Genomic DNA, 115,343 nt, shown 5'->3' with positions numbered 1-115,343 from the left:
CCTGGAATTCATCCTCGCCGCCGGTAATGCCGGCATCGAAGCGGCCACCAATGAAGTGATCAAAGAGTCGGAGCTGACCATTCTGATTCTGGTGTATCTGTGCGTGGCGACCATGTGCATGATCACCTTCCGCTCCTGGGCCGCGACCCTGTGCATCGTGCTGCCGTTGGTGCTGACCTCGGTGCTGGGCAACGCGCTGATGGCGTTCATGGGCATCGGCGTCAAGGTCGCGACCTTGCCGGTGGTGGCGTTGGGCGTGGGCATCGGCGTGGACTACGGCATCTACATCTACAGCCGCCTGGAAAGCTTTTTGCGTGCGGGCCTGCCGTTGCAGGAAGCCTATTACCAGACGCTCAAGTCCACCGGTAAAGCCGTGCTGTTCACCGGCCTGTGCCTGGCCATCGGCGTGTGCACCTGGATCTTCTCGGCGATCAAGTTCCAGGCCGACATGGGCCTGATGCTGACCTTCATGCTGTTGTGGAACATGTTCGGCGCGCTGTGGCTGCTGCCGGCACTGGCGCGGTTCCTGATCAAACCCGAGAAACTCGCGGGCCAGAAGGGCAATTCGTTGTTTGCCCACTGACGCGGCCGCGACGCCGTTGAAATGCAACGCCCGACCTTGACCGTCGGGCGTTTTGTTTGGCGCCGCGATCAGCGCGGGCCGCTGCGTGGCGCAATCGCCAGGAACAACTGGTCCACGGGGGGCGTGATCAGCACGTAAAGAATCTGGCGCACCGGCTCGGTGCCCGGCAACGCCGCCTGTACGTGAGCTTTGAGCAGATCCTTCTGCGTGTATTTGCGCTGCTCGGCCAGTTTCAGATGCGCCCGCGTGTAGTCCGCCGGCGCCGCGTCGGCGGTGGCGTAGTGGAAATGCGCATACCACAGCACCGTCGGCGGTTTGGGGGTTTTGTCATACACCGCGTACTCGGTGAAAAAATCTCCACTGAGGGTGGGCCGTTGCGGGTCGGCCGGGCTTGTCAGGTTGATGTCGATCTCACCCTGGCGCCATAAATAATCCAGGCTCTCCTGCGTCGGCCATTGCCGTTTGTAGGCCGCGCTGCATACCCGTTGCGCCATGCGCTGCATGTCCCTGGCATTGGCCTTGAAGTCATCGATCAGGTCGTTGGCCGTGGGTTTGTCCAGATGCTCGCGCGCCACTTCATCGGCGAGCGCCGTGAGTTGGGCGGCCTGGCTATTGAGCAGGGCATCCCAGTCGCCGGGGTTGACGGTTTGCCGGGTACTCGGTGATTCGAGGGCTTGTTGTTGGGCCGCAATGACGCGTTCGATCGCGGCGCGCCCGTTGATCAACGCCTGTCCGAGGGTTTTGAGCGTGGCCAACTCGCGGGCCGGTGCAACCGGCGGCGCGGCGGTAGGTTGCGGTTCGCGCACGTCGGTCCAGCCGTCCGGGCGCTGTTCGAACGTGGTGACGGTGGTGCCGGAGAGTGCATCGCTGATGGTGTAGCGTTCGACTTTGACCTGAGCATCGGCCGGCTGGAGTTCGCCGATGAGGTATTGCTTGCCGGCGGTTTTGAACACGCGCTTGGTGGCTGCCTTGGGCCGCAGGGTTTTGGACAGCGGCAGTTGCACCTCCAGCTGTTCCTGTTTGCGCACCACCGCTTCCAGCTCGTTTTGCGCCAAGGTGCGTGCGTAGTGAAGACCTTCAAGCAACCGCGCGCTGGCGGGTTTGAGGCGGTTGGGGTTGATGAGTTTAAGCGCCTGGATCGCACTTTCGTATTCGCGGTAGTTGTCGAGGACGGTCTCGTACACGCCGCGCTGGTCTTCCAGTGGGTAGTCCGCGCTGCTGCGCACTTCGATGTGTGAAAACAGCGCCTGGATCAAGGCACCGGGCTTCAGGCGCTCGACATAAAAGGCCTCCTGCGCCGGCAGCATTCTGCCGATCTCAACGCTGGCCTTGATGAGGGGGATCAACGCCCGCAGCTTCAAGCTGTCAGGGAAAAACTCCTGAGGGTTGGTGATTTGTGCGAGCAGTTGCTGACGCATGGCGCGACCCGCGGCTGAGTCCTGCTCCAGTTGATCCAGGGTGGTTTCTATCTTGCGCGTGGACTCGGCCATACGCTCGATGGCGTCCGCCAGGCTGATCGATTGAGCCACGTATTGCTCAAACGCGGTGTTATCGCCCCACAGGTTGTCGATCACCATGCGTTCGCTCAGGGCCAGCATGGATTCGCCGCGATCGGTCATTTGCAGGTTGCGCGCCCACTCGACCTGATAGAAGTGCAGGGCCATCTGTTGTTCGCCGATGGTCTTCAGCACTTTGGCCCGGTCTTGCACGTTGCCGGCGGCGCCTGCGACTTTTTCCAGGGATTGGCCGACCTGAACCAGTTCCAGGCGTGAGGGCAGTGATTGGTCGAATTGGGTTTGCAGGGCGTCGAGCAGAATGTCGTAGTGGGCCCGGCGCTTGGCGTAGTCCTGCATCTCGCGCAGGTGTCGCGCCTGCAAGGCCGGCTGCTGTGCCTCGCTGGCGTTTTGCAGCAGCGTCCACACCAGGCGCAGTGTGTCGGCTTGTTTTTTCAGGGCCTTATAGGCGCTGTTCATGCGCGCCTGGGACTCGAGGTAGGTGTGCATCCTGGGCGTTATTTCAAGGCTCAACGCTTGCATGCGATCCACCAGTTCCTGGGTCTTGCGCCGGTTTGCCTCGCGTAGGGCGGCGATGCGTTTCGGCCCGCCGCCTTCGAGTTTGAGGCCGCGATCCAAGGTCCAGTGGCCGCGCCCGTCGGTCTTGAGTTTGATCCCTGGATGCGCGGGTTTTTGCGGATGAACGATGAACACCTCGCCAAACCCCGGAACCACGTTGACCTGAAAGAGCAGGCCGCCCACCGAGGCATGCCAATGCCCGTCAATTTTGTACAGGCCCTTGAGCGCGCCCAGGCTGACGGGCTCCGGCACAGGTGTGGGCCAGGCGACCTTGACTTCAAGCAGCTTTTCCAACAAGCGCGCCGCTGCTGCATCGCTGGCCAGCGAACGGTCAAAATCGAGCAGCGTATGACCGCCGCCCGGTGGTTCGGCGGGCAGGCCTAAGGCCCCGCGTTTGACCGTCGGCAGGGCTGGGGAGGCTTCGCCTGGCGTGCGTCTCAACGGCAGCCGGGCAAGGGCCCGTTGGTGAGCGTGCTCATCGATGATCGGGCGCGGCGATGCAGAGGTGGAGGTGACCTGATGGACCAGCACCATTGCGGTGTTCAGCAGCAAGTCGACCCAGGCCAGTTCCCGGGCGATCGGGTCATTGCTGGCCAAGGCCGGCAGATCCTGGGCCAGGCCCTGCGCCAGTTGCAACAGCCAGCCCGCTGCCGCCAAGGGCCCGCGTACCAACATCAACAAGGTGTTGAAGCCCAACTGCGCGCCTTCCAGGATCAGCTTCCAGCGGCTTTCGGCATTGGAGGTCGACTCGCGGTCAGCCTGCTCCAGCAATTGGCGCGCCTCGCTAGTAAACAGGTATTCCATCAATTGGCCATTGGTCAGCGACTGCAGGATTTCGTCGTTGCTTTCATCGAAGGGGTCGGCCAGTTTTGCCGGTTTCGGCACGGCGGGCAGCGGGTCGAATTCCGCGCCGATGCCGCCGATGCGCACGTAATGCGGTTGCGTGAAGCCGCCGTTGCTGTAAATGGCGCGTGCGCTGTCGGCCAGCCAGGCCAGCACACTGTCCTGCAACTCGCCCGGTTGCACGATGGCCGCCAGCAACTGCTCGCGGCTGCTGAACTCCATCAACGCTTGGGCATAGGCCGGGCGATACAGCAGGTGCGGCCCGGACAGCCCGTTACGGGGCTCGATGATGAACATGTGTTGCACCACGTCCGCCGTGGCGCCGGGTTTACGCGCAAAGGCCAGCGGGCGCATGACGATCTCGTTGTCATCGACATATCGCTCGGCGTGGCTGGCGCCGACCACGGCGGCGGCATACTCGAAGCCTTTGGGGGTCAAACCCGCTTCGCGCTTTGTCGCGTGTTCCAGCGCCTGGCTTTTCAGTTGAAGCGGGCGCTGGGCGATGAACAGGCGTTTACGCTGCTGTGCCGCGTCGGTGTCGCCCAGCAGTTCGCGGCGAATATAGTTGGGGTAATTGCGGCCGACGTCGACCCGTTGCACCAGTTGCGCCACCACGTCCGGCGTCAACCACGCTTCAATCGCCTGGCCGTCGGTACTGCGCACGGTCATGCGGCCTTGGGGCTTGCCCGACAGGTTGTTCAAGGCCAGGTCCACCAGGCTCATGCGCACGGGCTCGATGTAGCCGCTGCCGAGGCTACCTACCGGCACGGCGAAGCTCAGTTGCAGGTTGTCGGCCTGGTAAATCGAGACGCCGGATTCGCAGGTGCGCTGGCCCGTCAGCCAGGCATTGCGCGCCAGGCACAGCTGGTTGTTCAGATGTTGCGTGGCATAGCTGCGGATACTGTGCAGGCCGTCCAGCCAGGTTTTACCCGCATGCACGCGCCGGGCGCTGGCTTGTTCAAGCAGGCATTGGCGGTAGGCAAAGCGCGCGCCGGCCGATGCGTGCTGCAACCAGCCGGGCAGGGCGGTACGCAGGGTTGCCAGGGACTGGGGCGGCGTGTCGGCTGGAGGGTCAAGTTGTGCGGCGGGGTCGGTGAGGCTATGGAACACCTGCTCAAGCTCGTTAAGGGGCGTGACGACGCTCAAGTCGATGGCCGCGAGGTTGTCCAGGTGTTCGTTGAGGATCAGCGCGGCCTGCACTTCAAAAATATTGCCGTCGGGCTCGTACAGGTGCCAGGTCAGGCTGTCGGCGACGTACTGCTGCGCCATGCGCCGGCCCCAGGCTTCGCCGAAGGCGTCCAGGCTGGCGAAGCTGTCGATCCGGCCTTGCAGGCTGCACAGCCACACCTGCTCGCCGTCGACCAGCACAATATCGCTCGATTGCAGCGTCACGCGGGTGTCGCCATGCGCCAGCCGGGTCTCCACGCTGTAGGCATGCAGCGAAGCCAGCGGGCCGGTGTGCCGGTTGCGGGTTTCCCGCGCGGGGTAGTCGGCCAGGTGTATAAGGCGTTGCAGTGCGTGGGCATCGCTGCCTGTTTGGCGGATCGCCGAGGTGCGCAGCCGGCCCTGCAACACAGCGGCCAACCACTGCCAGCGGCTGCCGTCTGCGTCGCTGGGTTGGTTCCAGTAGGCGGTCAAGGCGTCTTGAAAACCCACCGCCAGGATCAGCGGCAGTTCGCGGATGAGCGCGCTGATCACCGTCAGGTCGTAGCTGCGTGGCCCGTTGGACTCGAAGGTGAGGCGGGTGCCGGTGGCGTCACTCAGGTAGGCATCGAGGCCGCTGTGTGACGCCAGGTCAGGCAGGCGTTGCGTGGCGAGGTAGTCCAGTGCGGCGCTGAGCAGCGGTGTCAGGCCACGCCCGCCGCCGTCACGGGGCAGCGCCAGGCGCAGCGACGTGACGGGCAACGTCAACGGTGGGTATTTCTCCTTGAGGTTGTCGGCCAGCAGGCGCTCGACCACCGAGCGTAAGCTGGGGCGCGTGGCAAATTGGGCTTCAACGGCGGATTTCACAGGGTTGTCAGTCACAGGTATTCCTTTACGAGAGAGAAGGGATGCCTGTGTACGTTAAGGCCCGCTGGACCACCCAGGTGTTAGCCGGCTACCGCTGTTCGCCTTCAGTGGGCCAACGGTAAAAACCAGCGTTCGGCCAGTGGTTTACCGAGCATGCCGCGATGAATGTCTACCACCGCCTGTGAGCTTTGCGCTTTCTCCAGCAAGGCGTAATAACTCTGACGGCGTTGCTCTTTGGTTTTAAGGTGCGCCACGCTGTAATCGGCTTTGGGCGTTTGCGCGGTGCTGTAGTGAAAGTGTGCGTACCACAGCGGGTAGCCCTCGCGGTCATTGATCGCATATTCCTGGATGAAGTCTTTACGCGCACCGGTCATCGCGATGCGCTCGCCGAGCGCCGCGACCTGCACCAGGTTTTGATCGACCAGAAACTGCAGGTTGCCATTGGTGGGGGGCAGTTCCAGGCTCAACGCGATACGCAGCTCATGCCCCTTGCGCAGGAGTCGCGCGACACCTTCGCGCATCTGCTCAACCAGGCCCTGGTCCGCCGCCAGCCTGGACGCGCTGGGCTGCGCCTGGATCGCGGTGTCCAGTTCGGTCGCGAGTTTGTCCAGGCGCGAGGCTTCGTTGCTGAGCAGTTCCTGGATTTCCTGTGGGTGACGGCAGAGTTTTTTATAGCGCTCGGCACCGCTCAGGTGGCCGTCCAATTGGCTGAACAGCTTGCGCGCTTTACCCCGCAGCTCGTTGATCGGTCGGGACGGCAGCGGGTCCGGCTTGCGTACCACGCGCACTTCGTCCCAGATCTCGGCTTCACGGCGTGAGTAGGTGGCGATGAGCTGGTTATCGTCCTCCGAGCGCACCTCGACCAGGTCGACCGACTGGCTGGTGGCGGCGGGTGTGAGGTCACCGATCACCACACCGCCGCTGCGCGTCCTGATGAGTTTTTTGGAAGCCCGCCCGGTTCTGACTTTGGGGCGTTTGGGTGGGCGCCGACGGGGTTTGGGGTCGGGTTTGACTTCACTGGCCAATTGTTGGCTGGCGTCCTCGTAGAGTTTTTCGACCAGCGTGAACATCTTATTGAAGTGCTCGGTTTCCAGCTCTTCGCCGTTGACTTCGCGCAACCCCTGTAGGCCGTCCAGTGCCTGCCCGTAATGCTCGACCAGGCTCTCCAGGGCTTCGCGCAGTTCAACCGGGCTCAGTTCGGTGAGCTTGAGTTCGGAGTGGGAGCGAACCTGCACATTCAACGGCTCGATGATTGCGTTCAGACCTTCCATCAGGTCCAGTTCCACCTCCTTGATGCTCAGCACGCGCAGGCTCAGCAGTTGCAGCTTGGTCACCCCCAGCGCGCTGATTTCATCTTCCGGCCGGTCCGCTGTCAGGCGTTCGTAGGTTTTAACGCCGTCCTCGCCGAGGTTATACAGGGCCGCCAGTTGCCGGTCCTTGAGTTCAAGGTTGCGGATGCTGCGCTCATTGATCCCGATCAGCTCATTGATGAATGCCAGGTAGCGGGCGTATTGATTGCGGATGATTTGCTGCAGTTGCAGCCCGCCCGTGGTGAAGCTGCGGTTATCGGCGTAAAGCTGCGCTCGGTCTTTTTCCGCGATCACCACGGCTTTGCGCGCGTTGTTGATGGTGTTTTCCATCAGCACCAGCAGGGTATCCGCGGGCAAGGGAATGCCGTGTTGCACCCGTTCGTCCTGGGTATCGAGCAGCTGTTGGAACACGCGGGTCTGATTTTCCAGGGCGGTCTCGAACTTGCGCCGTTGGCTGGCGCGTTGCAACGCGGTGAAGCGTGGGTCCTGCTCGGATTTTTCCATGACGCTTTGGGACACATCCAGCGCCTGCTGCAGCGCGACCTGTTGGGCCACGAAGTCGTTGTACTGGTCGGTCAGTTGCAGTTTCCGCTTGGCCTTGCGCTCGCGCTCCGCTGCCACGCGCTTGAGCGGCATGCCGCCGCGCAGGCGCAGGTTGAGGTCCACCGACCAGCGGCCCTGAGCATCCGCGCGTACATAGGGCCCTTGGCGAGTGGTGTCGAACGGGTCGACGATCACCACGCTGTCGTCGTCCAGCAATCTGAGCCGGTACAGGTTCTGCTCAATCAACACGTGCCATTCTTTGTGGATCACGTACAGCCCTTTACGCGGACCATAAACAACCGGCTGCGGCAACGCCGCCGGGCGCGGCACCTTGAGGCGCAACAGGCGCGCCTGCTGCAATGCCGAGAGTCGCCGGTGTGCGCCGGCGAAACCCATATCCAAGGCTGTGCGCCGCTCGCCTGGGAACTGGCCGGCCATGACCACCACCCCTTCGGTGATCGCGGCTGCCTTGGGTTGCGGCCACTGCTCCGGCAAGCGGCGCGGTGCGGGCAGACGCAGTGCGCCCTCCGTGACCTCGGTTGGCAATGGCGCGGCGGCTGTCGCCGTTGGGGCCAGCTCACCCAGTACGATTGCCATGTTCAGCACCACGTCGGCGGCGGCCAATTCCCGCGTGACCGGATCCGCGCTGTTGAGCGCGGGCACGTCCCGCTCGAAGCTGGCGGTCAGCGTCATCAACCAGGCGGTGAGTAACGCCGGCCCGCGCAGCAGCGGTAGCAACAGCGTATTGAACACCACGCCGCCGGCTTCCATCAGCGCGGACCAGCGGCTGCTGCGGGTGGACACCGATTCATGGCTGGCCTGGCCGACCAGCGCCCTGGCGTTGCTGCCATACAGGTACTGCATCAATTGCCCGTTGAGCAGGTATTGCAGCAGTTCGTGGCTGGCGCCGTCATTGGCCAGTTGCGCCGGCGCCGGGGTTTCAAGCGGGGCGAACTCGTCGCCCTGGCCGAAACGTACGTAATGCGGCTCCTGGAAACCGCCGTTGTCGTAGATCGGGCGGGCCTTGTCGGACAGCCAGGTCAGCACGCTGGTTTGCAACGCCCCCGGCTGCGCGATGGCAGTGAGCAACGCTTGGCGCGTGGCGAATTCGAGCAGCGGCTCGGCGTACAGCGGGCGGTAAAGCAGGTGAGGGCCTTGCGTGTTGTCCAGGGGTTCGATGATGAACATGTTCGCGACGATGTCCGGTACCGCTTCAGCTTTGCGCAGCAACGCCAGGCAGCGAATGGCCACGGCTTGATCGTCCACCTTGCGCGCATCGGCCCCGGGTTGTACCAACGCGGCGACGTAGCGGGCGCCGGTGGCGGTGATCCCGCCTTCTTGCTTGAGGTGTGTTTCCAGTGCTTGCAGGGGCAATTGATAGCGCAGTTGCTCGGCAAACAGGCGCGTACGCGCTTCCACGGGCGGGGCGTCGCCCAGCAGCTGTTGTTTCAGAGCGTCGGGGTAGCGTTGGCCGATGTCGACGCTTTCGATCAGGCCGTCGGTGCGCGTGATGAAGTCTGCCGTCAACCAGCTCGGCAGCGTCAGGCCATCACGGTGTTTCAACGTGAGGGTCCCGCCGGGGCGCCCGGCCAGATTGGTGATGGCCAGTTCAGTCAGGCTCATCTGCCTCGCATCGGCAATGCCGGGCGCGCCGGGGTAGCCCGCGTATTTGGTGAAGGTGAGCAGCACGTTATCGGGGTCATAGCTGGCTGGGAGCGAGGGCTGCTCGTCGCCGCTCAGGGCGCGTTGCTGTTCAGCCTCAAGGGCCTTGCACAGCACGCCGACGGTGTAGCGGCGAATATCGCTAATGCCGCTGAGAAACGTCTGGCCTTTGTTGAGGATTTTGCTGCCGGCCAACCCCAGGCTGTATTGGCGGTAGGCCTGTTGTTGAGTGGGCGAGGCGTTTTGCAGCCAGGCCGGCAGTTGCGTGCGCCCCAGGTTCGCCAGCAGCGGGTCGGCCTGGGGGGTGTCGGTAAAGTAGCGTGCGGGGTCACTGAGTTCGCGAAACAGCGCTTGCAGGGTGGCTCGTCCCAGCGTGCAGGGCAGGCGCAGGGCTTGCAGGTTGCTCAATTGTTGGTTGAGGATCAGCGCCGCCTGTTGGTCGAACACATTGCCTTGCACCTCGTAGCGCGTCCAGGTCAGCGTATCGAAACGGTACTGATCGGCAATGTGTGCGCCCCAATATTGACCGAACGCGTCAATCGAGGCGAACGACTTGATCATGCCATCGGGCCGGCACAGCAGAACGATGATCCGGGTCTGCACGGTGCGCACCAGCAGCAGGTCTGGGCTCAGCAACGCCTCCTGTTGGTCAAGACGGGTTTCCAGGGCGTACACATAGGTCTGCGTCGGGCCGTTTTGCGCCTGGCGTTGATCGTAGTCAGCGCAGTCGATGATCTGTTGCAGCGTCTCGCGCTCCACGTCGCTCAGGCCCGGTTGTTTCAGGGTGGCGATTTGCAGGGTTTGCGCCAGCAGGTCGCTGATCTGGCGCCAGCGGCTGTGGGCCGGGTCGTCGGTGTTGTTCCAGTAGTCGGTCAGCGCGTTTTGCAGGGCGATCGGGACCGACCAGGGCAGCTCTTTGATCAGGGTGTCGATGCGCTGCATATCCAGTGCAGCGCCTGCGCGGGTTCTCAAGCGGGTCGGCGGCTGTTCTGTAAGAAACGGCGCGCGCGAGTCCACCTCGCCCATGCCCAGTACGGCGCCCGTCGCCAGGTAGTCGAGCACGCGGGGCATGAGCAGTTGATGGGTCCAACCGGCAGTGGGGGCAGGGCTGGCCAGTCGGACCTGGTCCAGGTTCAGGTTCAGGTCGGGGTACTGCTCGGCGATGGTCTTCGCCAGTAGATTTTGTACAACGGATTCGAAACTGGGGCAGTCGGCGAACATCGCGCTGACAGTGTTGGCCACGCTGGGCGAGGGGGACGGCATGTAGTGTTCTCCGGAATGAATAATCGAGCATCGCAGCGATGCGCGATTACTTAACGCCGTTCCAGAGGGGGAGAAGGGGTATCGGGTTACCTCAAGGCTCACGGTAGCGGTGGGTGTGTGGGCGAAACTCGCCTATCATGGCGGCCTTTCTTTTTAAGATGATCGACTTGTGATGAATGCCCTTGACCTGAGCACCGCCCTGAAAGACAGCGATATGCTGATCATCGACGGACTGCACGCCTTTGATTTCACCTTCGAGGAAGCTTTGCGCATCGAAAGCATGGACGGTCGGGAACTCAAGCGTTGGACGTTCAGTCCAGAACAACTGAAGGCCGCGACCTTTGATGAGTCCTTGCAGCGCTGGCGCTTGAGCAATGACGACGGTGAGCATCACCTGGCTTGCCTGCAGGCTGTCAAAGGCGACAACAATAACGACGAGGACGAAGCCGATGATGATGCGTAAATTCTGGCCCCTGCTGATGGCGGGCAGTGTGGGTGCGATGTCGGTACAGGCCGCACCCGCCGACACCTATGAACTGTTGGTGGGCAGCTACACCGCCGGCACCAGCGAAGGCATTTACCGTGTGCAGTTCGACAGCCGTACCGGCCGGTTGCAGGGCAAGCCGGTATTGGCGGCCAAGGCGGCCAACCCTTCGTGGCTCACGGTCTCCAAGGACCAGAAGCACCTGTTTGTGGTCAACGAGAACGGCCCAGGGCAGAAAGACGCCGTCGGCCGCGTCAGCAGCTACCGCATCGACCCACAGAGCCACCAACTGACCCTGATCAATCAGGTGCAGAGCCTGGGCAACGAGCCCACCCATTCCAGCGTCGCCGCTGACGGGCGTTACCTGTTCGTCGCCAACTATTCGGTGCAGGAAGATCCGGGCGGCAGCCTGGCGATCCTGCCGGTGGACACCACCGGCAAACTGTCGCCGCCGGTGCAACTGAGCGGGCACCCGGCCAGCCGCGTGAACCCTGAACGCCAGGCGTCCAACCATGTGCATTCGGTCGTGTCGTCGCCGGACGGCAAGTACGTGTTTGTGCAGGACCTGGGGGCCGACAAGGTCTTTGTCTACCGTTACGACCCCAAGGCCAGCCACGAGCAGCCGTTGACCGCGGCCGCCCCGGCCTCGGTGCAATTGCCGCCGGGCAGTGGCCCGCGCCACCTGCTGTTCAGCGCCGATGGCAAGCATGCCTGGCTGACCACCGAGATGAGTGCCCAGGTCGCGGTGTTCGATTACCACGACGGCACATTGACCCAAACCCAGTTGGTGGACTATGCGGCCGGGCAACCGGTGTCGGACAAAGCCGGCGCCGCGCTGCACGCCTCCAGCGATGGCAAGTTCCTGTATGTAAGCAACCGTGGCACGGCCAACCATATCCTCGTGTTCAGCATTGACCCGGCCACCGCGCACCTCAAGCAAGTGCAGCAGCGCTCGGTGGAGGGCGACCACCCGCGCGAATTCAGCCTCGACCCCAGCGGCAGGTTTTTGCTGATCGCCAACCAGAAAAGCAACGAAATCGTAGTGGTCGAACGTGACCCCAACACCGGCCTGCTGGGTAAAACCGTGCAAAAAATGCCGATCGATGCGCCCAGCGACCTCAAGTTCCTGCTGCGTCAATAAGCCACAGGCCCCGCCGTGCGGGGCCTGAGCCTTTGTATTAATTGCAGTGATAGCGGCTACTGTTTCAAAGCATTTCTAAGGCGTAACCCTCGGAGCGTAAGTTTGGTTCCAAGGCCTTCCCGGCCACTCAACCAAACGAACACAAGGGTTACCGCCATGAACTTCAATCTCTTCTCTGTTATCGCTGCTTCCGCCGTATCGGCCACTGTTGCACTGCCGGCTGCGGCCAGTGTGGAAGTCGCCGGCAAGCCATCGAGCACCAGCGCCTACACCCAGAAATACCTGCAACAAAGCGCCAATTTTTACGCCGCGTTGGATCACAAGGTTCAAGCACACTGAAATCCAATGTGGGGGGCAAGCTGAGTTGGCCCCCCCTCCGACTTTGCGTTAAGGCCTGGCCATGACGGCGATAAACAGCGGCGACTCCAAAAACCGCCGCAACCAATCCTGCAAGCGCCGATACGGCGTCGCCGCGAACCACTCTCGATCCACATGGGCGAACTGGCGCACGAATGGCGCCAGCGCCACATCGGCAAGGCTCAGATGATCGGCCAGCAGGTAGTCTCGCTGCGCCAGCAACCCCTCCAGCCGCTGCAAGAACACCTCACCCTGCGCCCGATAAAATTCCATCGGTTGCTGTGGGTAGCGCTCGGCGTATTTGTATTGATCCAAGTGGTGTTTGAACGCTTGATCGTTTTCCATGATCAGCGCCAACACCCTCGGCTCACCCTGGAGCAACCAGTCATCAGGATCGTTTTGCGCCAGGGCCCATTGCATGATCGCCAGGCTCTCATCAATCACCTGCCCGTTCACGCTCAACACCGGCACCGTGCCCTTGGGCGACAGCGCCAGCATCTCGGCCGGCTTGGCCTTGAGGCTGACCTCTAGAATGCGCACCGCGACCCCTGAGTTGCGCAACGCCAGGCGTGCCCGCATCGCATAAGGGCAGCGCCTGAACGAATACAGCAGCGCCTCGTTCACTTGACCTCCAGGGTGCTCAAGCCGTTGCCCTGACGCTTGACCTGGATCTGCACCGGGATGCGCTCGTGCATTTCCTGCACATGGGAAATCACCGCTACCTTGCGGCCCTGGGCCTGCAAGCCATCCAACGCGTCCATCGCCAATTGCAGCGACTCGGGGTCGAGGCTGCCGAAGCCTTCATCGATAAACAGCGATTCGATTTTCAACGTACTCGACGCCATCGACGCCAGGCCCAGAGCCAGTGCCAGCGACACCAGGAACGTCTCGCCGCCGGACAGCGAATGTACCGAGCGCAGTTCGTCGCCCATTTCGGTGTCCATCACCAGCAGGCCCAGCATGCTGCCGCCGCGCTTGAGGCGGTAGCGTCGCACCAGTTGGCGCAGTTGCACGTTGGCGTGGTGCACCAGCAGGTCAAGGTTGTAGGCCTGGGCGATCTTGCGGAACGTATCGCCGGTGGCCGAGCCGATCAGTGCATTCAGGCGCGCCCAGCGTTGCCACTCGTCGTAGGCGCTGGCGATCTGGTCGGCCAGGGCGCTGTTGGCGTCCTGGCGCCGCTGGTCTTCGGCTTGGCGCGCACGCAGTTCAGCCACCTGTTTGTCGCCCTCGGCCAGTTGCTGGTTGAGGGCGGCGAGGGCGCTGTCCAGTTGTTCGGCTTGCAGGTTGCCGTTGTGCAGGGCCTGGTGTTCGGCCAGGCGCTGCTCGCGCTCTTGCAGCAGGACCTTGGCTTGTTCCACGGCCTTCTCGCTGTGTTGCAATTGCTGGCGCAGCGCGTTGAGGTGCGCGTCGTCGAAGGCCAGCAGGCGGGCAAGGCCGGCATCATCCAGCTCGGGCTGCAACGCGCGCCATTCGCGCAGGCTGGCGTCGAGCGCCTGCTGTTCGGCGAGCAGCGCCTGTTGACGTTCCTGTTGGGCCTTGAGGTCGGCGGCCAGTTGCACCAGCGCATTGCGCGTCTCTTGCAGGTGCGCGTTGGCGTCGGTTTCGCCTTGGCGCGCCTGCGCCACGGCCTGGTCCAGTCGCTGCTGCCACTGTTCGGCGCTGGGGTGCTCGCCCAGCAAGTCGCGCAGTTTTCCCTCGGCGGCTTGCTGATGTGTGGCCAGCTCGCCGACCTGCTGGGCCAATGCCTCAAGTTGCTGCTGGCGATGCTGTTGGTGGGTCTGTTGTTTCTCGATGACCTGTTGGCGTTCCTGTTGCTCGGCCAGCTCATCACGTTGGTGGCCCAGTTGCTCCAGGCGTTGGCTGACCTGTTGGTCCAATTGCATGAACGTTGCCGCGGGCTCCTTGCGCAGACCCTCCAGGGTTTCGGCCGGCAACAGGCTGGCGAAGGCGTTGAGTTCTTCGTCGAGGCGTTCGCGGTCGTTGGACAGTTCGCGCTGCTGGTCCACCAGCAACTGACGGGCTTGCTGGCTGGCGTCCTGGGCGGCTTGCAATTGTTGCTGCAAGCGCCCGGCGTTTTGTTGCAGGTTGAGCAGGGCGGCCTGGCGCTGTTCGTCCTGGCTGATGCTTTGCGTCAGTTGGGCCAGTTGCTGGGCCAGCCAGGGGCTACGTTTGGCGGCGTCCTGGTTGAACAGCGAAGCGGCCAGCGGATGTGCATCCAGGCTGGGCTGGAGCGCCTGTTGTTGCGCGGCCACTTGCTCCTGTTGGTGCAGGAACTCCTTTTGCTGGGCGATCAGCCCGCCAACTTCGCCACGCAGCTCGGTGAGTTGTTCCTTGAGGGTGTCGACGGCTTTCTGCGCCGTGGCCTCTTCGGTTTCGTCATGGCGGCCGAGGCTTTGCAGCAGCGCTTCGGGTTGGTGGTACGGGTGCTCATGGCTGCCGCACACCGGGCAGGGCTGGTCGTCCTGCAACTGCTCGCGCAACTCTTCGACGCTGGCACTGCGCGCCAGGCGTTGGCGTTCGAGCAGTTGCTTGGTCACTGTCAGCGTCTGCTCGGCGACCGTCAGTTCGGCCTTGGCTTGCAGGCCGGCCTTGTTGAGTTGTTCACGCTGTTGCTGGGCGTCGGCGAGTTTTTGCGTCAGCGTGACGGCTTGCTGGTCCAGCTGTTGGCTGCTGTCCCAGAGGCGCGTGAGGTCTTCAAAGGCGCGCTGCTGCTTGCGATTGTCCTGCAACAGGCTGGCGAGCAGTTGGATCTGCTCGGCCACCGCATGGGGTTCGGCGCCGGCCTCTTGGTACAGCAGGTCCAGCGACTCGCGTTGTGCGCTGAGTTGTTCGGCGGCGCGGGTGGCGCGTTCTTCCAGTTGCGGCAGTTCTTCCTGGCCCTTTTTCAGGCGGCTGCCAATCACCATGAGTTGTTGCAGGCGCTCGCGCTGGTAGGTCCAGCCCTCGCTCAACGGCGCCAGGGCCGTGCTGCGCTCAAGCTCGGCGCCCAGGCGTTGCAGGCGCCCGGCAACCTGCGCTTGCTTTTCGAGCAAGCCATTGAGCAGGGTTTGGCCTTCGGTGTAGGCGGTTTGCTGCTGGAGGTGCTCTTCGGTGCGCTTGGCCAGGTCTTTGGTCAAGTGGGCGAGGGTGCTTTGTTCGTCGAAAGCCTGACGCAGCGGCGCGACCGCATCGCCCTGGTTTTTCAGGGCATCGGCCAAGGCGGCCTGGGCGGCTGCCTGCTGCTGTTGGGCTTGTTCCTGGCGTAGCTGCAGCGCGCTCTGCTGCTCGATATGCTGCTGAATCTGCGCGGCCAGAGGCGTCAGCAATGCGCTCAGTTGCGCCTGGCGTGCGAAGTGATGGCGTTGCGGCGCCAACTGTTCCAGGCGGCTGAGGTCCTGGCGTTGCTGGCCCTGGCCGGCCCACTCGGCCTCGGCGCGTTGCAGTTGCTCGGTGGCGCTGAGCTGGCGCTCCTGCCACTCGCGCAATTCCTTGAGCCAGGTGTGCTGCAACTCCAACTGCTTGAGTTGGGCCTGCCGGGTCTTGAGTTGTTGCTGGGCGTCGGCCAGTTGCTGGTCCAGGTCGGCGCGTGCTTCAGCAGCCAGGGGCACTACGCCGGTGGCCTGGTCCTGCAACTGCTTGTGGGCGTCCTTGGCCTCTTTGGCCTTGTCGAACGCGCGGCGGCCGAGTTGGCTGTACAGCGCGGTGTCGGTGAGTTTTTCCAGCAGTTCGCTGCGCTCGTTGTCGTTGGCCTTGAGGAAGGCGCTGAATTCGCTTTGCGCCAACAACACGGCGCGGGTGAACTGCTCGAAATTCAGGCCCAGGGCCAGTTCCAACTGGGTTTTGTATTCGGTTTTCTGGCTGGCCAGCAGTTGCTCGCTGTCCAGGTCGATCAGGCTCTGGCGGCTGTTCTGCAACTTGCCGCTGGCCTTGTCGCGTGCGCGGTTGGCCTCCCAGCGCGCCCGATAGCGACGGCCGCTGACGCCGACAAAATCCACCTCGGCATAGCCGCCGCCAGTGCCGCGGCGCAGCAGCGTGCGCGGGTCGCCGATGGCAATATCGCTGTCGGCATCGGGCATTTTGGCCTGGCCGGTATCGCCCAGGCGCGGCACGGCGCCAAACAGCGCCAGGCACAAGGCGTCAAGCAAGGTGCTTTTGCCGGCGCCGGTCGGCCCGGTAATCGCAAACAACCCGGCGCTGGCCAGGGGCTCGGCGGTAAAGTCGATCTCGAACGGCCCAGCGAGGGAGGCGAGGTTTTTCAGGCGGATGGCGAGGATCTTCATGGCTGCTCCTCCTGGTGTTGCACTTCCTGGAGCAGCACGGCGAAGTCCTGCAAGGTCTGTTCGTCCACTTCACTGCCGTAGCTGTCTTGCCAGGCGCGGCTGAACAGCTCCTGGGGCGTGAGCTGGTCGAGTTCGATCAAGCGTTCGTCGTCTGGGTGCTCGCTGCTTCGTTTACCGGCGTATTCGGCGGCGATGCGCACCAGGCGCACGGCCTTGCCTTGCAGGGCGGTTTCGATTTGCTGGCGCAGGTCCGGTTGCGGCTCGTCGAGGCGCACACGCACTTCCAGCCAGGGATGGCGCTGGGTTTCGGCCAGCAGATCGACGTCGGGCAGGTCGGCCAATTGCGTAAGGATATCGGCCAGGGGCGCCGCTTCCAGACGTTGCAGGTTGACCGAGCGCGGAATCAGGATAGGTTCGACGCTGACCAGCGCTTGGCCCTGGAACGTTACGTCGAGAATCTGGTGTTTGTAGCCGATTTCGGAAAACGACAGTGGAATCGGCGAGCCGCTGTAACGAATGCGCTCTTCGCCATTGACCTTTTGCGGCTTGTGCAAATGGCCGAGGGCAACATAGCCGACACTTTTGTCGAACAGGCTGGCCGGCAGCGCCTCGGCATTGCCGATGACCAGGCTGCGTTCGGAGTCTTGCGACACTGAGCCACCGGCCATGTGCGCGTGGCTGACGGCAATCAGCGCCTGGCCTTTTTTGCGTTTGGCGTTGGCGGCGGCGATCAACCCCTCGTGCACCTGGCCGATCCCGCGCAGATAGTCGTCACCCAGGTGCGCGCCGGTCACTTGCGCGGGGCGCAGGAACGGCAGCGCCAGGCACCACGCGGCGATCTTGCCTTTGGCATCCGGCAGGGGAATCAGCAGGCGCTCGGCATCCAGTTGGCCGTCATCCAGCCACAGCACGCAACCGAGCGCATGGGTGCGCAAACGGCGCATCAGCGGCGCCGGCAGCTCGATACGCGAACCGGAGTCGTGGTTGCCGGCGATCATCACGATGGTCAGCGTAGGGTTTTGCTCGTGGGCGCTGATGATGAAGTCATACAGACGCTCCTGGGCCTTGAGCGGCGGGTTGACCGTGTCGAATATATCGCCGGCGATCAGCAGCGCATCGGGGTGGTGGTCACTGATCTGGCGCAGCAGCCACTCAAGGAAACAGGCATGTTCGAAGTCGCGTTCCTGGCCGTGCAGGTTTTGGCCAAGGTGCCAGTCGGAGGTGTGGAACAGACGCAAGGCGAACTCCGTGGAGAAGATGAAAAGGAGGGGAGTTTACCTGTAAAAGCCGGTGGGGTGCCCGGGATGACGCCGGTCAAATGTGGGAGGGTTGATCCCGATAGTGTCGGGTCAGCCGGCTTATCTGTAACTGACTCACCGCCATCGGGAGCAAGCCCCCTCCCACAGGCGTTTTGTGATGCCAGAGAGAGTGGGTCATTTGGGATACAGCGGCGGCAAGCTGGTGGCATCCGCAGCCGTTTCCAGTTCACGCTCGGCCATTGGAATGGCCTTGATCGCCCGCCACAAGTCTTCACCCAGCCAATACTGGCCGCTCTCGCTGTACAGCGCGCCGTTCAAGCCATCCAGCGCGTCCGACAGCGGTACAAACCGGGCCGCCATGTCGGCCAGGGTTTCCGGCTGTTGGCGCGCCCAGGCGTCGAGGGCCTGGCGGGTGGCGTGCGGGTCGTTGGCCTGGGTGGCACGCTTGAGGTCGTCGAGCAAGGTGCGTGGGCTGGGGCCGGTTTGCGCGGCGCGCAGTACCGCCGGTTGCGAGCGTGCGCGCCACCACAGGCCGAAGCCCAGCAGGGTGGTGCAGGCCAGCAGCAGGGTACTCAGTTGCCACAGCCACAGGCGGCTATCGTCCGGCGCGGTGATGATGGTGGGTGTGGCGGGCGTGTCCACCATCAGGCTCGGGTTGTTGGCCACTTGCAAGGTGCGTGCGGGCAGGCTGGTGCGTTCGAGGTGGTCTTCGTGGGTGTTCCACCACACCACTTCAACGGCCGGCAACTCCAGCGTACCCATACGGTTGGGCACCAGCGCTTCGCGGTCTTCGCGGCTGCCGATCAGGCCGCGGTCGCTGGTCTGGTTGCCCAGCACCGGTTGGTCCGGGTAGCGGCGCAGGCCATTGATGTCGGTGCTCGGCAGTGCGGGCAGTTGCGCGCTGGACAGGCCTTCGGCCTTGACCGTGAGGCTGCGCGTCAGGGAATCGCCGACTTGTACATGCTCAGGCTCCGGGTTCCAGCCTTCGCTCAGGGTCAGGCTGCGCGCCGGCAACCAGGGGGTGTCGGCCGGATACAGCGCCGGCTTGGGCTTGACCGCCAACGCCAGCGGCGCCGAACTCACGTGGATCAGCTTGCCGGGCTTGGTGCCTTGCAGGGTGTTTTCTTGTGGCGGGCGGGGTTCCACCAACGTGGCGCTGAAGGTCTGCGTCGGAATATCCAGGGTGCCGCTGTGCTGCGGGTAGATCGCATAGCGGGTTTCGATCACGCCGTGGCGGATGCTGTTGATGACTTTTTCGTAGGTACGCGACTCGCCCAACTGCTCCACGCGTGCATCGGGAATTTGCAAGGGGGTGAGGCTGCTGTCGTCATACAGCGACACCGAGTGGTACACGCGCACCGTCAACAGCGCCTGGGCCTGCACGTACACGCTGGTCTGGTCGAGGTTGGCCTCGACAAACACCGGCGCCAGTTCGGCGTTGGTGTTCTGGCTGGCGGTTTCCATCACTTGCAGGCTGATCGGCTGGGTCTGGTAGTCGCCCACCTGCAACGGTGGGATCACCACCGTGCCGTTTTCCTTGGGCAGCAGGGTGATGATCCAGCGCGTGGTGGCGTGATTATCGCCGCCCAGGGTGGTGAGCTGGTTGAGCTGGCGCGTGCCGCTGACTTCGAACTGCGCATCCAGCGGCGACAGGTCGGGCTTGCCGAACTGGGTGACGTCGCTCGATTCCACCGTCAGTTCTACTGTCTCGCCGGAATTGAGGCGGCTGCGGTCGACGCTGGCAACCAGGTTCGCCGCCTGGGCGTCGCTTGCCGATAACGCGAGCAGAAGCAGAAGGGTGGTGCGGCGGCTCATCGAGTCTTGTCCTGATGTTGTTGCTGTTCGTACCAGAATTTGCGGCGCAGCAGCTCGCCGGGGTTGTCCGGGATCTCCCGCAGCCATTGTTCCAGGGCTTGGCGATGTTCGCCGTCGAGACTGGCGTTGGCGGGAAGCAGCGGCGGCGTGGTGGTGCGCTCGTCGCCCAGCTCGCTGCCCGGTACTTCGTTATTGCCGGTGTGCGTCGGGGCGCCGGCCTGGGTATCACCGGCGCCGGCTTCGCCCTGGCCCTGGGCCGATTCCTCGCCACCCGTGGCGTTTTGCCCCGTGGCACCCGGTTGCGCAGTTTGGCCGGGTTGGGTGGTTTCGTCATCTTCGTTTTTTGCCGGCGGCTCGGGCTCGGGCTGCGCCTGCTGCTGCATCAGGGTTTCCACCAGGGCCTTGTTTTTCAGCGCCGGTTGCAGGTCGGGCTGGGCTTCCAGGGCCTGTTCGTAGGCGTCGATGGCGGCTTCCAGCTCACCAGACCTGGCCAGCGCGTTGCCGCGGTTGTAATGGGAGTAGGCATCGTTGCCCTCGGCAAACCGTTTGATGGCCTCGGCATAGTTGCCGGCCTCGTACAGCGCCACGCCTTGCCATTGGGTGTCCTGAAAATGCTCGGCGGCCTCGGCCGGGCGCTTTTTCTTCAGCAGGTATTGGCCTTGCTGGTCGGGGCGCAGCCACAGGTCCTGAAGCTCAAAAGCATAGCTGGGCTGCGGCGCGGCCATCAGCAGCAGCGGCAGGCAGAGCAGCCAGCCACGGCGACCGGCGCAGGCCGCCAGCAGCAGCAAGGGCAGCAGCAGCCAGTAACCCTGGTCGGCCCAGGTGTCCAGGTGCAGCAACTGGCCGTCGTTGCGCAGGGCTTGCGGCGGGTCGAGCACGCCGAGCTGGCGCAGGTCTTTGTCGTCCAGGCGCGCCGCACGGTAACGCCCACCCATCTCGCTAGCGAAGGCCTTGAGCGTCGGGCTGTCGAGGCGCGGCACCAGGATCGCGCCTTGTTCGTCCTTGAGGAACTCGCCGCTTTCCTGGGTCACCGGTGTGCCTTCGCGGCTGCCGATGCCCAGAATCGACAAGGGCGGCGACGGGTTGCTTTGCAGCAGTAGGCGAATGCCCTGGCGTTCCTGTTTGGACAACGACGAGCCGATCAGCAGCAGGCGTCCTTGGCCAAGGCCGCTCTGGTTGAGCAGGCCCAGGGCCTTCTCCACGGCGAGGTCGGCGCGGTGGCCGGGCTCGGGCATGATCGAGGGGCGCAGGGCTTCGAGCAGGTTGCGGCTGGTGGCCAGGTCGTCCGACAGCGGCACCAGGGTGTGGGCGCTGCCGGCGTACACGATGATGGCGGTTTGCGCATCGCTGCGCGCCTGCAGCAGGTCATACAGTTTGCGGCGTGCCTGCTCCAGGCGATTGGGCGGGCTGTCGGTGGCGAGCATTTCCGGGGTCAGCTCCAGCAACACGACCAACGGGTCGGAAGGCTTCTGGCTGGTTTGTTCCACCCGTTGCCAACTGGGACCAAGCAATGCCAGCACGGCCAGCAGCCAGGCCATGCCAAGCACCACCCAGGGGGATTTGCTCTCGCGGCCATTGCCACCGCTGAGCAGCACGGCATGGAAGGCCGGCGGCAGGAGCATCTGCCAGCGGCCGGCGCGTTTTTGCCGGTGCCATAACTGCCACAGCAACCAGCCGAGCAGCGGCAGCAGCAATAGCCACCAGGGACGGAACCAGTGCGGCCACAGGTCGATCATCGACGCCTCCGCAAACGCAGGCGTTGCAGGCGCTGACGCCATTGCGGGTGCTGTTGCAGGAAGATCCCCTTGCTCGACAGTTTGTTGAACCAGCGTTGCAGCGCATTGTTCGGCCAACGTTCCTGAATCACCAGCAACATGCTCAGAATCAGCGCCAGCGCCAATGGGCCACTGTATAGCGCCTGGGCCGGGCGCGCCTGGGTCGGTTGTTGTTCGACGGGTTCGAGTCGGTCGAGGGTCTGCTTGATGGTTTGCAGTTCTTCGCCGTCGCGGGCACGAAAGTACTGGCCGCCGGTGGCTGCGGCGATGGCCTTGAGCGCCGGTTCATCGAGGTCCAGGCTCGGGTTGACGCCGAGGATGCCCAGGGAACCGGTTTGCTCCGGGTCGGCGCCGATGCCGATGGGGTAGATTTTCACACCTTCTTCGGCCGCCAGGCGCGCGGCGGTCAGCGGGTCGATCTGCCCGGCGTTGTTGGCGCCGTCGGTGACCAGGATCAGCACGCGGCTTTGCGCCGGACGCTGGCGCAGGCGTTTGAGCGCCAGGCCGATGGCGTCGCCGATGGCGGTGTTTTTGCCGGCGATGCCGATGCGCGCTTCATCCAGCCAGGTGCGTACGGTGCGCCGGTCGAACGTCAGCGGCGCTTGCAGGTAGGCCTGGCTGCCGAACAGGATCAGGCCCACGCGGTCGCCGTCGCGGCCTTCAAGGAAGTCACCGAGCAGGTGCTTGACCAGGCTCAGTCGGCTTACATCGTCGTCCTGCCAGTGCATGTCGGGAAAATCCATGGAGCCGGACACGTCCACCGCCACCAGCAAATCGCGGCCACTGGCGGCAATCGGCAGCGGTTCACCCAACCATTGCGGGCGTGCGGCGGCGCTCAACAGCAGCAGCCACAGCACCACGAACGGCGCTTGTTGGCGCCAGCCCGGCAGGTTCGCGCGGGCACGGCGCCGGGCTAGGCCTTCGAGGTCGCCGAGGTAGCTGACTTTAAGTGCCGGCTCGCCGCTGTCGGCCACCGGCAGGATCAAGCGCATCAACCAGGGCAAGGGCAGCAGGGCGAAGATCCACGGCCAGGCGAACTCAAACATGTTTGCGAATCCAGGTGTCGACGGCCTGGGTCAGGCCGGCGATGGCCTTGTCGTCGAGTTTGCATTCGGGCTTGTAGGCGCCTTCCACCAGCACCATCCAGCGCGTGAGGCCGGCGGCCGGGCAACGGTTGTCGAGGAATGCCAGCCATTTGCGCCCGTTGAGGGTGTGGCTCTGGCTATAGGGGTAGTCGTTGCGGCACAGGCGCTTGAGCAGGCCATTGAGTTGTTGCAGCCAGGCACCGGCAGGCGCGCCGTCGTAGGGCTTGGGCATCAGTGCCAGTTCCGCCAGGGCGGCGATGCGCAGCGGGTCCAGCGGTTGTTCGGCACGCGCCAGCGGGCGCCGCGCGGGCACAAAACGGCGCAGCGACCATAACCCCCAACCGAGCAGAGGGATTACCAGCAGCAACACCCACCAGCCCGGCGCGGGTGGCCAGAAGCCGATGGGCGGCGGGGCGATCAGCGGTTGCAGTTGGTCGAGGTTGCTCATTGTTTTTTAGCCGGGCGTTGCGGGTTGAGGTATTCGCGCAGTTGCTCGACCATTTCGCTCTGGGTGCTCAAGGGCATCAGCAACACGCGCAGCTTCTGTGCGAGCAATTCCCAGCGGGCGATGCGTGCTTCGGCCTGGGCTTTGTAGGCCTGGCGCAAATCAAAATTGAGCGTGTCCAGTTCCAACTGTGCGCCTCTCTGCGCAAAACGCAGCAGCCCGGCGGCGGGCAGGGCATGGTCCAGCGGGTCAGAGACCGGTAACAGCAGCAGGTCGCAATGGCGTGACAGCAGGCTCAACTGTTGTTCGGCACCTTCGCTCAACGCACGCTCATCGCAAATCACGATCACCAGGCTGCCGGGGCGCAGCACCTCGCGGCCACGGCGCAGGGCCATACCCAGGGCGTCGGCTTCCGGGCGGCTTTCGGTGTTGAGGCTCTGGTTGACCCGCACCAGGCGGTTCAGTAGTTGCAACAGGCTTTGTTTACTGCGTCGCGGTTTGATTTCGTAGTGCTCGTTGTCGCCGAACACCAACCCGCCGACCCGGTCGTTATGCCCCAGCGCCGCCCAGCCGATCAGGCTGGCCGCCTGGGCCGCGAGCACGGATTTGAACATCTGCCCCGAACCGAAAAACAGCCGGCAGCTTTGCTCGACCATGATGAAAATCGGGCGTTCACGCTCTTCGTGGAACAGCTTGGTATGCGGCTCCTGGGTACGTGCGGTGACCCGCCAGTCGATGGTGCGCACATCGTCGCCGGCCTGGTACACGCGCACTTGGTCGAAGTCGACCCCGCGCCCACGCAGCTTGGAGTGGTGCAGGCCGATCAATGGGCTGCGCTGACTGGGCGTGGAAAACAGCTGCACTTCGCGCACGCGGTGGCGCATCTCAATCAACTCACTGAGCGTGACGCGGATACCATCGCTGGCGTTCATCGGCTTCAAGCGACGGCAACGACGTCGAGAATGCGTTGCACCACGCGGTCCTGGTCAATGCCGGCGGCTTCGGCCTCGAACGATAGGATAATGCGGTGGCGCAGCACGTCGAACAGCACGGCCTGGATATCTTCCGGGCTCACGAAGTCACGCCCGGCCAGCCAGGCGTGGGCGCGCGCGCAACGGTCCAGGGCGATGGAACCCCTGGGGCTTGCACCATAGGCGATCCACTCGGCCATCTCCGGGTCGAACTTGGCCGGGGTGCGCGTGGCCATGACCAGTTGCACCAGGTATTCCTCCACCGCATCGGCCATGTACAGGCCGAGGATTTCCTTGCGCGCGGCGAAGATTGCCTGCTGGCTGACGCGGCGCTCGGGCTTGGTTTCGCCGTTGAGCGCTTCGCCACGGGCTTGTTGCAGGATGCGCCGCTCCACGGCCGCGTCCGGGAAACCAATCTTGACGTGCATCAGGAAACGGTCGAGCTGCGCTTCGGGCAGCGGGTAGGTGCCTTCCTGTTCGATAGGGTTTTGCGTGGCCATCACCAGGAACAGCGGCGACAGGTCATAGGTGCTGCGCCCCACACTGACCTGGCGCTCGGCCATGGCTTCGAGCAGTGCCGATTGCACCTTGGCCGGCGCGCGGTTGATTTCGTCCGCCAGCACCAGGTTGTGGAAGATCGGCCCCTGTTGGAACACAAAGCTGCCGGTTTCCGGGCGATAGATCTCCGTGCCGGTGATGTCGGCGGGCAACAGGTCGGGGGTGAACTGGATACGATGAAACTGCGCTTCGATGCCCTCGGCCAGCTCTTTGATGGCTTTGGTCTTGGCCAGCCCCGGCGCGCCTTCTACCAGCATATGGCCGTCGGCGAGCAGGGCGATCAGCAGGCGATCGATGAGTTTTTCCTGGCCGAGAATCTGCGTAGAAAGAAAGGTTCGCAGCGCAAGCAGCGCTTCACGATGTTCCATCGATGACGGTTCCTGGAAAGATGAGCCTGGGTGTCAGGGAAAAAACACCGGCCTGGGGCGCTTACTTTAATGCATCGCGGGGTAAGGCGACTAACGGAGTGACGGGTATTTTTGGCAAAACTTGTAGGAATTTTGTGTAGGAGCACGATCAATGTGGGGGGGCTTGCTCCCGATAGCGGTGTATCAGCTACAAATAAGCTGACTGACACACTGCTATCGGGAGCAAGCCCCCTCCCACATTTGATCGTTGGTGCAGCTTAGGTCCGGGTGAAGGTGCCGGTTCCGTTGAGGATGTTTCGCAGGGTTGTCTCTACCTCGGCCAGGTCGGAGGCAGCCGTGGCGTGGGTGATCGCCAACTGGTCCTTGCCACCCAGCGCATCGGCATCGCCCGCCGCCAGCTCAATCACCAGGGTGGTGTCACTCAAGGTGACTTTCAGCCCATCCAGGGTTGACGGCTCGTAATCCCAGGTCAGCTCAACCTCATCTTCATCAGGGTAACGGCTGAGCATGAACATCTCGCCGTTTTTACCGTGGCAGCAGAGCATGGCCATGTTGTCTTCTTCTTCGTCGCACGGGGTGGCCATCAGGGCGTCGGTTTTCAGCTGCAGCATGGGGAATCCTGTGTGGGGTAGGGCGTTGCGCGGGGTAATTGTGCCATTGCGGCGAATTTTTCGCTGCATGCCCTGTCACAACCGGGGCATGACCTTACGGGCCAAACCAGTCATTTTCGGTACTCGCGGGTTTGAAAATTGCCTGTTTATCCGCCGCAAATCCCAGGTTGCACCCGTCGCAACCCCTAGCCTGCTTACCGATGACCGAATATGTCGCAGCGCTGCAAGAGCAGGGCTTCTACACTCGTTAAGCTGCGCAACGGATGTGCACGTTCCAGGCGCCTGACCTGCCCGTCGTACCGTCACCCGGCAAGGTGCGCATCTTATGGAAGTTGTATGTGACCTGACTGTCCTGTCCAGCTTCACCCACCTGTCACCCTGATTCGTTTATGGTGCTTAACTGGCTACCAGCGATCAGAGCTGACGGTCTCCCCGCAAGGGGATAACACGCGACGCTTCCATCAATAACAAGCCCAAGCGGAGTACCACAGATGGCGTTCTTCACCGCAGCCAGCAAGGCCGACTTCCAGCATCAACTGCAAGCGGCACTGGCGCAGCACATCAGTGAACAGGCACTGCCACAAGTGGCGCTGTTCGCTGAACAATTCTTCGGCATCATTTCCCTGGACGAACTGACCCAGCGTCGCCTTTCCGACCTGGCCGGTTGCACCCTGTCTGCCTGGCGCCTGCTTGAGCGCTTTGATCACACCCAACCGCAAGTGCGGGTCTACAACCCCGATTACGAACGTCATGGCTGGCAGTCGACCCACACCGCGGTCGAAGTGCTGCACCATGACCTGCCATTCCTGGTGGACTCGGTACGCACCGAGCTGAATCGCCGTGGCTACAGCATCCATACCCTGCAAACCACCGTACTCAGCGTGCGCCGTGGCAAGAAGGGCGAGTTGCTGGAAGTCCTGCCAAAAGGCACCCAGGGCGAAGGCATCGAGCAAGAATCGCTGATGTACCTGGAAATCGACCGCTGCGCCAACACCGCCGAGTTGAGCGTGTTGAGCAAGGAACTCGAACAGGTATTGGGCGAAGTGCGCGTGGCGGTGGCCGATTTCGAGCCGATGAAAGCCAAGGTCCAGGACCTGCTCGCCGGGATCGACGCCAGCCGGTTCAGCATCGACGGCGAAGAAAAAGCCGAGATCAAGAACTTCCTGGAATGGCTGGTGGGCAACCACTTCACCTTCCTTGGCTATGAAGAATTCGTGGTACGTGACGAGGCGGACGGCGGTCATATCGAATATGACGCCGGCTCGTTCCTCGGTCTGACCAAGCTGCTGCGCGCCGGCCTCACCGCCGATGACCTGCGCATCGAAGACTACGCCGTGTCGTACCTGCGTGAACCGACCGTGCTGTCGTTCGCCAAGGCCGCGCACCCAAGCCGCGTGCACCGCCCGGCCTACCCGGACTACGTGTCGATCCGCGAGATTGACGCCGACGGCAAGGTCGTCAAGGAATGCCGCTTCATGGGCCTGTACACCTCGTCGGTGTATGGCGAAAGCGTGCGGGTTATTCCGTACATCCGCCGCAAGGTCGCCGAGATCGAACGCCGCTCGGGCTTCCAGGCCAAGGCGCACTTGGGCAAGGAGCTTGCACAAGTCGTTGAAGTGCTGCCGCGGGATGACCTGTTCCAGACCCCGGTCGACGAGCTGTTCAGCACCGTGATGTCGATTGTGCAGATCCAGGAACGCAATAAGATCCGCGTGTTCCTGCGCAAAGACCCGTACGGGCGTTTCTGCTACTGCCTGGCCTATGTGCCGCGCGACATCTATTCCACCGAAGTGCGCCAGAAGATCCAGCAAGTGCTGATGGATCGCCTGAAAGCCTCGGACTGCGAGTTCTGGACCTTCTTCTCCGAATCCGTGCTGGCCCGGGTCCAGCTGATTCTGAGGGTAGACCCGAAGAACCGCCTCGATATCGACCCGCTGCAACTGGAAAAAGAAGTGGTACAGGCCTGCCGCAGCTGGCAGGACGACTACTCCAGCCTGGTGGTGGAGAGCTTCGGCGAAGCCCACGGCACCAACGTGCTGGCGGACTTCCCGAAAGGCTTTCCCGCCGGTTACCGCGAGCGTTTCGCCGCGCATTCGGCGGTGGTCGACATGCAGCACCTGCTCAGCCTGACCGAAGCCAACCCACTGGTGATGAGCTTCTACCAGCCGCTTGGCCAGGTCTCCGGCCAGCGTGAGCTGCATTGCAAGCTCTACCACGCCGACACGCCGCTGGCGCTGTCCGACGTGCTGCCGATCCTGGAAAACCTCGGTTTGCGCGTGCTGGGCGAGTTCCCGTATCGCCTGCGCCACGCCAATGGCCGCGAGTTCTGGATCCATGACTTTGCGTTCATCGCCGCCGAAGGCGTGAACCTGGATATCCAGCAGCTCAACGACACCTTGCAGGACGCGTTCGTGCATATCGTGCATGGCGATGCCGAGAACGATGCGTTCAACCGCCTGGTACTCACCGCCGGCCTGCCATGGCGCGACGTCGCGCTGCTGCGTGCCTATGCGCGTTACCTCAAGCAGATCCGCCTGGGCTTCGACCTCGGTTACATCGCCAGCACCCTGAACAACCACACCGACATCGCCCGCGAGTTGACCCGGTTGTTCAAGACCCGTTTCTACCTGGCGCGCAAGCTCACCGCCGATGACCTGGAAGACAAGCAGCAACGCCTGGAGCAAGCGATCCTCAGCGCCCTGGACGACGTTCAGGTGCTCAACGAGGACCGCATCCTGCGGCGCTACCTGGACCTGATCAAGGCCACCCTGCGCACCAACTTCTATCAGACCGACGCCAACGGCCAGAACAAGTCGTACTTCAGCTTCAAGTTCGACCCGCGTGCCATCCCCGAGCTGCCCAAGCCGGTGCCGAAGTTTGAAATCTTTGTGTACTCGCCACGAGTTGAAGGCGTGCACCTGCGCTTCGGTAACGTGGCGCGGGGCGGCCTGCGCTGGTCCGACCGTGAAGAAGATTTCCGCACCGAAGTATTGGGCCTGGTAAAAGCCCAGCAAGTGAAGAACTCGGTGATCGTGCCGGTGGGCGCCAAGGGCGGCTTCCTGCCGCGTCGCCTGCCGTTGGGCGGCAGCCGGGACGAGATCGCGGCCGAGGGCATCGCGTGCTACCGCATCTTCATTTCCGGCCTGTTGGACATCACCGACAACCTGAAGGACGGCGCCCTGGTGCCTCCGGCCAACGTCGTGCGTCATGACGACGATGACCCGTACCTGGTGGTGGCGGCGGACAAGGGCACTGCGACCTTCTCCGACATCGCCAACGGCATCGCTATCGACTACGGCTTCTGGCTGGGCGACGCGTTCGCCTCCGGCGGTTCCGCCGGTTACGACCACAAGAAGATGGGCATCACCGCCAAGGGCGCGTGGGTGGGTGTGCAGCGTCACTTCCGTGAGCGCGGCATCAACGTGCAGGAAGACAGCATCACGGTGGTCGGCGTCGGCGATATGGCCGGCGACGTGTTCGGTAACGGCTTGCTGATGTCCGACAAGCTGCAACTGGTCGCGGCCTTCAACCACCTGCATATCTTCATCGACCCGAACCCGAACCCGGCCACCAGCTTCGTCGAGCGCCAGCGCATGTTCGAGCTGCCGCGTTCGGCCTGGACCGACTACGACACCAGCATCATGTCCGAAGGTGGCGGTATCTTCTCGCGTAGCGCGAAGAGCATTGCCATCTCGCCACAGATGAAAGAACGCTTCGACATCCAGGCCGACAAGCTGACCCCGACCGAACTGCTGAACGCCTTGCTCAAGGCGCCGGTGGACCTGTTGTGGAACGGCGGCATCGGCACCTATGTCAAGGCCAGCACCGAGAGCCACGCCGATGTGGGCGACAAGGCTAACGATGCGTTGCGCGTCAACGGCAACGAGTTGCGCTGCAAGGTGGTGGGCGAGGGCGGCAACCTCGGCATGACCCAGCTGGGTCGCGTGGAATTCGGCCTCAATGGCGGCGGCTCCAACACCGACTTCATCGACAACGCCGGTGGCGTGGACTGCTCCGACCACGAAGTGAACATCAAGATCCTGCTCAACGAAGTGGTGCAGGCCGGTGACATGACCGACAAGCAACGCAACCAGTTGCTGGCGAGCATGACCGACGAAGTCGGCAGCCTGGTGTTGGGCAACAACTACAAGCAAACCCAGGCCCTGTCCCTGGCTGCCCGCAAGGCTTACGAGCGAGCTGCCGAGTACAAGCGCCTGATGAGCGACCTGGAAGGCCGTGGCAAGCTGGACCGGGCCATTGAGTACCTGCCGACTGAAGACCAGTTGGCCGAGCGCGCCTCCGCCGGCAAGGGCCTGACCCGTCCGGAGCTGTCGGTACTGATCTCGTACAGCAAGATCGACCTCAAGGAAGCGTTGCTCAAGTCGCTGGTACCGGATGACGACTACCTCACCCGTGATATGGAAACCGCGTTCCCACCGAGCCTGGTGGCGAAATTCGGCGAAGCCATGCGTCGCCATCGTTTGAAGCGCGAGATCGTCAGCACCCAGATCGCCAACGACCTGGTCAACCACATGGGCATCACCTTCGTTCAGCGACTCAAAGAGTCGACCGGCATGAGCCCGGCGAACGTGGCGGGCGCATATGTGATCGTGCGCGACATCTTCCACCTCCCGCACTGGTTCCGTCAGATCGAAGCCCTGGACCACCAGGTTTCGGCAGACGTGCAATTGGAGCTGATGGACGAGCTGATGCGCCTGGGCCGTCGTGCTACGCGCTGGTTCCTGCGCAGCCGTCGCAACGAGCAAGATGCTGGCCGTGACACCGCGCACTTCGGTCCGCACCTGGCCGCGCTGGGGCTCAAGCTCGACGAGTTGCTGGAAGGCCCGACCCGTGAAGGCTGGCAGAACCGCTACCAGGCCTACACCCAGGCCGGCGTACCGGAGTTGTTGGCGCGCATGGTTGCAGGTACCACCCACCTGTACACCTTGCTGCCGATCATCGAAGCCGCCGACGTGACCGGGCATGACGCCGCCGAAGTGGCCAAGGCTTATTTCGCCGTCGGCAGCGCTTTGGACTTGCCGTGGTACCTGCAGCAGATCAGTGATCTGCCCGTGGCCAACAACTGGCAGGCCCAGGCGCGCGAAGCGTTCCGTGACGATGTGGACTGGCAGCAACGCGCGATCACCATCTCGGTACTGCAAATGGCCGATGCGCCACAAGACATGGAAGCCCGCGTGGCCCTGTGGCTTGAGCAGCACCAGGACATGGCCGATCGCTGGCGCGCCATGATGGTGGAAATCCGTGCCGCGGTCGGCACGGACTACGCCATGTATGCGGTCGCCAACCGTGAACTGCTGGACCTGGCGTTGAGCGGTCAGTCGGTACTGCAACCGGCTTGATTTAGCGACTAAACCAAAAGCCCCCGTCTCGTAAGAGGCGGGGGCTTTTTGTTGGAACACTATTTATCAAGTGCTGAAGGTCCAGTGTGGGAGGGGGCTTGCTCCCGATAGCAGTGGGTCAGTAAGAGGTGCATTCATTGGCACTCCGTCATCGGGAGCAAGCCCCCTCCCACATTTGGACCACCTTATAGTCTGGAGGTCAGTGGTGTTTCAGTAATTTGCTTTCCAGGTGGTCCAGGTGTTGGGTCATCAACGCCACTGCGGTGGTTGAGTCCCGATGCTCAATCGCGTCCACAATCGCCACATGCTCCTGCCACGCGCAATACGTGCAGGCTTTCGCTTCATATTGGGCAATGACCAACGACGTCAACGGCACCAGGCTGTTCAGGAACTGGGCCAGTGGGCCATTGCCGGCGATCGACGCCAAATGCAGGTGAAATTCCCCCGACAAACGAATCGCCGGCCCACGCTGGTCGCGTTCTATGCAATCGCGTTCGCACGCGATCAGTTCGCGCAACTGGCGAATGTGTGCGGGTGTGGCCTGGGCGCACGCCAGCTGCACCACGGTGATTTCGGTCATGCGCCGTGCTTCGAGAATCTGCCGGGTTTGTTGGGTATCCGGCGCCGCCACCTGGGCGCGTTGATTGGGGCGCAGGATGATTACCTGCTGATGGGACAGCTTGGCCAACACCCGGCGGATCACGCTGCGACTCACGCCGAAGGTTTCACCCAGGCTTTCCTCGGTAAAACGGCTGGCCGGCGCGATGCGTTGTTCAAGGATCGCGTCGAACAGCCGTGGGTAGATGTCATCCACTGAAGGCTTTTTACCGGCCACCAGGCGCAGGGCAGGGAGGAAAGGCTCGCGTTGCAGAGCGTGGACGGTCATGGTCGTCTCCAAAAATCAGCTGCCCAGATGGTCGTCCGGGATGTTCAGGGCGATGCCCATGCGCAGGCCTTCCTGGAGGATGTGCCGACGCATCTCGGCGCTGGCCAAGGCACTGTTCTTGTTGCGTATGGCGCGTACTACCGCTTCGTTTTCCTGTAGGCGTTCGGCCAGGTGTTCGGGGGAATTGCGCAGCACTTGGGCGCTTTGCTTGAGGGCGTCGCGGGTCTGTTGCACCACGTTCTGGAAGATCGGGTTGGAGGTGAGGGCAAACAGCTCTTCGTGGAAGCCGATGTAGGCGTTCATCCCGGCTTCGGCATCACCAGCCTCCAGGGCCTCGCGCATGTCCATCAGGGTCAGGCGCAGTTGGCCGACATCCTTGCTGCTGATGGTCTGGGCCACCAGGCCGACAATGAATGGCTCCAGGGTGTAGCGCAGTTGCAGAATATCTTCGAGGCTGGCATGCGCCACGGCGTCGCTCGATTGCGGTTCGCTGACGCTGGTTTCGAGCACCACCACGCCTTTGCCGGGCATGGAGCGCACCAGGCCAAGGGTTTCCAGCACGATCACCGCCTCGCGCAGGCTGGGGCGGCTGATGCCCATCTGTTCGGCCAGCTCACGTTGGCCGGGCAGCATTTCACCCCGCCGCCACTGGCCCCGCTTGAGCGCGGCGCGCAGTTTTTCTACCACTGAATTGACGACGGTTGAGGTGCTGATCACGTCGTATGCTCCTTAAGCTGCGAACCCATTATTCGATACGAGGAAGGTCCAGTGTGGGAGGGAGCAAGCCCCTCCCACCGTTGATTTGTGGTGCTCATCGAATTGCTTCAGAACTCCTGATGCGCCGGCAATACCGGCTTCTTGGCCTGGAAGGCGTACCCTTGCTGGCCGTCGAGCACTTTGTTGGCGCGCTGGATATCGATGTCTTTTTCCCAGCGCGCAATCGCCACGGTGGCCACGCAGTTGCCGATCAGGTTGGTCAATGCGCGGCCGATACCCATGAACCAGTCCACCGCCAGCACCAGCACCAGGCCCACCACCGGAATTGCCGGGATCGCGGTGAGCGTCGCCGCCAGAATCACCAGCGCCGAACCGGGAATGCCGTGTGCGCCCTTGGAGGTGATCAGCGACACCAGCAGGATGGTCAGCAGGTCGGTCATCGACAGCGGCGTGCCGGTGGCGTTGGCAATAAATACGATGGCCAGGGTCAGGTAGATCGAGAAACCGTCCAGGTTGAACGAATATCCCGTCGGAATCACCAGGCCCACGGTCGAGCTGCCGATACCCAGGTGTTCGAGTTTGCGCATGACCTGCGGCAGTACCGCATCGGAGGAGGCGGTGCCCATGACGATCAGCAGTTCTTCGCGCAAGTACTTGAGCAGTGGCAGCATGCGCAGCCCCGACACGCGCATCACCACGCCGAGGATCAGCGCGACGAAAGCGAAGCAGGTCAGGTAGAACAAACCCACCAGGCTGCCCAGGTGTTGCAGTGAATCGAGGCCGTAGGTGCTGGTGGTGAAGGCGATCGCGCCGAACACGCCGATAGGCGCCAGGCGCACGATCATGCCCATGATGCGGAAAATCACATGGCTCAGCTCATTGATCAGCCGCGTGATGCCCGAGGCCGCTTCGCCCACCAGGTTCAGCGCACTGCCGAACAGCACCGAGAACAGCAGCACTTGCAACACGTTGTTGTCGGCAAAGGCGCCGATCACCGAGTTGGGGATCAGGTCCATCAGGAACTGGCTGGTGCCCTTGATGTGCTGGCCCTTGTCGGCCAGTTCATTCAGGCCGGCGGAGGAGAGTTGCTCCAGATGGATATTGGCGCCCTGGCCGATACCGGTGCTGAACGCCATGACCAGGCCGATCACCAGCGCAATGGTGGTGAGCACTTCAAAGTAGATCACCGACTTGAGGCCGATGCGCCCGACTTTCTTCAGGTCGCCGGCGCCGGAAATACCGCTGACCACCACGCAGAACACGATCAGGCCAATTAGCATTTTGATCAGCTTGATAAAGCCGTCACCCAAAGGTTTGAGTTGCGAGGAAAATTCGGGAAGGGCCAGGCCGCAGGCGATGCCGAGCATCAGGCCAATGACGACTTGGAGGAAAATCGAACGCGAGCACCATCTGAGCATGGGAGGGATCTCTATTCGGTGCCCTGGTGGTTCCAGGGCTTAATTGTTGTGGTCATACCGGTAAGTCCAGTGCGTGGTCAGTCTAGGCCAGGTATTTTTGAAATAACAAGCGATTATTCGTCGGCTGGCGGGTCCCGGTCTGACCAGTGGTTCGCCGAGGGCGATGCTTGAGCGGTTGGCGGGGTGCAAAAATTTTCGCTTATCATCCGCCCCTCGGCTCATGAGGTGAGGGATGGACACACCAGGACTGACTACCGACGCGGCAGGACGCAGCCATTGCACCTGGCGCACCTCGGCGCCCGAATACCCGCACTAACACGACCACGAGTGGGGCGTGCCGGTGGCGGACGATATCCAGCTGTACGAGAAGATTTGCCTGGAAGGTTTCCAGGCGGGCATGGCGTGGATCACCATCCTGCGCAAGCGCGAGCGTTTTCGACGTGCATTCGATGGCTTTGATTTTAGCCAGGTAGCGCAGTATGGCGAGGCGGATATCGAGCGGCTGATGCAAGACCCGGGCATTGTGCGCAATCGGGCGAAGATCGTGTCCGCCATCAACAATGCGCGCCGTGCCTGTGAGTTGGTGGCTGAAACCGGCTCGCTGGCGCGGTGGTTGTGGGCGTTCGAGCCCGCTGAGGATGAGCGCCCGGCGGTGGTGGACCTGGCTTATTGGACGGTTAACCCGACGTCGCCGGCGTCGGTGCGGTTGTCGAAGGCCTTGAAGAGGCGCGGCTGGACTTATGTGGGGCCAACCACGATGTATGCGCTGATGCAGGCGATGGGGATGGTCAATGATCACCTTGAAGGGTGCTTCTGCCGCGAGGGCATTGAAGACCTGCGGCGCCAGTTCAAACGCCCGTGAGTCGGTGACTGAAGGCGGTTAAAACTGTGGGAGGGGGCTTGCTCCCACATTTAGCCCCCACCCACATTTCTGAAAAAACCCCTAGCCAATCTGCTGGAGGATATCGCGCACCTTGTCCAGCGCCGGGTCGATATCGAGGGTCTCGATGGCCCCAAACCCGATGATCAAACCCTGGCGCACCGGCGCGTCCTGGAAGAACACATCCAGCGGGTACAAGCCTACGTCCACTTGGCGCGCCAGTTCTCTGAGCAGCGGGATATTCACCGGCACCTTGCACAAGGCCGCCATGTGGAACCCGGCCACGCTGGGCACCGCTTCGAACCACGGCGACAAATCGCCCGCCAGGCGTTGCAGGATGCGTTCGCGGCGCCCGGCATACACCGTGTGGCAGCGCCGGATGTGCTTGAGCAGGTAGCCCTCGCTGATGAACTTGGCCAGCGCCCACTGCGCCAGGGTAGAGCTGTGTTGGTCGGTCAATTGCTTGGCCTTGAGCACCGCGGGGTATATCGCCGGTGGCAGTACCAGGTAGCCCAGGCGCAACTCGGGCAGCAGGGTCTTGGAGAAAGTGCCCACGTATGCAACTGCGCCGCGCGTGTCCATGCTTTGCAGGGAGTCGGTGGGCCGGCCTTCGTAGCGAAATTCGCTGTCGTAATCGTCCTCAATGATGATCGCCCCCAGTTCGAACGCACGCGCCAGCAACGCTTCGCGGCGCGCCGGGCTCATGGGCATGCCGAGGGGGAACTGGTGGGACGGTGTCACGTAGATCAGCCGCGCGCCCTCGGGAATCTGCTCGACCCGGATGCCCTGGGCATCCACCGGCACGCTGGCAACGCGGGCGCCCATTGCCATGAACAACTGACGCGCCGGGCTGTAGCCGGGGTCTTCCATGGCGACGATGCTGCCCGGCTCAAGCACGACGCGGGCGAGCAGGTCCAATGCCTGCTGCGCGCCGTTGGTGACCACGATGTCGCTGTCGCGGCATTTGACTCCCCGGGAAAACGCGATATGCCCGGCAATCGCACTGCGCAGCGCCGGCAGGCCTTCGGGCTGGCTGTAGAAACCGCTGTTTTGCGCGATACGGCGCAGCGCGTCCTGGGTGCAGCGGCGCCATTCATCCTGGGGGAACTGGTGGCGGCTGGTGGCGCCGCCGATAAATTCGTAGCGCAAGATGCTGTCGCGGGTGGGGTGGCGCATGGGCGAGGGCAGTGCGGCCCATTTCGCCAGGTTATCGGCGCAGGCCAGGTCGGTGGCGGTTTGCACGCGACCAGGCTGCGGCGCCCACGCATTGACGAAGGTGCCGCGGCCGATCCTGCCAACCAGCAGGCCTTCGTAAGTCAAGGTGGCGTAGGTATCGGATACGGTTTTGCGCGAGATGCCCAATTGCTCGGCGAGCAGCCGGCTCGGCGGCAGTTGCGCGCCCGCACACAGTCGCCCGGTGGCGATGGCTTCGCGCAACTGTTGATAAAGCTGGGCAGCCAGGTCCTTGCGGCCGCTGATGACGATGTGCAATTCCATGTTTCATCCTGAGGCAGATCGATCTGCCCCAAGGTTACCCGCAAATCGATCTGAGCAAACCCAGGCGCTGTCAGGACAGGAAACCACCGTCCACATTCAGCGACACGCCGGTGGTGTAGCTGGACGCATCACTGGCCAGGAACAGCACCGCACCGGCCATCTCGCTTGGGTCGGCCACGCGCTTGAGCGGGATCTGCGCCAGGGCCATTTTCAGGATCGCGTCGTTCTTCACCAACGCCGAGGCGAACTTGGTATCGGTCAGGCCCGGCAGCAGGGCGTTGCAACGAATACCGAACTCGGCGCATTCCTTGGCGAACACTTTGGTCATGTTGATCACGGCGGCCTTGGTCACCGAGTAGATGCCCTGGAATACGCCCGGCGAGATGCCGTTGATTGAGGCCACGTTGATGATGCTGCCGCCGCCGTTCTCGCGCATCAGCTTGCCGGCTTCCACCGACATGAAGAAGTAGCCGCGGATGTTCACGTCGACGGTCTTCTGGAACGCACCCAGGTCGGTGTCCAGCACGTTGCAGAACTGCGGGTTGGTGGCGGCGTTGTTGACCAGGATATCCAGGCGGCCGAATTGCTCGCGGATGCCGGCGAACACTTGGCTGATCTGCTCCATTTCACCGATATGGCAGGCCACGGCCGTGGCCTTGCCGCCAGCGGCGATGATCGCGTCGGCGACGTGTTGGCAGCCTTCCAGCTTGCGGCTGGAGACGATCACATGGGCGCCTTGCTGGGCCAGCAACTTGGCGATGGCCTCACCGATGCCACGGCTGGCGCCGGACACGAATGCAATTTTGCCGTCGAGATCGAACAAGTGAGTCTTGGACATGGGAATTCCTTAAAGGGCTGATTTACCGATAACGTTCAGGCTCATCTGCTCCAGCAGCTTGTTCATCTGAATGAACTGCGCAAAGCGTTTGTCCTGGGTCTGGCCATGGAAGAAGCGGTAGTAGATCTGCTGCACGATGCCCGCCAGGCGGAACAGGCCGTAGGTGTAGTAGAAGTCGAAGTTGTCGACCCGGATGCCCGAGCGTTCGGCGTAATAGTCGACAAATTCGCGGCGGGTGAGCATGCCGGGGGCGTTACTCGGTTGGCGACGCATCAGTTGCACCGGCGCGGGGTCCGCTGCCTCGATCCAGTAGGCGAGGGTGTTACCCAGGTCCATCAGCGGATCGCCGAGGGTGGTGAGTTCCCAGTCCAGTACGCCGATGATCTGCATCGGGTTGTGCGGGTCGAGGATCACGTTGTCGAAGCGGTAGTCGTTGTGCACGATGCTGGAGGTGGGGTGATCGGCCGGCATCTTGTCGTGGAGCCAGGCGCGTACCGCCTCCCATTTCGGCGCGTCGGGGGTCAGGGCTTTTTCATAGCGCTCGCTCCAGCCACGGATCTGGCGCGCCACGTAGCCCTCGGGCTTGCCCAGGTCGGCTAGGCCGCAGGCGCTGTAGTCAACCCGATGCAGTTCGACGAATTTGTCGATAAAGCTCTTGCACAGCGCCTCGGTCCTGGTGGCATCAAGTCCCAGTTCGGCCGGGAGGTCGGAGCGCAGGATGATGCCATTGACGCGCTCCATCACATAAAACTCGGCGCCGATCACCGACTCGTCGGTGCAGTGCACATAGGCTTTGGGGCAATACGGGAAGCCATCTTTGAGCTGGTTGAGAATGCGGTATTCGCGGCCCATGTCGTGGGCGGACTTGGCCTTGTGGCCGAAGGGCGGGCGGCGCAGCACGAATTCCTGGCCGGGGTATTCCAGCAGGTAAGTCAGGTTGGACGCGCCGCCAGGGAATTGGCTGATGGTCGGCGTGCCGCTCAGGCCGGGGATATGGGCCTTGAGATAGGGATCGATCAGGCTGGCATCCAGTTCTTCACCGGGTCGAATCTGGGTCGATTGGTCGTTCAGCGCCATGCTTATCCCTTCTGCTTATTTTTAAGGCCTTGGACTATTGGCTAATCTAATGCGCACAACCGCCCACCGACAAGGTCGGGGCGGCTTAATAGGTTAGCGTGTTAAATGATGATCAGCGTGCCTGATCGGTCATTTTGCGGGCGGGGGCAGGGTGACCGGCGTAAGCACCGCGCGACCGGCGAAGAACTCCACCAGGTTGTCGGCCACGCGCTGCACGGTGTCATGGGCGGCTTCGGGCGACAGCCCGGCAACGTGCGAGGTGAGTACGGTGTTGGGGAGGCGCTTGAGGGCGTCGGGCACCTTCGGCTCGTCGTCGAACACATCCAGTGCGGCGCCACCGATGCGGCGTTGCTCAAGGGCGGTGATCAGGTCGGCGGTGACCACGACGCTGCCACGGCCGATATTGACCAGGTAACCGTTCGGTCCCAGCGCGTCGAGGGCGTTGCGATCAATCAGGTGGCGCGTGCCGGCGCCGCCGGGCGTGGCCAGGATCAGGAAGTCCGAGGTGCGTGCCAGTTCCACGGCGGTGGCGCAGTAGGTGTAGTCCACGTCATCGCGTGGCTGGCGGTTGTGATAACTCACCTGCATGCCGAACCCGAGGGCCGCGCGCTTGGCGATCTCCAGGCCCACGGCGCCCAAGCCCAGAATGCCCAGTTGCTTGCCGCCCAGGGACGGGCGCATCACTTTGGGCCATTCGCTGCGCCGTACGGCTGCGTCGGTCTGCGGGATACCACGTACCAGCGCCAGCAACAGCGCCATCGCGTGGTCCGCCACCGATGGCGCGTTCACTCCGGCACCGTTGGTGACCACGATCCCGCGATTGCTGGCGGCCTGCAGGTCTACGTGTTCATACCCGGCACCGATCACGCAGATGATCTCCAGCAGCGGCAGCGCGGCGATTTCCTCGGCGTATAAACCCAGGGGGCCGCGGGTCAGCACGGCCTTGATCTGGCCGCCGTGGGCCTTGATGGCCTGGGCGCGTTCGGCGGGCGTCGGTGCCAGGATCACATGAAAGTCATTGCTCTCGATGATCGGCAGGTAGTCGTTGATGGTTTCAACCAGGACCAGGACGGTAGGGGTCATCGGACGGATCTTCCTTGGGGTTGGAGGAGAGAGTATGCGGGATGTGTAGGCTGAATCGTTTAGTTGGGGTGGAAAATTTCCACCCCGCCCAGTTCATCGGAACGCTACGTTCGCCGCCCTTACTCGCTTCACAAACGCGCCGGCCAACGTGGCGTTGTGATGCTCGACAATCGCCTCTGCCTTCAGCGTCGGCGTGTCCATGCAGGTGTGGGCATCTTCGGCAAGCACCACCGAAAAGCCCAGCTCTACCGCTACGCAGCACGTGGTGTCGATGCAGAACTGGGTTTTCATGCCTGCGATCACCAGCTCCTTCACGTTTGCGGTGTGAAGTTGCCGTGCCAGATCGGTGCCCAGGAAGCAGCTGGGGCGGGTTTTATTGAACAGGTGGTCGCGGGCTGCATCAACGTCCAGTTCGTGCCACAGCTGCCACGGCCGGCTGCCGGCCTCAAGCGGTGACCCGACAGGGCCGGTATGGCGCGCCACGAAGATCGGCGCGGCGGCTGCACGGGCACGCTGGATCAAGCCGTTGATGGCGCCCAGCACGCGTTCGCGTTCGAAGGGTTTGTCCGGGCCATCGTACAAGCCGGTTTGCATGTCGATGATAAGCAGGGCGTCAGCCATGGTGTTGCTCCTTGCGAAGGCCAGGTGGACGGAGCAATAAAAAGGCCCCGTCCATTGCTGGCGGGGCCTTGGGGTGTATCCGTGAAGTGTTTAGCTCAAGCACCCACAGCCACCGCGAGACCCGCCATAAGCGGTCGTGGTGGTGGTACGGGTGAGGTTCAACTGAATAGGCATCATGGGCCGATCATGCGGGCGCGCAGAAGTGACTGTCAACAGCAGTAAGGGCATTTCCTACGGGCTACGGCGACGCTTTCCAGTGTCACGCATGGCTTATTCCGACATCTGCACCGGCTAACCGTTCCTCAGCTAAGTCTTTGCTTATTCACGAGAATCCCGGACAATCCGGCCCCTTCTATGGTCGGGGCGCTGCCTGTCAGGTTTTTCTGACTCGTCCCGGCCGTGTAAATGCGGAGATCCGACCGGATGAATGATCAGGCCAATAGCGTCGACGAACGCTATGCAACGACACCTGCAACCCTTTCGAGCTGGAGCCGCCAGGACACCACCTGGATGCTCGGCCTGTTCGGCACCGCCATTGGCGCCGGTACCTTGTTTCTGCCGATCAACGCCGGCCTGGGGGGCTTCTGGCCACTGGTGATCCTGGCGCTGCTGGCGTTCCCGATGACGTTCTTTGCCCACCGTGGCCTGACCCGTTTCGTGCTGTCGGGCCGCGAAGGTTCCGACATTACCGACGTGGTAGAGGAGCACTTTGGCATCAAGGCCGGCGCATTGATCACCTTGCTGTACTTCTTCGCCATTTTCCCGATTCTGCTGATCTACAGCGTGGCGTTGACCAACACGGTCAGTAGCTTCATGGAGCACCAGTTGCACATCCTGCCGCCGCCACGGGCGATCCTGTCGTTCGTGCTGATCCTCGGCCTGCTGGCCGTGGTGCGGTGCGGTGAGCAGGTGATCGTCAAGGCCATGAGCCTGATGGTGTACCCGTTTATCGTTGCGCTGTTGTTCCTGGCGGTTTACCTGGTGCCGCATTGGAACGGCGGCATCCTCAGCACGGCCAGTGTCGTGCCGGCGCCCTCGGCCTTGCTTAATACGTTGTGGCTGGCGATTCCGGTGATGGTGTTTTCGTTCAACCATTCGCCGATCATCTCCGCCTTTGCGGTCGACCAGAAGCGCCAGTACGGTGCCCACGCCGATGAGCGCAGCTCGCAGATCCTGTCCCGCGCGCACCTGCTGATGGTGGTGATGGTGCTGTTCTTCGTGTTCAGTTGCGTGCTGACCCTGTCGCCCGCGCAACTGGCCGAAGCGAAGGCGCAGAACCTGTCGATCCTGTCGTACCTGGCCAACCACTTCAACAACCCGACCATCGCATTTGCTGCGCCGTTGATCGCGTTCGTGGCGATTGCCAAGTCGTTCCTGGGCCACTACATCGGTGCCAGCGAAGGCCTCAAGGGCCTGGTGCTCAAGAGCGGCCGTCGCCCCGCACCGAAGGCGTTGGACCGCATGACCGCTGCCTTCATGCTCGTGGTGTGCTGGATTGTCGCCACGTTGAACCCGAGCATCCTGGGGATGATCGAGACCCTGGGCGGGCCGATTATCGCTTCGATCCTGTTCCTGATGCCGATGTACGCCATCCGGAAAGTGCCGGCCATGGCCAAGTACCGTGGGCAAGCGTCCAATGTGTTTGTCACGGCGGTAGGGTTGGTGGCGATTACGGCGTTGGTGTATTCGTTTATGGCTTGAAGTCTGAGACAGTTCTCAAGGACTGTTCAGGTCCAAATGTAGGAGGGGGCTTGCTCCCGATAGCGGTGTATCAGTCACATATGAATGACTGAATCACCGCCATCGGGAGCAAGCCCCCTCCCACATTTGCCTTTCAGTGTTGTGAACACCGTATTCCGGGCATAAAAAACGCCGCGTACCTTGCGATACGCGGCGTTTTTTTACATCAACACCTTAGGCTTGAATCACCGGGATATTGGCGCTTGCTGCGATCTTGCGGAACTCGGCGATCTGGTCGAAGTTCAGGTAGCGGTAGACGTCACTGGCCATGGTGTCCAGTTTCGCTGCGTAGCCCATGTACTCTTCGACAGTCGGCAAGCGACCCAGGGTAGACGCCACTGCCGCCAGCTCAGCCGAGGCCAGGTAGACGTTCGCGCCGTCACCCAGGCGGTTCGGGAAGTTACGGGTCGATGTCGACACCACGGTCGAATTCGGCTCAACACGTGCCTGGTTACCCATGCACAGCGAGCAGCCCGGCATTTCCATGCGCGCGCCGGCCTTGCCGTAGATGCCGTAGTAGCCTTCTTCGGTCAATTGGTGAGCGTCCATCTTGGTCGGCGGCGACAGCCACAGACGGGTTGGCAGCTGCCCCTTGACCTGTTCCAGCAACTTGCCGGCAGCGCGGAAGTGACCGATGTTGGTCATGCACGAGCCGATGAACACTTCGTCGATCTTCTCGCCGGCAACGCTGGACAGCAGACGAGCGTCGTCCGGGTCGTTTGGTGCGCAGAGGATCGGCTCGTTGATTTCCGACAGGTCGATCTCGATGATTTCGGCGTATTCGGCGTCGGCATCGGCTTCCATCAGCTCAGGGTTGGCCACCCAGGCTTCCATCGCTTGGGCGCGACGTTCCAGGGTGCGTGCATCGCCGTAGCCTTCACCGATCATCCAGCGCAGCAGGGTGATGTTGGAGTTCAGGTACTCGGTGACGGACTCTTTGGACAGCTTGATGGTGCAACCGGCAGCCGAACGTTCGGCCGAGGCGTCGGACAGCTCGAAAGCCTGCTCCAGCGTCAGGTCGTTGAGACCTTCGATTTCCAGGATGCGGCCGGAGAAGGCGTTTTTCTTGCCTTTTTTCTCTACGGTCAGCAGGCCCGATTGGATCGCGTAGTAAGGAATCGCATGAACCAGGTCACGCAGGGTGATGCCAGGTTTCATCTTGCCTTTGAAGCGAACCAGGATCGATTCCGGCATGTCCAGTGGCATCACGCCAGTGGCTGCGGCAAACGCGACCAGACCGGAACCGGCCGGGAACGAGATGCCCATCGGGAAGCGGGTGTGGGAGTCACCACCGGTGCCGACGGTGTCCGGCAGCAGCATGCGGTTCAGCCAGCTGTGGATGATGCCGTCGCCTGGACGCAGCGATACACCGCCACGGGTCATGATGAAGTCAGGCAGGGTGTGGTGGGTGGTTACGTCGATCGGCTTTGGATAGGCCGCGGTGTGGCAGAAGGACTGCATCACCAGATCGGTCGAGAAGCCCAGGCACGCCAGGTCTTTGAGTTCATCACGGGTCATCGGACCGGTGGTGTCCTGGGAACCCACGGTGGTCATCTTCGGTTCGCAGTAAGTACCTGGGCGAACGCCTTTGCCTTCCGGCAGACCGCAGGCCTTGCCGACCATTTTCTGCGCCAGGGTGAAGCCTTTGCCGGTGTCGACAGGCGCTTCAGGCAGCTTGAACAGGTCGGTAGGGCCAAGGCCCAGCTCAGCGCGAGCCTTGTCGGTCAGGCCACGGCCGATGATCAGCGGGATACGGCCGCCGGCGCGGACTTCGTCCAGCAGCACCGGCGTCTTCATTTCGAAGGTGGTCAGCACTTCATCGGTGCCGTGTTTGCAGACTTTGCCAGCATGTGGGTACAGGTCGATCACGTCGCCCATGTTCATGTTGGTCACGTCGAATTCGATCGGCAGAGCGCCCGCATCTTCCATGGTGTTGTAGAAGATCGGAGCGATTTTGCTGCCGAAGCAGAAGCCGCCGGCACGCTTGTTCGGCACGTAAGGCACGTCGTCGCCGAAGAACCACAGTACCGAGTTGGTCGCCGATTTACGCGACGAACCCGTACCGACCACGTCACCGACGTAGGCGATCGGGAAGCCTTGGCCACGCATTTCTTCGATCTGCTTCATCGGGCCGGTCTTGCCTTGCTCGTCCGGCACGATGCCTTCGCGCGCCATTTTCAGCATGGCGAGGGCGTGCAGCGGGATGTCAGGGCGGGACCAGGCGTCCGGGGCAGGGGACAGGTCGTCGGTGTTGGTTTCGCCGGTGACCTTGAACACGCGCAGGCTGATCTTGTCGGCCAGGGTAGGGCGGTTGCGGAACCACTCGCCGTCAGCCCAGGACTGGATCACGGCTTTGGCGTGTGCGTTGCCGTTGCGGGCTTTTTCAGCCACGTCGTGGAACGCATCGAACATCAGCAGGGTGTGCTTGAGTTGGGCGGCGGCGACAGGCGCAAGTGTGGCGTGGTCCAGCAGCTCGACCAGGGTCACGATGTTGTAGCCGCCTTGCATGGTGCCAAGCAGTTCAACGGCGCGTTTCTTGTCGATCAGGGGGGAAGTGGCTTCGCCCTTGGCCAGGGCAGACAGGAAACCGGCCTTGACGTAGGCAGCTTCGTCAACACCTGGTGGAATGCGGTTGGTAATCAGGTCAACGAGGAATTCTTCTTCGCCAGCCGGAGGATTTTTCAGCAGCTCGACCAGGCCTGCGGTTTGTTCGGCGTTAAGCGGCTGGGGAACGATACCCAGGGCTGCGCGCTCTTCGATATGTTTGCGGTAGGCTTCAAGCACAGTTATTACCCTCATCAGTGGTCCCACGGGACGCTCATCCAGAAATGAACGGCACGCATGCGCTCGGGGGCTTTTTGGGCCGCAAAGCCAGCGCTGCCGGCATTCCTTACAGAAGCTGCTTTCAAAGTTTTACGCCTGCAGAACGGAGCTGATGAGGGTTGGCGTTGGCTATTGACCTACCGGGTAATAACCATCGCCAACACCGTTCTGAAGGAACGACTGTGCTCGTGACGCTTTGAAAACAGCTTCCAGCGGATTATTGGCGCCTTACAAGGCCGGGTGATTCTACGGCAAAAAATTTCTAAAGGTAAGTTGCCACGGCAAGTTTGCTGGGTGATCAACCTTAGACAAAGGGCTAACATGGCGCACTGTTTCGCTGATTTGCGTGTCGTTGCCCATGCCCAACCAAACCATCAAGACCCCCTGCGTCGGCCTGTGCTCCACGGTTTACGGCGATCTGGTGTGCCGCGGCTGCAAGCGCTTCCACCACGAAGTGATCCAGTGGAACGGCTATGACGAAGAAGAAAAGCGCGCAGTATGGCTGCGCCTGGAGCAACTGCTGGTGCAGGTCATGGCCGGCAAAGTGGAAATTTTTGACCCCGGCACCCTGCGTGGCCAATTGGAGCAGCGCAAGATCCGCTTCGTGCCGCACCAGTCGCCTTACTGCTGGGCCTACCAACTGATCGCTCGGGGCGCGCGGGTGATTTCCAATCTGCAAGCCTATGGCATGGTGCTGTTGCCGGAGTTTCGCGACTGGCCCTTGCCGGACTTGCGCGATGCCATCGACCGCGAGTTTTTTATCCTGTCCGAGGCGCATTACCAGCGCTATATCGCGCCCGGTTTCCTGAGAGATGCGCTCGCCGACTGACAACACAAGTCCAGAATGTGGGGGCTTGCTCCCACATATTGATCTTCATTGTTTTGGAGATCAGCGTCAGGGCTCGGTTGCGAGCTCCTGCAGGTGATCCATCAGCGTCTGCGGTTTGAGCACCAGTACGTCGCTTTCCACGGCATCGAGGATCACTTCCGCCGTATTGCCGATGAGCGCGCCGGAAAGCCCCTTGCGCGCCACGGTGCCGATGATGGTGACGGCTGCCTGGTATTTGTGCGCTGCAAAAGGAATCAACACATCCGCCGGGCCTTCTTCGATATGCAAGTGGCTGTCATCCACGTCGAACTCGGCTTGGAATGCCTTGCATTGCTCGCGATAGCGCGCCTCGATGGTTTCTTTAAGCTGAAACGTCGGGTCCGCGGCCGACAGCATCGGCGACGGATGGGCACTGATCACATGTAACTGCGCCTTGGCGAGGCTGGCGATGTCAAAACCGTGATCAATGATCGAGTTATGCAGCGACCGATGCTCGCCGTCGGTATTGCCCACGTCAATCGCCGCCAGGATCACGCGGCCCGCCCAGGGCGTGGCGGTCTTGACCAGCAGCACCGCCGTCGGGCAATAACGCAACAGCTTCCAATCCGCCGGGGTCAGCAGTGCTTTTTTCAACGGGCTGTCGGGGAAGTGCTGCTTGATCACCAGGCCACAGCCTTCGGCCTGCTGCACGTCGATGATGGTTTCATGCAGGCTGTCGTTCCACGCCTGTTCGGTGGTGACGCTGTAGCCGGCCTCCTGCAAGCCGGCCTTGAGCAGGCTCAACAGCGCCGAATGCTCATGCTTTTTGTCGCAGACCAGCAAATGCAGGTGTGCATCGGTCACCCCGGCGATCAGCTTGGCGCGCTTGAGGGCCAGGCTTTCCGAATGCTCGGGCTCGATGACCACCAGGATGCTGCGGATGGCTTGCATGGTCGGGATCTCCAAAAGGGGCGGGCGTTGAATAACTATAGTTGCCTGGCGCGGCACGTCATGTTGATGCACATCAAGGCCAGTGGCTGGTGGTCTTCGGCGTGGTCGGTATAATCGCCGACCTTTTGTGATCCTTTTGCCCGTGAGCCCGATGAACCTGCCAGACATCCACGAATTCCTCGGTTGCCGCACCCCCGACGCTTGGGTCCAGGCGGCGCTGGCCGACCAGGAAACGCTGCTGATCGACCATAAGAATTGCGAATTCAAGGCCGCCAGCACGGCGCTGAGCCTGATCGCCAAGTACCACGGCCATGTCGACCTGATCAATATGATGTCGCGCCTGGCCCGTGAAGAACTGGTGCACCACGAGCAGGTCATGCGCCTGATGAAAAAGCGCAAGATTGAGCTGCGCCAACTGCACGCCAGCCGTTATGCCTCGGGTTTGCGCAAAGTGGTGCGCAGCCATGAGCCGGTGAAGCTGGTGGATACCCTGGTGGTCGGCGCCTTTATCGAAGCGCGCAGTTGCGAGCGTTTCGAAGCGCTGGTGCCGCATTTGGACGAAGAACTCGGCAAGTTCTACTTCGGCCTGCTGAAAAGCGAGGCGCGGCACTTCCAGGGTTACCTGAAGCTGGCCTACCAGTACGGCGACGCCAAGGACGTCGCGCAGGTGATCGAGCGGGTGAGGGCGGCCGAGCAGGAACTGATCGAGTCACCCGACATCGAGTTCCGCTTTCACAGTGGCGTGCCAGCCTGAGGCCACCGCCACGCCGATCAAGAGGGTGATCGCTGTGAGCAGCAGCATCACCGTTTGCGCGCCCAGCGGTGCGGCCAGCACGGCAACCATCAAGCCCGCCAGCGGTTGCGGCAGGTTGTTGAGCAGGGTGATCACGCCTACCGTCTTGCCGAAGTCCTGCACCGGAATCACCCGCTGGCGTGTGCTGCGCAGGTACACGTTGAACATTTTGTCGAAACCGCTGACCAGCAGGAAACCCAGCGCATAGCCCCACACATTGGAGCTGATCGCCATAATCAATGCCCCGGCGGCAATCATCGAATACGACAACCCGCCCATGGTCTTCAAGCCTAATGATGAGCGCGCCAGGTAAAACAGAATCACGAGGGTAACCATCGCCCCCGCGCCTTGCAGCAGGGCGTAGGCATCCTTGCTGGCCGCGTATTGGCCCGTGACCATTGCCGCCGAAGTGGCCAGCGTCACGCCGATCAACAGGTTCACACCGATGGCCAGGGTAATGACCCGCTTGAGCTCCACCAGGCTACGAATATGCCCCCAGGCGATGCGCAGCGGTTGCAGCCCGATATCATGTTGCTGGGCGTGGCGTTGCAGGTTCACCGTGGTGTGGCGTTGCCAGGTCAGCATGGCCAGGTCCGCCAGCCCAAACAGCCCACCGATGCCCAGCACCACCCACTGCCAGGCCCACACCTCAAGCAACAGCGCCGCGACCAGCGGGCCGAGCACCAGGCCGCTCTGGTCGGCGATTTGGGAATAGGACAAGGTCTTGGCATAGGTGTAGTGCTTGAAGATATGCGGCATCAGCACTTCCCGCGCCATGATGCCCTGGGTGGTCAACACCCCGCACAGTGCCGACAGCATCACCAGCCAGTAAATACCTTCGAACATCCCGTACAGTGCCACCGCCACACCACAGGCCACGGCGCGGTAAACCTGGCTGATATGCAGAATACGCACCGGCGAAAACCTGTCGCACAACGCCCCGCACACGGGAAACGCCAGGTAGCGCGGCAGTGACTCGACAAAAAATGCCAGCCCGGCCCACGACACACTGCGGGTGCTCTGGAACACCATCAGCGGCACGATGAACAGCAGAATCTGATCGGCCAGCCGTGACAGAAACAGCGAGACAAAGAACGCCAGGTAATCCTTGCGCATACAACTCCCTGTGAATGGCGTTAAAAATTGCAGGCTATTTGTTAAAAACTCTTAAAAGGATGAAGCTTCATCGGGCGCTGCTGGCCAGTTGATTCAGTTGCGCAGCTTGCCACCTATAATGCCGCCTCTTCAATCGGCGTTTGCACACTGAGAACTTATGGAAAACCTGGGTCTGGGCAAGGTCTTGCTCGTTGAGGACGATGAGAAGCTGGCAGGGCTGGTCGCGCATTTTCTGGCGCAGCATGGTTTCGAGGTGCGGGTGGTGCACCGGGGCGACGAGGCGTTGGCCGCGTTCCTCGATTTCAAGCCCAAGATTGTCGTGCTCGACCTGATGCTGCCCGGCCAGAGCGGTTTGCACGTCTGCCGTGGGATTCGCGCGGTGTCCGACACGCCTATCGTGATCCTCACCGCCAAGGAAGATGACCTGGACCACATCCTCGGCCTGGAGTCCGGCGCCGATGACTATGTGATCAAACCGATCAAGCCGCCGGTGCTGCTGGCACGCCTGCGTGCGCTGCAACGCCGCCAGGCGCCGGAGCCAACGGTGCGCGGTGCGGTGGAATTCGGCCGGTTGACGATCGACCGCAGTTGCCGGGTGGTCAGCCTGGGGAACGACAAGATCGACCTGACCACCATGGAGTTCGAACTGCTGTGGCTGCTGGCCAGTAACGCGGGCACCATCCTGTCCCGCGATGACATTCTTAACCGCATGCGGGGCATCGCGTTTGACGGCCTCAACCGCAGCGTCGACGTGTACATCAGCAAGCTACGCGGCAAACTCAACGACAACCCGCGCGAGCCGGTGTGCATCAAGACGATCTGGGGCAAGGGCTACCTGTTCAATCCGTTTGCGTGGGAGGTTTAGATGCTGCGCCTGTTTCTGCGCCTGTATGTGATTCTGGCTTTCGGCCTGGCGGGGGCGATCTGGTTGGTCAATTACACCTTCGACGAACTGCTGCCCGAAGCCAACGAAACCTATAACCGCGAAGCCATGCGTGGCCCCGCCTATGGTTTGGTGGAGCAATTGCGCCCGGTGCTTGGCGATGCGCGCCAGGCCCGCCTGGCCGACCTGCAAGCCCATTACGGGCTGCGCCTGAAACTGGTGCCCAAAGACAGCCTTAGCCTCACAGCCCGCGAACAGGCGCTGCTCAACGACGGCCTGCTGGTGGTGCGCGGCGACTTCATGGAGTTTCTGGCGACTATCGATGGCGGCCCGCAGTTGCTGGAAATCAAGCTGCCGGAAGAGCCGAAGTGGCTGTACCTGTGGGCCTATGGGTTTCTCGGAGTGTGCCTGGCGATCGTGCTGTATTTTTGGGTACGCCCGCATTGGCGCGACCTGGAGCATATCCGCCTGGCCGCCCAGCGTTTCGGCGACAACGACCTGGGGTCACGCATCCTGCTACCGCGCCGTTCCACGGTGCGTGAGCTGGCCGGGCACTTTAACCAGATGGCGGAACGCATCGAAAGCCTGATTGCCAACCAGCGCGAACTGACCAACGCGGTATCCCACGAATTGCGCACGCCGATTGCGCGCTTGTCGTTCGAGCTTGATCAGCTCAAGCAACAGGCCGATCCGCGCCAGCGCGGCGAACTGATCGCTGATATGTATGCCGACCTGGGTGAGCTGGAAGAAATGGTCTCCGAGCTGCTCACTTACGCCAGCCTGGAGCGCGGCGCGACCCAGGTCACTCGCGAACGCATCGAAGCCCATAGCTGGCTCGACAGTGTGATCGGCAGCGTGGCCCTGGAGGCTGAGGCGGCGGGTATTCAGTTGTCGTTGCGCACCTGCGAGGTGGACGTGATCGAGATCGAACCGCGCTTTATGGCGCGGGCGGTGATCAACCTGCTGCGCAATGCCATCCGTTACGCCGAGCGCCGCGTGGAGGTGTCGCTGATCACATTCGGCAGCGGCTATGAAGTGCGGGTGTGCGACGACGGTCCTGGCGTGCCCGAAGAGGGCCGGGCGAAAATCTTCCAGCCCTTTATGCGCCTGGACGCCAGCCGCGACCGCCGTACCGGCGGCTTCGGCCTCGGCCTGGCGCTGGTGCAGCGGGTGTCGCAGTGGCATGGCGGGCAGGTGCATGTGTTGGATTCGGAATGGGGCGGGGCCTCGTTTCGAATGACCTGGGCCTATGCTGAACAACATGTCTAAAGCCGCGGACGATCGGAACGTGTAGCCCAGCACCCCATCTGCGCACATGACCTGATCTCACCCCTGCCTTCGAGCCGGTCGGCGTCCAGCCGCCCGGTTTTATTTTTGCCGGAAACTCAAGGGTGGGTGCGGGGAGTCGGTACGTTTGAAGGCATAGCCCGAAGCGCTGAGGCCGTTGATCTGGCGGCTGACGGTGTCACCCAGGCCATAACCGCTGCCGGCGAGTACGGCATGGGCGTTGTCCACCGGCAGCAGGATGTAGTCGGTCAGGGGCTCGCTGTGCAGTTGGCCGCGTATCACCAGGAAGCCGTCTTCCAGGCGCACGCTGATGCCGCTCAACGGCGCGTTGGGTTCGTGGGTATTGAGTACTTGATAGGTGCCGACGGTGTTGGCCCAGGCCATGGGCAGGGGCGGTGCCTCGATGCGTTCGCCCACGGCAATGCGCTGGCCGTAACTGCGCGCGGTAAGCATCCGCCTGCCCAGCACTGTGACCACATCCAATTGCACGCGGCCCAGTTCGCCGAGGTCTCTGGGCCACCAGCCCAGCAGCTTTTTCTGCGCGCGTAGCCAGCCCTCTTCATCGCGTACCAGTTCGAAGGTGTCGCCAGCCCATTCAACGGCCAACCGCGTGTTGTCGTCCTTGATGCGCAATACGCCCCAGGCCGTGGCGTAGAAGCCGGCCAGGCGCTTGCGGTCGGTGGCTGTCGGTACCTGGCGCAGCTTGAGCCCGTGGCTCGGCGGCTGGCAGTCTGCGCTGCAAGCGGGTGCGCCGGTGGCGGCCTGGAACATCAGGCGCAGGGTATCGGTGCTCAGCCGGGCGACCAGGTCTTCGGCGTTGCTGTCGTTGGCCATAATGATCACGGCCAGTTGCTGATCGGGCAGCAGGCTCAATTGCGCGGCAAACGCATCGCCGCCGCCACTGTGCTGGAAGGTTCGCACGCCAGGGCCGATGGGCTCGTCACCGCACGGCGCGAGAAACCAGGCCAGGCCCATCTGGCAATCGAAGTCCAGGGCATTGCCGGTGTTTTGCTGGCGGAACATCTCATCGATCGATTGGCTGTGCAGCAGCCGCTGGCCCTTGTAGAGCCCGCCGGCGAAGAGCATTTGCACGTAATGGCTAAGGTCTCTGGGGCTGGCCCACAAGCCCTCGGCGGCGAGGTCGCGCACTTGAGCGTCGGCACTCGCGACCCCGTCCTCATACCCCACGGCGCGATAACTCGATTGCGCGGCGGTGCCCACAAAGCTCGCGTGGTTCATCTGCAGAGGGGTGAGCAGGCCCTGTTGCAGTTGCGTTTCGAAGTCCTTGCCGCTGCTGCGTTCGATGGCCGCTCCGACCAGTGTGTAGCCCAGGTTGGAATAGGCCACCTGGGTGCCGGGCGGCGCGCTCAGCCATACACCCGACACGCGCATCGGCATCTGGCCCATGGCGAAGGCGGTGCGCAGGTCGCGCAGATGTTCGCTGGGCAGGCCGGATTGATGGCTGAGCAGGCGGCGCAGGGTGATATCGCGGTCAGCGTCGTGCGGGTCCTGGTGGAACCTCGAGCGCACATGGAATTCGCGCAGGGTCTGCTGGATCGGCGCATCCAGCGCCAGGCGCCGCTGCTCCACCAATTGCAGCGCCGCGCCGGCAGTCAACAGCTTGGAGATTGCGCCCGCCCGGAACGCGGTATTGGGTGTCACCGCAATGCCCATGGCCGTGTCGGCCATGCCGAAGCCACGGGCCCAGAGCAACTCCTGGCCGTTGACCAGCGCGATGGACAGCCCGGGTATGTGCTCCCGGGCCATGTCCTGCACAATGCGGGTTTGCAGGTAGCGAATGATCGCGCTGTAGTCGCCCTTGGGAATCGGCGGCGGGGCAGGCGGCTGGCGATGACAGCCGACACTGCCCAACAGGCAGCCAAGCAGCGTAATACTGCGCAATGTGCCAAGCATGAGGAGCCTCCAACAGAGGGTTTGGAGGCTCGAATGCTATTGGTGGGCGGCTTGAAGGTCTTTGACTGCTTTGTCGAGAAACTGTCAAAGACTGTTAACGGGCCAGGTCGAAGCGCATTCAGTGCTGGCGAATGAATCACCGTGCTATGTGGGTTGATGGCGTTTTCCACGTCTTGCGTGCCGGTGAAGCGGCCCTCCGTGTATCGGCCTTTTTCCAGGCCGGAGAGGTCCCCGGTGTTTTTCATTCGCCATTGAAGCGTACTGTCTGGTAGCGCGGCGCTACCAGATGCCAGGCGATATTGCCGCGCCATTGATTATGCAGGGCCTGGGCGCAGATTTTCGCTTGTTCCTGGCTGCGCTCGTCAAACCCCAGGATTGCCAGTTGTGCGGGTAGCACGGCCTGGGCGTGTGCAAAGCGCTCAGCCCACTGCTCAATACGCTGGGAAACGTTCTGGGTTGCTTGGTGTACGGAATTTCCATGGGCGTGCCTGAGATGAGTCAGCAGGTTGAATACGTCCTCGTCGGGGTTTTCCATGATGGGAAACGACAACACATCGTTAACCGCCTTGAACAAGTTCAGCGCCACGCTGCGCAGTTCCTGCCAGGGAGCACTGTAGTAAAGGTCTGATGACAAGTTGATGTTTTGCGCCAAGTAGGTGAACTCCAGGCACACCTGGAACCCACCGGCATTTTGCCAAAGGTGTCCATAACCTTCGTTACCCGGCTGGGTGTGGTGCAAGCGATGCATCAGGGCGATGGCGCATGGAGCGAGGTAAGTTGCATATTGCTCTGCGACGCGCTGCTTCCAGATAGGTGGCATCAGCCGAGCAGCTCTGCGCATGATATCTGCGAGTGCACAGGCGAGCGGTTCGCGGCTCACCGTATTTGCGGTGAACGCGTGGGTATATACGCCACGAATCAGGCGTTCGAGGACTTCAGGGTCTCTGCAGTCCTCGTCGGCGAGGTCATCCTGGCAACTGAACCAACCCACCAGGTCTGACAGAATCATCAGTATGTCCGCAGGCGCATCACTCCACATGTAACCGGCATAAGTGCCCGGTACGTAGATATCTAATTGATGGGCCGCATGGGGCGTGGTTCCAAGTCCCATGCGGCTGAGCCACTGACGAGTATGTTGTTGCGCTTCGTCCGTGTAGGGGCTCAGTGGAAAAGTCGTCCCGGCAGACAGTAACCCGGTCATCTTATGTATCCAGTGGTGTTTGAAAGGAACTTGGTATGTAAGATAGATGAGCCTGGGAACGAGCGTTAGAGGTTTTGAATGAAGTTAGGATTTGCTGGCGAAGCCAGTTATTTAACTATCGGGGCGGGATAAGCCTCTGCGTTATATGTTGAGTGTTCTTAATTGCTAAAAAAAAGCATGTTTGACGTGCACGTCGCTAAGGTTAAGTGCAGGAATCAATATCTGGGTAAAGCGGTGGCCTGGCAGTGTGAGGGGTCTTTTACTGGCGAGTAAACACATTGCACGAATAAGGCCTGCCCTATGAACAGCTCTTTCTACGGCTTTGATAACACGGGCTATGCACGCGCTAAGTCTCGGTGGATCGAGCCGTTCGCCTACCAGTCCCGCTTCCAGGGAAAGTTGATCCGCACTGAGCTTGGCTGGGCGCTTGCCATGCTGTTTGGTGTGCCAGCAGCGCAGGCGCATGTGTTGTGTGAGTCGGTTGAACTGATGAACACCGCTTCGTTGATACATGACGATGTGTTCGATGCGGACTGCCTACGTCGGGGGCAACCATCGGTATGGAAAACCTACGGTGCGACGGTGGCGATTATTTCAGGAATGCACGGGTACCTGGCTGGTCTCCAACGTCTTGCTTCCCTGGGTAACGAGGGCGTCATCACCACCGGTCTCGAAAGCCTCGAAGCCCTGCATATTGGGCAGCACCTTGACGTGTGTGCCAGTGAAGGCACGGCATTGCCTTCGCTGGACGACTACAGGTTGATCGCTCAGGCCAATACGGGCTGTTTTTTCGTTTTTTTATTGAATGCCTGCCAGTGTTTGAAGCCTGTGGATGAGGACACGTACTTGGCGTTGAAAGCGTTGCTGTATGACCTGGCCGTCTACTATCGATACGTGAATGATTATTGCGATGTGAATCATATTCCGCATTTTGCGAAGAAAGGCTTCGCGACGGATCTCGAAGGAGGGCCAAAGTCATTTTTAATGATCCTGGCCGGGCAGCCGTTATCTAAGGAAAAGCGCTCCTTTGACCAAAAGAATGAAATCATCCGAGCATTTGGCGACGCGGGTGTGCTCGATCTTGCAATAGTCGTGATGGAAGAAACTTACTGCCGGATCCTCAACGGTCTGGCCGTTATTGGACACTCCTGTACCCAGCGAAAAAACAAAAGGCTGGAAGCGTTTATTCGTGATATTCACTTCCAACCTGCTGCTGATGATGATTACTACAAGCGCGTGCTCAGGTAGTGGCGTTATTGATCCACCGCACTCAGAATTGCATGCGCCACTTTCACCCGCTCGGCATTCGGGTAGTTCTTGTTTGCCAGGATCACCACGCCGATGTCCTTGCTCGGCACATACGCCACATAGGCACCAAAGCCGCTGGTTGAACCGGTTTTGTTGAACAGGACGTTGGCGGGTTGTACGTGCGGTGTCGCCAGCCAATTGGCCGTGTGCGGCTCCATTGCCATGGGCGTGGAGTTGCCGTCGATCAAGGCTTGCAGCGTGATCGGGTAGGGGTAGTACTCCCAGCCCAGGGCCTGGGTGGTGCCGTTTACCGTGTAGTAGCCGGTATGGGTGGTGGCGATGGCTTGTTGCAGGGGTTTTTCCAGGGTGTCGGGGTGCATGTTGACCAGCACGTAGCGCGCCAGGTCGTGGGCGCTGGTCTTGATGCCGTAGGCTTCGCTGTCCAGTGCGCCGGGGCCGACGCGCACCGGTTTGTGCTGTTTGTCATAACCCTGGGCATACAGCGCGGCCTTGTCGGCCCGTACGTGGACGTAGGTGTTGTTCAGGCCCAGTTTGGGCAGCAGCGTGTTTTCCATGGCTGTATTGAACGGCTGGCCCAGGCTTTGTGCGGCGAGGTAGCCGAACAGGCCGATGCTCGGGTTGGAATAAAGGCGTTGGGCGCCGGGGGCGTAAGTCGGTTGCCAGTGTTGGAAGTAGCTGAGCATGGTCTGGGCACTGTCGGCCGACGGCGGAAACTGCAGGGTCAAGCCGCCTGGGGTGTAGGTTGCCAGTTGCAGCAGGCTGATGTGGTCGAAGGCGCTGCCCTTGAGGGTCGGCAGGTGTTGGCTGGCCTTGTCCGCGAGCTTGAGCTTGCCGGTGGCCTGGGCGTAACCGCCGAGGGTGGCGGTGAAGGTTTTGCTCACTGAGCCGATTTCGAACAGGGTGTCTTGGGTGATGGGTTGCTGTTGTTCTTTGGAGGCGACACCGTAGTTAAAGTATTGCACCTGGCCTCGGCTCACCACGGCCACTGACAGGCCGGCGATCTGTTCTTGTCGCATCAGTGGTTCGACGTTATCGTCCACGACCTTGCGCAAATCGGGGGCGGCCATGCAAGTGCCGGAACCGAGCAGTAAGGCGCAAATAAAGATGTTTCGTACGTTGAGGTAAGACTTTTCGTGCATGATGTTTCGCTTCCATGTAGGTGAAGCATTGGCGGTCAAAGCCTGAGCAGGCGCCGCAAATCTAGGCAGTTTGGCGCCTGGAGGCAACCGATCATATTTCGCACCAGCCATTAGAAAATTTAGGGTCAACCATGCTGCGTTCCCACCTGCCCCTCAACGCACTGCGTGCATTCGAGGCTTCAGCCCGGCACTTGAGCTTTACCCGCGCGGCCATTGAGTTATGCGTGACCCAGGCGGCCGTCAGCCATCAGGTCAAAAGCCTGGAAGCGCAGTTGAATGTCACCTTGTTCAAGCGGCTGCCGAGGGGGCTCATGCTCACCCGCGAAGGCGAAACGCTGCTGCCGGTGCTGCGCGAATCCTTCGACCGCATCGCCACCACCTTGGGCCAGTTCGAAGGCGGCCACTACCGTGAGGTGCTTACGGTCGGCGCGGTCGGTACCTTTGCCGTGGGATGGCTGCTGCCGCGTCTGCCGGACTTTCACGCACGCTACCCGTTTATTGACTTGCGCCTGTCCACCCATAACAACCGCGTCGATGTTGCCGCCGAAGGCCTGGATTACGCGATTCGCTTCGGTGCCGGCGCCTGGCACGGCACGTACGCCTGCCCATTGCTGGAAGCGCCGCTGACCGTGTTGTGCGTGCCGCAGCTTGCCGAGCAATTGCACGCCCCGCGTGACCTGTTGAAACACACCTTGCTGCGTTCCTACCGCGCCGATGAATGGAGCCTGTGGTTCCACGCCGCCGGCTTGCCGGCCGACACCCTGGTGCCGCGCAGCATCATGTTTGACTCGTCGCTGGCGATGATGGAAGCGGCCCTGCAAGGTACCGGCGTGGCGTTGGCGCCAGCGATGATGTTTGCGCGACAGCTGGAGGGGGGTGTGATCCGCCAGCCGTTCGACGTGGGCATCACCACCGGCAGCTATTGGCTGACGCGCTTGCAGTCGCGCAGCGAGACCTCGGCGATGGCGGCGTTCAAGGGCTGGCTGTTGCAGGCTGCCGCGGGTTAAACCAGGTATTTGCGAAACCATCCCAGGGTGCGTTCCCACGCCAGATTCGCCGCGGCCTCGTCATAGCGTGGCGTCGAATCATTGTGAAAACCGTGATTGGCGCCCTTGTAGATAAATGCCTCGTAGGTCGTGCCCGCCGCCTTCAACGCCTGCTCATACGCCGGCCAGCCTTCGTTGATCCGCGTGTCCAACTCACCGAAATGCAACATGATCGGCGCCTTGATGCGCGGCACGTCCTGGGCTTGCGGCTGACGCCCGTAGAACGATACCGCCGCGCCCAGTTCAGGGTAGGCCACCGCCGCTGCGTTGGTCACGCCGCCGCCGTAGCAGAAGCCGGTGATGCCGACCTTGCCGGTGCTGTCGTCGTGGTGCATCAGCCATTCGATGGCCGCGAAAAAGTCGTTCATCAGTTTGGTAGGGTCGACGGTCTGTTGCAGCGCCACGCCTTTTTCGTCATTGCCGGGGTAGCCGCCGACGGAGCTCAGGCCGTCCGGCGCCAGTGCGATAAACCCGGCTTTGGCCAGGCGTCGGGCGACGTCTTCGATATAAGGGTTCAGGCCACGGTTTTCGTGAACCACCACCACGGCGGGCAACTTGCCTGCCGCCTTGGCCGGGCGCACCCGGTAGCCGCGCACCGTGCCGTTGCCCTTGGGCGAGGGGTAGGTGACGTAGTCGGCGACGATGTCAGGGTCGGTGAATTTGACTTGTTCGGCCAGCGCGTAGTTGGGGCTCAGGGCGGCGAGCAGGGCCGATGCCGTGAGGCCGCCGAAGGTGAACAGCGCGGCGCGGTCGAGAAACTCGCGGCGGTTGAGCTTGCCATGTGCGTAGCCGTCGTAGAGTTCCAGCAGTTCGGGGGCAAAGTCCTGCGCGGTGAGACGAGCCATCGGTGCAATCCTCGAGGGGTGGTGGCAATCAATGTAGACCAGGTTCAACTCTCGCGGCCATGGGCGGCGGCGGCCAGATGGCCGGTGTCGACACGCACGAACACTGAATCACCGATTGCGGTGAGCACGTCGCCCGCGTATACCTCGCAGACCACGCGGCTTTTGCGCCCCACGTCGCCTTCGACCCGTGCGCGCAGGGTCAGCGGGACGCCCATGGGGGTGGGCTTGATAAATTTGATGCCCAGGTTGCCGGTGACGCAGTCGATGCGCGGCAGGCTGCCGGGTTCGCGGTGTTCGGCCTGGTAGTGGTAGGCCATGGCGGTCCAGTTGGAATGGCAGTCCACCAGCATGGCGATCAGGCCGCCGTAGACCAGGTCGGGCCAGCCGCTGTATTGAGGCTCGGGTTGGTGCTCGGCGATGACGTGGATGCGGTCCTCGTCCCAGCGGCTCTTGATGTGCAGGCCGTGGGGGTTGCTGCTGCCGCAACCGTAGCAAATGCCTTCCGGGGCCGTGATGTCTTGCAGAGAAGGGAAGTGCATGCAAACTCCTTGTTGTAATGGGCGGTTACTCTGTTTAGCAGGACCCGCGCCTGATGGGAATACAGCCATTTTTTTGCGGAGCGGTGCATGAAACGTCGACTGTTGGGGCTTACCCTTGTGCTGGGCTGCATCGCCAGCGCCCAGGCCGTGGAGTACAAGGACGTCAACCCCACCGCCAGCCAGATCACCTTTACCTACAAACAGTTGGGGCAGCAGGTCTACGGCACCTTCGGCCAGTTCGAGGGTACGTTGACCTTCGATACCCGCAAACCTGAGGCGGGGCACGCGTTGCTGAAGATTCAGCTCGCCAGCATCAACGCCGGGAGCGACGATGCCAATGACACCCTGCAACGCGCGTCCTGGTTTGATACCGCCACCTATCCGGTGGGCGTGTATGAGTCCACGGCGGTCAAGGCCCTGGGCGACAACCGCTTCAAGATCAGCGGCAACCTGACCATCAAGGGCACCACCCGCCCGGTTGACGTGCAGGTGCTGCTCAAGGAGCTGGATGGCATTGGCATATTCGACGGCGAATTCACCCTCAAGCGAGGTGACTTCAAGATCGGCGAGGGGGAGTGGGCCGGCAACAGCGTGGTGTCCAACGACATCCGTATCAAGTTCAAGATGGTCGCGCCGCAGCGCTAGCGGGCGAACTCCTTGGCGCCGGCCACGCAGCCGATCACGGCAACCGTCACCAGTACCATGCCCAGGCTTACCTGTTCATGCAGCAGGCCCGCCGCCAGTGCCAGGCCGAAGAACGGCTGCAGCAACTGCAACTGGCCGACGGCGGCGATGCCACCCTGGGCCAGCCCGCGGTACCAGAACACAAAGCCGATCAACATGCTGAACAACGACACATACGCCAGGCTCAGCCACGCTGGCAAGCTGATGCCGGTGAAGCTGGATGGCGCCAGGGCCAGGCTCAACGGCAGCACCACCGGCAGCGACACGACCAGCGCCCAGCAGATCACCTGCCAGCCGCCCAGGCTGCGCGACAGCTTGGCGCCTTCGGCGTATCCCAGGCCGCACACCAGCACCGCCAATAGCATCAACACGTCACCGGCAGGCGCGGCACTCAAGCCTTGGGCCAAGGCGTAACCCATCACCAGGGCGCTGCCCAGCACCGAAAACAGCCAGAACGCCGGGCGCGGTCGCTCGCCGCCGCGCAGCACACCGAAGATCGCGGTGGCCAGGGGGAGCAGGCCGATGAATACGATGGAGTGCGCGGAGGTCACGTATTGCAGCGCCAGGGCGGTGAGCAAAGGAAAGCCGATCACCACGCCCAGCGCCACGATGACCAGCGGTACCCATTGGCTGCGCATGGGGCGTTTTTCCTTGAACAGCCACAGCAAAAGCAGCCCCAGCAGCGCCGCAATGGTGGCGCGGATCAGGGTGAGGAACACCGGGTCGAACTCCAGCACGGCCAGGCGCGTGGCGGGCAACGAGCCGCTGAAAATCAGCACGCCGATAAAGCCGTTGATCCAGCCCTGGGTATTGCTGTCCGGGGTGTCGAGCGGGGAGGTGCGTTCCATGGGCGGCGTCCGAAACAAAGAAAGGTTGCGTGAGAGCCATCCTAGGATCGAAGATCAAGACAATCAAAAAATTGTCATGGATACATCGCCAATGCCCCGTGCCCGCTACAAGCTGCTGGTCGACTCCTTCGCCGAAGCCATTCGCTCGGGGCACATGCTCCCCGGCACGCGCCTGCCCACCCATCGCCAACTGGCGGCCGAGCATGGCCTTGCCCTGGTCACCGCCAGCCGTGTGTACTCGGAGCTTGCGGCCATGGGCCTGGTCAGCGGCGAAACCGGGCGCGGCACCTTCGTGCGCGAGATTTCGTTGCCGCCGGGGCAGGGCAGTGGGCAAATGACGGTAGCGACCGGCCTGCTCGACCTCAACTTCAACTACCCGTCGTTGCCGGGCCAGGCCGAACTGCTGCGCACCGCGTTGCGCCAATTGGCGTTGTCCGGCGACCTGGAGGCGCTGCTGCGTTACCAACCCCATGCCGGACGCCTGCATGAGCGTGCAGCGATGGCGCGGCACTTGCTGCGCCGGGGCCTGACGGTGGAAGCCGAGCAGGTGCTGATGGTCAGCGGTGCGCAGCATGGTCTGGCGGTAACGATGATGGCGCTGCTCAAGCCTGGGGATGTGATCGCCGTGGACGCGTTGACCTATTCGGGGTTCAAGGTGTTGGCCGAAACCCTGCACCTGGAAATCGTCGCCATCCCGGTGACCCCCCATGGCCCGGACCTGGATTACCTCCACGCCCTGTGTCGCAAGCGCCCGGTCCGCGCGGTGTACAGCATGCCGACCTTGCACAATCCATTGGGCTGGGTGATGGACCTGCCGCAACGCGAACGGCTGGTTGCTGTCGCCCGTCAGCACAACCTGATGATCATTGAGGACGCGGCCTACGCATTTCTGGCCGAACACGCACCACCCCCGCTGGCGAGCCTGGCGCCGGAGCGCACGGTGTACGTGGGTGGGTTGTCGAAGAGTGTCGCCACCGGGCTGCGCGTGGGGTTTGTCGCCGCACCGCCGGCCTGGGCGAAACAGCTGGAACGCGCCGTCATGGCGACCACCTGGAACGTGCCCGGTGTGATGAGCGCCATTGCCGTGGCCTGGCTCGAAGATGGCACGGTGGCGCAGTTGGAAACGCAAAAACGCCATGACGCCCAGGCGCGCCAAGCCTTGGCGGCGCACGTGTTGCAGGGGCTGGCGTATAGCAGTCACCCGTCATCGTACTTTTTGTGGTTGCCATTGGCAGAGGAGGCCCGCGCCGATCAAGTCGCCATGACCCTACTGCGCGAGGGCATCTCGGTGTCGACCGCCGAGCCATTTGCCGTCTCGGCCCAAGTGCCCCACGCGCTGCGCCTGGCCTTGGGCTCGGTGGATATGCCGGCGCTGCGCGGGGCGTTGCTCAAGGTGCGCCAGGTGGTGGCGTGGTGAGCCCGCGGGCGATCAGAATTTGAACGCCTGACGACCGATCAGCAACCAGTGGCCTTTCTGTTTCTGCCACACCTGGAAGTTCTCGATGTCGGTGGGTACTTCAACGCCGCTGTTCACTGCCTGGGCGTGAAAGTGGTTGCGCACCAGGGCGGTATCGCCTTGCAGGGTGATGGTCTGCTTCTGCATTTCCAGGGTCTTGAAGCCGCTGCGACCGGTCTCGATATCGGCGATGAACTCCTGTTTGTTCTGGATCTTGCCGCTGGAGTGGCCGTACGTGAGCTGCTCGGCGGTGAGCGCCTGCAACTGCTTGATGTCTTTGTGCAGCATGGCTTGGGTCAGGTGGTCGACCGCTTGGGCGACATCCTGATCGGCCGGGGCAGCCGTGACGTAGCCGCAGAACAGGCACAGAAAACCGATCAGCACTTTGATGTTTTGCATGGGGGGTTCCTTATTGTTGTTGATGTTTACGACAGTTTGAGTCGTCGTACAACCATGCAATATTTTTTAGGGGGAGGGGAAGTGAAATCTGAAATATTCAGAAAAGATGGGCGGTTTAGCATAGGAAGCCCTTATACGACGTCTCAACACATCTATCAGTTTTACTCGGAATACCCGGTTGCTTCCTAGATAGCTGGCAGATAGCTATGCTACTGCGGACATCAAAAACTGCCCGGGAACAAAAATGGATTTTGACTGGCACAGCAACCCTCTCACCCGCGCCACGCCGGTGACGCCTGGCTATAAAAACACCCAGAACGTACGCCGCTTCATGCTGTTGCACTGTGGCCCTGCGTTCAAATTCGACCGCCCGTTCATGGCCTGGATTCGCGACGAAACGCCCAAGACCCTGGGTGACGTGGTGGATGAGTGGTTACGCCGCAATGCGGGCCCACGGGGGTGATGACGTCCGCCTTCGGCGTGCTGGTCAACTACCTCTTTCATCTGCTGCCTGGCCTGCTGCTATTTGGCGTGTGGTGGGCGGCTACGCCACGCTCACTGGTGGCGATGCGTATCCTGATCTTGCTGGCGGCGTTTGTGCTGATGCGAGATGCGATGACGCCGTTAGACCTGTGGGCGGTCGGCAGCGACGTACAGATCGCCTTTTCGGCCAATACACTCGTGTTGGGGGCACTGGGTTGCCTGTCGCTGCTACTGATTATGTTGCTTGCACGGGCGGCGCCCGAGTTGTGGCGACTGGTTGTGTGGGTCAAAGGCAGTGGCTTGGCCGGTGTTGTTGTTTACCTTGTTGGAAGGCTTGGCCTGCGCCTTGGTGCGTATGCGCTACGGCGTGCTGGCGGCGACGCTGACCCACGGCACGGCAATCCTGTTGATTGCCGTGCCCTATACCCGCTGATTTGAACTGCAATCAAACGGGCTTATCTCGCACCCGGGCCGCGTTTACTCAACTGCCAACGGCGGCGTACGCGGCGGTACCAGGCGCTTGCTGCCCGTCGCCTCATACGCCGCCGCGAAACGCAACAGCGCCGAATCATCATAAGCACGCCCGGCAAACGTCAGCCCCACCGGCATGCCGATATCCGCCATCACGCCCATCGGCACGGTGACGGTGGGTACGCCCAGGTGACGGATGGCGAGGTTGCCGTTGGCTACCCAGATACCGTTGCTCCAGGCGATGTCGGCGCTGGCTTCGTTCACGTCGGCGTCGGCCGGGGCCACATCGGCCACGGTGGGGAACAGCACCGCATCCAGACCCAGTGTGTCCATCCAGTCTTCCAGGTCGATGCGCCGGGTTTGCTCCAGGCCGCGCAGGCCGTCGGGCACGCTGGTGATCTGGTCCCACGGCGTGATACCGCGTTGCGCCATGCGCACGTACTCGTCCATGCCGGCGGCGAGGTCGTCTTCGCGGTTGGGCAGGGTGCCGGGGTCGTGGGGGAAAATCTGCGGGCCGTCTACCTCCGCCAGGCGGTTGAGCGCTGGGTCGTTGTTGGCGCGCAGGAAATCGTCGAACGCCCAGGCCGACAGCTCCCATAACTCGTCGTGCAGGAATTCTTTGGAGACCAGCCCGCGGGTAAACACCGTCGGCGCGCCGGGGCGGTCGCCTTCGCAGTTGGAGACCAGTGGGAAATCCACTTCGATGACTTCGGCGCCGGCGGCTTCCAGCGCCGCGCGTGCGGCTTTCCATAAGTCGATCACGCTGACACGGGTGTTGATTTTCTGCCCGGTCGGGCCGCCGATGCCGGGTTTTTCGCTGGTGCCGGCGTCGGGATCGGCATTGATGTACATGCGCGGCACGCCGAAGCGTTTACCGGCGAGGGCTTCGGCTGGAGCGGCCAGTTCGGCATAGAAGGCTGGGCGCACCGAGGCGACGCTGGGGATGGGTACCCAGGGTTGCAGGCGCCACAGATCGCCACGGGTGTCCGGGTCTTCGGCCACCACCACGTCGAGCACTTCGAGCAGGTCGGCCATGGTGCGCGCGAACGGCACCACCACGTCCATGGTCGGGGTCAACGGCCAGTTGCCGCGCACCGAAATTACGCCGCGCGATGGGGTATAGGCGCACAAGCCGTTGTTGGACGCCGGGCCGCGTCCGCTCGACCAGGTTTCTTCGGCCAGGCCGAACGCGGCGAAGCTGGCCGCCGTTGCGGTGCCGGCGCCATTGGACGAGCCGGAGGCAAACGGCGCGGTGAGGTAGCCGGCGTTATAGGGGCTTTCTGCGCGGCCATACACGCCGCGTTGCATGCCGCCATTGGCCATCGGCGGCATATTGGTCTTGCCCAGGCAGATTGCGCCACCGGCGCGCAGGCGTTCGATGGTGAAGGCATCGCGACGCGCAACGAGTTTGGCGAACGCCGGGCTGCCGGAGGCCGCGGTCAGGCCTTTTACCAGGTAGCTGTCTTTGGCGGTGTAGGGGATGCCATCCAATGGCCCCAGGGTTTGGCCCTTGGCGCGGCGCGCATCGGACGCCTCGGCTTCTTCCAGGGCTTGCGGGTTGCGCACCACCACGGCGTTCAACGCGGTGGCGGTCTGCGGGCCGTCGTAGGCCTCGATCCGGGCCAGGTAAGCCTTGACCAGTTCCACCGCAGTGGTCTGGCCGGATTCAAGCGCAGCGCGCAATTGGGCAATGGAGACTTCGGTAACTTGCATGACGTTTTCTTCGCCGCCTTCAGTTGTGGTATCGCCGCAGTCTACGTACAGATATTTCACAAAACCAGCGCGGCATAATCGGCGTAGGCGCCGCGCATCACCTGCCAGGTCGCGTCGTCCGCAGGAATCAGATGCTCGATACGCAGTGACGTCAGGATGATGTCCTGGGGCATGCCGAAAGTGGTGAACGTCGACAGAAAGCTCAGCTCACCCCGGCTTGAACGCACGCGCGTCAGCACCAGCGGTGGCATTTCGTTGGGCAGTTGGGTGTGGGTGGGCGGCGGCAGGCGCGCCAGCAACGTGGCCAACGCCGGGTTGCCCAGCGCCTCGCGAGCTGCCCGTTGCCAGGCCAGGGTGCGGATCTCTTCGGCGTTGAGCAGGTGGTCACCCAGGCCGCCGGGTTGCAGCAGGGTGGTCAACAGGTTGAGGTCGTCGGCCGCCCGGGGCTCGATGCCCAGCAGCGCAAACAGCACGGCGGTGCTGGCATTCGCCGCCAACACTTGCCACTCACTGCCCAGCAGAATCGCCGGCGCCGGGTTGTTGGCATGCAGTACATGGCTGACCGCTTCACGAATCGCGGCCATGGCCGGGGACGCGAGCGGGGTGGCGCTATAGCGCGGGGCGTAACCGGCGGCGAGGAACACGCGGTTGGCGCGTTCCAACGGCGCATCCAGTGCGGTCAGCAATGCATGCAACGTAACCGGGCTGGGCCTGGCGCGGCCGGTTTCGAGGCAACTGAGGTGGCGCTGGGACACGCCGGTGATCAAGGCCAGGTCGAGTTGGCTGAGCTTGGCCTGTTTGCGTAACTGGCGCAGGTGTTCGCCGGCGGTGGCAGGGTTGTCCATGGCGTATTGATGACCTCCGAGGTCATTGCGAGGGGCCAAACCTTATCACTAAGGTGAGGCTCGATCACGTCAAGGAACAGACCATGCCCAGACCCTTTCTCGCCCTGGCCGCTTTGCTCGGGTTTTCGCTGTATACCCTGGTGACGATGCTCACCGCCGAGCAATCGCTGCCGGCCTTTGGACGGGAACTGCTATCACGGCCCGACACCGCGCAGGTGGTGATTGATCTGTACCTGATGGCGGTACTGGCGTGCGTATGGATGTATCGGGATGCGCGTCGGCGAGGGCGCAGGCTGATGTCGGTGCTACCGTATTTTCTGCTGACCGCCGTGTTCGTGTCGGTGGGGCCATTGCTTTACATCGTGGTGAATGGGCGGCGAGATGACTGACCCGATTAAGCTCTACGCCCTGTGTGTGCGGGTGCTGGGCGTTAATTTGTTCGGACTCGGCGGCGTGAGCATTGCCCGGTTGCTATGAACGGCCTCCAAGACCGCCGCTCCCTCATCCGCATCAGGCCCCCGGCCCGGTCCTATCCACCAACCGAATACTGTCGCGCCCACCCCGCTTGGACTCATACAACGTCCAATCCCCTTGTTCAATCAACACCGCCAGGCTCTCCGGCTGATCGAACAGATTCGCGCCAATGCTCAACGTCACCGGTTGCGGCGTGCTGAAACTCTGCGCGGCCAATTGCTGGAATTGCCCGCGCAAGTCGCTGCCCAGCTCAACAATCTGCTCGGTAGACGCCGGGCTCAGCAGGATCACAAATTCATCGCCGCCCAAGCGTGCCGCCAGTGCGCCCTTGGGCACGACGCCGCGGATCATCTCGCTCAGGGCGATCAACAGACGGTCGCCCGCCGTGTGGCCGTGGAGGTCGTTGACCCCTTTGAAGTTGTCGATGTCGATCAGCAGCAGGGCGCCGGGTTGGGCCGGCGAGATCTGGGCCAGCAGGCGCGGGGCGCGCAGGTCGAGGGCGCGGCGGTTGTAGAGGGCGGTGAGTGGGTCGCGGGCGGCGAGGCGGGCGATCTGTTGTTCGCGGCGGTAGCGCTCGGAGCCGGTCATGGACAAGGCAATCAACATGATCGCCATCGCGCCTTCCACCAGGGAAACCTGGATGATTTCGCCCTTGAACGCGGCAAGGTCGATCAGCGTGCCGGGGACCACGACCGAGAGGGCCTTGATCACGTAGAACAGCCCATGGATCAGCAGCACGAAACGCAGTTGCACCGCACCCACGCTCAAGGACCGGCCATGGGGCCGCAGCAGCAAGCTGGCACGCAAGGTGGGCAGGGCGACCAGCAGCGACTGCACCACCAGCATGGCTTTGGACCATGACGGGTCGGCCGGCAGGGCCAGCATGCCAAACCAGACGGCGACCATCAGCAACCACGCCCGCGACACGCGCACCTGGGTAAACCGTGCCACGCCGAGCAAAAACAGAAAATGTGCGCTCACCAGCAAGCCGTTGGCGAACCAGATACCGATGACTAAAAAACCGTTGATGCGCAGCAGCGCCAGCGTGGAGCCAAGGCTAATGGTGGCAAAACCGGCGCTCCACAACAGCAGCGACGGTTCGCGCACGCTGCGCCATTCCACCGCGAGGTACAGGGCGGCCGCGGCGGCCAGGGCGACGGTGAGGGCCAAAATGGTAGGAGGGTCGAGTGTCATGTGTTGCCGGGTCTGCCTGAGGTGCGTGGACAAACGCGATTGTAAGCGTTTCACAGGCATTTCGGAGCATTAGTGGCAATCGGCTATCAAGCTGCTCCAGCGCCGTTGAGGGGCACCGTCACACGAAACACCGTGCCGTGCCGGCTGTCGGATTCGACCTCAATCAAACCCTGGTGGGAGGCGACGATTTCGGAGGCGATAAACAGACCCAGCCCCAGGCCTTCCGTCGGGCCATGCTCAATCACCGAACGTTGGGAAAAGCGCCCCATGGGGTTGAAAATGAAGGGCAGCACGTCATTCGGGATCGGCGGGCCCTGGTTATGCACGCTGAACACACAGTGGTCTGGCGTGACCGTCAGCGCCACCGCAATGGGCGAATGCAAGTCGCCGTGATGCACGGCGTTACTGATGATGTTGGAAAACACCTGCTCCATGCGCGCGCCGTCGAACAGTCCCGCCGCCGATGGGGCCGACTCGAATCGTAGCTGGGCGTGCGGATCAAATGCCTGGATCTCGGCAACGATACGCTCGCAGATCGGCACGAGGTCGACCTGGGTGCGTCTTACCGGAATACCGGGGCCCATCTGGCAGCGTGTCAGGTCCAACAGGTCGCCGACAATTTGGCTGGCACGCTGGACGCTGGTGTAGATCTGGGTGGCCACGCGGCTGTCGCGTTCGCCCCCCAGTTGTGAGCGTCTGAGGGTATCGGCACCAAGCAAGATAGCGCCCAGTGGTGTGCGCAGGTCATGACCGAGGATGCCGAGGAACACGTTGCGCGAGGCTTCCACTGCCCGCGAATAACTGGCGATGGATTCGGCGAGGGCCTGGTCGATAGCTTCATGAAAACGGTTCATGTCATCGACATCCAGCGCTGTACCGCCCTTGACACGCTTGAGCCATTGGCGCAGCACACTGGTACGCAGCGCACGGTATTCGGACACCATCTGGTCGATGGAAAACCCCGCCATCAAGCGTGTGACCGCGTGGGTTTCGGCGGGGGTTTCCGCGTCTCCCTGGGGGGCCAGGCCCTGGGCCTTGTCCAACTGCTCCTGCACGGTCTGCGTGGTGCGCAGGTCCTGGACGATGGCGTGCAACATCTGCGCGGCATGATCGCGCAGGCCGTCCTGGTCCAGTGCCGCGCCGGGTGTCTGGATCGTGCTGGCGAAGTCTTCCCAGTCCTGCAGGATGGGTTCGAGGTTGCTAAGGATGAAGTCTGACAGGCGCATGCGGTAATCCTAGCGAGTGGCGATACGCAGAGAAGCGCACGGGGCTGCCAAACGGGGATTTAAGCACGATTTAGCCTGCATGACGCTGCGCAGTGCTAAGGCACTGCGCAACGGGTCGGTCACACGCCTTTGGTCGACGGCAGCAGGATCGTCAGGATGCCTACCAGCGGCAAGAAAGAGCACAGCGTGTAGACATACTCGATGCCATGGCTATCGGCGAGCAAACCCAGCAAAGCCGCGCCGATCCCGCTGAAGCCGAACATCAGGCCGAAGAACACGCCCGCGATCATTCCCACGTTGCCTGGCACCAGCTCCTGGGCGAATACCACGATGGCCGAGAACGCCGAGGCCAGGATAAAGCCGATCACCACGCTGAGCACGGCGGTCCAGAACAGGTCGACGTAGGGCAGGGCGAGGGTGAACGGCGCGGCGCCGAGGATGGAGAACCAAATGACCTTCTTGCGCCCGATCCGGTCGCCGATCGGCCCGCCGAAGAAGGTGCCCGCCGCCACCGCGCCCAGGAACAGGAACAGGTACAACTGCGAGTTGGCCACCGACAGGTTGAATTTTTCGATCAGGTAGAAGGTGAAATAGCTGGTGAGGCTGGACATGTAGAAGTACTTGGAAAACACCAGCACGGCCAACACCACCAGAGCAAAGGTCACGCGGCCTTTGGACAGCCCGTGGGTAGCCTTGCCGCCCTGCTTGAGCTTGAACAGGTTGAGGTGGTTGCGATACCAGCGGCTCAGGCCGTACAAAACCAGAATCGCGAACACCGCAAACAGGCCGAACCAGGCGATATTGCCCTGGCCGTACGGGATGATGATCGCCGCTGCCAGCAGGGGCCCCAAGGCACTCCCGGTGTTGCCGCCGACCTGGAACGTCGACTGCGCCAGGCCGTAGCGGCCACCGGAAGCCAGGCGTGCCACGCGGGACGTTTCCGGGTGGAAGGTCGACGAGCCAACGCCCACCAGCCCGGCCGCCAGCAGAATCGCCGGGAAGCTGCCGACAAATGCCAGCATCAAAATACCGATCAAAGTGCACACCATGCCGGCCGGCAATAGCCAGGGCTTGGGATAGCGGTCGGTGTGGTAACCGATCCACGGTTGCAGCAGTGAGGCGGTCAGTTGGAACGTCAGGGTAATCATTCCCACCTGGGTGAATGTCAGCCCGTAGTTGGCCTTGAGCATCGGATAGATCGACGGCAGCACGGCCTGGATCAGGTCATTGATCAGATGCGCCAGGGCGCACGCGCCAAGGATGCGCATAACCAAGGGGCTGGCGTGGGGTGTACTGGTTGCAGCAGCGGGTGACGCGGTGAGTGTCGACATGCAGGCATTCCATACAAGGCAGCGAACAGGGGCAGCCAGTACTTGAGCCGGCTGCCCATTTCAAATTGTTTCGGGGTTTATGCTAGATTCCTGAAAAATGCCTGTCTCGCGAAATCGGGGCAACAACTGTCGCAAAAAGGGCGAAATGATCAAATCCCTGGATAAATTCCTGCAAGAGATCGACGAGGGCGATTGGGCCGTGATCAGTTCGGCCACCGATTACCCGGAAAACTGGGTGATCCCCGACCACAGCCACGATAAGCATCAACTGCTCTATGCCACTGAAGGCGTGATGGTCGTGCATTCGGCGCAGAACCAATGGACGGTGCCTCCCCATCGCGGTTTCTGGATGCCCAGCGGGCATGTGCATTCCTTGCGGTGCGTGGGGCCGCTGAAGATGCGCAGCGTGTTTGTCCGCGCCGACAGCTTCCCCAACTTGCCCACCGAGACCAAGGCGGTGAGCATCTCGCCCCTGCTGAGCGAGCTGATCAAGGCCTCGGTCAGTTTGAAGCCGCCCTATGCCGAGGACTCGCGGGACGCCCGGATCATGCACCTGATCCTCGATGAGCTTGCCCTGTTGCCGGCCCTGCCGTTGTCCCTGCCGCAGCCTGGCGACCCGCGTATCCGGCAAATCTGCCTGGCGCTGCAACAGGACCCCGGCGACGCCTCCACCGTCGCGCACTGGAGCGAACGCCTGGGCCTGGACCAGAAAACCATCCAGCGCTTGTTCCGCAGGGAAACCGGCATGACCTTCGGCCAATGGCGTCAGCAGGCACGCTTGCTGCTGGCACTGGAGCGCATCGCGCTGGGCGAGAAGATCATCGACGTGGCCCTGGCGCTCGGCTATGACAGCCCGAGCGCGTTTACCAGCATGTTCAAGAAGCAGTTCGGCAAGACGCCGAGTCACTTTTTCAAATAGCGCATCACGCCTCGCGCGTAGAACTGTCCTACTGACCCACGTGCGTTATGCCTGATGGGTTCGCTGGTGATCATCCATCAGCAGGTTGGTGAACGCATCGATATCCATGGGGCGACTGAGGAAGTAACCCTGGCCCTCGTCACAGGCCACGGCCTTGAGCATGGCCAGGTGCTCGGCGGTTTCGATGCCTTCGGCGGTCACCGTGAGTGTCAGGGCGCGCCCGAGGCCGATGATGGCCTGGACAATGGCCATGTCACCCTCGCTGTCTTCGAGCCGGGTCAGGAAGCTGCGGTCGATTTTCAGCCCATCGAACGGGAAGGCGCGCAGGTAGCTGAGGGATGAATACCCGGTGCCGAAATCATCCATGGCGATGCGAATGCCCAACTGCTTGAGGGTGTGCATCACCTCAAGCGCGACAACGGCATCTTCGAGCATGACACTCTCGGTAATTTCCAGCTCAACCCGCGCCGGGTCGATGCCCGCGGTATTCAGCGCCTGGCGTACGCGTTGTACCAGGTGGCCGCGCTTGAATTCGATGGGCGAGAGGTTCACCGACACGAACAGGTTGTCCGGCCATTTGGCGGCACAGGCGCAGGCGGTGGCCAGCACCCAATCGCTGAGGGACAGGATCAACCCCGACTCTTCGGCAATCGGGATGAAGGTGTCCGGGGCGATCAGCCCGCGCACCGGGTGCTGCCAGCGCACCAGCGCTTCGGCCCCGACCATCTGCCCATCGGCGATGCGATAGCGTGGCTGGAAGTGCAGGCGCAATTCCTCATGTTTGATCGCATAGCGCAGGTCGCTTTCCAGGCGGCGGCGTTCGATGATTTTCGCGTTCATCTCACCCGAGTAGAACCGCCAGGTATTGCGCCCGGCCGCCTTGGCCTCGTACAGCGCGATATCGGCGTAACGCAGCAGCTCGGTGACCTCGCTGGCGTCATTGGGCGCCAGTGTGATGCCGATGCTGGCGCTGATAAACACGTCCTGGTCATCGATGCGGATGGCCTGCTCGATCGACCCGATCAAGCGCCGACACAGGTTTTCGACGTCGTCCTGCGTGCCGGCATCGGTCAGGATCAGCACAAACTCATCGCCACCGACCCGCGCCACCAGGTCGCCATGGCGCACGCAAGCGCTCAGGCGGCTCGACACTTCATTGAGCACGCGGTCGCCGGCGGCATGCCCGAGCAAGTCGTTGACCGGCTTGAAGCGGTCCAGGTCCAGGCTGAGCATGACCAGCGGGCGTTCCGGCGGCGGCAGCGCTTTGAGTTTGCTGTCGAGGAAGGCTTGCAGGCGCGTACGGTTGGGCAACCCGGTGAGGGCGTCATGCAGGGACAGAAACTCAATACGCCGGCGCGCCTCGACTTCTTCGGTCACGTCGGTGGCCGTGCCACGAAACCCGCCACAGGGCATTTGCCGCGCCGACAACCGGGTGGTGCGCTCTTGCCCCTTAGCATCCAGGTACAGGCATTGCACGCTGAGGTCGGGGCGGCGCCCCGGCGTGCACAACCATTGCGACAGCAAGCCGTCTTCGGTCTCCAGCAGGTCGTTCATCGCCGCGCCGATCCACGTATCACGGGCCAAGCCGGTGACGCTTTCGAAACGCTCCGACAAATACGTAAAGCGCCACTCGGCATCGATCTCCCACACCCAATCGGAACTGGCCTCCACCACATCGCGAAAGCGCGCTTCGCTGGTGGCCAAGGCGTTCTGGCTGTTTTGCAACGAGTCATGGCTGGCATCGAGGGCAAGGGCGGCCGCAGTGCTGCGCCGCAAAATCATCCAGGTCATCAGGCACACCAGCAACGCCGCCAGGCCCAGCAGCGGCAGGGCGACGCCCATCAAACGCTTGCCGGGCTGCTCCGGCTGCCAATACAGGCTGCCCGCGCTGCCGTTGTCGCCGAGGGGCAGCGACACACCCTTGGCGATGTCGGCGGCTGTGGCGATGTGCAGCTTGGCCACGCCGAAGTCATCGCCGATCACGCCCAGTTTGGCGCCGTCAAGAATATTGACGAACACCAGCACCGAGGCCCGCCGCTCATCGGCGACCACCGTGGGGTCGGTGCCTGGCGTGATGGCGGCGGCGGCCACGAGCGCAGGGTTGCCGCGCACGTTGATGAGGGTGCTCACCGATGTTTCGTTTTCAACCCCCGCCCGCGCCTGTTCGAGAAGGGCGGTGAGGGGCTGGTCGAGCCACTCGCTGATCTCAAAGGGTTGCTGTTCGCCCTCGACCACTGCATACACCGTGCGGTCGGCATCGTTGACCACAAACACGCCTTGAAAACCGAAATCCTGGTACAACGTCGCCCCGACATTGCCGCGCGTATAGGCCCAGTCTTCATCGACATGCAGGTGAAGATACCGATAGGCATCGCTCCAGAAGGCGTAGTCCTTGACGTTCAAACGCATGGACTTTTCCATCGCCTGCATGGCTTTACGCGTATGAAATGCACTCTCGGCTTGCTCTGACCGGTCCATGTCGTGGGCAAGGTAGATCAGCGAGTACGCCGCGGCCGCAAACACACCGGCCAGCAGGATCATGAAGTTGAACAGTGAGGTGCGCGTCAGCGACAAGCTGGTGCGAGAGGAGAGCGAGCGGACGATAGGGGCGAGAGAGTTGGGCATTATTTTGCGCAGGGCCTCGCTGCAAGTCAGTGGTATGACAGGCTATCGGCGGCCCCGGCGAAATATTTAGAGGTTCAGGCGCTGCGGCAGCGCACGGCGCGGCCACTGACACGGTGTGCCGCCCAAGCGCGATATCGCCGACCTGCGTGGCCAATCGGCGCCTAGCAATCATTCGCCGTTAAATTAGCGAAGAAGATGCAGCCGATCAGCCGGGCGAACAGGCTGAGGGTTTCCGGCAGGTTGGGGTCGTCGAACAGCATCGCGCGCGAATCCAGCGCGCACAGCGCGCCGAACAGGCGACCGTCAGGCAGGAAGATCGGCGCTCCCGCGTAACTTTCGATGGCGTATTGCTTGACCACGGGCCGCGTGGCAAAGCGGCCGTCTGCGCTGACTTGGGGGATGAACAAGGTCTGCGGGTTGACGCAGAACTCGCTGCACAGGGTGGTTTCCAGGTCGAGTACATCGTCTACGTTGATGCCCATTTCCATGGGGTCGTAGGCCGAGCACACGATCCAGTCCTGGTCCGTGAACTTGGCGATGCCGGCAAATCGCATGTTGGTCAGGCGCGTGACCAGTTGCAGGATGCTGGTGGTGGCTTCTATTTCGGCAATCGCAGCGCGCTCTTCCGGGCTGAGCAGCGATTGTGGGGCGGTGACGCTCGAAAGCATGCTGAACACTCCGGCAGCGTGGTGGCCTCGGCCACCACGCGGGGTAAGGGTTTAGTTGATACGGGGATGCTGCTGCACCAGGCTCTTGCGCTTGGCTTCCAATTCGGCAATCTGCGCATCGATGTCTTCGATCTTCTGCTCGATATTGTCGTGGTGTTCCTGCAGCAACTCCTTGGCCTCTTCCATGTCCGACGCCGCCGGTGCCGCGCCGCGCAGGGGCTTGTTGGCGGTTTCCTTCATGGTCAGGCCGGTGACCAGGCCGACCAGCGCAAACACCATCAGGTAATAGGCGGGCATGTACAGGTCGTTGGTGCTTTCCACCAACCAGGCCACGGCGGTCGGGGTGACACCGGCGATCAATACCGAAACGTTGAACGCACTCGCCAGCGCGCTGTAGCGCAGGTGGGTAGGGAACATCGCCGGCAACGTCGAGGCCATCACGCCGATAAAGAAGTTGAGGATCACCGCCAGGATCAACAGGCCGGCGAAGATCAGGCCGATCTTGCCGCTGGTGATCAGCATGAACGCCGGGATCGACAGAAACAGCAGGCCAATGCTGCCGGCGATAATGAATGGCTTGCGCCCGATCTTGTCGCTGACAAAACCAATGAACGGCTGCACGAACAGCATGCCCACCATGATCGCGATGATGATCAGCACGCCGCTGTTTTCTTTGTAGTGCAGGTTGTGCGACAGGTAGCTGGGCATGTAGGTGAGCAGCATGTAGTACGTCACGTTGGTGGCCGCGACAATCCCGATGCAGGTCAGCAGGCTGCGCCAATGTTGCGTGGCAACTTCCTTGAACGAGACTTTGGGGCCTTGGCTCAGGCCTTCGCGGTCGCCTTGTTCGAGCTTGTCCATGTGCTGTTGGAACGCTGGGGTTTCTTCCAGCGCGTGGCGCAGGTACAGGCCGATGATGCCCAGGGGCAGGGCGAGGAAGAACGGCAGGCGCCAGCCCCACGCTTCAAATTCGGCTTCGCCCAGCACGCTGGAGATCAGCACCACCACACCGGCACCGAGCACGAAACCGGCAATCGAGCCGAAGTCCAGCCAGCTGCCGAGGAAACCGCGCTTGCGGTCCGGCGCATATTCGGCAACGAAAATCGACGCGCCGGTGTATTCACCGCCCACCGAGAAGCCTTGGGCCATCTTGCACAGCAGCAACAGGATCGGCGCCCAGATGCCGATCGAGGCATAGCCGGGGATCAGGCCGATGGCGAAGGTACTGAGCGACATGATCACGATGGTCGCGGCAAGGACTTTCTGGCGCCCGTATTTGTCGCCCAGCGCGCCGAAGAACAGGCCGCCGAGCGGGCGAATCAGGAAGGGCACCGAGAACGTGCCGAGTGCGGCGATCATTTGTACGCTGGGCGAGGCGTCCGGGAAGAACACCTTGCCCAGCACATAGGCGACAAACCCATACACGCCAAAGTCGAACCATTCCATGGCGTTACCCAGGGCGGCGGCGGTGATCGCCTTGCGCACCTTGGTGTCGTCGACAATGGTGATGTCATTCAACCCGATGGGTTTGACGCTCTTCTTACGTAATTTCATGCGAACCACTCTAAAACTGAACAAGGGGAGTGCTATCACTGCGACAGCACCGCTCTGTCAGTTCAGATACAAGCGCACATGAAATAATTCACCTTTAAGCGTGTTTTTTCTCAATTGAGGATTAAAACCGTTTGTCATCCTACAACCTGGCTTTCCTGAAACGTTTAGTAACCACGTGATACCTCGACAATTCGCGATTTTTCAGATTGACACCCCGCGAGCGGCCCGATATAAAAGCCACAGTTGTACGACGACATATGACGTTACCTATGTCCTACCTAACAAAAATAAAAGTGATGCCATGAATCTGAACGAGCCCATCAGTGCCCATCGTGTTGGCCAGGCGGTCGGCAACTATCGCTGGACCATCTGCGCGATGCTGTTTTTCGCCACCACCGTCAACTACCTCGACCGCCAGGTACTCAGCCTGCTGGCCCCGCAGTTGTCCACGCAATTTGGCTGGAGCAACACCGACTACGCCAACATCGCGGCGGTGTTCCAGTTTGTGTATGCGATTTCCATGCTGTTCGCCGGGCGCTTTGTCGACAAGATCGGCACCAAGGCCGCCTATGTCATCGCGATTGCGATCTGGTCCACCGGCGCAATCATGCATGCGTTCTCGGTGCCGATGGGCGAGGGCATCGCCGCCGTCAGCGGGGCCATCGGGCTGGCGGTGATTCCGGTGTCGATTGCCGGTTTCATGCTGTCGCGCGCTGTGCTGGCGATTGGCGAAGCGGGTAACTTCCCGATTGCGATCAAGGCCACCGCCGAATATTTCCCCAAGAAAGAACGCTCACTGGCCACCGGTATCTTCAACTCCGGCGCCAACGTCGGCGCGATCCTGGCGCCGATTTGCGTGCCCTTGATTGCCGGCATGTGGGGCTGGGAAGCGGCTTTTATGGTCATCGGCATGCTCGGCTTCGTGTGGGTGGCGGTGTGGGCGGCGGTGTATGAAAAACCCGAGCAGCAAAAACGTCTTTCGGCCGAAGAACTGGCCTACATCCGCAGCGACCAGACCGTGCAGCCGTTTGCCAAGGCGCCCGTCGGCACGGCCGAGAAAAAAGTCTCGTGGTTCAAGCTGCTGACCTACCGCCAGACCTGGGCCTTTGCCTTCGGCAAGTTCATGACCGACGGCGTATGGTGGTTCTTCCTGTTCTGGCTGCCCACTTACCTGTCGGCGCAGTACGGCATGAAAGGCGCCGATATCGTGATGCCGCTGGCCGTGCTGTACAGCATGACCATGGTCGGCAGTATCGGCGGCGGCTGGTTCCCCAGCTACTTTATGGCGCGTGGCGATGCGCCGTATGACGGCCGCATGAAGGCCATGCTGGTGATCGCATTGTTCCCGCTGGTGGTGTTGCTGGCCCAACCGCTCGGCTATATCAGCTTCTGGGTACCGGTGGTGTTGATCGGCGTGGGCGCCTCCGCGCACCAGGCGTGGTCGTGCAATATCTTCACCACCGTGTCCGACATGTTCCCGCAGAAAACCGTGGCCTCGGTGGTGGGCATTGGCGGCATGGCCGGTGGTCTGGGCGGCGTGGTGATGACCAAGATCGGCGGCTGGGTGTTCGACTACTACAAGTCGATCAACGACATCCACACCGGCTACATGATCATGTTCGCCATCTGCGCGCTGGCGTATCTGGTGGCCTGGAGCGTGATGAAGACGCTGGTGCCGCGCCACAAGGAAATCACTGATCTGTAAAGCGGCCGGGGCTTGAGTCGATCAAGCCCCGTTTTACAGGGACGCTTGCCCCGCTCAGGATGATCCGCACCGCCATTACCACGCCCATCAGCACGGCGGCCAGGCCTGCCGTTTCCGTCGGCGTTGGCCAGCGCCCGTGAAACCCTAGGCCGAGCAGCGTGGCGAAGAGCGACTCGAGGGCAATCAATTGCCCGCTCAGTACCATGGGCAGGCGCCGGGTTGCGGCGTTCCAGGCCCAGGCGCCCACCACGGTGGACATCACCGCGATGATCAAACCCCAGGCATACAACGGTCCTGCCTGGGGCAGGCTGAAACCTGCGGTTGGCAGTTCGAGCAAGCCCAGCGCCAGCGCAACAGGCAGCAGGCACAGCGTCGCGAGCCCTGCGCCCAGCAGCATCAGCGCGCTCCAGAGCCCGGTGGCTGACGCCGGCAGTTTCATCAATTGCCGTTGGTTGATCACACTGAAGCCAACCCACAAGGCCACTGCACCCACCGAAAAAAACAACCCGGCCAGCCAGGCGACGATGCCCAATGACGGCTGATGCGCGCTGCTGAGATTCGACAGCAACAACCCTGCCGTTACGCTGGCCAGCGGCGTCGCCAGCCGACGCCACTGCACGGTCTTGTCGCTGGCATTGCCCACCAGCGCCAGCAACACCGGAACCAGGCCGACCAACGTGGGCGTCAGTACCGGGCCGCCGAATACCACACCCGCAGCGATGCACACGCCGTACCCCAGGCAACCGAGTGCGCCGAGCGCTGCGGCGACGCACCATTGGCCTGGCCCGAGCACACGCAGGTGGGCACGGTACAGCAGGGTACCCATCAGGCCCAATATTCCTGCAATCAGAAACCGCACCACCATCAGGTCGTAGAGGCTATAGGCGCCACTGACGTAAGGGGTGATGAAGTTCAGCGCCCAGCCCAGGGTCGCCACCACCGCCAGCGCCACGCCGGTGCGCATCGACGTTTGCATTGAGTTCATCAGGGTTATCCATCAGGGAGTGGGTGCATGGTGCCCAGGCCTGCCGCTGTGCTACAAACGAGTTCTCGGCCCTGGATGCATAACCTCCCATTATGAATACGCTCGGCAAAACCCTACCGCCCCTGGCCAGTTTGTTGCCGTTTGAAGCGGCGGCGCGCCTGGGTAGTTTTTCCAAGGCGGGTGATGAGCTGCACATTACTCAGGCCGCCATCAGCCGCCAGATACGCGGGCTAGAGGACAACCTCGGGGTGAAGCTGTTTTATCGGCGCAACCGTGCGGTGTTCCTCACCCCGCAAGGGCAGGACCTGGCGCGCGTGGTCAGCGACGCATTGCACAGCATCCGTGACAGCGCCGCCCGCTTGCGAGCCTCACCACACAGCAACCGGGTGGTGTTGCTCTGTCAGTTGTGCGAAGCGTTTTATTGGCTGATGCCGCGTCTGTCGAGCTTCCACCAGCAATACCCACAGATCGAAATCCAGGTAGTGACCTCCACCCGCCCTTTGACGGAATTCAATGACCCCTTCGACGTCGCCCTACAAAGCACGCGGCGCGCCAGTGGCGCGCATCCGTTGATGTTCACCGCCTCCGACGAGGTATTTCCAGTGTGCAGCCCGGCCTATCTCGCCGCGCCAAAACCGCTGTCGCTGGCCCAATTGCAGTCATGCACGTTTTTGCACCACAGCTCCGAGCCTCCGCACCTGATGGAGTGGGAAAGCTGGTTGCAAGTGTTCGGTCAGGCATTGGCCGAGGATGCGCGCAGTGTCACGTTCGATAGCTACCCGCTGATGTTGCAGGCAGCAGTGGAGGGGCACGGAGTCGCCATGGGTTGGCAGCGTACGGCGGGCCGGTTGATTGAAAGTGGTGCGCTGGTGCGGCCATGCGCCGAGCGGGTGTACCTGCCCGAGGCGATTTCGATTTACCGGCATCAAGAGGCGGGCAGCCGGGCAGAGGTAGCGGCGTTGCTCGGCTGGCTGGAGGCGCAGTTGCAGAGTGAAGGCGACAGCTGAGCACCTTTGGGGGCCATCGTCCCCCGCGAACGCCAGTCGAAAAATCAATATTGATCGTATAAAAATCTTACAAACTGCGCAGTTTAATGTGGGAGGGGCACAGCCCTCCCACATTTGGATCTCCATCAGGCAGACAGGTATCAGCGGTTACTGAGTCCGCGTCACCCGCCACACGGTATTGGCCAGGTCATCGGCGATGATCAGCGCACCTTTTGGGTCCACCGTCACCCCCACCGGGCGCCCGCGGGTCTTGCCGTCGTCCCCGTGAAAACCGGTCGCAAAATCAATCGGCTCGCCGGATGGCTTGCCGTTGCTGAACGGCACGAAGATCACCTTGTAGCCCACCGGGTTCGGGCGGTTCCAACTGCCGTGTTCACCCACAAACACCCCGTCGGCAAACGTGTCGCCCATGGCCGGGATGGAAAAGTCCACGCCCAGCGCGGCCACGTGGGAGCCCAGGCTGTAATCCGGTTTGATCGCGGCGGCGACTTTGGCCGGGTCCTGCGGTTGGGCGCGCGGGTCGACGTTCTGGCCCCAGTAGCTGTAGGGCCAGCCGTAGAAGGCGCCTTCACGCACCGACGTCAGGTAGTCGGGCACCAGGTCGGGGCCGAGTTCGTCACGTTCGTTGACCACTGTCCACAGTTGCCCGGTGCCGGGTTGCATGGTCAGTGCCGTGGGGTTGCGCAGGCCGGTGGCGTAGGGTTTATGCGCGCCGGTGGCGGCGTCGATCTGCCAGACCATGGCACGGTCGATTTCCACTTCCATGCCGCGTTCGGTGACGTTGCTGTTGGAACCGATGCCCACATACAGCTGGCGCCCGTCGGCGCTGATGGCCAGGGATTTGGTCCAGTGATGGTTGATCTGCGCCGGCAGGTCGGTGACTTTGGTCGGCGCGCCGGCGGCTTTGGTCTGGCCGTCGGTGTAATCGAAGCGCACCAGCGCGTCCTGGTTGGCCACATAGAGTTTGCCGTCGGCAAACGCCAGGCCGTAGGGCGCGTTGAGGTTCTCGGCAAACACCGTCTTCAGTTCGTAGGTGCCGTCACCATCGGCATCGCGCAGCAGCGTCAGGCGGTTGCCGCCCTTGACCTGGGTGTTGCCCTGGGCCTTGATCAGGCTGGCGATCACATCCTTGGGCTTGAGCTTGGCCGCACTGCCGCCACGGCCTTCTGCGACGAGGACGTCACCGTTGGGCAGCACCAGCGTCTGTCGCGGGATCGCCAGGTCGGTGGCGATGGCCGTGACGCTGTAGCCTTCGGGTACCTTGGGTTTCTGCTCGCCCCAGGGGGTCGGTTCGGCGATTTTCATGCTTGGTATCAGGCTGCTTTGTTGCTCGGCCAGTTTGGGATCGGGGCCGTGGGCCTGGGTCTTGTCGCCTTCACCACCGCAGGCACTCAGCAACAGGGCGGCGCTCAACAGGGTCAATGTGCTGGACGTTTTCATCGGGCACCTCCCGAACGCAGCCCGATCCAGGTCGCCGCAAGCGTCAGTACGGCAACGATCGCCGACAGCACCAGGCCGGTGGGCATCATCGCGTAGGCGTCCTTGGCATGCTGGAACGCGTTGACCAAGCCGAGCACCCACGTCGCCAATAACAACAGGAAGTACGCAAGCGGCTGCCCGGCCTTGTGTTCGGCGCGCACCAGGTTGACCAGCGCAAACAACAGCGCAAGCCCGGCAAACACCAGCGCGCCGGCAATCAACCACGAGGCGAAGTTGGCCCACTGAATCTGGTAGGTCTTGCCGTAGGCAATGTCACTGAGCAGGGCGCCAAGGAACAACGGCACGGTGCCGGCGAGCAAGGTCGCGTGCAGCGGGCCTGGCGTAGGGCGGTAGGTGGAGAGGGTAGTCATGGTGGCGGCGACTCCTTGTTGCTTTCCAACGTTATCAACGCCCCAGGTCGGGGCAGCACATAGGAAGTGAACGCAGCGCAAGTAGGAAAGTTCAGGGCAATTGACGCTGAAATGTTAGGAAACAGCGTCAAAGATGGCATGCTTCAGTGCCACACAAAGGAAGCATCCCCATGCCAACCCTGCACCTGCTGTGCGGCAAGATCGCCTCGGGCAAGTCAACGCTTGCCCACCGCCTCACCGTTGAACACGGCGCGATACTGCTGAGCGAAGACCAGTGGCTTGCGCAGTTGTACCCCGGCGAAATCCTGTCGATCAGCGACTACCTGCGCTGCGCCCAGCGCATTCGTGGGGTGTTGGGGCCGCTGGTTATCAACCTGCTGGCGTCAGGCAATAACGTGGTGCTGGATTTTCCGGCCAATACCCTGAGCCAACGCGAATGGCTGGTTGGCCTGGCCCAGGCAGCCCAGGTGCCGCACCGCCTGCACTACCTCGAGCTCGACGACGACACGTGCCGTGCACGGCTGCATGCGCGCAATGCGCGCGGTGACCATGATTTCGCCGCGACGGATGCCGAGTTTGATCTGATCACACGCCATTTCTGTGTGCCGAGTGAGGAGGAGGGGGTGGTGATTGAGGTGCATCGCACATGAGAACTGCAGCCGCCGCCAATCCCCCTGCGGGAGATGTCGAGCTTCAGCGAGGCTTCGATGGCGGCGGCAGGGCTGGCTGGTGGGGTGGCTGGCACACCGCTATCGGAAGCAAGCCCCCACACATTTGATCTCTGTTGTTACCGACATCGGTGTTCACCGCCGGGCCGGCATCCGGCCCTTTACGATTTGAACCGCCCCACCAATCCATTCAGCTCATCCGACAGGTTCGACAACCGTCCCGAGTCGTCCTGTGCGGAGTTGGCCAGGCTTTCCACCAGCCGTGCTTCGTCGTAGATCTGCTGGATGTGCCGGTTGATCTCTTCGGCGACGCTGTGTTGCTCCTCGGCGGCGGCGGAGATTTGCAGGTTTTGGTCGCGGATTTCATTCACCGATAACTGGATACCCTCAAAGCTGTCCCGCGCGCTTTCGATGGACGACACGCTGGCCTTTGACAGGTCCAGGCAACTGCCCATTTTCTGCGTGACTTCTTCGGTCTTGCTGCCCAGGGTGCCGAGCAGTTGCTCGATCTCACTGGTGGAATCGGAGGTGCGCTTGGCCAGTGCGCGGACTTCGTCTGCAACCACCGCAAACCCCCGGCCCTGGTCGCCGGCCCGCGCGGCTTCAATCGCGGCGTTGAGCGCCAGCAGGTTGGTCTGTTCGGCAATCGCGCGGATGGTGCCGAGGATCTGGTTGATGCTGCGGCTGCCGGCCTCCAGCTCGACCATGGCCTGGGACGATTCGGTGAGGCGGCGGCCCAGGCGGTTGACGTTTTCGGTCGTCAGCTCGATCTGCTGCTTGCCTTCGGCGACGCGGCGGTGGCCATTTTCGGCGGACTCGGCGGCGCCGCTGCACGAACGGGCGACTTCGTTGGCGGTGGCGACCATTTCGTTGAATGCCGTCGACACCAGTTCCACTGCCTCGCGTTGGCGCCCGGCGGCCTCGTTCATGTTATGCGCCACCTCGCTGTTGACCTTCGAGGCGTTCTGCAAATTGGCCGAGGCCGCGCCGATGTGCTGGATCAATTGGCGAATGGCCGCGAGAAACTTGTTGAACCAGCCCGCCAGTTCGGCGGTTTCATCCTTGCCCTGCACCTGCAATTCATGACGCAGGTCGCCCTCGCCTTGGGCGATGGACTGCAAACCGGTGCTGACCTGGCCGATGGGCTTGACGATGACCTTGGAAAACGCCGCCGCGAGCAACCCGAAGATCAGCACCAGCACGCCGACGATGGCCACGGTGAGGTAGGTCATGCGCGTGGCTTCGGCCATCACTTCGTTGTGTTCGATCAGCCCGATATAACGCCAGCCCAGGCCGGGGGAGGTCCACACGTTGGCCATGTAACGCACGCCGTCGATCTCCACATCGGTAGAGCCTTGGGCGGTATTCGCCAGCTGCGCATAGGCCGCACCGAGATCCTTGAGCGGTTTGAAGCTGTGGGCGGCGTCGCGCGGGTCGACCAGCACCACGCCGTCTTCGATCAGCATCACGTAGCCGCTTTCGCCGAGCTTGATGCTCTTGACCAGCTCGGTGAGGTTTTTCAGCGACACGCTGACCACGAAGACGCCTTTGGCTTTGCCGGCGTTGTCCAGCAACGCGCGCGCGGTGCCGACCAGGGCCACGTCGTCTTTGTCGTAGTAATACGCCGGGGTGCGCACGGTTTTGCCGGGGCTGGCCATTGCCGCCTTGTACCAGGGGCGCGCGCGGGGATCGTATTTAGCCAGTTGCGGGTCATCCGGCCATTTGACGTAGGTACCGTCTTCCAGGCCGATGGACAGGATCGCCGCCGCCGGGTGGGTCGCGCCGAAACGCGCGAAGCGCTCGATAACCGCCTGCGCGGCCGCCGGCATCGGCTGGCTCGCGGCGTCGGCGGGTTGGTAGTTCTTCAGCGTGTCGATGGACGTGTATACAGGATCGGTGGCCATCTGATCGACGTTTTGCTGCGTGCCGTCGAAGAACTGACGGATGTTACCGTCGATCTGGCGGATTTCGCGGGTACTGCCGTCGATGAACTGATCGACCGCCTGGGTCCGTGTATTCATCACAGAGATCACCGCCACCAGGCTTACCGGGATAAACGCAACGGAGACAAAAGCCAGTACAAGCTTATTTTTAATTTTCATCGAGACGACCATCAGCGTAGAGGGCGGCCAAATCGTCAGGTTCCAGAAAAAGAACCACGGCGATTTGCTATCACTGATGTTTCGGCCCGGCCAAGGTAAATCTTTAGGGTTTTTTGTACACAATACAAAACGCGATTGTTCTGTATCCAATCAATACACATCACGCAGATAACGTTTCTGCTCGCTCAGTTGGCGCCAATACTCCACGGCGCTCTGCGCACCAAGCCCGCCGTGGGTTTGCGCCACCTGACGCAGTGCCTGGTCGACATCCTTGGCCATATGGCTGGCGTCGCCGCAGATGTACAGCCTGGCGCCGTCCTGCAACCAGCGCCACAGCTCGGCGCCCTGTTCGCGGATGCGGTCCTGCACATAGATCTTCTGCGCCTGGTCGCGCGAGAACGCCAGGCTCAGATGGGTAAGCAAACCGTCGCGTTGCATGCCTTGCAGTTCGTCCTGGTAATAGAAGTCGCTGGCGGCGTGCTGTTCGCCAAAGAACAACCAGTTGCGCCCCGGGTGCCCGAGGGCGCGGCGTTCCTGCAAAAACGCGCGGAACGGCGCCACGCCGGTTCCCGGGCCAATCATGATCATGGGCACATCGCCGTCGCGGGGCGTGCGAAAGTGCTTGGACGGTTGCACAAACACCGGCACCTCGCCGTCACCGACACGGTCGGCGAGGAAGGTCGACGACACGCCCTTGCGCTTGCCATACCGCACGGCCGCCACGGTGAGGTGCACTTCCTGCGGGTGCGCCTTGGCGCTGGAAGCGATCGAGTACAGGCGCGGTTGCAGGCGCCTGAGGGTGCAGAGCAACTCATCCGCCGAACAGTCGATGGGGTAGTGTTGCAGCACATCCACCAGTTGCCGGCCCCACAGCCACTCGTTCAGTTGGGCCTTGTGCTCGGGCCGCAATAATTGCTCAAGGCCTGGGTTGGCGCTGCGCTCGGCGATAAAGGCAAGGGTCTCGCTGCTGGGCCGGGCGATTTCGAAATGCTGGGTCAGGGCCTGTTGCAGCGGCACATCGCCGAAGGTGTCGATGTTTACCGTGGTGTTGGCGCCAAGGCGCGTCAGGTCGAGCAGTTCGCTGACCAATTCCGGGCAGTTACGCGGCCGCACGCCAAGGGCGTCACCGGGTTCATAGGTCAGCCCCGAGTCCGCGAGGTCGAGGGCGAACTGGCGGGTTTCCTTGTGTTGGCTGTGGGGGTTCAGGTGCCGGTTGAGCAGCAGCCGTGAGCCGTGCAGCTTGGTTTTGCCGGCGGGCGTGGCTTGGATAACGGATTTTGTCGGGTGCAGCGTTTGCTGCAAGCGCGTCAGCCAGGCATCGGCGCGTTCTTCAAATTCGGTGTCGCAGTCCACCCGTTCCAACAGGCGTGTGGCGCCCAGTTCCAGCAGGCGCTGGTCGAGGCGCTTGCCGTGTTTGCAGAACTGGTCGTAATTCGGATCGCCCAAGGCCAGCACTGCAAAACGCAGCGACTCCAGGCGTGTTTCGACGGTGCTGAGGCTGTGCCAGAAGGCTTCGCCATTGTCCGGCGCGTCGCCGTCGCCAAAAGTGCTGCTGATCAGCGCCAGGTTCTGCGTGTTGGCCAACCTGCTGGCCGGGAAGTCCGCCATCGCGCTCAGTTCGACGCTGATGCCGCCTTCGCGCAGGCGCTTGGCGAACCGTTCAGCCAGGGCTTCGGCGTTGCCGGTTTGCGAGGCCCACAACAGGGTGACGTCCGGGGAGGGCGCCGGGGTGGTGTGCGCGCGACTGAATAACCCCGCGAGCATACCGTCCAGCCACAGCCGCGTTTGCTCGGCCAACGGCGCGCTCGCCGGCATCACCGGTACCCCGTGGGCCTGGCTCCCGGCAACGGATTGCAGGCCGCTGAGGAACCCGGCGAGGTAGCTGCGCTCGCTATCACTGAGTGACGGTGCAGGCACATTGCGAATACCGGCGAGTTCGGCGAAAGCGTCGGCGCGCGACATGGCGAGGTCCTCTGCAAGGTCAGGATGGGTGGAGGCCGGTTGGTCGAGGAACTGGTGATCGATCAACTCGACCCGCGCCAGGGCAACCGCGCAACACTTGAATTCGGGCTGCAGCGAAATCGGGTCGACCGCGTCGTGGGTCACCGCGTTGATCGCCAGGTGCTCGCCAAACACATCGTTCCAGTGAAACGGCGCGAAACAGCTGCCGGGGCGTACCCGCTCGGTGATCACGGCGGGCAGCACCGCGTGGCCGCGCAGGGAGCGCACCTGCACCCGGTCCTTGGCCCTGATGCCCAGCCGCGCGGCATCGTCGGGGTGGATTTCCACGAACGGGCCGGGGTTCAGTTTGTTCAGGGTGGCGACCTTGCCGGTCTTGGTCAGGGTGTGCCACTGGTGCTGCACGCGACCGGTGTTGAGCACGAAGGGGAAGGCGTCATCGGGCATTTCCGCCGGCGGCATGTGCGGGCGCGGGAAAAACTGACCTTTGCCGCTGTCGGTCGCGAAGGCGAGGGTGCCGTGATCACGGTAGCGGATCGGGTTGCGAGCCGGCGCATCCGCCGTGGCGAGCGGCCATTGCAGCGGTTGTTGGCGCAGGCGCGCGTAACTGGCGCCGCGGATGTCGTAGCCGGTCTTGGGGTTCCAGGCGCGTTTGATTTCTTCAAACACTTCGCTGGCGGATGCGTAGGTGAAGGCCTCGGCAAACCCCATCGCGCAGGCGACCTGGGCGATGATTTGCCAGTCGGGCAAGGTCTCGCCGGGAGGCTCGACGGCTTTTTGCATCAAGGTCAGGTTGCGCTCGGAGTTGATCATCACCCCTTCGGCTTCGGCCCACAGCGCGCCGGGCAGCAGGATGTCGGCGTAGCGGTTGGTCTCGGTGTCGAGGAACGCGTCCTGGGTGATCACCAACTCGGCGGCGCGCAGGCCATCGATCACGGTCTGACGGTTCGGCACGCTGGCGACCGGGTTGGTGCAGATGATCCAGCATGCCTTGATCTGCCCGGCGGCCATCTGCTCGAACAGCGCCACGGTGCCGGTGCCTGCTTCGCGCGGCAGGCTGTCGTGGGGGATTTGCCACAGGTCCTCGATAAAGGCGCGGTCGGCTGCCACCAGCACCGAGCGTTGCCCCGGCAGGCCCGGGCCCATGTAGCCCATCTCGCGGCCACCCATGGCATTGGGTTGGCCGGTGAGGGAAAACGGCCCGCTGCCGGGGCGGCAGATTGCGCCGGTGGCCAGGTGCAGGTTGCACAGGGCGTTGGTATTCCACGTGCCATGGGTGCTCTGGTTGAGGCCCATGGTCCAGCAACTCATCCATTCGGCGGCGTGGCCGATCCACTCGGCGGCTTGGCGGATATCCGCTTCGGCAAGGCCGGTGATCTGGGCGACGGTATGCGGCGGGTAATCCTCGAGGAAACCCGGCATGGCCTCCCAGCCTTCGGTGAACGCGGCAATAAAGGCCGGGTCGGTATGGCCGTTTTTAACCAGCAGGTGCAGCAAACCATTGAGCAGGGCGAGATCGGTGCCCGGTTTGACCGGCAGATAAAGGTTGGCCTTATCGGCGGTGGCGCTGCGCCGTGGGTCAACCACGATCAGCTTCGCCCCGGCCTTGACCCGGTCCATCATGCGCAGGAACAGGATCGGGTGACAGTCAGCCATATTGGCGCCGATCACAAAGAACAGGTCGGCGCGGTCGAAATCTTCATAGGAACCCGGCGGGCCGTCGGAGCCCAACGAGAGTTTGTAGCCGCTGCCCGCGCTGGCCATGCACAGGCGCGAGTTGGATTCGATATTGCGGGTGCGTACAAAACCCTTGGCCAGCTTATTGATCAGGTACTGGGCTTCCAGCGACATCTGCCCGGACACGTAGAACGCCAGCGCATCGGGGCCATCGCGGTCGAGGATGTGGCGCAAGCGCCCGGCGGTTTCGTCGATGGCGGTATCCATGGCGATACGCACTGGGTCGTGCTCGCGGTTCTCCCGCAGGTAAGCGTTTTCCATGCGCCCGGACTCGGCGATGGCTTGCCCGCAGGTGGTGCCCTTGGTGCACAGGCGGCCGAAGTTGGTGGGGTGGTCCTTGTCGCCGACGACCTTGACCACTTTATTGTTCTGGACCTGCATGACGATGCCGCAGCCCACGCCACAATAAGGACAGACGCTGTGTACGTTCTGGTTTGCCATCTGTAACCCTCGAAACTTTTTTTGCCCGACAACAAAAAAGCGCCCTGCAACCCTCCGTTTGAAAACGGGGGCTGCACGGCGCCTTTGTCGTGTGTGGGCAATCAGCGTTGATTGCTCTTGAGGTGTTCCTAGCAAGTCACGCGCCAGCTTTTCCAACCCGTGGCATAAGCGGCTTTTGGTGAGGCGCGGGGCTTGCTGTACTGCGCGGGGCAAGCTCGCTCGCCACACGTCGCATCGGTAAACCGGCGGGGGCAGGTGCGCTGTTTTGAGGCGAGGCGCACCACTTGGAGGCGCAATCGCAGGTGTTGGGCGCGGTTGAAGGCCTTGCGCAGCCGTGACAACAGGCTTGCGCCGGATTGGCACAGAGCCTGCAAGCTCCCCTTCAACCCCACTCGGTCAACGACGATCGACAGGCCATAAAAGGTCATGGGCATAAAGCGATGGATCCGGCGATGTCGTCCGAACCGATCCCGCAAAAGAACAGGCAAAGACGCCTGGAACCGTAAGGTTTCAGGCGTTTTTTTTTGCTTTTTTTAACCGTGATGAGCGTCGTCGGGTGCTGATATGAATTCCAAGATCGCCAATCTGAAAGAGCTGAAAACCCTGATCGTCGTCGGCAATGGCATGGTCGGCCACCATTGCGTGGAGCAGTTGATCCAGCGCGGGGCGCTGGAGCACTACCAGTTGCATGTGTTCAGCGAAGAGCCGATGCGTGCCTATGACCGTGTGCACCTGTCCGAATACTTCACCGGCCGCGACGCCGAGTCGTTGGCGCTGTCCGAGGCGTCGCTGTACCAGACGCCGGGCGTGACCTTGCACTTGGGTGTACCGGTGTTGGAAATTGATCGCGCACGCCGCGAGGTGATCACCGCGCAAGGCTGTGTGGCCTACGACAGCTTGGTGCTGGCCACCGGCTCTTACCCGTTCGTGCCGCCGATTGAAGGCGCCGAAGGCGATTCGCGCCTGGTGTATCGCACCCTGCAAGACCTCGATGCCATTCGCGCGGCGGCGGCCAATGCCCGGCGTGGCGTGGTGGTCGGCGGTGGCCTGCTCGGCCTGGAAGCCGCCAATGCCTTGAAAAGCCTCGGCCTGGAAGCCCATGTAGTGGAATTCGCGCCGCGCTTGATGCCGGTGCAACTGGATGACTTTGGCGGCCTGGCGCTCAAGGCCCAGATCGAGCGGTTGGGCGTGGGTGTGCACCTGTCCCGCGCCACTCAGTCGATCAGCGCGGGCGAGCAGTACCGCTACCGCATGAACTTTGCCAATGACGAGTTTCTCGAAACCGACCTGATCGTGTTCTCGGCCGGTATCCGTGCCCAGGACGCGCTGGCACGCCAGGCCGGCCTGGAAATCGGCCCGCGTGGCGGTGTGGTGATCAACGACGAATGCCTGAGCTGCGACCCGCACATCTACGCGATTGGCGAGTGCGCCTCGTGGAACGGCAGCCTGTTCGGCCTCGTCGCGCCGGGGTACCAGATGGCCCGAGGGGTTGCCGCGCTGTTGTGCGGGCAGGCCGCCGAGCCGTTCGTAGGGGCCGATATGTCGACCAAGCTCAAGTTGCTCGGCGTCGACGTGGGCTCCATTGGCGACGCCCACGCCCACACGCCGGGTGCGCGCAGCTATCAGTTCGTCGACGAGGCGAGCGCCAGCTACCGCCGCCTGGTGGTGGACGCAAGTGGCAAGCATGTGATCGGCGCGGTGCTGGTCGGCGACAACAGCTACTACGACACCTTGCTGCAATACATGCAGAACGCGATTGCGCTGCCCGCCGAACCGGCCAGCCTGATCCTGCCGTCGTCCGCCGGCGCGCCCACCCTTGGGCCAGGCGCGTTGCCGGAGTCGGCCACTGTTTGCTCGTGCCACAACGTCAACAAGGGCGCGATCTGCTCGGCCATCGATGCCGGCTGCAGCGACCTCGGCCAGCTCAAGGCGCAGACCAAGGCCTGCACCGGTTGCGGTGGTTGCGCCGGCTTGCTCAAGCAGGTCTTCGAGCATGAGTTGATTGCCCGTGGCGTCAGCGTCGACAAGAGCCTGTGCGAACACTTTGCCTATACCCGTCAGGAGTTGTACGCCCTGGTGCGTGTGGAAGGGGTGATCACCTTCGAAGAACTGCTGGCCAAACACGGGCGCGGCCATACCGGCTGCGACGTGTGCAAACCGGCGGTGGGCTCGATCCTGGCTTCCTGCTGGAACCAACCGATCATGGACGCCTCCCTGGTGCCGTTGCAGGACACCAACGACACCTTCATGGCCAACATGCAAAAGAACGGCACCTACTCTGTGGTGCCGCGCATTCCGGGCGGCGAGATCACCGCCGACAAGCTGATTGTGATCGGCGAAGTGGCGAAGAAATACGACCTCTACACCAAGATCACCGGCGGCCAGCGCATCGACCTGTTTGGCGCGCAACTGCACGAGCTGCCGGACATCTGGGCCGAACTGATCGCCGCCGGCTTTGAAACCGGGCACGCCTATGGCAAATCCACGCGTACGGTAAAGTCTTGCGTGGGCAGCACCTGGTGCCGTTATGGCGTGCAGGACAGCGTGAAAATGGCCTTGCTGATCGAGGACCGCTACAAGGGCCTGCGTTCGCCGCACAAGCTCAAGTTCGCGGTGTCGGGTTGCACCCGTGAGTGCGCCGAAGCGCAGAGCAAGGATGTGGGCGTGATTGCCACCGAGAAGGGCTGGAACCTTTACATCGCCGGCAATGGCGGCATGCGCCCACGCCATGCCGAACTGTTCGCCACCGACCTCGACGACGCCACGCTTATCCAGTACATCGACCGTTTCCTGATGTTCTACATCCGCACCGCCGACAAGCTGCAGCGCACCTCGGTGTGGCGCGAAAGCCTGGAAGGTGGCCTGGATTTCCTCAAGGATGTGATCGTGCACGACAGCCTGGGCCTGGGTGCCGAGCTGGAAGCGCAGATGCAGCTTGTGGTCGACCGCTACGAATGCGAATGGGCCAATGCCCTTAAAGACCCGGAAAAACTCAAGCGCTTTCGCACCTTCGTCAACGACAAGCGCCCCGATCCGGACATCCACTTTGTCCAGGAACGTGGCCAGCGCCGGCCGATCATGGCCGCCGAACTCAACCTGATTCCCGTCATCGAGGAGATTGCCTGATGAGCCAGCCCAACACTCAGCGACACCTGGCCGCCTGGAAAAGCGTGTGCAACGAGACCGATCTGGTGAGCAACTCCGGCGTGGTGGTGTGGCTCGACGGCGCGCAGGTGGCGCTGTTCTACCTGCCCGGCGCGCAGGACCAGACGCTGTACGCCATCGACAACCACGACCCGGAATCCGGCGCGAACGTGATCGGGCGCGGTTTGGTGGGCAGTATCAAGGGGGAGCTGGTGGTGGCTGCGCCGATCTACAAACAGCATTACCGTTTGCAGGACGGCCAGTGCCTGGAGGCGCCGAACCAGCGCTTGCGGGTGTGGCCGGTGCGGTTGAATGGCGGGGTGGTGGAGCTGGGAGTCAACTGAAGCACTGCGGTCTAAAGGTGGGAGGGGCGGTGCGACGGTTCGACTTGCTCCCTCCCACGTTTGAATTGCGTTGCAGCTGAGTAATCCTACTGTTCCTTGCTGCAATCCCTCGGCGTGATGCCTTTCTCCTTCGCATACTGCGCCGCCGATGCTTCGATGATCGGCCGCAACAAGGCTCGGTCGGCCTGTACCCAGTCGCTGATCAGGTTCCAGCGTTGCCCATCCCATTGCTGAAAGCGCACCGCGCCGCCGCCTTCGTGGTCGGCGCAGGACAGTTTCAGCGGTTGCACCAGGCCTTTGGCGCCCAGGGCTTGCAGGCGTGCGTCGTCGAGGTTGAGGTGTTCGAAGCCCCAGCGGACCTGCTCGCCGGTCAAGGGCTTGTCACCGTATTTTTGCTGGGCCAGGCGTACGGCTTCGACGTTGAGAATGCCGTTTACCACGCCGAGGTTGTAGTACACCGTGCCGAAGCGTTTCGGGTCGGCCAGGTTGCCTTTGCCGGCGTCGACGACGCTTTGCTTGATGCCTTGCAGCACCGGAAAGTCGGTGCCCGACGGGTGCGTGGTGATCGCGATATAGCCCTTCGCCGCGTTGCCGGCCGGCACTACGTCTTCTTCCGAGTTGCTCCAGATATTGCCGATGATGTGATCGGCCGGGTAGCCGACTTTCTGCGCGGACTTGAGCGCCACCGGGTTCATTACCCCCCAGCCGCGCAGGATTACCCAGTCCGGCTTGAGGCGGCGGATGTTCAGCCATTGCGATTGCTGTTCGTTGCCGGGGTGTGGCACTTCCAGCAACGTCAGTTCGAAGCCGGCGTTTTTCGCGAGGGTTTCCAGCACGCCGTTGGTTTCTTTGCCGTAGGGCGAACCGTGATAGAGCACGGCGATTTTCTTGCCCTTGAGCTGGTCGGCACCGCCTTCGCGCTGGCCGATGTAGTTGATGATCGCCGAGACTTCCGAATACGGGTTCAGTTGCAGCGGAAACACGTAGGGGAACACACTGCCGTCGGTGGAGTCGGTACGGCCGTGGTTGATGGTGATCAGCGGCAGTTTGTCGGCGGTCGAGCGGTCCAGCGTGGCGTAGGCGATGCCCACCGACAGTGGGTTGGTGGCCGCCGCCGCTGCGCCGTTGAGCCCACCCTTGAGGCGCTCGTAGCATTCGACGCCTTTTTCTACCACGTACTCGGTCTCGCATTCGCTCCAGGTCAACTTGACCCCATTCACCCCGCCCTTGGCATTGATGTATTGCAGGTAGTCTATAAACCCGCCGAAGAACCCCGTACCGCCGGCCGCGTAAGGCCCGACCCGGTAGCTTTGCAGCGGGAAGTACTGTTCGTTGGCGGCCTGGGCGCCGCTGGCAAGCCCGGCGGTCATCAAGGCCAGGCTCAGTGCCAGGCGGCGCAGCGATAAGCGGTGTGTCATGAAGGCAATTCCTCGAGAGCGGTAGGGGGGAGTTCAGTAACGCAGCGGCCAGACCCTGGCCCGTTGGCGAAAGCGCTGCCACAGCCGGGCCAGCCCTTCAGGTTCCTTGATCAGGAAGGTGATGATCAGCGCGCCGAAGAGCATTTTCTGGATGTTTTCCAGCTGGCCCGCGTCCATCAACCCAGCGGGCAACCACGCGAAGAGGTTGCCCAGCAGGATCGGGAACAACACGATGAACGCCGCGCCCAGCACATTGCCGAGCACGCTGCCCAGGCCGCCGATAATGATGATGAACAGCACCTGGAACGAGCGGCTCAGGTCAAAGCCGTGGGGCTCCACGGTGCCCAGGTAGGTGAAGGCCCACAGCGAACCGGCGACGCCCAGGTAAAAGCCGCTGATGGCAAAGGCAAGCAGCTTGGCTTTGAGCAGGCGGATGCCGATGACGGCCGCGGCAGTGTCCATGTCGCGCACCGCCATCCAGTTGCGGCCCAGTTCGCTGCGCACCAGGTTTTTGCCGAGCCAGAACAACGCGACCACCACCGCCAGCGTCAGCACATAACGGCCACGCGGCGAGCTGAAATCCAGCCCGGCAACCCGCAGCGGCGGCGAAGTGATCACACCCGAGGCGTTGTCGTTGGTAAACCAACTGAAGCGGGTGAGTACCCACTCCACCACGAACTGCGCGGCCAGGGTTGCCACCAGCAAATAGAACCCTTTGATACGCAGGCTCGGCAGACCAAAGAACACCGCCACCAGCGCGGCGATCACACCGCCCAGGGCGAAGCTCACCAGCAGGGGCAAACCCGGTACGCGCAGTTGCAGGTTGTAGGCGGCAAACGCGCCCACCGCCATGAACGCCGCCGAGCCCAGCGACAATTGCCCCGCGTAGCCGGTCAGCAGGTTCAGGCCCAACCCGGCCAGGGACAGCACCAGCAACGGCACCAGAATCGCGCTGAACCAATAGTCGTTGCCCAGCCAGGGCATCGCCACGAAGGCAAAGCCCAGCAGCAGCCACAACCCGATGCGGTCCTGGCGCAGGCGAAAGGTGCGGCGCTCGGCCGCGTAGGAGGTGCTGATTTGACCGACTTCTTGATACAGCATGCAGGCAGTTCCTCAAAAAACCATCAAACCCGTTCGATTGCGCGCTCGCCGAACAACCCGGCCGGTCGCACCAACAAAAACACCAGGGCCAGGACATAAGGCACCCAGTTTTCAATGCCGCTGCCGATGATTGGCCCGAGGTAGATCTCGGCGATTTTCTCTGCCGCGCCGATGATCAGGCCGCCGACAATCGCGCCGCCGATGGACGAGAATCCGCCGATGATCAGCACCGGCAGCGCCTTGAGCACCACCAGCGACAGCGAGAACTGCACGCCCAGGCGCGCGCCCCAGAGCAGGCCCGCCACCAGCCCGACAAACCCGGCCACCGCCCACACCAGCGCCCAGATACGCGGCAGGCGAATGCCCACCGCCATCGATGCCAGCGGATCATCGGCCACCGCACGCAACGACAGGCCGATGCGTGTCTTGTTGAACAGCAGTGACAGGGCCAGTACCAGCCCGGCGGCGGTAGCGGCGGCAAACAGGTCGAATTGCGAGAGCAGCATGCCGCGGATTTCCAGCGGTTCATCGGCGATGCCCAGGTCCAGCCCGTGTACCTGGGCGCCCCATAGAAATTGCGCCAACCCTTCGATCAGGTACGACAAGCCCAGGGTCGCCATGAACAGGATGATCGGCGGGCGATTGACCAGCGGCCGCAGCACCACTTTTTCGATCAGCAAGGCCAGCGCCACCATGCTCGCCAGGGTGGCGAAGAACGCCCAGGCAAACGGAAAGCCGCGTTCCAGCAGGCTGACAAAGGTCAGCGCGGCGAACAGCACCATGGCGCCCTGGGCAAAATTGAATACGCCGGAGGCCTTGTAAATCAGCACAAAACCAATCGCCACCAGCGCATACATCACCCCCGCCAACAGGCCGCCGATCAGCACTTCGAAAAAAAATTGCATGCTCAGGTACCCAGGTAGGCGGCGATGACAGCCGGGTTGGCGCGCACCTGTTCGGGCGTGCCGTCGCCGATCTTGCGACCGTAGTCGAGCACCACCACGTGGTCGCACAAGCCCATGACCACGCCGATATCGTGTTCGATCAACACCACGGTGGTGCCGAACGCATGGTTGATGTCGCGGATGAACTGGCTCATCTGCGCCTTTTCCTGGGCGTTCATGCCGGCCATGGGTTCATCCAGCAGCAACAGGGTCGGTTCAGAGGCCAGGGCGCGGGCCAGTTCCACACGTTTTTGCAGGCCGTAGGGCAGGGTGCCTACCGGCACGTGACGCCAGGGATGAATCTGCAAAAAGGCGATGATCTGTTCCGCATGCAGGCGGTGGGCGTCGTCCTCGCGAGGGGCGCGGCCCACGCGCAACATCTGTTCGACCCAACTGCTGCGGCGCTTGAGGTTGCGCCCGGTGAGCACGTTGTCGAGCACGCTCATGCCCTTGAACAGCGCGATGTTCTGGAAGGTACGCGCGATCCCACCTTCGGCGGCCTGGTGCGCGCGCATGCGTCGGCGGGTTCGGCCGGCATAGCGGATGCTGCCGCTCTGGGGATGGTAGACGCCGTTGATCACGTTGAGCAGCGAGCTTTTACCGGCGCCATTGGGGCCGATCAGCCCGCAAATGTCGCCGGCCTTGACGTCGAAGCTGATAGAGGTAATGGCCTTGATACCCTTGAACGACAGGGAAATATCATCGAGCCGCAGTAAAACCGAGTCAGTGGGTGCGCGCATGGAGGGCTCTTCAGGCAGTCCGGGACAGCAAGGGGTCGGTAGGTGCGTGGCGGGGGGAAGGCTCGTGCCAATGTCCGGGGTGAACACCCAGCGCGCCAAAGAATGCCGCGCTCCGCGGGGCCAGTGGCGGCCCCACCAGTAACGGCACGCGCAGGCGGCTCATGCCCAGCACATCGAGCAATGGGCGGCGCACCAGCCAGCGGCCCAGCCAACGCCGAACGGGCGACGGGGTGGGTTGCATGGCCCAGCGGTACAGGCGATGACTGAACGTACCCGGCAACGGCAGGCGTTCAGCCACCCACTGTTCCAGGCGCCCATAGGATTCGCGGGTGCCCAGCACCAGGGTCGGGCCCAACTCACGACGGTCGGTGTCGCGGGTGGCCAGCGCTTCGGGAAAATTCAGGCGGAAGCCGGCGTGCAGCCAGGGCGCCAGCAGGTAACGCGCCTGGCCGCTGGCGGCGAATACCCGCGCGGCGAGGGCTTCTTCATCGCAGGTCAGGTGTTCTCGGGCGATCAGGGTGCGGGCGCCGGCCAACAATTGGGCATGGCTTAATTGCACGGGGGTGCCTGCGTGAAACACAAAGGCGAGGGCGCTTGATTGCGTGGCGCAGGCGGGGGCGGGAGCGTTTGCGCTCAAGTCGGCATAGGCGATCAAACCGGCGGCGTGCGGATGATTCAAACCGCGCCCGTCGAGGTATATCAGCACGCGGTATTCACCGATTTGCTGCACCGCCTGCAGATCTTCCGCCAGCACGAAGCTGGGCCGCCGTTCGGCCAACACCGCGCGGTTGTCGTGCTCGGGGTCCAGCAAGGTAACGCTGGCGCCCAACCACTGCGCGGCCAATGCCAGCAGCAAGGCTTCGGGGCGTGCCTGGCTGATGATCAACAGGTTGTCGTTGCCACTCAAACCCCGCTGGTGCAGTGCGGCGGCGAGCTCGCCGACATCGCCGGCCAGTTCACTCCAGGTGCGCACCTGCCAGATGCCCAGACGCTTGTAGCGCAAGGCAACCGCTGAACCGCGCGTGTGTGCTTGGCGCAACAGCGCCTGGGGCAGGGTGTGGGGCATGGGAGCATCCTTCGGGGTTAATGCAAGGGTGATTGCACGCGCCATGCCAGAGAGGAAATTGCTTTTATTTCAAAGGGATATGAGCGTCTTGCGGCGCAATGGCGTGTGTGGATTCAGCACAAGCTGCCCGGCCACTGTTGCTGCGCCAACAGTGGCGCTGGCCCGCGTGAAAGCGGCGGTGTTTTAACTCGATATCAGGATCTCATCGGTCGCGGCCACCCTGGCGTAGTCCATCGCCAGGTTGCTCAACGACAACGCGTGTACATCCTCAGCCGGCCACAGGCGCCCCGACAGGTCTGTCTGATCGAACGTATAACAGGCGTCCGACGCCACAATCACCTCAAACCCCAGGTTGCCGCCCGAGCGCGCGGTGGCCTCGACGGAGTTGTTGGTGATCACCCCGACGATCACCAGTTGCCTGATCGAACGGGTATGCAGCCAGCGCTCCAGCCCGGTGTGTGTGAACGCATCCGGGACGTTTTTTTCGACGACATGTTCGTGCGCAAGCGGTTGCAGCGCGGCCTGGAACTCACAGCCTGGCTGTCCCGGCCAGAAGACGGAGCCTGGCGTGCGGGAAATATGCCGCACGTGTACGACCGGCCCGCCCGCCTGCCGCCACGCGCCCAGCAGGCGCTGCATGTGCCGCTCGGCGTCGGGGTTGTTGCGCCGCCCAAGCGCCGGTTGGTGCATGCCTTGCTGCATGTCGATGATCAATAACGCGGCGGTTGCGGCTAATGGTTGCATGGCACTTTCCTTGGCGGGGGAGGCACGAAACATATCAGCCAATGTGCGCACCCAAACAGCGATTTGTTCGAAAACAACCGCTACACTGCCGCCCCCGAATTTCAGCAAGGATGCTTTGGATGCGTTCGCTCGTCAGCGGTGTGCTGCTTTCTCTGTCCCTGGCCACCTCGGCCATCGCCGAACCCCGTTCGTTTTCGGTCAATGACCCCAGTGGGCAGTTCCTGGTTGAGGTGCTGTTCCCGCAGGTCCCCCAGGACTTGCGCGAGCGGGCGCGGGCGTTGGTCACGGTGCGCGACAACGCCACCCTGCAGATTCTCCAACAGCTGGAAACGCCGGCAGGCAATGTGCCGCTGGACAATGACGGTAAAACCGATGCGGCGCACCTGGTGGGCGAGTCCGGCTTGCTGTACTTCGCCGATATCAATGGCGACGGTCGCCAGGACTTGGCTATCCGCCACGACACCGGCGCCGCCAAGGACTTCCAGTACAGTTACGACGTGTACCTGCAAGACCCGCACAACACGCAGTGGGTACTCAACGGTCCGCTGAGCACCCTGGCGAACGAGACCTCCGGCGGGATGTTCTCGGTCAACCCCAAGGACGGCATCATCCATTCGCAAACCGATCGCGGCTGCTGCTGGATGCGTGTGAGTCGCTGGCAAATGCGCGATGGCGAACTGGTACAGCTCAGCTCGTACACCCAGCAAGAGGTGCCCGCGACGGACGACGACGCCAACAACAGCATGCCCAGTGGCTACATGCTGCGCACCACCGGCGAGTGGAAAGACGGCCAATGGCTGGAAACCCCGCGCTTGGAAGGGCCGGTCAATGAAGATGCGCAACGGTTGGTCGGCACCCTCGATGGCAAGATCGCGGTGCAAATCTGGTACCAGCAGCAGGGCGCGGTGGTGATTGGCGAGTTGCGCTACACCAACAGCGGCAGCGGCAAGCCGATCAAGCTGGTGGGGGACCGTGGCGAATATGGCGATGACACTTACCTTTACCTGCACGAGTACACCGACGACGGGCATCAAACCGGCATCTGGCGCATCAAGTCGGATTACACCGGTACTTGGGTCAGCGGTGCCAAGGGCGACAAGCGCGAGCGCGTGATCCAACTGCACGATGAATACCGTGAACCCGACTACGAGCTGTTTGGCGACGTTGCCCGCGACCAACGCGACGGCCATTACCAGATGCGCGATGACTTCCTCGACCGCGACGGCGACCTGGACCTCAGAATTCTCCCCGAGCGTGATGCCCAGGGCAGGGAAGTGGCCGAGTTCACCGTGACGCTCAAGGAAACCGGCACCGGCAAGGTTATCGTCAGCGCGCACCACACCGTGCCGATGGAAACCGAAAACCTGATCATCGTGCGTGAACCGTTGGCGGCGCGACGCGCGGGGCCTTACCACATCCAACTGGTGAAGCACTTCGCGGTGATCAACCACAACTCGGCGCCGGATTTTCCGGATTACTTCACCGGGATGTATCGCAAGCAGCCCTGAGAGGGGCGCTTATCCGTTCAGCAGCAGCGACATGTCCGGGTACCTGGCACCTATAAAATCGACAAAAGCGCGCACCTTGGGTGCCGCCAGGCGCCTGGAGGTGTGCAAGACCCACAGTTCAGCCTCCACATCCGAAGCAACGCCCCACTGCACCAGCTCACCGCGGGCAAGCTGGCCCCACGCCATGGACTGCGGCAAGAGGGCAGCCCCACCACCTGCGACAGCGGCATCACGAATCATCAAGAAGGATGAGAAACGCAGCGTTGGAACCGGCTCCAGGATCAACTGGCCGCCATCGAGCGTCCAATGGCCGGGCTGGGAAGCCGACATCACGATGCCGGGAACGGGTCGGGTTGCGCCGGGCATTGGCCTGGGCACTTCAGGCGCCGCCACCACCACCAATCGGTCCCTGGCGAAGCAACGGCCGACCAGATTGCTGTCGGGGCTGGGGTTGATGCGGATGGCTATGTCGAATTGCTCCTCGACCAAATCGACCAGGCGATCCTCCGCCACCACGTCCAGCGTGATTTGCGGGTAGGCCGCACAAAAATCGGCGCCGATCCGGCCCATCGCCAGTTGGGAAAACAGCACGGGAGCCGCCACACGCAAGTGTCCGCGCGGCGTCGATACGCCGTCGCGAGCGGATGCCATTGCTTCGACTACTTCGTTCAACGGCCCCTCGGCGCGAGCCATCAGCGTGGCTCCAGCCTCGGTGAGCTTCAGGCCCCGCGCGCTGCGTTCAATCAGCCTAACGCCTAGTTGTTCCTCCAGTTCGGCAATGCGCCTGGAAAGTGTCGCCTTGGACCTGCCGCTGGCACGGCTGGCTTTTCCCAGCCCGGCGTTGTTGGCGACCAGGGCGAAATCAATCAGTGCGTTGAGGTTCATGCTGTTCCACATTTGAGACGGGGTGTCTACATAGTCGCGTCTTCGTTTTGTATGTGCAGCGGCCTATCGTCTGGTCTCCACTCCTCAACATGAGCAATAGCCATGAGCATTCTTGTTACCGGTGCCACGGGCACCATCGGTTCTCTTATCATCCAGGGCCTCAGCGAGGCCGGCGCAGAGGTCAAGGCTCTTGTGCGCCAGCCCGGTAAACGCGACTTTGCGGCAGGTGTCAGCGAAGTAGTTGCAGACTTGACCGATGTCGTGTCGATGCGTGCCGCGTTGTCGTCGGTGCGCACGCTGTTCCTGCTCAATGCGGTGACGCCGGATGAAGTGACGCAAGCCCTGATCGCGCTGAACCTGGCGCAAGAGGCGGGCATCGAGCGCATTGTCTACCTGTCGGTGATCCATGCCGATCGGTTCAGCAATGTCCCGCACTTTACCGGTAAACACACGGTCGAGCGGATGATCGAGACCCTCGACATACCGGCCACGATTCTGCGCCCGGCCTACTTCATGCAGAACGAACACATGGTGTTGCAGACTATCCGCGATTACGCGGTGTACCCAATGCCGATCGGCTCGGCGGGTGTGTCGATGATCGATGCGCGCGATATCGCCGATGTGGCAGTGGCTGAGTTGCTGCGTCGCGACCGGGCCCCGTCGGCGCTGGCGCGTACGACATTGGAACTGGTGGGGCCGCAAGCGCTGAGCGGTGAGTCTGTGGCTGGGATCTGGAGTACGGCGCTGGGGCGCGAAGTGACCTATGGCGGTGATGATGTCGCCGCGTTCGAAGCGCAACTGGCCGCGTACGGTCCGGCCTGGCTGGCGTATGACATGCGCTTGATGATGGCGGGTATCCAGACGTTCGGCATGCAAGCGGCCGAAGGTACGGTAAAGCGTCTGGAGGCTATCGTCGGGCACCCGCTGCGCACCTACGAAGCTTTTGTGCGCGAGGCGGTTGCCGAGGGCTGAGCGTCAACGGCGCCCTTCAAAAGCCCTCCAGGCTGACCTTCACACCTGCTTGTTGTGCCAGCTCAACGATGGCTTCGACGCGCTGTGCATCCACGATAAACCCGACGTATTCGTCACCGCCGGAGTCCAGATGCACAAAGCGCTTGCCGAAGCCGGTGAGCCATTGGTCATAGCTGTCCAACACGGCTTGCATCGGTCGTGTGCCGGTGTGCAGGTAGGTGTAGGGTTCCTGCACGCCACTGGCCGAAGCCAGGTGGGGGGCAAGGTATTGGAACCCGTCGAAGCCACGCCAATCGACGTTGAGCAATGCAAGGTAGGCGAGTTTCTGGCCTCTTGACGGGTCAAGCAGCCCGTCGGTCAAGGCGCTGGTGGCGTCTTGATCGACGGCGTACTTGCGCAGCACACGCCGTACGAGCCTGGCTCTTTCTGGCTCGGGTGCGGCGCTTAACAGCGTTTCGGTCAGGGTTGCGAGCGCTTGCTTGCGAGCCTTGGATTCAGGTGTGCGAAATTCCCGCATGATTGCCGCATGACTGGCATTGGTTTCATCGGGAGGCGGCATCGTAAAACGGCCGCCGAACAAACGATCAAAGAACCCCATGCTGCCCCCTTTGCCTTACTTGCTTAGGCGTTGGTACCCAAGAACCATCGCCAGAATCATCGCCAACAGCTCCTGCTGCGCCTCTTCACGGCTGATTTCGCCGCTGGCCGCCGCGTGAGACAGCGCCTCTGCCGCGCCCAACATGGCGCGCAGGCCGGCTTGAGAGACGGTGCCCGTGGGCGCGAAGGGCGCCAGTGCGTCGCGGCATTTGTCGAGGAAGATCACCTCGTATTTGCGCTTGAGGGCTTCGAGCTCCGGCGAGCCGCTCAGTGCTGCGGTCACTCCCGGGATTTCCCGCCCCTGCAACAACACACAATCGACATACGACGCGGCAATCACCCACGCACGGTCTTCCAATGTCGCGCTGCTGGCGTCGATGGCGTCGGCAAACACTTGGTTCTGGCGCCCATCGAAATCTTCGTACAAGGCCGCCAGCAAGCCGGCACGGGTGACGAAATGGTCGTACACCACCGGCTTGGTCACGCCCGCCAGTTCCGCCAGGCGGCCCAGGGTCAGGGCGTCTGTGCCTTCTTCGCGCACCAGCTGCCAGGCCACTTCCAATAATTGACGCAGGCGATCTTCACGAGACAAACGCCGACGTGGGGCAGGGGATTCACTGCTTGACATGCTTATATACCAAAAGTAACTTACTAATCGTAACTTAACGCCAGCCTAAACCGAAAAGGTGTCAATGTCATGCACGCACTGATCGTTGTTGCTCATCACGACCCGCAATCCCTTACGCACAGCATTGCCGCGCACGTCGCCGCCGGCCTCGGCGCGTCGGGGCACACCTATGAAATCGCCGACCTTGCCGCCGAAGGCTTCGACCCGCGCTATACCGCTGCCGACCATCGGGTACACCGCACCCACGCCACGCCACCGGCCGATGTGCTGGCCGAACAAGCGCGCCTGGACCGTGCCGATGCGCTGGTGCTGGCGTTTCCGATCTACTGGTGGTCATTGCCGGGCCTGCTCAAGGGCTGGATAGATCGGGTATTCGTCAACGGCTGGGCGATCGATTACGGCCCGGACACCCCGGTGGTGAAAAAGCTGCGCCACTTGCAGGTGCATCTGCTCGCCCTCGGCGCGGCGGATCACAGCGCGTTTGACCGCCACGGCTATGCCAAGGCGATGCGCACGCAGATCGACTACGGCATCTTTGATTATTGCGGCGCGCAGGTGGTGACGTCCGAGCTGCTGCTGGACTCGGAAGGCGGCGCGGCGCAGGCACATATGAAAACTGCACATACCGTGGGGCGGGGGTTGTTCAAGGCAGAGACGGTTGCCGGCTGATTCAACCGTCGCGAAACAGATCGTGGGCATCCAGCAGGCGATAGGCGATTTCCGGGCGCTTCTCCATGCCTCGGCGAATCGCCGCCGGAATCGATTGCCGGGTCTTGCGACACATGCCCGGTAACTCGTCGATGACGATCTGAATCCCGCGCATGCTCTTGACCTCGGTATGACCCGGCGCGACATGCACGCGAATGCCCAATTGCTGGTACATCAGCTGTTGCATGCGCTCCAGGTCTTGCAGGCTCTTGAGGTCTTCAAGGCGTTCGAGCAGGCGTTTTTCTTCCTGGCGCGTCAGGTTGAGGATGCGCAGGTCGGCGCCTGGGGTTGCAAGCAAATGCTCGCGGTTACAGACGCAGGCGCCGGGTGGGCAGGGTTGGCGAATTGTCATGTGTGGCCCTCCCCAAACCGACGCGGCCGGCTCAGTAGCTGAGCGCGACCCCAAGACTGCCCAGGGCCTTCCAGTATTCCGGATAGGTCTTGGCCACGCAGTCCGGGTCCTGGATGCGGATACCCGACACTTTCAGCCCGGCCAGGGCAAAGCACATGGCAATGCGGTGGTCGGCGTGGGTGTCGATCAGCGCATTGCACGATGTGCCGGCCAGCCCAGGGTCGGCGGCCACCAGCAGGTCGTCGCCGTCGATGGTGGCCAGGCCCGGGCGAATCTCATTGAGGCCGTCATGCAGCGCTTGCACGCGATCACATTCCTTGACCCGCAGGTTGGCCAGCTCGGTGAAGCGCACGGGGGTGTTATTGAATGCGGCCAATACCGCCAGGGTCGGGATGGCGTCCTGCATTTGCGAGCCGACGACCGTGGCCTGCATGTTCGGGAACTGCGCGATCACGGCCTGGGCCTTGGCGTCGGGCTGGGTGAAATCCTGCGCGGCCACGCCGATGTCGATATGGCCGGCGGTCAGCACTTCGGCGGCCCACAGGTACGTGGCGGCGGAGGCGTCCGGTTCGATCAGGTAGTCGTGGGCGGTGTAGCCGGTGGGCGCCACGCGCCAGGTGGTGTCGTCGACCGCTTCGACCTGCGCGCCGAACGCTCGCATGCAATCGAGGGTCAGGTCCACGTAGCCGCGGGCGCCGATGTCCTTGCCGGTCAGCGCCACTTCAATCGGCGCTTCACCGCATGCCGCCAGCATCAGCAGGGCAGAGACGTACTGGCTGGACAACCCGCCGTCGATCTCAAAACGTTTGGCCTGGACCTTGCCTGCGCCGTGCACGGTTACCGGTGGGCAACCGGTTGGGCTGTCGACCCGGATACCGTTCTGGCCGAGGGTGGCCAGCAGCGGGCCGATCGGGCGCTTGCGCATATAGTCGTCGCCATCGAGTACCACGGTGCCCTCGACGGTGGCGACCGCTGCGGTGAGAAAACGCATCGCGGTGCCGGCGTTGCCGAGGAACAGCGGTTGTGTCGGCAATTGCAGCTTGCCGCAACCGGTCACGACGAAAGTGGTGTCATCGGGCTCATCGATGGTCACGCCCATTTGGCGCAGGGCCACCGACATATGCCGGGTGTCATCGCTCTTGAGTGCGCCGCTCAGGCGGCTGGTGCCCTTGGCCAGGGCGGCCAGCAGCAGGGCGCGGTTGGTAATGGATTTGGAGCCGGGCGGTGCGACCTTGCCATTGAGGGGGAAATTGGGCGGTGTAACGGTCACGGTTTTCTGCGAACTCAAGGTACAAGGCTCCTGGTCAAGGCAAGGTGGTACGGAGTGGCCGACGGGCGGACCCGAATAATCGGCCAAAGGTGCGGTGCTTGTCGAGGTTTAGCGCTGGGAGAGCCAGTAATCGTGCAGCGCCCGCGCGGCCGGCTCGATCTCGCTGACGCGCTGTTGGTGGGCCTGCACGTCCAGGTCGGCGGGTAACTCGAAGTTGTCCTGCTCGGCGCACCAGGAGATTTTCTCCAACTGCGCGGCCAGTTCGACCGGCAGTTGCGGCCAATTGCCGATCGCTGCGCCACGGATGTAGCCAAAGCACCACTCTTCAGCCAGGGTCACGATTTGGCCTTGATGCTCGGTGTCATCAAAGCGTGCCTTGAAGTCTTGGGCGTTGTTGGCCAACTGTGCCGCCAGGGTGTTGATGTGGCGTACGCACAGCTCCAGGAAACGCTGTGCTTCTTCCATGTTTTCCCATTCCGGATTCTGCCCGCCCCAGATGGCCGGGAACCATTGGGCGATATCCACTTGCGTCGGGCTCGACACCAGCGCGGTGAAGTAGCCGTCGAGTTCGGCCAGGTTCAGCACCGAATGATCATCGCCGTACTTGAGCAGGGTTTCTTCGATAAGGTCGAATTCGGCGGCGGCGAGGGGTTGGGCGTGCATGGCATTTCCTTAAAACATCGAGCGCCGCGTTCAGGGCGGCTTAAAGCGCCAAGGATGGCGCCTGGCAAGGTTTTTTGCCAGTCCCGCTTTTGGCCGATGCGCCGTCATGCACCCTTGTTATAGTTCGGGCCTTATCACTCGCCAGTCAGGGATCACTGCCATGTCCGAATACCAAGCTTTCGTCGTCGAACTCAGCGGCAACGTTGCCCATGTGCAGATCAATCGTCCGGAAAAGATCAACGCGATGAACGCCGCGTTCTGGACCGAGATCATCGACATCTTCCAATGGGTCGAAGACACCGATGCCGTGCGTGCGGTAGTGCTCAGTGGCGCCGGCAAGCATTTCTCCTCTGGCATCGACCTGATGATGCTGGCCTCGGTGGCCAACGAATTCGGTAAGGACGTGGGCCGCAACGCACGCCTGTTGCGGCGCAAAATCCTTGAGCTGCAAGCCTCGTTCAACGCCGTCGACAACTGCCGCAAGCCGGTACTGGCGGCGATCCAGGGTTACTGCATAGGTGGCGCCATCGACCTGATCAGCGCCTGCGACATGCGCTACGCCGCCGAAGATGCGCTGTTCTCCATCAAGGAAATCGACATCGGCATGGCCGCCGATGTGGGCACCCTGCAACGCCTGCCGCGCATTATCGGCGACGGCATGCTGCGTGAACTCGCGTACACCGGTCGCCAGTTCGGCGCCGAAGAGGCTCGCGGCATTGGCCTGGTCAATCGGGTGTACGCCGATCACGCGAGCCTGCTGGCCGGGGTGCTGGAGATCGCCCAGGAAATCGCCGCCAAGTCGCCGATTGCCATCGCCGGTACCAAGGCCATGATCAGCTACATGCGTGACCACACGGTCAATGACGGTCTGGAATACGTTGCCACCTGGAACTCGGCTATGTTGCAATCCAACGACCTGCGCGTGGCCATCGCGGCCCATATGAATAAGCAGAAACCCGAATTCGTGGATTGACTGACATGACTCCAGGCTGGATCACCACAACGCTGCTGGATAACGAAACCCCCGGCGGCTGGGCCGTCGCCCGCAGCCGCGACGGTTTTTTACATGACTCCAACGGCCCGCTGTTCCCACGCGAATGGCTCAAGCGCCAGGACCTCGCGGTGTTCGCCGAACACGGCCTCGGCCACCTCGATGGCGAGCCGGTGTACTTGCTGGAGCTCGACTCGGCGGGCGAGGTACCGGGGTGCAGCTGGCAGGGCCTGCGCGGCTTCATGCTGCAGGGCGATCACACCCTGTTCAAAGTGCTCGGTTATGCGGCGCAGATCGGCACTTGGGCGCGCGAACACCGGTTTTGCGGCAGTTGCGGCCAGGCCATGGTTCAGGTGCCTCGGGAACGCGCCATGTTCTGTGAGGCCTGCGACCTGCGCAGCTACCCACGGATTTCTCCGAGCATGATCGTGCTGGTGACCCGTGGCGATGAGATTTTGCTGGCCCGTTCGCCGCGTTTTGTCAGCGGCGTGTACAGCACGCTGGCGGGGTTTGCCGAGCCGGGCGAGTCGGCCGAGGACTGCCTGATTCGTGAAGTGCACGAGGAAGTGCAGGTGCGCGTGAAGAATATCCAGTACATGGGCAGCCAATGCTGGCCGTTCCCCCATTCGATGATGCTGGGCTTTCACGCCGAATATGCCGGCGGCGATATCTTGCCCCAGGCCGACGAGATCGAAGACGCGCAGTGGTTCAACATCCACGACCTGCCGCCGTTGCCGGCGTCACGCTCGATTGCGCGTTACCTGATCGACCTCTACCTGGCCCGTCGTTTAGGCCACGCTGAACCAGTGTTGCCAGGCTAGGCGCACCGTCAGGCCGAGGACCACGGTGATAAACACCGGGCGAATGAATTTGGCGCCGCCGCTGATCGCGCTGCGTGCGCCAAAGAACGCGCCCCCCATCACCGATATGCCCATGGCCAGGCCGACGATCCAGTCCACCGAGCCGTTGAAAATAAACACCGACAGGGCCGCCGCGTTACTGACAAAGTTCATGCTGCGCGCCACGCCGCTCGCTTTGACCAGATCGATGGGGTGCAGCAGCATCGTGCTCACCGTCCAGAACGCCCCGGTGCCGGGGCCTGCCACGCCATCGTAGAAGCCCAGGCCGAAGCCCTGGGTGGCTTGCCATTTCTTCTTGATCGGCGCCTCGGCGTCCAACGGTGTCTTGGGCGTACCACCAAACAGCAGGTAGACGCCGCAGGCGAATACGATCACCGGCAGCATCTTGTTCAGGGTTTCGGCGGGCAAGTAGTGCGCCACCACCGCACCGGCGAGGGCGCCGACCAGCGTGCCGACGATGGCATGCACCCACTGGCGCGGGTGGAACAGCTTGCGGCGGTAGAAGGTAAAGCTGGCGGTGGCCGAGCCGAAGGTGGAACTGAGCTTGTTGGTGCCCAGTACCAGGTGCGGCGGCATGCCGGCGGTGAGCAGGGCGGGCGTGGTGAGCAGGCCGCCACCGCCGGCAATGGCATCGATAAAGCCAGCGATAAACGCGACGCAGGCGAGAATGGCGAGGGTGGTCAGGTCAACGCTGAGTTCGAAGGGCATGGGATGGGCTTATTGTTGGCGGGGCGGGTGAGGGTCGCCATCTTACCTGCCTGATGTGCGCAGAACCAACTGTGGGAGCAAGCCCGCTCCCGCAGTTGATCTGTGTATGTTTGGCTACTTGTGGGTGCCCAGCCACTCCAGCGCCGTGCGCCACACGCAAATCCCCAAGAAGTACGCTGACATCAGCGACCACAACCCGAATGTCCACGGGTTGGTGTTGGGGTAGTCGACCACCATCAGAAAACTGCACAGCAACCAGATCGTGGTCACCGCGATGTTGATCGGCATGAACCGCTTGACCCGGAACGGGTGCAGGAACTTCATCGGCGTGACGGTCAGCAGCGCCAGGCCGATCACGGTCAGCAGCGTCACCCAGGCCTGCGGCTGGATGATGTACACGCATAAGGCAACTACGTTCCAGGCGGCGGGGAAGCCGACGAAGTAGTTGTCCTTGCTCTTCATGTTCACGTTGCAGAAACAGAACAGCGACGACACCAGGATCACCGACACCGTGAACAGGTGAGTGAAGTCCGGCAGGTCGATGTAGCGGTAGATAAACAGTGCGGGAATGAACACATACGTGAGGTAGTCGATTACCAGGTCCAGCACCGAACCGTCGAAGCTGGGCAACACCGTGCTGACATTCAGTCGTCGCGCCAGTGAACCGTCGACGCCGTCCACTACCAGCGCCAAGCCCAGCCAGAGCAGGCAGGCCTTGGGTGAGTTTTCCAGCAACGCCAGGGTGGCCAAGAAGGCCAGGACCACGCCGGTGGCGGTGAAGCCGTGGGCGCCCCAGGCTTTGATTCTGGCTACATGCAGGGTCGATATCACGGGCGGTTCTCCAAAAGGTCAAACGGGGCAGCCGACAACGTGACGCGGTCGAGTCTGGCCGGGGAATGCAGGTATCGACCGGGAAGGGGGTTATAAGGTTCACCGCCCGGTGTATCGCTAAGCGTAGCAAGCGTAGGACGTTTCGACATCAACCCTGACGGAACACCAGTGCTTTCAAGCCACTTTGCGCGTCGATATCGGGAAATTCCGGCGGGTTTTCCAGGCGCTCGACAAAGCGCAGGCCGGGGGCCTCGCGGGTCACGCCGTCGATCAGGAAGTCCTCGCCGTAGGCCGGGTCGTTCATGCACGCCAGCACCGTGCCCTGGGACGTGAGCAGATCGGGCAGGCGGCGCAGCACGCGTTGGTAGTCCTTGGTCAGCAGGAAGCTGCCTTTCTGGAAGGACGGCGGGTCGATGATCACCAGGTCGTAGGGGCCGCTGTTGGTGACTTTGGCCCAGGACTTGAACAGGTCGTGGCCCAGGAAGGTCACTTTGCTCAGGTCATGGCCATTCAGGCGATGATTGTCGCGGCCACGGCTCAGGGCGCCGCGGGCCATGTCCAGGTTGACCACGTGGTCGGCACCGCCTTCGATGGCCGCCACCGAGAACCCGCAGGTGTAGGCAAACAGGTTGAGCACGCGCTGGCCGTGGGCCTGTTCGCGCACCCAGTTGCGGCCGTAGCGCATGTCGAGGAACAGCCCGCTGTTCTGTTTTTTACCCAGGTCGATCAGGTAGCGCAGGCCGCCTTCGGTGATGACCCGTTCCTCGATGGCGTCGCCCACCAGCCATTCGGTGGTGCTTTGCGGCAGATAACGGTGTTGCAGGGCCACGGCGTGTGCACCGAAGCCGGCCCAGTCGATCTGCGCCAATTGGTGCTTCAAGGCTTGCAGATGTTCGGTTTCCTTGAACAGGGCGACCAGCACGACGCCTTGCAGCCAGTCCACCGTCACCTGCTCCAGCCCTGGCCAGCAGCGGCCCCGGCCATGAAACAGGCGCCGGGTCTCGGCCGGCGCGCTGGCCAGGGCGGTGAGCAGGTGGGTGTGCAGGGTAGCGAGTGCGTCTGGGTTCATCGTTGAGCGTCGGTCGTTGAGCGGGCGGCATTTTAAACACAATCGGGCGCGGTTGTTGCTCAGAGCGTGGCGATCAAGGCTGGGCCAAAGGACTCACGCAGAAAGCCGGGGGCGATGTACCGCTCGTAATGCGCCTCGGAGAGCAGGAAGAACTCGCGGTCGATCGCGTCACGCAGGTCTGTGAGGTTGCGCTCGCGAAACTCCGGCAACAGCGCCAACCCATAGGCATCCAGCTTGGAAATCACCCGCGCACCTCGGGCAATCAGTTGGTAGGCCCAGCAATACGGCGACTGGTGCGGCATAAAGCGGATCTTGCGCTCTTCCAACTGCCGGCGCAGGCGTTGCGGGTCGAACACTTCCAGCTTGCTGGTCATTACCTGCACCAGCAGTTGCTCAAGGCGCAGCCACACCGCCTGTTTTTCCTCGGCGTTGTAGCCATTCCACTGGATGACTTCATGGTGATAACGCTTGCAGCCCCGGCAGACCAGGTCACCGTAAACGGTGGAACACAGACCGATGCACGGGGTCTTGATGGTTTGGTTGGGCATAAAGGGCAATTTGCAAAGTTTACGGAACACCGCGTTCCCAATGTGGGAGGGGGCTCCCGATAGCGGCGCATCAGTCACAGAGGCTTTAACTGAACTACCGTCATCGGGAGCAAGCCCCCTCCCACATTGGGGTGTGTGATGCTGATCAATCCCAGCTCAGCGCGCCGCCGGTCTGGTACTCGATCACGCGGGTTTCGAAGAAATTCTTCTCTTTCTTCAAATCCATAATCTCGCTCATCCACGGGAACGGGTTGGTCGTGCCTGGATACTCTTCCTTCAGCCCAATCTGCGACAAACGACGATTCGCGATGAACTTGAGATAATCCTCCATCATCGCCGCATTCATCCCCAGCACCCCACGCGGCATGGTGTCACGCGCATATTCGATCTCCAGCTGAGTCCCTTGCAGGATCATCTGGGTCGCTTCTTCCTTCATCTCGGCATCCCACAAATGCGGGTTTTCGATTTTGATCTGGTTGATCACGTCGATACCGAAGTTCAGGTGCATCGACTCATCGCGCAGGATGTACTGGAACTGCTCGGCCACGCCGGTCATTTTGTTGCGGCGGCCCATGGAGAGGATCTGGGTGAAGCCGCAGTAGAAGAAGATGCCTTCCAGTACGCAGTAGTAGGCGACCAGGTTGCGCAGCAGTTCTTTGTCGGTGTCGACGGTGCCGGTTTCGAACTTGGGGTCGGAGATCGAGCGGGTGTATTTCAGGCCCCACGCGGCCTTTTTAGCCACCGATGGGATCTCGTGGTACATGTTGAAGATCTCGCCTTCATCCATGGCCAGCGATTCGATGCAGTACTGGTAGGCGTGGGTGTGGATCGCTTCTTCGAAGGCCTGGCGCAGGATGTACTGGCGGCACTCCGGGTTGGTGATCAGGCGGTACACGGCCAGCACCAGGTTGTTGGCGACCAGGGAATCGGCGGTGGAGAAGAAGCCCAGGTTGCGCATGACGATGCGGCGTTCGTCGTCGGTGAGGCCTTCGGGGTTTTTCCACAGGGCGATGTCGGCGGTCATGTTGACCTCTTGCGGCATCCAGTGGTTGGCGCAGCCGTCGAGGTACTTCTGCCAGGCCCAGTCGTACTTGAAGGGCACGAGTTGGTTGAGGTCGGCGCGGCAGTTGATCATGCGTTTTTCGTCAACGGCGACGCGGGCGGAGGCGCCTTCGAGTTCGGCGAGGCCTTCGGCGACGTCGAGTTTGTCCAGGGCAGCCTTGGCGCGGATGATGGCGGCGGAGTCGTTGGCGGTGACGGCGCGGGCTTCGACGGCGGCAGCGGCGCCGGCACCGTCGAGGCGGTCCATGTTGGCTTCGCTGGCGTGGCCGGCGTTGGCGCCCTTGACTACCGCTGCACCGGTGTCTTCGTTGTCGACTTCATCCCAACTCAGCATTGAAATACTCCTTCCTGATCTGTTTCGGCGGGGTGTGAACCCGGTCTAAAAATAGGTGATTTTGCAGACTGCTAGGCATTGAAATATTGCGCGGAGTGTGGTCGGTAAATACCGATTCTGCACACTATGTAGTGGTCTGTCTTGTAGGTCGGCACACTATATGGGGTGTAACACCTCTGGTCAACGCACAAGAGCGGCTCGACTGTCGCAGGGGCCAAGCGCGTGCGGCGTGGGTGTGCATGCCTAAGCTAATGCTAAAAAGGTATTTATTAGCGGTTTTTAAGATCGTTTAGCTTGGACGCTTCCCCAGGATGTTATTCAAGGAGCGAGCCGCCGATGGCCCACGTACAGTCAATTACCGCCTTGCCGCTGTTGGACCTGGCGCAGCTCGACGGCAGCCCGCAGCAGCGTCGGCAGTTTCTCGATGAGTTGCGTCTGGCGGCGCGCCATATCGGCTTTTTCTACCTCACCGGGCATGGCATCGACCGTGACTTGCTGGCCCAGGTGCAGCAACAGGCACGCGCGTTTTTTGCCTTGCCCGAGGCCGATAAACGGGCGGTGGGCATGCTTAACTCCCCCCACTTTCGCGGCTACAACCGCGCCGCCTCGGAGATCACCCGAGGCCAGCCCGACCTGCGCGAACAATTCGACGTCGGCGCCGAGCGCGAGCCCTTGCCCGCGGCGCAATACCCGGCCGCCTGGGCACGCTTGCAAGGCCCCAACCAATGGCCGCCGGCTCTGCCACAACTCAAACCCCTGGTGCTCGGCTGGCAGCAGGCGATGACGCAAATGGCCCTGCGCCTGCTACGCGCGTTCGCCCAGGCCCTGTCCCTGCCGGAAAACGCCTTTGATGCGCTGTATGGCGACAAACCCAACGAACATATCAAGCTGATCCGCTACCCCGGCCGTCATGCGCAGCAAAGTCGCCAGGGCGTCGGCGCGCACAAGGACTCCGGGTTCCTGAGCTTTTTGCTGCAAGACCAGCAGGCCGGTTTGCAGGTGGAAGTGGAGGAGGGCCGTTGGATTGATGCGGTGCCGCGCCCCGACACGCTGGTGGTGAATATCGGCGAACTGCTTGAACTGGCCAGCAATGGCTACCTGCGCGCGACCGTTCACCGCGTGGTGTCGCCGCCGGTGGTCAGCGAGCGGTTGTCGCTGGCGTTTTTCCTCGGGGCGCAACTGGACGCGGTGGTGCCGGTATACCAATTGGCGCCCGAGTTGCTGCGCGATGCCCATGGCCCCGAGAGCGACCCGCGCAACCCATTGCTGCGCGATGTGGGCTGGAACTACCTCAAGGGGCGCCTGCGTTCCCACCCCGATGTGGCTCAACGTTTCTACGCCGACGCCACGTTGCCCGAAGCACTGTCCGCCTGATCAGGAGATCACCGATGTTGAAAACCACCACCCTTACCCTGGCGGCATTGCTGGCCTCCTTCAGCGTGTCGGCCGCCGACGCGTTGCGCGTGGCCGCTGATCCGATTCCCCATGCGCAGATCCTCGAATACGTACAAAAGCTCGACCCGAGCCTGAAGCTGAACATCATCGAGATCCCCAGCGGCGTGAATTCCAACGAGTTGCTCGCCCACGGTGATGTCGACGCCAATTACTTCCAGCACCTGCCGTACCTTTACTCCCAGGAACAGGCCCTCGGCCAGAAGTTCGCCGTGGCGGCCACGGTGCATATCGAGCCGTTGGGTATTTATTCGCGTCGGCACACCCGCTTCGCTCAAGTGCCGGACAAGGGCACTGTCGCCGTCCCGAATAACGTCACCAACCTCAGCCGCGCGCTGTACCTGTTGCAAGCCAACGGTTTGATCAAACTCAAACCCGGCTTCAACGACGCCGCCAAGGAACAGGCCACGCCCAAGGACATCGCCGAAAACCCCAGGCACCTGAAGATTCTGGAAATTGAATCGCCGCAAATTCCCCGGGCCTTGGACGATGTGGACCTTGCGGTGATCAACGGCAACTTCGCCCTGGAAGCCGGGCTCGAACCGGCCAAGGATGCGTTGGGCCTGGAGCAGGCCAAGGGCAACCCGTATGCGAATATCCTCGTCACAACCCCCAAGCTGGCGGATGACCCGCGTATTCGGCAGTTGGCCAAGGACTTGCGCTCACCGGAACTGGCCAAGTTCATCAGTGAGAAATACGCCGGCTCTGTGATCCCGGTGGCGGTCGAATGATCGTTGTCGAGGGCGTCAGCAAAACCTACGCAAACGGCCAGCCGGCGGCATTGGATAACGTGTCGTTGCAGATCGCCGATGGGGCGATCTTCGGCATTGTCGGGCGCAGCGGCGCGGGTAAAAGTACCTTGCTGCGCTGCTTGAACCTGCTGGAGCGACCGACGTCCGGGCGTATCCTGCTGGATGGCCAGGACCTGACCCGGCTGAACGACAAACAGCTGCGCCAGCACCGCCAGCGTATCGGCATGATCTTCCAGGGTTTCAACCTGCTGCATTCGCGCAATGTGGCGGATAACGTGGCGGTGCCGCTGGAGATCGCCAATGTGCCCAAGGCCGAGCGCGCGGCGCGGGTGTCGCAGTTGTTGGCACTGGTGGGGCTCAGCGACAAGGCCCAGGCGTTTCCCTCGCAGTTATCGGGCGGGCAGAAACAGCGCGTAGGCATCGCCCGCGCCTTGGCCGCGCGGCCCGCGTACCTGCTGTCGGATGAAGCCACCAGCGCGCTGGACCCGGAGACGACGGCGTCGATCCTTGAACTGCTGCGCGACATCAATCGGCAACTGGGCGTGACCATCGTGTTGATCACCCACGAGCTGGAGGTGGTCAAGGCGATCTGCGACAGCGCGGTGTCCCTGGCCGACGGCCGCGTAGTGGAAAGCGGCACGTTGCTGCAACTGCAGAGCGACCCGTCGTCGCGCCTGGGCCGTTCGCTGGGCCACAGCCTGCACGTGGTGAGGGCCGTATGAAGACCGATTGGAACGACATCCTGCAATTGCTGCTCAACGCCACCGGCGAAACCTTATACATGGTGCTGCTGGCCGGGCTCTTCACCTTGCTGATCGGCCTGCCCCTGGGCGTGCTGCTGTTTATCAGTCGACGCGATGGCTTATTGCCGCTGCCCCGCCTCAATCGGGCGGTGGGCGCGGTGATCAACCTGGGGCGTTCATTGCCCTTTGTGGTGCTGTTGATCGCACTGATCCCGCTGACCCGCTTGATCGTCGGCACCACCCTGGGCAGCACCGCCGCCGTGGTGCCGATCACCATCGGCGCCTTTCCGTTCTTTGCGCGAATTGTCGAAACCGCGCTGGACGAAGTGGACAAGGGCCGCATCGAAGCTATCGTGGCCATGGGCGGGGATATCCGCCATGTGATTCTCAAGGTGTTGTTGCCCGAGGCCTTGCCGGCGCTGGTCGCCGGGGTGACCTTGACCCTGGTGATGCTGATCGGTTTTTCATCCATGGCCGGGGTGATCGGCGGCGGTGGGCTGGGTGACCTGGCGATTCGCTATGGTTACCAGCGCTTCAATAACCAGATCATGGTGGTCACGGTGATCGTGCTGGTGCTGCTGGTGCAAGGCGTGCAAAGCCTGGGCGATCGTTGTGTGCATTCATTGGCCCATCGACGCTGAGCAGCCCGCGAGGCGGGTGGCCTTGAGCAGCGCTTCAAACACTTGCTGCACCCGTGGCTCATCACTATGGGCCACATTGAAACGCATCGAATCGCGATGGGCCGTGTCGTAGCCGAAGAGCGCACCCGGCGCCAGGACCATGCCGCGTTTCAACGCCTCCTGGGCCAGCCACTCGCCGTCCACCCCCGGCGGCAGGCGCGCCCAGATAAACATCCCGCCTTCGTAGGCCATCGGCAGTTCGCAGCCACAGCGCCTGAGCCATTGTTCGACGCGCCCGCCAGCCTCCATCAAACGCTGGACCATGCGCTTGCGATGCCTGGCGTAGCTGCCTTCGCTGAGCATGCGATACACAATGTGCTCGAACAGCTCCGAGGTCACGCCGCCGCTCATCAACTTCATGTTGGTGAGGTTGGCCGCCAACTGTGGCGCGGCCACCACGTAGCTGACGCGGGTGTTGGCGCTGAGGATCTTGGAGAAACCCGACAGGTAGGTGACGTGGTCCAGGCCGGCGATGGCGGCCAGGCGTGGCGGTGGGTTGGGGTGCAGGTCGCCGTAGAGGTCATCCTCGACGATATGGCAGTGGTACTGCTGGGTCAGTTGCAACAGGCGAAACGCCTGGCTGGGGCTGAAGGAATGGCCCGTGGGGTTTTGCAGCACGCTGGTGGTCAGGTACAGGCCGGGGCGGTGCTCGGCCAGCAGGTGTTCAAGCGCGGCGAAGTCCAAGCCGTCGGGACGGCGCTGAATGCTCACCACCTTGACGCCATGCAAGGCCAGGTTGG

Annotated in this window: 92 protein-coding genes and 3 pseudogenes (2 of these 95 cut by a window edge); 33 read left to right on the top strand and 62 right to left on the bottom strand. The window is 62.4% G+C overall.

Features of this window, described 5'->3' with window-relative positions:
- Positions 1-583, top strand: partial view of an efflux RND transporter permease subunit gene (locus tag AB4N98_RS00710; RefSeq protein WP_017527943.1) — the 3' end only. Its footprint begins 1,793 nt before the window's first position; the window shows 583 of its 2,376 coding nt (coding positions 1,794-2,376); the start codon falls outside the window, past its left edge; it ends in the stop codon at positions 581-583.
- A gap of 68 nt (positions 584-651) precedes the next feature.
- Here AB4N98_RS00710 and AB4N98_RS00705 read toward each other — a convergent pair whose 3' ends face one another.
- Positions 652-5,523, bottom strand: coding sequence for a hypothetical protein (locus AB4N98_RS00705; protein ID WP_460149159.1), 4,872 nt, complete (start codon positions 5,521-5,523; stop codon positions 652-654).
- Between the two features lie 89 nt (positions 5,524-5,612).
- Positions 5,613-10,286, bottom strand: a complete 4,674-nt coding sequence (locus AB4N98_RS00700; protein WP_368949837.1) for a hypothetical protein — start codon at positions 10,284-10,286, stop codon at positions 5,613-5,615.
- A gap of 172 nt (positions 10,287-10,458) precedes the next feature.
- On the opposite strand from AB4N98_RS00700, the gene AB4N98_RS00695 reads away from it, so the two are divergent.
- The 3 genes from AB4N98_RS00695 (at position 10,459) to AB4N98_RS00685 (ending at position 12,250) form a co-directional block, all read left to right on the top strand.
- Positions 10,459-10,749, top strand: coding sequence for a DUF5629 family protein (locus AB4N98_RS00695; RefSeq protein ID WP_065878409.1), 291 nt, complete (start codon positions 10,459-10,461; stop codon positions 10,747-10,749).
- Positions 10,736-11,911: a lactonase family protein gene (locus AB4N98_RS00690; RefSeq protein ID WP_065878411.1), complete on the top strand. Its 1,176-nt coding sequence runs from the start codon at positions 10,736-10,738 to the stop codon at positions 11,909-11,911. The genes AB4N98_RS00695 and AB4N98_RS00690 overlap by 14 nt, the downstream gene beginning before the upstream one ends.
- Before the next feature lie 156 nt (positions 11,912-12,067).
- Entirely contained in the window at positions 12,068-12,250 is a 183-nt protein-coding gene (locus AB4N98_RS00685) for a hypothetical protein (protein ID WP_065878413.1), read from the top strand.
- 48 nt (positions 12,251-12,298) lie between these two features.
- On the opposite strand, the gene AB4N98_RS00680 is transcribed toward AB4N98_RS00685, so the two are convergent.
- The 10 genes from AB4N98_RS00680 to AB4N98_RS00635 form a co-directional block, all read right to left on the bottom strand.
- Positions 12,299-12,892 (bottom strand): glutathione S-transferase, encoded by a 594-nt coding sequence (locus AB4N98_RS00680; RefSeq protein WP_460149158.1) that lies wholly within the window; start codon positions 12,890-12,892, stop codon positions 12,299-12,301.
- On the bottom strand, positions 12,889-16,527 hold the full coding sequence (locus AB4N98_RS00675) for an AAA family ATPase (protein WP_137220271.1): 3,639 nt from the start codon (positions 16,525-16,527) through the stop codon (positions 12,889-12,891). The genes AB4N98_RS00680 and AB4N98_RS00675 overlap by 4 nt, the downstream gene beginning before the upstream one ends.
- A complete protein-coding gene (locus AB4N98_RS00670) occupies positions 16,524-17,765 on the bottom strand; it encodes an exonuclease SbcCD subunit D C-terminal domain-containing protein (RefSeq protein ID WP_116079564.1) in 1,242 nt (413 codons plus the stop codon). Before AB4N98_RS00670 ends, AB4N98_RS00675 begins: the two co-directional genes overlap by 4 nt.
- Positions 17,766-17,960: 195 nt before the next feature.
- Positions 17,961-19,601 (bottom strand): BatD family protein, encoded by a 1,641-nt coding sequence (locus tag AB4N98_RS00665; protein WP_068934807.1) that lies wholly within the window; start codon positions 19,599-19,601, stop codon positions 17,961-17,963.
- Positions 19,598-21,337 (bottom strand): tetratricopeptide repeat protein, encoded by a 1,740-nt coding sequence (locus AB4N98_RS00660; RefSeq protein WP_065878423.1) that lies wholly within the window; start codon positions 21,335-21,337, stop codon positions 19,598-19,600. The genes AB4N98_RS00665 and AB4N98_RS00660 overlap by 4 nt, the downstream gene beginning before the upstream one ends.
- Positions 21,334-22,422 carry a vWA domain-containing protein gene (locus tag AB4N98_RS00655; RefSeq protein ID WP_065878425.1) on the bottom strand — a complete coding sequence of 363 codons (1,089 nt, stop codon included), beginning with the start codon at positions 22,420-22,422 and terminating at the stop codon, positions 21,334-21,336. The genes AB4N98_RS00660 and AB4N98_RS00655 overlap by 4 nt, the downstream gene beginning before the upstream one ends.
- Complete coding sequence (locus tag AB4N98_RS00650; protein ID WP_017527931.1) at positions 22,415-22,909, bottom strand: DUF4381 domain-containing protein; 495 nt, start codon at positions 22,907-22,909, stop codon at positions 22,415-22,417. Before AB4N98_RS00650 ends, AB4N98_RS00655 begins: the two co-directional genes overlap by 8 nt.
- A complete protein-coding gene (locus tag AB4N98_RS00645; protein WP_017527930.1) occupies positions 22,906-23,838 on the bottom strand; it encodes a DUF58 domain-containing protein in 933 nt (310 codons plus the stop codon). The genes AB4N98_RS00650 and AB4N98_RS00645 overlap by 4 nt, the downstream gene beginning before the upstream one ends.
- 5 nt (positions 23,839-23,843) lie before the next feature.
- Positions 23,844-24,803: an AAA family ATPase gene (locus AB4N98_RS00640; protein ID WP_003174327.1), complete on the bottom strand. Its 960-nt coding sequence runs from the start codon at positions 24,801-24,803 to the stop codon at positions 23,844-23,846.
- Between the two features lie 257 nt (positions 24,804-25,060).
- A complete protein-coding gene (locus tag AB4N98_RS00635; protein WP_017527929.1) occupies positions 25,061-25,414 on the bottom strand; it encodes a hypothetical protein in 354 nt (117 codons plus the stop codon).
- Between the two features lie 491 nt (positions 25,415-25,905).
- Between AB4N98_RS00635 and AB4N98_RS00630 the strand changes: the two genes are divergently transcribed.
- Positions 25,906-30,774 (top strand): NAD-glutamate dehydrogenase, encoded by a 4,869-nt coding sequence (locus tag AB4N98_RS00630; RefSeq protein ID WP_017527928.1) that lies wholly within the window; start codon positions 25,906-25,908, stop codon positions 30,772-30,774.
- Positions 30,775-30,973: 199 nt separating this feature from the next.
- On the opposite strand, the gene AB4N98_RS00625 is transcribed toward AB4N98_RS00630, so the two are convergent.
- The 3 genes from AB4N98_RS00625 to AB4N98_RS00615 all read right to left on the bottom strand — a co-directional run bounded on the left by AB4N98_RS00625 (position 30,974) and on the right by AB4N98_RS00615 (position 33,810).
- Positions 30,974-31,660: a GntR family transcriptional regulator gene (locus tag AB4N98_RS00625; RefSeq protein ID WP_065878427.1), complete on the bottom strand. Its 687-nt coding sequence runs from the start codon at positions 31,658-31,660 to the stop codon at positions 30,974-30,976.
- A gap of 15 nt (positions 31,661-31,675) precedes the next feature.
- On the bottom strand, positions 31,676-32,377 hold the full coding sequence (locus AB4N98_RS00620) for a FadR/GntR family transcriptional regulator (protein WP_017527926.1): 702 nt from the start codon (positions 32,375-32,377) through the stop codon (positions 31,676-31,678).
- Between the two features lie 107 nt (positions 32,378-32,484).
- Positions 32,485-33,810: a C4-dicarboxylate transporter DctA gene (locus AB4N98_RS00615; RefSeq protein WP_177412897.1), complete on the bottom strand. Its 1,326-nt coding sequence runs from the start codon at positions 33,808-33,810 to the stop codon at positions 32,485-32,487.
- 217 nt (positions 33,811-34,027) lie between these two features.
- On the opposite strand from AB4N98_RS00615, the pseudogene AB4N98_RS00610 reads away from it, so the two are divergent.
- Positions 34,028-34,657: pseudogene (locus AB4N98_RS00610) on the top strand (DNA-3-methyladenine glycosylase I).
- Between the two features lie 81 nt (positions 34,658-34,738).
- Here AB4N98_RS00610 and pdxR read toward each other — a convergent pair.
- The 5 genes from pdxR to AB4N98_RS00585 form a co-directional block, all read right to left on the bottom strand.
- Positions 34,739-36,172, bottom strand: coding sequence for a MocR-like pyridoxine biosynthesis transcription factor PdxR (gene pdxR, locus AB4N98_RS00605; protein ID WP_065878431.1), 1,434 nt, complete (start codon positions 36,170-36,172; stop codon positions 34,739-34,741).
- A 70-nt stretch (positions 36,173-36,242) separates the two neighbouring features.
- A complete protein-coding gene (locus tag AB4N98_RS00600) occupies positions 36,243-37,010 on the bottom strand; it encodes an SDR family oxidoreductase (RefSeq protein WP_017527922.1) in 768 nt (255 codons plus the stop codon).
- Positions 37,011-37,019: 9 nt separating this feature from the next.
- On the bottom strand, positions 37,020-38,087 hold the full coding sequence (locus AB4N98_RS00595) for a phosphotransferase family protein (protein ID WP_017527921.1): 1,068 nt from the start codon (positions 38,085-38,087) through the stop codon (positions 37,020-37,022).
- A gap of 129 nt (positions 38,088-38,216) precedes the next feature.
- Positions 38,217-39,170, bottom strand: a complete 954-nt coding sequence (locus AB4N98_RS00590; RefSeq protein ID WP_017527920.1) for a 2-hydroxyacid dehydrogenase — start codon at positions 39,168-39,170, stop codon at positions 38,217-38,219.
- A gap of 93 nt (positions 39,171-39,263) precedes the next feature.
- A complete protein-coding gene (locus AB4N98_RS00585; protein WP_223496539.1) occupies positions 39,264-39,791 on the bottom strand; it encodes a cysteine hydrolase family protein in 528 nt (175 codons plus the stop codon).
- A gap of 423 nt (positions 39,792-40,214) precedes the next feature.
- On the opposite strand from AB4N98_RS00585, the gene AB4N98_RS00580 reads away from it, so the two are divergent.
- Positions 40,215-41,492, top strand: coding sequence for a serine/threonine transporter (locus AB4N98_RS00580; protein WP_017527918.1), 1,278 nt, complete (start codon positions 40,215-40,217; stop codon positions 41,490-41,492).
- Between the two features lie 213 nt (positions 41,493-41,705).
- Here the strand turns inward: AB4N98_RS00580 and acnB are convergent, their stop codons facing one another.
- Positions 41,706-44,315: a bifunctional aconitate hydratase 2/2-methylisocitrate dehydratase gene (gene acnB / locus AB4N98_RS00575; RefSeq protein WP_460149560.1), complete on the bottom strand. Its 2,610-nt coding sequence runs from the start codon at positions 44,313-44,315 to the stop codon at positions 41,706-41,708.
- Positions 44,316-44,712: 397 nt separating this feature from the next.
- On the opposite strand from acnB, the gene AB4N98_RS00570 reads away from it, so the two are divergent.
- A complete protein-coding gene (locus tag AB4N98_RS00570) occupies positions 44,713-45,183 on the top strand; it encodes a DUF1289 domain-containing protein (RefSeq protein WP_017527916.1) in 471 nt (156 codons plus the stop codon).
- A 66-nt stretch (positions 45,184-45,249) separates the two neighbouring features.
- Here the strand turns inward: AB4N98_RS00570 and AB4N98_RS00565 are convergent, their stop codons facing one another.
- Complete coding sequence (locus AB4N98_RS00565) at positions 45,250-46,113, bottom strand: universal stress protein (protein WP_017527915.1); 864 nt, start codon at positions 46,111-46,113, stop codon at positions 45,250-45,252.
- A 151-nt stretch (positions 46,114-46,264) separates the two neighbouring features.
- On the opposite strand from AB4N98_RS00565, the gene AB4N98_RS00560 reads away from it, so the two are divergent.
- The gene (locus tag AB4N98_RS00560) at positions 46,265-46,867 is read left to right on the top strand and encodes a MiaE family protein (protein WP_017527914.1); all 603 of its coding nucleotides are present in this window, start codon (positions 46,265-46,267) and stop codon (positions 46,865-46,867) included.
- On the opposite strand, the gene AB4N98_RS00555 is transcribed toward AB4N98_RS00560, so the two are convergent.
- Positions 46,823-48,022 carry an MFS transporter gene (locus tag AB4N98_RS00555; protein WP_017527913.1) on the bottom strand — a complete coding sequence of 400 codons (1,200 nt, stop codon included), beginning with the start codon at positions 48,020-48,022 and terminating at the stop codon, positions 46,823-46,825. The genes AB4N98_RS00560 and AB4N98_RS00555 overlap by 45 nt on opposite strands.
- A 157-nt stretch (positions 48,023-48,179) precedes the next feature.
- Here AB4N98_RS00555 and AB4N98_RS00550 point away from each other — a divergent pair, with 157 nt between their 5' ends.
- Positions 48,180-48,887, top strand: a complete 708-nt coding sequence (locus AB4N98_RS00550; protein ID WP_065878441.1) for a winged helix-turn-helix domain-containing protein — start codon at positions 48,180-48,182, stop codon at positions 48,885-48,887.
- A complete protein-coding gene (locus AB4N98_RS00545) occupies positions 48,888-50,174 on the top strand; it encodes an ATP-binding protein (RefSeq protein WP_065878443.1) in 1,287 nt (428 codons plus the stop codon).
- Between the two features lie 99 nt (positions 50,175-50,273).
- Here AB4N98_RS00545 and AB4N98_RS00540 read toward each other — a convergent pair whose 3' ends face one another.
- Both AB4N98_RS00540 and AB4N98_RS00535 read right to left on the bottom strand, forming a co-directional pair.
- Positions 50,274-52,106, bottom strand: coding sequence for a serine hydrolase domain-containing protein (locus AB4N98_RS00540; RefSeq protein ID WP_460149156.1), 1,833 nt, complete (start codon positions 52,104-52,106; stop codon positions 50,274-50,276).
- A gap of 241 nt (positions 52,107-52,347) precedes the next feature.
- On the bottom strand, positions 52,348-53,307 hold the full coding sequence (locus AB4N98_RS00535) for a terpene synthase family protein (protein WP_223271448.1): 960 nt from the start codon (positions 53,305-53,307) through the stop codon (positions 52,348-52,350).
- Between the two features lie 300 nt (positions 53,308-53,607).
- On the opposite strand from AB4N98_RS00535, the gene AB4N98_RS00530 reads away from it, so the two are divergent.
- Complete coding sequence (locus tag AB4N98_RS00530) at positions 53,608-54,555, top strand: polyprenyl synthetase family protein (RefSeq protein WP_065878449.1); 948 nt, start codon at positions 53,608-53,610, stop codon at positions 54,553-54,555.
- Positions 54,556-54,560: 5 nt separating this feature from the next.
- On the opposite strand, the gene ampC is transcribed toward AB4N98_RS00530, so the two are convergent.
- Positions 54,561-55,715 (bottom strand): class C beta-lactamase, encoded by a 1,155-nt coding sequence (ampC, locus tag AB4N98_RS00525; RefSeq protein WP_135196555.1) that lies wholly within the window; start codon positions 55,713-55,715, stop codon positions 54,561-54,563.
- Positions 55,716-55,846: 131 nt separating this feature from the next.
- Between ampC and AB4N98_RS00520 the strand changes: the two genes are divergently transcribed.
- On the top strand, positions 55,847-56,722 hold the full coding sequence (locus AB4N98_RS00520; protein WP_137220277.1) for a LysR family transcriptional regulator: 876 nt from the start codon (positions 55,847-55,849) through the stop codon (positions 56,720-56,722).
- Here the strand turns inward: AB4N98_RS00520 and yghX are convergent.
- Together yghX and AB4N98_RS00510 are read right to left on the bottom strand one after the other, a co-directional pair.
- Entirely contained in the window at positions 56,719-57,606 is an 888-nt protein-coding gene (yghX, locus tag AB4N98_RS00515) for a YghX family hydrolase (protein WP_137220278.1), read from the bottom strand. The two genes, AB4N98_RS00520 and yghX, sit on opposite strands and share 4 nt — an antisense overlap.
- Positions 57,607-57,650: 44 nt before the next feature.
- The gene (locus AB4N98_RS00510; protein WP_017530438.1) at positions 57,651-58,145 is read right to left on the bottom strand and encodes a PaaI family thioesterase; all 495 of its coding nucleotides are present in this window, start codon (positions 58,143-58,145) and stop codon (positions 57,651-57,653) included.
- An 87-nt stretch (positions 58,146-58,232) separates the two neighbouring features.
- Here AB4N98_RS00510 and AB4N98_RS00505 point away from each other — a divergent pair, with 87 nt between their 5' ends.
- A complete protein-coding gene (locus tag AB4N98_RS00505; protein ID WP_065878459.1) occupies positions 58,233-58,790 on the top strand; it encodes a YceI family protein in 558 nt (185 codons plus the stop codon).
- On the opposite strand, the gene AB4N98_RS00500 is transcribed toward AB4N98_RS00505, so the two are convergent.
- The gene (locus AB4N98_RS00500; RefSeq protein WP_065878461.1) at positions 58,787-59,677 is read right to left on the bottom strand and encodes a DMT family transporter; all 891 of its coding nucleotides are present in this window, start codon (positions 59,675-59,677) and stop codon (positions 58,787-58,789) included. The genes AB4N98_RS00505 and AB4N98_RS00500 overlap by 4 nt on opposite strands.
- Before the next feature lie 91 nt (positions 59,678-59,768).
- Here AB4N98_RS00500 and AB4N98_RS00495 point away from each other — a divergent pair, with 91 nt between their 5' ends.
- Positions 59,769-61,094, top strand: coding sequence for an aminotransferase-like domain-containing protein (locus AB4N98_RS00495; protein WP_017530435.1), 1,326 nt, complete (start codon positions 59,769-59,771; stop codon positions 61,092-61,094).
- 12 nt (positions 61,095-61,106) lie between these two features.
- Here AB4N98_RS00495 and AB4N98_RS00490 read toward each other — a convergent pair whose 3' ends face one another.
- Positions 61,107-61,532 carry a nuclear transport factor 2 family protein gene (locus AB4N98_RS00490; protein ID WP_065878462.1) on the bottom strand — a complete coding sequence of 142 codons (426 nt, stop codon included), beginning with the start codon at positions 61,530-61,532 and terminating at the stop codon, positions 61,107-61,109.
- A 244-nt stretch (positions 61,533-61,776) separates the two neighbouring features.
- Between AB4N98_RS00490 and AB4N98_RS00485 the strand changes: the two genes are divergently transcribed.
- Both AB4N98_RS00485 and AB4N98_RS00480 read left to right on the top strand, forming a co-directional pair.
- Positions 61,777-61,995, top strand: a complete 219-nt coding sequence (locus AB4N98_RS00485) for a DUF6434 domain-containing protein (RefSeq protein WP_017530433.1) — start codon at positions 61,777-61,779, stop codon at positions 61,993-61,995.
- A pseudogene (locus AB4N98_RS00480) lies at positions 61,992-62,448 on the top strand (hypothetical protein). Before AB4N98_RS00485 ends, AB4N98_RS00480 begins: the two are co-directional and overlap by 4 nt.
- A gap of 44 nt (positions 62,449-62,492) precedes the next feature.
- Here the strand turns inward: AB4N98_RS00480 and AB4N98_RS00475 are convergent.
- Together AB4N98_RS00475 and AB4N98_RS00470 are read right to left on the bottom strand one after the other, a co-directional pair.
- Entirely contained in the window at positions 62,493-64,199 is a 1,707-nt protein-coding gene (locus AB4N98_RS00475; protein ID WP_460149155.1) for an amidase, read from the bottom strand.
- Between the two features lie 56 nt (positions 64,200-64,255).
- Complete coding sequence (locus AB4N98_RS00470; RefSeq protein WP_460060313.1) at positions 64,256-65,044, bottom strand: helix-turn-helix domain-containing protein; 789 nt, start codon at positions 65,042-65,044, stop codon at positions 64,256-64,258.
- A gap of 83 nt (positions 65,045-65,127) precedes the next feature.
- On the opposite strand from AB4N98_RS00470, the gene AB4N98_RS00465 reads away from it, so the two are divergent.
- Complete coding sequence (locus tag AB4N98_RS00465) at positions 65,128-65,433, top strand: DUF2834 domain-containing protein (protein WP_065878468.1); 306 nt, start codon at positions 65,128-65,130, stop codon at positions 65,431-65,433.
- Positions 65,434-65,554: 121 nt separating this feature from the next.
- On the opposite strand, the gene AB4N98_RS00460 is transcribed toward AB4N98_RS00465, so the two are convergent.
- The 3 genes from AB4N98_RS00460 to AB4N98_RS00450 all read right to left on the bottom strand — a co-directional run bounded on the left by AB4N98_RS00460 (position 65,555) and on the right by AB4N98_RS00450 (position 69,269).
- Entirely contained in the window at positions 65,555-66,712 is a 1,158-nt protein-coding gene (locus AB4N98_RS00460; RefSeq protein WP_068934832.1) for a GGDEF domain-containing protein, read from the bottom strand.
- Positions 66,713-66,798: 86 nt separating this feature from the next.
- Positions 66,799-67,938, bottom strand: coding sequence for a sensor histidine kinase (locus AB4N98_RS00455; RefSeq protein WP_065878471.1), 1,140 nt, complete (start codon positions 67,936-67,938; stop codon positions 66,799-66,801).
- Positions 67,939-68,057: 119 nt separating this feature from the next.
- A complete protein-coding gene (locus AB4N98_RS00450) occupies positions 68,058-69,269 on the bottom strand; it encodes an MFS transporter (protein WP_017530427.1) in 1,212 nt (403 codons plus the stop codon).
- Between the two features lie 97 nt (positions 69,270-69,366).
- Between AB4N98_RS00450 and AB4N98_RS00445 the strand changes: the two genes are divergently transcribed.
- Positions 69,367-70,188: an AraC family transcriptional regulator gene (locus tag AB4N98_RS00445; RefSeq protein WP_020379923.1), complete on the top strand. Its 822-nt coding sequence runs from the start codon at positions 69,367-69,369 to the stop codon at positions 70,186-70,188.
- A 45-nt stretch (positions 70,189-70,233) separates the two neighbouring features.
- Here the strand turns inward: AB4N98_RS00445 and AB4N98_RS00440 are convergent, their stop codons facing one another.
- The 3 genes from AB4N98_RS00440 to proP all read right to left on the bottom strand — a co-directional run bounded on the left by AB4N98_RS00440 (position 70,234) and on the right by proP (position 75,035).
- Entirely contained in the window at positions 70,234-72,813 is a 2,580-nt protein-coding gene (locus tag AB4N98_RS00440; protein WP_223496555.1) for a bifunctional diguanylate cyclase/phosphodiesterase, read from the bottom strand.
- Positions 72,814-72,974: 161 nt separating this feature from the next.
- Positions 72,975-73,481, bottom strand: coding sequence for a GAF domain-containing protein (locus AB4N98_RS00435; protein ID WP_017530424.1), 507 nt, complete (start codon positions 73,479-73,481; stop codon positions 72,975-72,977).
- 51 nt (positions 73,482-73,532) lie between these two features.
- Positions 73,533-75,035, bottom strand: coding sequence for a glycine betaine/L-proline transporter ProP (gene proP / locus AB4N98_RS00430; RefSeq protein WP_068934837.1), 1,503 nt, complete (start codon positions 75,033-75,035; stop codon positions 73,533-73,535).
- 301 nt (positions 75,036-75,336) lie between these two features.
- Here proP and AB4N98_RS00425 point away from each other — a divergent pair, with 301 nt between their 5' ends.
- Entirely contained in the window at positions 75,337-76,740 is a 1,404-nt protein-coding gene (locus AB4N98_RS00425) for an MFS transporter (protein WP_017530422.1), read from the top strand.
- Here the strand turns inward: AB4N98_RS00425 and AB4N98_RS00420 are convergent.
- Entirely contained in the window at positions 76,727-77,725 is a 999-nt protein-coding gene (locus AB4N98_RS00420) for a DMT family transporter (protein ID WP_065878479.1), read from the bottom strand. The genes AB4N98_RS00425 and AB4N98_RS00420 overlap by 14 nt on opposite strands.
- A gap of 92 nt (positions 77,726-77,817) precedes the next feature.
- On the opposite strand from AB4N98_RS00420, the gene AB4N98_RS00415 reads away from it, so the two are divergent.
- The gene (locus AB4N98_RS00415) at positions 77,818-78,732 is read left to right on the top strand and encodes a LysR substrate-binding domain-containing protein (protein WP_065878481.1); all 915 of its coding nucleotides are present in this window, start codon (positions 77,818-77,820) and stop codon (positions 78,730-78,732) included.
- Positions 78,733-78,879: 147 nt separating this feature from the next.
- Here the strand turns inward: AB4N98_RS00415 and AB4N98_RS00410 are convergent, their stop codons facing one another.
- Positions 78,880-80,172, bottom strand: a complete 1,293-nt coding sequence (locus AB4N98_RS00410; protein ID WP_135196560.1) for a PQQ-dependent sugar dehydrogenase — start codon at positions 80,170-80,172, stop codon at positions 78,880-78,882.
- Positions 80,169-80,582, bottom strand: a complete 414-nt coding sequence (locus AB4N98_RS00405; protein WP_017530418.1) for a DUF2231 domain-containing protein — start codon at positions 80,580-80,582, stop codon at positions 80,169-80,171. Before AB4N98_RS00405 ends, AB4N98_RS00410 begins: the two co-directional genes overlap by 4 nt.
- Before the next feature lie 170 nt (positions 80,583-80,752).
- Between AB4N98_RS00405 and AB4N98_RS00400 the strand changes: the two genes are divergently transcribed.
- Positions 80,753-81,232, top strand: coding sequence for a P-loop nucleotide/nucleoside kinase family protein (locus AB4N98_RS00400; protein ID WP_017530417.1), 480 nt, complete (start codon positions 80,753-80,755; stop codon positions 81,230-81,232).
- 179 nt (positions 81,233-81,411) lie between these two features.
- Here AB4N98_RS00400 and AB4N98_RS00395 read toward each other — a convergent pair whose 3' ends face one another.
- From AB4N98_RS00395 to AB4N98_RS00385, 3 genes and pseudogenes are all read right to left on the bottom strand, one after another.
- Entirely contained in the window at positions 81,412-82,116 is a 705-nt protein-coding gene (locus tag AB4N98_RS00395) for a methyl-accepting chemotaxis protein (RefSeq protein ID WP_460149559.1), read from the bottom strand.
- 198 nt (positions 82,117-82,314) lie between these two features.
- Positions 82,315-83,154, bottom strand: a pseudogene (locus AB4N98_RS00390) (cache domain-containing protein); the annotation flags it as partial.
- Between the two features lie 348 nt (positions 83,155-83,502).
- Positions 83,503-87,489, bottom strand: a complete 3,987-nt coding sequence (locus AB4N98_RS00385) for a molybdopterin-dependent oxidoreductase (RefSeq protein WP_460149153.1) — start codon at positions 87,487-87,489, stop codon at positions 83,503-83,505.
- A 564-nt stretch (positions 87,490-88,053) separates the two neighbouring features.
- On the opposite strand from AB4N98_RS00385, the gene nirB reads away from it, so the two are divergent.
- Both nirB and nirD read left to right on the top strand, forming a co-directional pair.
- A complete protein-coding gene (gene nirB, locus AB4N98_RS00380; protein WP_065878487.1) occupies positions 88,054-90,615 on the top strand; it encodes a nitrite reductase large subunit NirB in 2,562 nt (853 codons plus the stop codon).
- Positions 90,615-90,977 carry a nitrite reductase small subunit NirD gene (gene nirD / locus AB4N98_RS00375; protein WP_017530412.1) on the top strand — a complete coding sequence of 121 codons (363 nt, stop codon included), beginning with the start codon at positions 90,615-90,617 and terminating at the stop codon, positions 90,975-90,977. The genes nirB and nirD overlap by 1 nt, the downstream gene beginning before the upstream one ends.
- Before the next feature lie 86 nt (positions 90,978-91,063).
- On the opposite strand, the gene AB4N98_RS00370 is transcribed toward nirD, so the two are convergent.
- The 6 genes from AB4N98_RS00370 to AB4N98_RS00345 form a co-directional block, all read right to left on the bottom strand.
- Positions 91,064-92,395 (bottom strand): ABC transporter substrate-binding protein, encoded by a 1,332-nt coding sequence (locus tag AB4N98_RS00370; protein ID WP_065878489.1) that lies wholly within the window; start codon positions 92,393-92,395, stop codon positions 91,064-91,066.
- A gap of 33 nt (positions 92,396-92,428) precedes the next feature.
- Positions 92,429-93,496, bottom strand: a complete 1,068-nt coding sequence (locus AB4N98_RS00365) for a branched-chain amino acid ABC transporter permease (protein WP_068934841.1) — start codon at positions 93,494-93,496, stop codon at positions 92,429-92,431.
- 23 nt (positions 93,497-93,519) lie between these two features.
- A complete protein-coding gene (locus tag AB4N98_RS00360) occupies positions 93,520-94,401 on the bottom strand; it encodes a branched-chain amino acid ABC transporter permease (protein WP_065878497.1) in 882 nt (293 codons plus the stop codon).
- A 2-nt stretch (positions 94,402-94,403) separates the two neighbouring features.
- Positions 94,404-95,180 carry an ABC transporter ATP-binding protein gene (locus AB4N98_RS00355; RefSeq protein ID WP_068934843.1) on the bottom strand — a complete coding sequence of 259 codons (777 nt, stop codon included), beginning with the start codon at positions 95,178-95,180 and terminating at the stop codon, positions 94,404-94,406.
- 10 nt (positions 95,181-95,190) lie between these two features.
- Positions 95,191-96,246, bottom strand: a complete 1,056-nt coding sequence (locus tag AB4N98_RS00350) for an AMP-binding protein (protein WP_017530407.1) — start codon at positions 96,244-96,246, stop codon at positions 95,191-95,193.
- A gap of 183 nt (positions 96,247-96,429) precedes the next feature.
- Positions 96,430-96,990: a cysteine hydrolase family protein gene (locus AB4N98_RS00345; protein WP_116079789.1), complete on the bottom strand. Its 561-nt coding sequence runs from the start codon at positions 96,988-96,990 to the stop codon at positions 96,430-96,432.
- Positions 96,991-97,109: 119 nt separating this feature from the next.
- On the opposite strand from AB4N98_RS00345, the gene AB4N98_RS00340 reads away from it, so the two are divergent.
- Positions 97,110-98,498 (top strand): XAC2610-related protein, encoded by a 1,389-nt coding sequence (locus AB4N98_RS00340; protein ID WP_017530405.1) that lies wholly within the window; start codon positions 97,110-97,112, stop codon positions 98,496-98,498.
- A 9-nt stretch (positions 98,499-98,507) separates the two neighbouring features.
- Here the strand turns inward: AB4N98_RS00340 and AB4N98_RS00335 are convergent, their stop codons facing one another.
- Entirely contained in the window at positions 98,508-99,383 is an 876-nt protein-coding gene (locus AB4N98_RS00335) for a LysR family transcriptional regulator (protein WP_017530404.1), read from the bottom strand.
- A gap of 102 nt (positions 99,384-99,485) precedes the next feature.
- On the opposite strand from AB4N98_RS00335, the gene AB4N98_RS00330 reads away from it, so the two are divergent.
- Positions 99,486-100,355: an NmrA/HSCARG family protein gene (locus AB4N98_RS00330; protein ID WP_017530403.1), complete on the top strand. Its 870-nt coding sequence runs from the start codon at positions 99,486-99,488 to the stop codon at positions 100,353-100,355.
- A gap of 16 nt (positions 100,356-100,371) precedes the next feature.
- On the opposite strand, the gene AB4N98_RS00325 is transcribed toward AB4N98_RS00330, so the two are convergent.
- Both AB4N98_RS00325 and AB4N98_RS00320 read right to left on the bottom strand, forming a co-directional pair.
- Positions 100,372-100,953: a DUF6630 family protein gene (locus tag AB4N98_RS00325; protein WP_065878503.1), complete on the bottom strand. Its 582-nt coding sequence runs from the start codon at positions 100,951-100,953 to the stop codon at positions 100,372-100,374.
- Between the two features lie 15 nt (positions 100,954-100,968).
- On the bottom strand, positions 100,969-101,580 hold the full coding sequence (locus tag AB4N98_RS00320) for a TetR/AcrR family transcriptional regulator (RefSeq protein WP_017530401.1): 612 nt from the start codon (positions 101,578-101,580) through the stop codon (positions 100,969-100,971).
- 69 nt (positions 101,581-101,649) lie between these two features.
- Here AB4N98_RS00320 and AB4N98_RS00315 point away from each other — a divergent pair, with 69 nt between their 5' ends.
- On the top strand, positions 101,650-102,249 hold the full coding sequence (locus AB4N98_RS00315; RefSeq protein WP_116079785.1) for an NAD(P)H-dependent oxidoreductase: 600 nt from the start codon (positions 101,650-101,652) through the stop codon (positions 102,247-102,249).
- Position 102,250: 1 nt separating this feature from the next.
- Here AB4N98_RS00315 and AB4N98_RS00310 read toward each other — a convergent pair whose 3' ends face one another.
- The 3 genes from AB4N98_RS00310 to AB4N98_RS00300 form a co-directional block, all read right to left on the bottom strand.
- Complete coding sequence (locus AB4N98_RS00310) at positions 102,251-102,640, bottom strand: hypothetical protein (RefSeq protein WP_017530399.1); 390 nt, start codon at positions 102,638-102,640, stop codon at positions 102,251-102,253.
- Positions 102,641-102,671: 31 nt separating this feature from the next.
- Positions 102,672-103,928: a 3-phosphoshikimate 1-carboxyvinyltransferase gene (gene aroA, locus AB4N98_RS00305; RefSeq protein WP_068934857.1), complete on the bottom strand. Its 1,257-nt coding sequence runs from the start codon at positions 103,926-103,928 to the stop codon at positions 102,672-102,674.
- A gap of 90 nt (positions 103,929-104,018) precedes the next feature.
- On the bottom strand, positions 104,019-104,573 hold the full coding sequence (locus tag AB4N98_RS00300) for a UPF0149 family protein (RefSeq protein WP_017530397.1): 555 nt from the start codon (positions 104,571-104,573) through the stop codon (positions 104,019-104,021).
- Positions 104,574-104,733: 160 nt separating this feature from the next.
- Here AB4N98_RS00300 and AB4N98_RS00295 point away from each other — a divergent pair, with 160 nt between their 5' ends.
- Both AB4N98_RS00295 and nudC read left to right on the top strand, forming a co-directional pair.
- Entirely contained in the window at positions 104,734-105,546 is an 813-nt protein-coding gene (locus tag AB4N98_RS00295) for a crotonase/enoyl-CoA hydratase family protein (RefSeq protein ID WP_017530396.1), read from the top strand.
- Positions 105,547-105,551: 5 nt separating this feature from the next.
- Complete coding sequence (gene nudC, locus AB4N98_RS00290; protein ID WP_460149152.1) at positions 105,552-106,385, top strand: NAD(+) diphosphatase; 834 nt, start codon at positions 105,552-105,554, stop codon at positions 106,383-106,385.
- Here nudC and AB4N98_RS00285 read toward each other — a convergent pair.
- The 5 genes from AB4N98_RS00285 to AB4N98_RS00265 form a co-directional block, all read right to left on the bottom strand.
- Entirely contained in the window at positions 106,353-107,132 is a 780-nt protein-coding gene (locus AB4N98_RS00285; protein ID WP_017530394.1) for a TSUP family transporter, read from the bottom strand. The two genes, nudC and AB4N98_RS00285, sit on opposite strands and share 33 nt — an antisense overlap.
- Positions 107,133-107,246: 114 nt before the next feature.
- Entirely contained in the window at positions 107,247-107,963 is a 717-nt protein-coding gene (gene pcsA / locus AB4N98_RS00280; RefSeq protein WP_017530393.1) for a phosphatidylcholine synthase, read from the bottom strand.
- A gap of 148 nt (positions 107,964-108,111) precedes the next feature.
- Positions 108,112-109,032, bottom strand: a complete 921-nt coding sequence (locus AB4N98_RS00275) for a class I SAM-dependent methyltransferase (RefSeq protein WP_017530392.1) — start codon at positions 109,030-109,032, stop codon at positions 108,112-108,114.
- Positions 109,033-109,091: 59 nt separating this feature from the next.
- A complete protein-coding gene (locus AB4N98_RS00270) occupies positions 109,092-109,580 on the bottom strand; it encodes a DUF1289 domain-containing protein (protein ID WP_017530391.1) in 489 nt (162 codons plus the stop codon).
- Between the two features lie 145 nt (positions 109,581-109,725).
- Positions 109,726-110,976 (bottom strand): ribonucleotide-diphosphate reductase subunit beta, encoded by a 1,251-nt coding sequence (locus tag AB4N98_RS00265; protein ID WP_460060304.1) that lies wholly within the window; start codon positions 110,974-110,976, stop codon positions 109,726-109,728.
- Between the two features lie 336 nt (positions 110,977-111,312).
- Here AB4N98_RS00265 and AB4N98_RS00260 point away from each other — a divergent pair, with 336 nt between their 5' ends.
- From AB4N98_RS00260 to AB4N98_RS00245, 4 genes are read left to right on the top strand one after another with little or no spacing between them, the layout of a single operon-like run.
- Positions 111,313-112,350, top strand: coding sequence for an isopenicillin N synthase family dioxygenase (locus AB4N98_RS00260; protein WP_460149151.1), 1,038 nt, complete (start codon positions 111,313-111,315; stop codon positions 112,348-112,350).
- Positions 112,351-112,364: 14 nt separating this feature from the next.
- Positions 112,365-113,159: a MetQ/NlpA family ABC transporter substrate-binding protein gene (locus AB4N98_RS00255; protein ID WP_065876871.1), complete on the top strand. Its 795-nt coding sequence runs from the start codon at positions 112,365-112,367 to the stop codon at positions 113,157-113,159.
- Positions 113,156-113,902: a methionine ABC transporter ATP-binding protein gene (locus AB4N98_RS00250; protein WP_135197019.1), complete on the top strand. Its 747-nt coding sequence runs from the start codon at positions 113,156-113,158 to the stop codon at positions 113,900-113,902. Before AB4N98_RS00255 ends, AB4N98_RS00250 begins: the two co-directional genes overlap by 4 nt.
- Positions 113,899-114,564: a methionine ABC transporter permease gene (locus AB4N98_RS00245; protein ID WP_017530713.1), complete on the top strand. Its 666-nt coding sequence runs from the start codon at positions 113,899-113,901 to the stop codon at positions 114,562-114,564. The genes AB4N98_RS00250 and AB4N98_RS00245 overlap by 4 nt, the downstream gene beginning before the upstream one ends.
- Here the strand turns inward: AB4N98_RS00245 and AB4N98_RS00240 are convergent.
- Positions 114,544-115,343 carry the 3' portion of an aminotransferase-like domain-containing protein gene (locus tag AB4N98_RS00240; RefSeq protein ID WP_017530714.1) on the bottom strand. The gene runs 634 nt beyond the window's last position, so the window shows 800 of its 1,434 coding nt (coding positions 635-1,434); its start codon lies off the right edge, out of view — the gene reads right to left on this strand; its stop codon occupies positions 114,544-114,546. The genes AB4N98_RS00245 and AB4N98_RS00240 overlap by 21 nt on opposite strands.

The sequence above is a fragment of the Pseudomonas sp. S3_E10 genome (assembly GCF_054667615.1).
Note: the sequence above shows the minus strand (reverse complement) of the source record. Positions and strands in the feature narration are given on the sequence as shown.

What these genes read in the sequence shown, in the direction of transcription:
- AB4N98_RS00250 (WP_135197019.1), top strand. Translation starts at nt 113,156, where the DNA reads ATGATCGTTGTCGAGGGCGTCAGCAAAACCTACGCAAACGGCCAGCCG.
- AB4N98_RS00420 (WP_065878479.1), bottom strand. Translation starts at nt 77,725, where the DNA reads ATGAACTCAATGCAAACGTCGATGCGCACCGGCGTGGCGCTGGCGGTG.
- AB4N98_RS00465 (WP_065878468.1), top strand. Translation starts at nt 65,128, where the DNA reads ATGCCCAGACCCTTTCTCGCCCTGGCCGCTTTGCTCGGGTTTTCGCTG.
- AB4N98_RS00640 (WP_003174327.1), bottom strand. Translation starts at nt 24,803, where the DNA reads ATGGAACATCGTGAAGCGCTGCTTGCGCTGCGAACCTTTCTTTCTACG.
- AB4N98_RS00310 (WP_017530399.1), bottom strand. Translation starts at nt 102,640, where the DNA reads ATGACAATTCGCCAACCCTGCCCACCCGGCGCCTGCGTCTGTAACCGC.
- proP (WP_068934837.1), bottom strand. Translation starts at nt 75,035, where the DNA reads ATGAAATTACGTAAGAAGAGCGTCAAACCCATCGGGTTGAATGACATC.
- AB4N98_RS00455 (WP_065878471.1), bottom strand. Translation starts at nt 67,938, where the DNA reads ATGCGCCTGTCAGACTTCATCCTTAGCAACCTCGAACCCATCCTGCAG.
- AB4N98_RS00285 (WP_017530394.1), bottom strand. Translation starts at nt 107,132, where the DNA reads ATGCCCTTCGAACTCAGCGTTGACCTGACCACCCTCGCCATTCTCGCC.
- AB4N98_RS00245 (WP_017530713.1), top strand. Translation starts at nt 113,899, where the DNA reads ATGAAGACCGATTGGAACGACATCCTGCAATTGCTGCTCAACGCCACC.
- AB4N98_RS00415 (WP_065878481.1), top strand. Translation starts at nt 77,818, where the DNA reads ATGAATACGCTCGGCAAAACCCTACCGCCCCTGGCCAGTTTGTTGCCG.
- yghX (WP_137220278.1), bottom strand. Translation starts at nt 57,606, where the DNA reads ATGGCTCGTCTCACCGCGCAGGACTTTGCCCCCGAACTGCTGGAACTC.
- AB4N98_RS00655 (WP_065878425.1), bottom strand. Translation starts at nt 22,422, where the DNA reads ATGTTTGAGTTCGCCTGGCCGTGGATCTTCGCCCTGCTGCCCTTGCCC.
- AB4N98_RS00370 (WP_065878489.1), bottom strand. Translation starts at nt 92,395, where the DNA reads ATGACACACCGCTTATCGCTGCGCCGCCTGGCACTGAGCCTGGCCTTG.
- AB4N98_RS00300 (WP_017530397.1), bottom strand. Translation starts at nt 104,573, where the DNA reads ATGCACGCCCAACCCCTCGCCGCCGCCGAATTCGACCTTATCGAAGAA.
- AB4N98_RS00500 (WP_065878461.1), bottom strand. Translation starts at nt 59,677, where the DNA reads ATGGAACGCACCTCCCCGCTCGACACCCCGGACAGCAATACCCAGGGC.
- AB4N98_RS00600 (WP_017527922.1), bottom strand. Translation starts at nt 37,010, where the DNA reads ATGTCCAAGACTCACTTGTTCGATCTCGACGGCAAAATTGCATTCGTG.
- AB4N98_RS00435 (WP_017530424.1), bottom strand. Translation starts at nt 73,481, where the DNA reads ATGCTTTCGAGCGTCACCGCCCCACAATCGCTGCTCAGCCCGGAAGAG.
- AB4N98_RS00270 (WP_017530391.1), bottom strand. Translation starts at nt 109,580, where the DNA reads ATGCCCAACCAAACCATCAAGACCCCGTGCATCGGTCTGTGTTCCACC.
- AB4N98_RS00520 (WP_137220277.1), top strand. Translation starts at nt 55,847, where the DNA reads ATGCTGCGTTCCCACCTGCCCCTCAACGCACTGCGTGCATTCGAGGCT.
- AB4N98_RS00595 (WP_017527921.1), bottom strand. Translation starts at nt 38,087, where the DNA reads ATGGCGCTGAACGACCAATCGACCCAGATTCGACCCGGTGAAGAACTG.
- AB4N98_RS00635 (WP_017527929.1), bottom strand. Translation starts at nt 25,414, where the DNA reads ATGCTGCAGCTGAAAACCGACGCCCTGATGGCCACCCCGTGCGACGAA.
- AB4N98_RS00485 (WP_017530433.1), top strand. Translation starts at nt 61,777, where the DNA reads ATGGATTTTGACTGGCACAGCAACCCTCTCACCCGCGCCACGCCGGTG.
- AB4N98_RS00580 (WP_017527918.1), top strand. Translation starts at nt 40,215, where the DNA reads ATGAATGATCAGGCCAATAGCGTCGACGAACGCTATGCAACGACACCT.
- AB4N98_RS00630 (WP_017527928.1), top strand. Translation starts at nt 25,906, where the DNA reads ATGGCGTTCTTCACCGCAGCCAGCAAGGCCGACTTCCAGCATCAACTG.
- ampC (WP_135196555.1), bottom strand. Translation starts at nt 55,715, where the DNA reads ATGCACGAAAAGTCTTACCTCAACGTACGAAACATCTTTATTTGCGCC.
- AB4N98_RS00445 (WP_020379923.1), top strand. Translation starts at nt 69,367, where the DNA reads ATGCCTGTCTCGCGAAATCGGGGCAACAACTGTCGCAAAAAGGGCGAA.
- AB4N98_RS00665 (WP_068934807.1), bottom strand. Translation starts at nt 19,601, where the DNA reads ATGAGCCGCCGCACCACCCTTCTGCTTCTGCTCGCGTTATCGGCAAGC.
- nudC (WP_460149152.1), top strand. Translation starts at nt 105,552, where the DNA reads ATGACTCCAGGCTGGATCACCACAACGCTGCTGGATAACGAAACCCCC.
- AB4N98_RS00425 (WP_017530422.1), top strand. Translation starts at nt 75,337, where the DNA reads ATGAATCTGAACGAGCCCATCAGTGCCCATCGTGTTGGCCAGGCGGTC.
- AB4N98_RS00340 (WP_017530405.1), top strand. Translation starts at nt 97,110, where the DNA reads ATGCGTTCGCTCGTCAGCGGTGTGCTGCTTTCTCTGTCCCTGGCCACC.
- AB4N98_RS00265 (WP_460060304.1), bottom strand. Translation starts at nt 110,976, where the DNA reads ATGCTGAGTTGGGATGAAGTCGACAACGAAGACACCGGTGCAGCGGTA.
- AB4N98_RS00560 (WP_017527914.1), top strand. Translation starts at nt 46,265, where the DNA reads ATGAACCTGCCAGACATCCACGAATTCCTCGGTTGCCGCACCCCCGAC.
- AB4N98_RS00470 (WP_460060313.1), bottom strand. Translation starts at nt 65,044, where the DNA reads ATGGACAACCCTGCCACCGCCGGCGAACACCTGCGCCAGTTACGCAAA.
- AB4N98_RS00590 (WP_017527920.1), bottom strand. Translation starts at nt 39,170, where the DNA reads ATGACCCCTACCGTCCTGGTCCTGGTTGAAACCATCAACGACTACCTG.
- AB4N98_RS00350 (WP_017530407.1), bottom strand. Translation starts at nt 96,246, where the DNA reads ATGCCCCACACCCTGCCCCAGGCGCTGTTGCGCCAAGCACACACGCGC.
- AB4N98_RS00255 (WP_065876871.1), top strand. Translation starts at nt 112,365, where the DNA reads ATGTTGAAAACCACCACCCTTACCCTGGCGGCATTGCTGGCCTCCTTC.
- AB4N98_RS00320 (WP_017530401.1), bottom strand. Translation starts at nt 101,580, where the DNA reads ATGTCAAGCAGTGAATCCCCTGCCCCACGTCGGCGTTTGTCTCGTGAA.
- AB4N98_RS00650 (WP_017527931.1), bottom strand. Translation starts at nt 22,909, where the DNA reads ATGAGCAACCTCGACCAACTGCAACCGCTGATCGCCCCGCCGCCCATC.
- AB4N98_RS00690 (WP_065878411.1), top strand. Translation starts at nt 10,736, where the DNA reads ATGATGATGCGTAAATTCTGGCCCCTGCTGATGGCGGGCAGTGTGGGT.
- AB4N98_RS00675 (WP_137220271.1), bottom strand. Translation starts at nt 16,527, where the DNA reads ATGAAGATCCTCGCCATCCGCCTGAAAAACCTCGCCTCCCTCGCTGGG.
- AB4N98_RS00345 (WP_116079789.1), bottom strand. Translation starts at nt 96,990, where the DNA reads ATGCAACCATTAGCCGCAACCGCCGCGTTATTGATCATCGACATGCAG.
- AB4N98_RS00495 (WP_017530435.1), top strand. Translation starts at nt 59,769, where the DNA reads ATGCCCCGTGCCCGCTACAAGCTGCTGGTCGACTCCTTCGCCGAAGCC.
- AB4N98_RS00315 (WP_116079785.1), top strand. Translation starts at nt 101,650, where the DNA reads ATGCACGCACTGATCGTTGTTGCTCATCACGACCCGCAATCCCTTACG.
- AB4N98_RS00355 (WP_068934843.1), bottom strand. Translation starts at nt 95,180, where the DNA reads ATGCGCGCACCCACTGACTCGGTTTTACTGCGGCTCGATGATATTTCC.
- AB4N98_RS00585 (WP_223496539.1), bottom strand. Translation starts at nt 39,791, where the DNA reads ATGGCTGACGCCCTGCTTATCATCGACATGCAAACCGGCTTGTACGAT.
- AB4N98_RS00510 (WP_017530438.1), bottom strand. Translation starts at nt 58,145, where the DNA reads ATGCACTTCCCTTCTCTGCAAGACATCACGGCCCCGGAAGGCATTTGC.
- AB4N98_RS00490 (WP_065878462.1), bottom strand. Translation starts at nt 61,532, where the DNA reads ATGCAAAACATCAAAGTGCTGATCGGTTTTCTGTGCCTGTTCTGCGGC.
- AB4N98_RS00405 (WP_017530418.1), bottom strand. Translation starts at nt 80,582, where the DNA reads ATGACTACCCTCTCCACCTACCGCCCTACGCCAGGCCCGCTGCACGCG.
- AB4N98_RS00545 (WP_065878443.1), top strand. Translation starts at nt 48,888, where the DNA reads ATGCTGCGCCTGTTTCTGCGCCTGTATGTGATTCTGGCTTTCGGCCTG.
- AB4N98_RS00695 (WP_065878409.1), top strand. Translation starts at nt 10,459, where the DNA reads ATGAATGCCCTTGACCTGAGCACCGCCCTGAAAGACAGCGATATGCTG.
- AB4N98_RS00385 (WP_460149153.1), bottom strand. Translation starts at nt 87,489, where the DNA reads ATGGCAAACCAGAACGTACACAGCGTCTGTCCTTATTGTGGCGTGGGC.
- AB4N98_RS00450 (WP_017530427.1), bottom strand. Translation starts at nt 69,269, where the DNA reads ATGTCGACACTCACCGCGTCACCCGCTGCTGCAACCAGTACACCCCAC.
- AB4N98_RS00325 (WP_065878503.1), bottom strand. Translation starts at nt 100,953, where the DNA reads ATGGGGTTCTTTGATCGTTTGTTCGGCGGCCGTTTTACGATGCCGCCT.
- AB4N98_RS00335 (WP_017530404.1), bottom strand. Translation starts at nt 99,383, where the DNA reads ATGAACCTCAACGCACTGATTGATTTCGCCCTGGTCGCCAACAACGCC.
- nirB (WP_065878487.1), top strand. Translation starts at nt 88,054, where the DNA reads ATGAATTCCAAGATCGCCAATCTGAAAGAGCTGAAAACCCTGATCGTC.
- AB4N98_RS00700 (WP_368949837.1), bottom strand. Translation starts at nt 10,286, where the DNA reads ATGCCGTCCCCCTCGCCCAGCGTGGCCAACACTGTCAGCGCGATGTTC.
- AB4N98_RS00330 (WP_017530403.1), top strand. Translation starts at nt 99,486, where the DNA reads ATGAGCATTCTTGTTACCGGTGCCACGGGCACCATCGGTTCTCTTATC.
- AB4N98_RS00440 (WP_223496555.1), bottom strand. Translation starts at nt 72,813, where the DNA reads ATGCCCAACTCTCTCGCCCCTATCGTCCGCTCGCTCTCCTCTCGCACC.
- AB4N98_RS00505 (WP_065878459.1), top strand. Translation starts at nt 58,233, where the DNA reads ATGAAACGTCGACTGTTGGGGCTTACCCTTGTGCTGGGCTGCATCGCC.
- AB4N98_RS00685 (WP_065878413.1), top strand. Translation starts at nt 12,068, where the DNA reads ATGAACTTCAATCTCTTCTCTGTTATCGCTGCTTCCGCCGTATCGGCC.
- AB4N98_RS00365 (WP_068934841.1), bottom strand. Translation starts at nt 93,496, where the DNA reads ATGCTGTATCAAGAAGTCGGTCAAATCAGCACCTCCTACGCGGCCGAG.
- AB4N98_RS00565 (WP_017527915.1), bottom strand. Translation starts at nt 46,113, where the DNA reads ATGCAAGCCATCCGCAGCATCCTGGTGGTCATCGAGCCCGAGCATTCG.
- nirD (WP_017530412.1), top strand. Translation starts at nt 90,615, where the DNA reads ATGAGCCAGCCCAACACTCAGCGACACCTGGCCGCCTGGAAAAGCGTG.
- AB4N98_RS00555 (WP_017527913.1), bottom strand. Translation starts at nt 48,022, where the DNA reads ATGCGCAAGGATTACCTGGCGTTCTTTGTCTCGCTGTTTCTGTCACGG.
- AB4N98_RS00535 (WP_223271448.1), bottom strand. Translation starts at nt 53,307, where the DNA reads ATGACCGGGTTACTGTCTGCCGGGACGACTTTTCCACTGAGCCCCTAC.
- AB4N98_RS00645 (WP_017527930.1), bottom strand. Translation starts at nt 23,838, where the DNA reads ATGAACGCCAGCGATGGTATCCGCGTCACGCTCAGTGAGTTGATTGAG.
- AB4N98_RS00460 (WP_068934832.1), bottom strand. Translation starts at nt 66,712, where the DNA reads ATGACACTCGACCCTCCTACCATTTTGGCCCTCACCGTCGCCCTGGCC.
- AB4N98_RS00625 (WP_065878427.1), bottom strand. Translation starts at nt 31,660, where the DNA reads ATGACCGTCCACGCTCTGCAACGCGAGCCTTTCCTCCCTGCCCTGCGC.
- AB4N98_RS00275 (WP_017530392.1), bottom strand. Translation starts at nt 109,032, where the DNA reads ATGAACCCAGACGCACTCGCTACCCTGCACACCCACCTGCTCACCGCC.
- AB4N98_RS00295 (WP_017530396.1), top strand. Translation starts at nt 104,734, where the DNA reads ATGTCCGAATACCAAGCTTTCGTCGTCGAACTCAGCGGCAACGTTGCC.
- AB4N98_RS00360 (WP_065878497.1), bottom strand. Translation starts at nt 94,401, where the DNA reads ATGCAATTTTTTTTCGAAGTGCTGATCGGCGGCCTGTTGGCGGGGGTG.
- AB4N98_RS00410 (WP_135196560.1), bottom strand. Translation starts at nt 80,172, where the DNA reads ATGAAAACGTCCAGCACATTGACCCTGTTGAGCGCCGCCCTGTTGCTG.
- AB4N98_RS00475 (WP_460149155.1), bottom strand. Translation starts at nt 64,199, where the DNA reads ATGCAAGTTACCGAAGTCTCCATTGCCCAATTGCGCGCTGCGCTTGAA.
- AB4N98_RS00540 (WP_460149156.1), bottom strand. Translation starts at nt 52,106, where the DNA reads ATGCTTGGCACATTGCGCAGTATTACGCTGCTTGGCTGCCTGTTGGGC.
- AB4N98_RS00550 (WP_065878441.1), top strand. Translation starts at nt 48,180, where the DNA reads ATGGAAAACCTGGGTCTGGGCAAGGTCTTGCTCGTTGAGGACGATGAG.
- pdxR (WP_065878431.1), bottom strand. Translation starts at nt 36,172, where the DNA reads ATGGAATTGCACATCGTCATCAGCGGCCGCAAGGACCTGGCTGCCCAG.
- AB4N98_RS00395 (WP_460149559.1), bottom strand. Translation starts at nt 82,116, where the DNA reads ATGGTCGCCACCGCCAACGAAGTCGCCCGTTCGTGCAGCGGCGCCGCC.
- AB4N98_RS00570 (WP_017527916.1), top strand. Translation starts at nt 44,713, where the DNA reads ATGCCCAACCAAACCATCAAGACCCCCTGCGTCGGCCTGTGCTCCACG.
- AB4N98_RS00660 (WP_065878423.1), bottom strand. Translation starts at nt 21,337, where the DNA reads ATGATCGACCTGTGGCCGCACTGGTTCCGTCCCTGGTGGCTATTGCTG.
- AB4N98_RS00530 (WP_065878449.1), top strand. Translation starts at nt 53,608, where the DNA reads ATGAACAGCTCTTTCTACGGCTTTGATAACACGGGCTATGCACGCGCT.
- AB4N98_RS00260 (WP_460149151.1), top strand. Translation starts at nt 111,313, where the DNA reads ATGGCCCACGTACAGTCAATTACCGCCTTGCCGCTGTTGGACCTGGCG.
- AB4N98_RS00400 (WP_017530417.1), top strand. Translation starts at nt 80,753, where the DNA reads ATGCCAACCCTGCACCTGCTGTGCGGCAAGATCGCCTCGGGCAAGTCA.